Here is a 113,908-nt window from a genome sequence, read left to right on the forward strand (position 1 = left end):
CGCAGATCGCCCTGCTGACTGCGCTGCCGGATGATGGCATGGCGCTGTTACAGGATACGCTGCTGCACTGGCACACCAATGCGCGCCTGCTGCAGATGATGGTGAGCTGGTGGCTCGATACGCCGCCACGCCAGCCGGAAATCACCCTGCCCGCCACCTTCAGCCAGGCGCTGAATGATACGTTGATCGGTCAGCGAAATGCGCAGTGGTGTGACCGGCTTCAGGGATTATCAGCAGGAAACTATGTGGTAGCGGTCGGTGCTCTGCATCTCTACGGCGAAGATAACCTGCCTGAGATGCTGAAGAAGCCCTGAAAAAAAGAGAGCCGATAATATTATCGGCCCGTCAAAGAGGAATTTGTTTATGATTTTGGTTATCGCTCAGCAATCAGATTGCTGGCGCGCGGCTAATTTTCACTCAAAGAACAAAGTTTCGCCACCTTTTTCCACGATTCTGCGTAATAAGATTATTCTTAGTAAGGAACCTGTATGACGCCCGCCGTAAAATTGCTGGAAAAACAAAAAGTCAGCTTCACCCTGCATCCCTATGAGCATGACAGCAGCGAAACCCATTTTGGTGACGAAGCGGTACGTAAACTCAATCTGGATGCGCGCCAGGTCTATAAGACGCTGCTGGTGGCGCTGAATGGCGAGGCGAAACAGCTGGCAGTGGCGATTACGCCGGTATCGACGCAACTGGATCTCAAGAAAGTGGCAAAAGCGCTGGGCGCGAAGAAAGCGGATATGGCCGACCCACAGCTGGCGCAGCGGGTCACTGGCTATCTGGTGGGCGGCATCAGTCCGCTGGGCCAGAAAAAACGGCTGCCTACGGTGATCGACCACTCAGCCAGCGCGTTTGACGCCATGTTTATCTCAGGCGGCAAGCGTGGGCTGGATATCGAACTGGCTCCCCGGGATCTTTCACGACTGCTGGACGCTCCGTTTGCGGATATCGCCCGCCACGACTAAACCCGTGGCTGGGCGCAGAGCTGATCGATCATCCAGCGACCCGCCGGACCGGGTGGCGTACGGCGTGACCAGACCACCTCAATGGCGATATGCTGCGGCCAGCCCGGCATCGACAACTCTTTCAGAACGCCATGACCAAACTGTTTCACCAGCCAGCGCGGCAGAATCGTCCAGCCAAATCCCTGCTCCGCCATCTCCAGCAGTAACAGATAGGTCGGTGCCGACCAGATGCGCCCCATTGGCGCGGGTTCAGATGCCTCAACCCAGGTATTTAATCGCAGGTGACGAACCCCTTCCAGCTCGCTCTCGCTCAGGGTCTTAAGCTGGGCCAGCGGATGATCGCGATGTAAAAAGACCGCCATCTGCGCTTCAACCTGCAGTCGCGCCACGGCAATATCCACCGGCAGATTGGGCTGTGCCCGCACCACGCCCAGATGTACCCGCCCGGCCTGCAGCAGATCCAGCACATCACCATCCTCGGCAATCATGACCTCCAGTTCAATCTCCGGATAACGGGCGTCAAATTGCCTGAGCAGATGCTCGTGATGATCGGTTTGCCAGAAGTCTGACATGGCAAAACTGAGCCGGGGTTCAACGCCCTGCGAAAGCCGTATTGCCAGCGCATCCAGCCGCTCGCTGGCCGCCAGGATCTGCTGAACCTGAGGAATACGCGGCGTCCCTGCTCGGTGAGAACCGGCTGACGCCCTGCCCGTTCAAACAGCGCAAAGCCGAGATCGTCTTCAAGACTGGCTACCGCCGCGCTGATGGTCGACTGACTTTTACCCAGCGCGCGTGCAGCGGCAGAGAAAGAGCCGCTCGCCACAGTCTGCATAAAAGCCTCAAGGGATTCCGGGGAGTAACGCATCTGAACCATCGCTTTTTTCGATAGGTGTTCATTTTATCTTAGCATTCCGACGTGTGAAAATGCGCCGCATTATTGAAGGAGAACTCACAATGCGTACCCGCTCACTTAAAGAACGTATTCTTCATGCTGTCTGCTTTGAAACGCTGGCGATTCTGACCGTTTCGCCGCTGGCGGCATGGGCAATGAATAAACCGCTGTTTCAGATGGGATCGCTGGCGATTATGCTCTCTACGGTCGCGATGCTATGGAACATGATTTACAACAGCGGATTTGATCGCCTCTATGCGCCAGGCCAGAAACGTAGCCCGGGCGTGCGTGTATTACATGCGCTGGGGTTTGAAGGTGGATTTATCCTGATTGGTCTGCCCATTGCCGCCTGGATGCTGGATATCTCTCTGGGTCAGGCTTTCCTGGTCGAAGTGGCCTTTTTCCTCTTCTTCCTGCCCTACACCATGGCCTACAACTGGGTGTGGGACAAACTGCGCGAGCGCTGGATCAGACGTCACGCCTGCCGGGCGTAAGAAAAACGGGAGGCGCAAGCGCCTCCCGGTCAGTTCAATGCGTGGCGGCTGTTTCGTTCCCCCACGGCCAGATCCACGCCAGGATCATTTTTGGATAGTTACGCTTGCGCGCTTTTTCCGCAGCCTCATCCCGCGCCCGGATCTGCTCATCGCTCAGATGCACAATCTGCCCTTTCGGCTGATAGTCGCTGGCTTTGACCGGCGAGTGCGTCTTGATCCAGTCACGCAACACCTGCGCATCGACTGCCCCGCTGTTGAGATAACCCGCATGATTATCCAGACGCGGATAACCGTCGCCGCCAGCCGCATTGAAGCTGTTGGTTGCCATGCGATAATGCTGTGCATCCTGCAGCGGTTTACCGTTAATGCTGACGTCGCTGACATGTTTACCGTCTGCGGTCAGGCTGATACCGGCAAACTGGGCGTAGCCGCCTGAGTCAGGCTGAATATTGGCGACCACATCCAGATATTTTTTGATCTCCGCCCCGGTCAGGCTGACCGAGACCACCTGATTGCCAAACGGCTGGACCTGCAGCAGGTCACGCCAGCTCAGCTTGCCCGATTTCAGCGAGGTGCGAATACCACCGCCGCTCATCACCGCAAAATCGGCTTTGGTGTGCGCCATCTGGGCGCGCAGAATCAGCTGGCCGAGATTCGTCTGCTCAAAGCGAACCTGCTCTTTTTCACCGCTGAAGCTGCCGTCGGCGCTGCCGACATTCACGGTTAACTTCGCCTCAGCCCGTTTCTGGAATGGCATCAGCAGTTTCATCATGGCGGTGTTTTTCGGGATCTCTTCCTGCCAGGTGAGCCAGGTTTCGCTGCCATCCGCGTTCTTTATCTGATGTTTAAGGTTGACCGGCACCAGCTGATAAGCCTCCAGCGTCACCTGCCCATTACGGAAGGTGAAGTCACCACGTCCGACATATTTGCCCCATTTATCCGCCTGCATAATCCAGATCCCGTTCTGCTGATCGGGTTTGCAGGGCTGGCCCGGCTGATAATTTTTGACGCTGACGTTCTCTTTTTCCATGCAGACCGCATCATGCGAATGACCACCCACAATCAGATCGATGGTGCCGGCAGGCAGGCTGCGCGCCAGGGTGACGTCATCAATGCCATTGCTGCCATGCTTACCGTCGTCATAATGACCAAGGTGGGTCAGCGCGACAATCACGTCCGGCTTCTCTGTGGCGCGCAGTTCGGCAACCGCCTTCTCCGCCTCCGCAATCGGATCGCGGAACTCGGTATCTGTCAGACCCGCCGGATTAGCCAGTTTCGCCGTGTCCGGGGTGATCAGCCCGACCACCGCAATTTTCAGCCCGAGACGGTTGAATACCGCCCAGGGCTTAAACAGGCGCTGACCGGTACTTTTCTGATAAACGTTAGCGGCGAGCAGCGGGAATCGTGCCCACTTCTCCTGCTTGCGCATGACCGCGATGGGCTTGTCGAACTCATGGTTGCCCAGCGCCATGGCATCATAGCCAATCAGGTTCATCGCGCGAAAATCGGGTTCAGCGTCCAGCTCATCGGACTCCGGTACGCCCGTGTTCACATCACCGGCAGAGAGAATCAATGCGCCGCCGCCTCTGGACTGCACATCGTAGCGCATCGTATCCATTAAGGTTTTCTGCGCCGCCAGACCATATTCACCCTGCTCAGTAAACCAGAAATGACCATGCTCATCGTTGGTGTGCAGCAGGCTGAAACGATAGGTGCGATCGGCCTGGGCGGCCTGTGAAAACAGCGGCATCAGGGCCACCAGTAGTGCCACGCCCGCCCCTGTCCATTTAGATAACAACACTGTGATTCTCCTTAATTTGCCGTCTGGCCCGATTTTCTGCCGGTTTGCCCCACTGTGTCGCACATTCCCCCGGCGAACTCAAGGCCAACGCACATTCGCCTGTCTCTGTATGCCGCTCTTTTTATCTCCGGACCGCTTTTGCTGAGCATGACAATAGCCGCAAGGCCGCGCCAGCGTCAGACTGGTTTGTTCCGGATAAGCCAGAACGGGTAGCCAGGCCTGATGTTAACCAGTTGTTTACCCCTGCAAAAGTGCCGCTGACGGGCTTTACCCTGTCTGTGCGCGCATTTAACCCTTATTTGTGTCATACCCACGGCATTTAAGGATGCTAATTTTTATTTACCCGGACCGCTTTAAACCGTCAAATCAGCCAATATTATGGATAATGAACAAAAACACCCTTTCGATTGTGCATTTGACTTTTTTTCCTGCTTTTTTAGGGTATTCCCGCAAATTGCTCAGCGAAAGAATAGATTTTGTTTTAAACTCATTTGTTACAAGCGGATACATTTGTATACAAGGAGACAGGCATGCATCACACCACACCGTTGATCACTACCATTGTCGGAGCACTGGTTCTGGCATTTCTCCTTGGGATGCTGGCGAACCGCCTGCGTATTTCGCCCCTGGTTGGCTACCTGATGGCAGGCGTGCTGGCTGGACCCTTTACTCCCGGCTTTGTTGCCGATACCAATCTGGCTCCTGAACTGGCAGAACTCGGCGTGATTCTGCTGATGTTTGGTGTCGGCCTGCACTTCTCAATGAAAGATCTCATGTCGGTAAAGTCGATAGCCATTCCCGGTGCCATCGCACAGATCGCGGTCGCGACGTTACTGGGAATGGGCTTATCGTGGACGCTGGGATGGTCGTGGATGACCGGCCTGGTGTTTGGTCTCTGCCTCTCTACCGCCAGTACCGTGGTGTTACTGCGCGCGCTTGAAGAGCGGCAACTGATTGATAGCCAGCGCGGGCAGATTGCGATTGGCTGGCTGATTGTTGAAGATCTGGTGATGGTGCTGACGCTGGTGCTGCTGCCTGCGATTGCCGGCATGATGGAACAGGGCAACGCCAGCGCCGGACTGCTGGCCTGGGACCTGCTGTGGACCATCGGCAAAGTCGCCGCCTTTATGGTGCTGATGATGGTGGTAGGACGGCGTGCCGTCCCCTGGATCCTCGCCCGCAGCGCCGCCACCGGCTCGCGTGAGCTGTTTACTCTGGCGGTATTAGCGCTGGCGCTGGGCATCGCCTTTGGTGCTGTTGAATTCTTTGATGTTTCGTTTGCGCTGGGCGCTTTCTTTGCCGGTATGGTGCTGAACGAATCGGAACTGAGCCACCGCGCCGCGCGCGATACGCTGCCGCTGCGTGATGCCTTTGCCGTGCTGTTCTTTGTCTCGGTCGGCATGCTGTTTGACCCGTCGATTCTGGTGACGCAGCCGCTGGCAGTGCTGGGCGCGCTGGTGATTATTGTGGTGGGTAAATCGGTCGCCGCCTGGCTGCTGGTGTCGCTGCTCGGCCATTCACGTCGTACGGCGTTGACCATTTCGGTCAGTCTGGCGCAGATTGGTGAATTCGCCTTTATTCTGGCCGGTCTGGGTATCTCGCTGGGCCTGCTGACTGACGAGGGCCGCAACCTGGTGCTGGCCGCCGCCATCCTGTCGATTATGCTTAATCCGATCCTGTTTACCCTGCTGGAGCGTTTCCTGGCGAAAACGGAGACGATGGAAGAGCAGACGCTGGAAGAGGCGATTGAAGAAGAGAAGCAGATCCCGGTGGATTTCTGCAATCACGCGGTGATTGTGGGTTACGGCCGGGTGGGCAGTCTGATTGGTCAGAAGCTGCTTGAAGCCAATGTTCCGCTGGTGGTAGTTGAAAACTCCCGCGCCCGTGTTGAAGCGCTGCGCGAGCGCGGTATTAAGGCGGTGCTGGGTAATGCAGCCCGCGCTGACACCATGGAACTGGCCCGACTCGACTGCGCCCGCTGGCTGTTACTGACTATTCCGAATGGCTATGAAGCGGGTGAAGTGGTCACCGCCGCGCGTGAAAAACATCAGAATATCGAGATTATCGCCCGCGCCCACTATGACGATGAAGTCGAGTACATCATGGAACGGGGTGCCACCCGTGTGGTGATGGGCGAACGTGAGATCGCCAGCAGTATGCTGCAAATCCTGCAGGATGAGATGACCCAGGGCGAAGATTTACAGCCCTGCGATGTCGTGCGCTGATTCGTGTTAAGCAAAGCCTGGCAGGCTTCTGATATATCAAAACCAGGGTAAATTTTACCGCAACGAATAAACTCAATACGCAGGGAACACGGACAGAAGAGCAAAGCGTCCCGCCGACAGGGACAAAAACGCCGGGAGCGTTTTTGAACAACGCAAAGCGTTGGCCAGGGATGGCTTAAGCGACTTTCCGGTCTGACCGTGTTCCCTGAGCAGGCTCGATCTCATCGCTAACCGAGCCAGACGTTGCCAGTCTTCTAAGGCCCTTCTCTTCAGAAGGGCTTTTTTATGCGCGGCAGCTGCCAGCTTTACCGATCCCAGTAAGACTCTTCCAGACTGTCTTCCCGCTCCGGCAGACCGCGGGTCAGACGCGGCGAATGCTGATTCAGCACCTGGTAGCTGACGCGGTTGGCATATTTACATACCTGCGCCAGCGATGAGTAGGTCAGGTAAGGACGCGCATGTTTGCTGGAGTTCGGCACATTCAGGCTGTGATAGTTGTTGGCGGTGATGTCATGCAGTAACGCCGCCAGCGCACCATCTCCGGCGCCGTTGGTGTTCATGATCTTTTCCGGTCCGCCCATATAAGGCGCGATGTGCGAGAAAATGCGCAGCGGCTGCTGGCAATCCTGCTGGCGCATCACCCGGCTGAACTCATACTGGTTGAATTCAGCAATCGCGCCAGGCAGCAGCGGATGGTTGGTTTTGCGTTTGAACTCTTCTTCGGTGTAACCCGCCATATAGAGCCCAATCGGGCCAGCAGTACACAGCACCAGATCGACCCAGTCCAGCGCCATATTGGCGGCGAGCAGCGGATCGCTTTCGCCGGTCAGCGCCAGCGCTTCCTCTTCATTCATCGCCACGATGCTGACATGCTCGCGCAGGAAATCGCGCCAGAACTGAGGATTGTCGCCAATCACATGTTTGGTGCCCAGCGTCAGCACCACCGGCACGTTGTGGCGTTTGGCATACTCAATCGCCCGTAACGTTGCCTGAGGCATCGGTTCACCTTCGGCACAGCGCACCAGATAGGAGGTCAGTACCAGCGCAGAGGCTCCGGCGATCACCTCTTCCGGTACGTTATCCGGATGCAGCTGGTTCATCTGGCCGGGGCTGATAGCAAAGGTTCGCTCGCCATGTTCGCCAATCAGCGTAAAGCAGCGTCCAATGGCGCCATCCACGCCCTGCAGATAGTTAAGATCGACCCGGCTTGAGGTGTTACAGAGATAGCGATAGGCGTAGCCGCCAATCTGGATGTTATTGCACATGACGCCCAGCAGCACGGAGCGGTCATCGGCCAGCACCGAGAAATTATGCAGCGTGTTACCGATGGTGCCACCAGCAAACTGATGGGTGATCAGCGCTTCCTGCATCAGCTCGTTGTACAACGCTTCCGCGACGGCATTATCGATAACCAGCGAGTGCCCGGCACTCAGGCCATAACGTGCGAGAAAAGCGTCATCGACTTTGGCTTCGATATCCACCAGCGTTTGGTCGATACCCACCACCCAGCTGCCTGCATCAACATCGTGCTGGGCGGGCTGTAACAGGGGATCGCGTGCGCTGACAGGAAAGTAGTGTTTGGATTTGCGTTTGCCGGGAAATTTCATCGGGAGGTGCCGTCTGGAAAAACAGGCAGAGAATGATATCACACTCTCCGCCTGCGCTTTAACGGCGTGCGTCGACCAGTTGCACCATCATGTCGATATGCGCCTCATCGGCGTTCAGCGCAGGGATATACTCAAACTTCTCACCCCCGGCATGCATAAAGATTTCGCAGTTTTCACCACTGATCTCTTCCAGCGTCTCCAGGCAGTCTGACGAGAAGCCCGGGCTCATCACCTGAACATGTTTGATCCCTTTAGCGGGCAGGCTTTCCATGGTTTTATCGGTGTAGGGCATCAGCCACGGCTCACGACCAAAACGCGACTGGAAGGTCATCATATACTGATCGTCACGCAGGCCCAGCGCTTTGACCAGGGCCGCCGTGGTATCCGCACAGCGCTGCGGGTAGTCATCGCCTTCGTTAGCAAAACGTTGCGGAATGCCGTGGAAGGATAACACCAGCAGATCGGGCTGACCGTGCCGCTCAAAGGATCGCTCCACCGTCGCTTTCAGCGCGGCGATATAGGCCGGATGTTCGGCGTAGTCGCGGATAAACTGCACATCAGGCAGCGAGCGATAATCTTTGAATACCGCGGTCAGGCCATCCCACACTGCCGCCACGGTGGAGCAGGAGAATTGCGGATAGAGCGGCAGCACAATCAGGCGGGTCACGCCCTGCGCCATTAGCTTATCAACCGCGCTTTTCAGGCTGGGATTACCGTAGCTCATGCCCACCTCGACGGGCATATCGACCCGTGCCGCCAGCGCATCGCGCTGACGCATGCTGTAAACCAGCAGCGGTGAACCGCCTTCCATCCAGACCGATGAGTAGAGCTTAGAGACGCGCGGCGAGCGAAACGGCAGAATAACGGCATTGAGAACCGGCCACCAGAGCCAGCGCGGCGCATCGACCACGCGCGGATCGCTTAAAAACTGTTTCAGATAGCGTTTAACTGCAGGTGTGGTGGGCGCGTCTGGCGTACCTAAATTAACCAATAACACGCCGGCCTTATCTTGCCTCATTTGAGTTCCTTGATAACAACGGGGATGCGTGAAAACGGGGAAATTGTAGCGGAATTAGTGGGAGGTAAAAGCGATTACTGCAAAAGGGGCCAGTAATACCGGCCCCTGTGAACTTAGCCCAGGATCTTAGCCAGCTCGGCACTGACTTCGGTCACCTTACGGGTGCCGTCGATTTTGTGATAGGCAGTGTTGCCCGCTTCCGCTTCTTTGCTGTAGTAAGCAATCAGCGGCGCGGTCATCTGATGATATTCCACCAGGCGCTTACGCACGGTCTCTTCCTGATCGTCTTTACGCATGGTCAGCTCTTCGCCGGTCACATCATCTTTGCCTTCCACTTTCGGTGGATTAAAAGTGACGTGATAAACGCGGCCTGATGGCGTGTGAACGCGACGGCCCACGATACGCTCAACGATCAGTTCATCCGGTACGGCGAACTCCAGCACGTGATCAACGGTGATCCCGGCCTCTTTCATTGCATCTGCCTGAGGAATGGTGCGCGGGAAACCGTCCAGCAGGAAACCGTTTTTGCAGTCTTCCTGGGTGATACGCTCTTTGACCAGCGCAATCACCAGCTCATCGGTCACCAGTTTGCCAGCATCCATGATGGCTTTCGCCTGGTTGCCCAGCTCGCTGCCTGCTTTTACTGCTGCACGCAACATGTCGCCGGTGGAGATTTGCGGAATGCCATACTTCTCCATGATGAATTGGGCCTGAGTCCCCTTACCTGCGCCCGGAGCTCCGAGCAGAATAATACGCATTGCGTAAATCCCCTTGCGAATCGCATTGATCTATCTTAGAAGCGAAAGAACATACCATTATGACCCGCTCATCACAAGGAAGGGCGCGGATCGCGCAGGGCGACCTGAGCTGCTTTTTGGCCCTGCCCCCTACCCGCCTGGCCTGCCGGACGCTTTTTCAGATTTACCGCCTGAGCCGAGCAGGAATTGCAGTCGTCGGCTCAGATGATGGGTCATATTCACGCTTTTTTTGCCGCTGCCGCGCACGTTAGCATTCAGCAGCAGCCGCGCCTGCTGCGGCCATTTCACCACATCTTCCGCATCTGACAGCGATGTGATCACGGAGGCCGGGACATTAAAGCTGGCAAACGGCAAACCGGGCTGATGGCAGGAGTTCAGCGGCAGCGGGTCTGACAGGGAGAGCGCATCGACGGTGGCGGCATTGTAAGGCCGCCAGTGCGGATCGTCGAAGCGGCGCAGTGCCTCATGCGTGGCGGTCAGGGTCAGCCCCTGTTCGAAAAGCCGCAGTTCGCTGCGCACCAGCGTACTGAAGTCATGTGTCCGCAACGCCACCAGCACCAGATCGCTGCAGATCTCGGCGTGGCGATCCAGTCGGGTGACAAACAGATGGGCTTCGTCGATCAGTTTCTGATGCAGTACGCTGGCAAAACTCTCGCTCGCCTCCGTCACGCCCTGGTTCTGGCAATCCCGCAGCGGACGCACGCGGCCATTGGGCAATTCGACATGCGGTACCAGCATGATGCTGCCTGCGATCAGCGGAACTGCTGGCAGGATGTTGAGTTCGGTTACCGGAAAGTGCGAGGCGTAACGGTGCTGATTGCGCGCCTGCTCCTGCCGCAGAAAGAGCTGAGAAAGAAGGACCTGCGCCACATGCAGCGAGGGCGCGAAGAAGAGATCGAACTGCTCCAGCCGGTAAAAGCGTGAGAGCGCCAGGCGTAACCGATGGCGCGCCTCTGCTGAAGTTTCAGAGGATAAAGAGCGGTGTGCCATGGTTGTCTCGCTTCGGGGAGTGTGCGGCGTGAACGCAGGTTAAGCGAGGCGGAATACCCTGAAAAATCACAGATATAAGGCTGAGTCAACCCGCCATAATTTGCCCTACAGAGTAGGTCAATGCGGCTGGACTTTAAAATGATATAAATTGACAATCCCTGTTAGATTTTTGCACAGGGGAAGAGGATGAACGGACTGCCGCCACTGAGAGCGCTGCACTATTTTCACCAGGCAGCCTTACACAGCAGTTTTAGCGTGGCGGCTGAACATCTGCATGTTACGCACAGCGCCATCAGCCATCAGATTCGCCAGCTGGAGAGCTGGATGGGCAAACCACTTTTTGTCCGCAGCCATGGCCGCGTGAAACTGACCTCACACGGTGAACGTCTGCTGCTGAGCTGTCAGCAGGCGTTCAGTGAGTTGCGCAGCAGCTGCGAAAGCATTCGTACCGGGCTGCTTCAGCAGATTCGGGTCTCCTGCGCCCCCAGCTTTTTGTCGCAATGGCTGATTCCCCGTATCGCCAGTTTTTATCAACGCTATCCGGAGATTGAGGTTCACTTCCAGCCGCTGACGCAGATCTCGCAACTGCGCAGCGAACATGTGGATGTACTGATCCTCAGTCACGGCGAGCCCCCTGAATCTGACATAGACGCCACGCTGGTCAGCGAGGATGAGATTGGGCCGCTCTGCGCACCTCACTTTGCTTCGCAACTGCGGGTCGGCGAGGATCTGGCCGCGATGCCCCTGCTGCATGCGGATACCCGGCTGCACGCCTGGTCAGAGTGGGCGGACAAAGCTGGGGTCAGCGGCCGCTTTAACGGCGGAAAGCATTTTGAGAGTCTGACACTGGGGATTCAGGCCGCACGAAGTGGTCTTGGCGTCCTGATGGCACCGCGTTTGCTGGTACGCAAAGAGCTGGAGGATGGCACGCTGCTTGCGCCGCTTGGCTTTGTACGCGTCGAGCGGGCCACATGGATGATGACAAAACAGAGCCGTCGGCACGATACGGAGATCAGCCTGTTTCGCGACTGGCTGCAGGATGCCGCAAAACCATAAAAAAAGCCGGTGAGGGTCACCGGCTTCAGACAGCTGACAAATTTACTGCTTTTTAACCCTGAAATCCCGCTCACAATCAGCGCTGACTGATTCAGACAGACGGCATCAGAGTCAATGCGATGGGAGCATACGCCTGGAGCAAAGCATCGCGGGCCATGGACAAAAACGCCGGGAGCGTTTGTGAACAACGCAAAGCGTTGGCCCGGCAACGGGCGCACCTCAGGATGAGGTGCGTAATCGCCCGCGCTGAGCCCGCCAGGGATGGCGGCTTTTTGCGTCTTTGCGGAGGGCGTATGCTCCCTGAGCCAGCATCGTAGCTGCAACTTCAGGCCGGTGAAAACCACCGGCCTGTTGCCGTTATGCGGTCAGCAACTGGTTCATGCGGCGGATAAACTGGTTAGGATCGTCCAGCGTGCCGCGCTCGGCCAGCAAGGCCTGATCCAGCAGCAGCTCAATCCACTCACCGAAGCGTGCTTCATCCTGCGTATCCGCAACACGTTTCACCAGCGGATGATCCGGGTTGATTTCGAACAGGTACTTCACTTCCGGCACTTCCTGTCCGGCCGCGGCAAACAGCTTCGCCATCTGCGTGGTCATCTCGTTGGCGTCGGTGGTGACAATCGCCGGAGTATCGGTCAGGCGATGCGTCAGACGCACCTCTTTCACACGTTCGCCCAGCAGAGTTTTCACCCGCTCAACAAAAGGCTCCAGCGCTTTTTCCGCCTCTTTCTGCTCTTCAGTCTCTTCATCCGCCAGCTTGCTCAGCGATTCATCCGCTTTGCTGACTGACTGGAAGGTTTTACCATCGAACTCAGTGAGATAGCTCATCATCCATTCGTCGATGCGATCGGAGAGCAGCAGCACCTCAATGCCTTTTTTGCGGAACAGTTCCAGATGCGGGCTGCTCTTCGCGGCGGCATAGCTGTCAGCGGTGATGTAGTAAATCTTCTCCTGACCTTCCACCATGCGGCTGACGTAATCTTCCAGCGAAATGGTCTGTGCTGAACCTTCGCTCTGGGTAGTGGCGAAACGCAGCAGCTTAGCGATCGTCTCCTGGTTAGCGTGATCTTCCGCCGGGCCCTCTTTCAGCACCAGACCAAACTCATTCCAGAAGGTCTGGTATTTCTCGTTGTCATCTTTCGCCAGTTTTTCCAGCATCTGCAGGGTACGCTTCGTCAGCGCGGCGCGCAGACTCTGGGTCACGCGGCTATCCTGCAGGATCTCACGGGAGACGTTCAGCGGCAGATCGTTGGAGTCAATCAGGCCACGCACAAAGCGCAGATAGTTCGGCATAAACTGCTCAGCGTCATCCATGATAAAGACGCGCTGTACGTAGAGTTTCAGGCCATGTTTCTGATCGCGGTTCCACATATCAAATGGCGCACGCGCCGGAATGTAGAGCAGGCTGGTATATTCCTGCTTACCTTCCACCCGATTGTGGCTCCAGGCGACCGGATCGCTGTAATCGTGGGCGATATGCTTGTAGAACTCGTTGTACTCTTCGTCGCTGATCTCAGATTTGTTGCGGGTCCACAGCGCCTGGGCTTTGTTAATCTTCTCCCAGTGTGTCCCTTCGCCTTCTTCATCTTTGCTTTCGATCTCAACCGGCAGCGCGATGTGATCGGAATATTTGCTGATGATGTTGCGCACGCGCCATGCATCCAGGAACTCATCCTCGCCTTCGCGCAGATGCAGGGTGATCTCGGTACCGCGATCGGCTTTCTCAATCTCAGCCAGGGTATATTCGCCCTCGCCTGCGGATTCCCAGAACACGCCTTCTTCGGCTGACGCGCCCGCGGCACGGGTACGCACAGTGACTTTATCCGCCACGATGAATGCAGAATAGAAACCGACACCGAACTGACCAATCAGCTGGCTATCTTTCGCCTGATCGGAGCCCAGCGATTCAAGGAAGGATTTGGTGCCTGACTTGGCGATAGTCCCGAGGTTCTCAATGACCTCATCGCGACGCATACCGATACCGTTGTCGCTGAGCGTAATGGTACGGTTGTCCTTATCAACAGAGAGACGAACGTGCAGCTCGCCATCACCTTCATACAGGCTGGAATCTGACAGGGCACGGAAGCGCAGTTTGTCTGCCGCATCCGAGGCGTTGGAGATCAGCTCACGCAGGAAAATTTCTTTGTTTGAATAGAGAGAATGGATCATCAGGTGCAGAAGTTGTTTTACTTCCGACTGAAAGCCACGGGTCTCTTGTCCTTTCATGGTCATTGCTACCTCAACAAAACAGGTTGAACAAACGTTGAGGTTGATGTGGGGGTGACAGGGAGATTTTCAAGCCGGTGTCTGTCACAACACCGGCAAGTGATTAAAATTTAAACTTCTGGCGGCCCGCCAGTGAATGGGACAGCGTGGTGCCATCAACCATCTCCAGCTCACCGCCCACCGGCACGCCGTGCGCGATACGGCTGGCGTCGACGCCATACTGACCACAGAGTTCCGCGATGTAGTTCGCGGTCGCCTCGCCTTCAACCGTCGGGTTGGTGGCGAGGATCACTTCCTGCAGGGTTTCACTCTCCAGTCGCTGCTCCAGACGATCCAGGCCAATATCAGCCGGACCGATGCCGTCGAGCGGCGAGAGATGTCCCATCAGCACAAAGTAGCGACCGCCAAACTGGCCGGTTTGCTCAATGGCGTGAATATCAGCCGGGCTTTCCACCACGCAGATTTGACCATTCTGCTGACGCCTTGGATTGGCGCAGATGGTGCAAATTTCCTGCTCGGTGAATGTCCGGCAATCGGCGCAGTGTCCGATCTCCGACATCGCCCGGGTCAGCGCCTGCGCCAGCCGCATGCCACCGCTGCGATCGCGCTGCAGCAGCTGAAACGCCATGCGCTGCGCCGACTTCGGCCCAACGCCGGGCAGACAGCGCAGCGACTCCATCAAAGATTCAAGCAGTGGACTGGTTTGCATCAGAACGGCATCTTAAAGCCTGGTGGCAGCTGCATGCCTGAAGAGACAGAAGCCATCTTCTCTTTCTGGGTTTCATCAATGCGACGTGCCGCATCGTTGAACGCGGCTGCAATCAGATCTTCCAGCATATCTTTGTCATCTTCCAGCAGGCTGGGATCGACTTCCACGCGACGGCAGTTGTGCGCGCCGTTAATGGTGACTTTTACCAGGCCAGCACCAGACTCACCGGTCACTTCAATCGCGGCAATCTCTTCCTGAACCTTGGCCATTTTGTCCTGCATCTGCTGGGCCTGTTTCATCAGGTTGCCCAATCCGCCTTTACCACCAAACATAGTTTTCTCTCTCAGCTGAGGCTACAACGCTATCGTTAAGATAGCAGCAGCGTGTTCAAACAGGTCGGATACTCTCCTCATCCAGATCGGCATCAAAAAAGCGCTGCAGCGTCTGAATGTGGGTATCACAGGTGATCGACTGACGCGCCTGCGCCAGTTTCTCTTCGTAAATGGCCTGACGCCATTCAAGTGGCGTCAACACCGATGAATTATCGTCTTCAACTACCGAGAGTTCAACTCTCTGCCCGGCATGCTGACTCAGCGCATCGCTTAATACCTGCTGCGCCGACGGTGAATTAAGGTGACGCTGGCTGCTACGCAAATGCAGGCAGACCCCAGTTTCGGTGGTCTCTTTCCAGGCATTTAACGCCAGCTGCTGCACCAGTTTCGGCAGCGGCAGGATCGCAATCTCTGCGGCCCAGGGATCGCGCTGCTGCGCTTCTTCGGCCAGACGCGCCGCCAGCTCAGGGGTTTTCTCATGCTCCAGCGCAGAACGCAAGGCCTTTGGCGTCGCCACCGGCTCCGCCACTTCCACCGGCTGATTGACCGCTTTCCAGCGGTACGCTTCCTCTTTTACCGGGGCAGCAGGCTCGCGATCGCGGATACGCTGCTGACTGCGCTCGGTGACCGAGGCCAGCCGCTCCAGCGCGGAGTTGGCCGGCCGCGCACCTGGCGCTGCCGGCTCACGCTTTTTTGGCTTGTTCGCTCCCTGACGCAACAACTGAGTGCGCGCCTGCAGGAGCTGACTGGTGGAACTGGAAAGTGCGGTATCAGGTGTGGCATCTGGCGACGGCGAATGCTGCGGTGCAGCATCGGGCGCGGCCATCTGCGGCTGAGCGGCAACCTGCTGCTGCGTCTGCTCCGGCATCTGCTGTTGAGTCTGCTGCGCGACGGGCGACGCGGTGTGCGACGGCGGCGTAGCGGCAGGTGACGGTGAGGCTGGCTGTGCTGCCGGTTGCCGTGCTAACGACGATGGGCCGGATGCTGCCGGTGACGTCTGCGCAGGGGCGACAGGCGCCGTCTGCTGAGTTAATGCGGGACGCGCAATGGGTTCAGCCACGGCAGCTTTAGGATGAAACGCCAGTGCACGCAGCAGCGTCATCTCCACACCCATGCGACGATCGGGCGCAATAGGCAGATCCTTGCGGCCCATCAACAGGGTCTGATAATAGAGTTGCAGATCGGCGGGCGGCACCACCCGCGCCAGTTCACGCAAGCGAAGTGCGTTACTCTCATCATCGTCATTAAGCGAGGTCGGCAGCAATTGCACCATCGCAATCTGGTGCAGCAGGCGCAGCATTTCTACCAGCAGCGCTTCCCATTCCACACCCCGTGACGCGGCCTGGCTCAACAGGCTCATCACCTGCTGACCGTCACCGTCGACCAGCGCTTCCAGCAGCCCCAGCGGCTGTTCATCGTCCAGCGTGCCGAGCATGACGCTGACCGTACTGCTGGTCACCGCGCCCTGCCCCATGGCAATGGCCTGGTCGGTAAGGCTCAGCGCATCACGCATACTGCCATCGGCAGCCCGCGCCAGCAGCTGCAGCGCCCGGGTTTCACTCTCAATCTGTTCCTGCTTCAGAACATGCTCAAGCTGCTGACGGATTTGATCCACATCCAGCGCTTTGAGGTGGAACTGCAGGCAGCGCGAGAGAATGGTCACCGGCAGTTTCTGCGGATCGGTGGTCGCCAGCAGGAATTTAACGTGTGAAGGGGGCTCTTCCAGCGTCTTTAACAGCGCATTGAAGCTGTGACGCGACAGCATATGCACTTCATCGATCAGATAGACTTTGAAGCGGCCACGCGCCGGGGCGTACTGCACGTTGTCGAGCAGATCGCGGGTATCTTCAACTTTGGTACGCGATGCGGCGTCAATCTCAATCAGATCGACAAAGCGGCCCTGCTCAATTTCACGGCAGTTATCACACTGACCACAGGGGGTGGCAGTGATACCGGTTTCGCAGTTAAGGCCTTTGGCCAGCAGACGCGCAATAGTGGTTTTCCCTACTCCGCGGGTGCCGGAGAAGAGATAAGCATGATGGATGCGTCCCAGAGACAATCCATTCGCCAGCGCCGTCAGAACATGTTCCTGACCGACAACATCAGCAAAAGCCTGGGGACGCCATTTTCGCGCAAGTACCTGATAGCTCATGTGGAGTTCGACGAAGTTGGATGGAAAGATGAGCGCAGACGCTCTGCAACCCCTGTATAAGATTGCAGTAGTCTATCAGCTACGCTTTTGGCTGGCACTCGTTATCTTGACGCCGAAGGCGTGACGGCCTCGCCGGGTGGCAAGGCCGAAAGAGTGGCTTAGTGGCCGGGGAATTTAACCAGGCTGTAGCTCTCAACGCCCATGGCATTAAGACGCGTTTCTCCGGTCAGATCGAACAGATTAATAATGAAAGCCGCGTCTTTAACTTCACCGCCTGCACGACGAATCAGTTTAACGGTCGCTTCAATCGTCCCGCCGGTCGCCAGCAGGTCGTCAACCACCAGCACCAGATCGCCTGGCTGGATGGCATCTTTGTGCAATTCCAGCTTATCGGTGCCGTACTCCAGCTCATAGGATTCGCTGTAGACTTCACGGGGCAGTTTGCCGGGCTTACGCACCGGAACAAAACCGACGCCGAGGCCTAAGGCCACCGGTGCACCAAACAGGAAACCGCGCGCTTCCGTCCCCACCACCTTAGTGATGCCTTTATTACGGTAACGCTCAACCAGCAGCGCAATCGACGCGGCATAGGCTTTGGGATCTTCCAGCAGGCTGGTGACATCGCGGAACAGGATGCCTGGCTTAGGATAATCGGGAATGCTTTTAATGCTGTTTTTAATGAATTCAAGCTGCTGCGCAGTGTCGGTCATAATGATACGCCTGGTAAAAAATTCTGTTTCGCGCAGCTTCAAAAGCGCTAATACCTGATAAAAGGCTCAGCGGAAGTCAATTCACAAAGGGAAGCCACGCACGAAGACGCCCAAATCTAAGCAAATGACCGGCTAAATGCAACTTTATCGCGGCGGCGGCGGTGCGTCCGCTGCTTCTGCCACCACCGGAATACGCCACATAAACAGCAGCAGCGCCGCCAGCATGATCAGCAGCATGATGCGTACCCAGAGCTGATGCACCAGGAAGAGTGAGAGACTAAAGGTGGCGACTATCAGGCAGATAGCGCGTACTTTAGCCCCTGGCGGCATCGCGCGATGCTGCTGCCAGTGACGCAGATAGCGGCCAAATGGCGATTTCCACAGCAGCCAGTGATGAAAACGCGGCGATGAACGGGCAAAACACCAGGCCGCCAGCAGCATGAATGGCGTGGTAGGTAATAAAGGTAATACAATGCCCAGCGTCCCCAGCACAATCGCCAGCCAGCCGAGGGTTAATAACAGAATGCGTTGCATGAATGCCGCCCAACTCTTTCCTCATCAGCGTACGTTAGCACAATTGAGCGTCACGCGATGAGTGCGATCGCCATACAACAGCGCCTGCAACAGCTCCTTATCGCCCTGCGGCAGGAACTCGCCTGCCATTCAGATGGGGTTTGCCGTCTGCCACGTTTTGATACTCAGCTGTTCCGCACCAAAGGCACGCGGCTGGCTGATTACCTGCTGGAAGTGGAACAGAATTTTGCCCGGCTCTGCGACAGCAGCCACGATCTGGCCCGCAGTGCGTGGCTGGCTGAACGCCTGGTCGATCAGATTGCCGCCCTGCAACGTGAGGCGAGTACGCAACAGCTGCGTACCCGACGCGAACAGCCCGTCAGGAACCCACGCGCCGCAAAATATCAGGAGTACCGTGAATTTGAGCGGCGTTTGCTGGCAATGATCGATCAGCGTGAGCAGAGACTGGCGCTGGCCGAAACGCTGGCGGTACAGCATCAGCTGAAACAGGATCTGGAAACGTTAGAGCAGCGACTGGCACGCTGTCGGCAGGCGATTCGCTCTGTCGAATGGGCCTCGTCGTTGCGCGGCAGCGAATAAAGCGCAGCGTGACAAAAGCGCTCCTATACTGGGTGTGATTCGGCGCGGAGAAGAACCATGGCTTTACTTGTGTGGCTGTTAAGCGGTTTACTGCTGGGGTTGCTGAAGCGCCTGCTGATGCCGGGACCACCGGGCGGCCTGGTTGCTACCCTGACGCTGTCGATGATCGGGGCTCTGATTGGCGGCTATATCGCCACCTATTTTGACCTGGGTACCCTGGCAACGCTGCATATTGGCGCACTGGGCATGGCGATTCTCGGTGCATTAGTGATGCTGCTGGTCGCGGCCCGACTACGTATTTAGGAGAAGAGATGTCACTGGAAAATGCCCCTGACGACGTCAAACTGGCAGTTGATCTGATTCAGCTACTGGAAGAGCATCAACTGCCGGTAGAAACCGTGCTCTCAGCGCTGGCCATGGTGCAGCGCGATTTCGAAAACAAGCGTGATCGCCCATCGGCTTAGTGGTGGGCAGTCAGCGTCGGACTGAGGCGCAGCATATCGATAAAAGCATTGACCAGCGTCGGCGCGTCTCCGGCTAAATCAAAACTGTCCGGCGCAAACAGCCAGCTTTCCATCATACCGTTGACGTAACCGCGCAGGATAAGAGCGGCCTGACGCGTGCTGAGACTGCCCGGAAGTTGTCCGGCTTCGATACACTGGCGCAGCACATCTTCAATTTTGTCGTAGCACTCCAGCAGTAAGCTCTGCTGCATATTCTTCAGCGCCGACATTTCGCCCACAAATTCACATTTGTGGAAAATGATCTCCATCAAGGCGCGGCGCTGCGGATCCTTTGCTGTCGCGTCAAAGATATAGACCAGCATCGCTCGCAACACAGAGAGTGGATCGCCAGGGTATTTTGTCTGATACTCAAGTTCCACATCGTCCAGACCAGCATCACAACGAAGCCATATTTCATGTAATACATCGGCTTTATTTTTGAAGTGCCAGTAGATGGCCCCTCGCGTGACGCTGGCAGCGGTTGCAATATCCGCCAGAGAAGTGGCTGAAACGCCCTGCTGCGAAAACAGAACAATGGCGGCATCAAGAATTTGATGTCGCGTTTCAAGTGCTTGCGCTTTGGTTTTTCGTGCCATAAGGGGCTTTTTTTACAAACAGGTAAGTTTACATACATTTGCGAATGTATGTACCATAGCATGACCTGCGACTTGACACAGCAATGGGTTTTTCAGTTTGTGATCCATTGACCAATTGATATCGGACACTAGAGGTTTATTTATGAATAAAATCAGAGGATTATCGCCTCTGGCGGCCGTCCTGATGCTATCAGGCAGCTTTTTGTTAACAGGATGTGACAACAATAAATCCGAACAAGCCGCCCAGCAACCGCCAGCAGTGGGGGTTGTAACACTGAAAACTGAACCCCTGAAAATCTCGACTGAATTACCTGGCCGCACCTCGGCATATCGTGTCGCCGAAGTCCGTCCGCAGGTTTCCGGTATCATTCTGAAGCGTAACTTTGTTGAAGGCAGCGATGTCAAAGCGGGTCAGTCTCTTTATCAGATCGATCCTGCTACCTATCAGGCCGCCTATGACAGCGCCAAAGGTGACTTAACTCAGGCGCAGGCCAATGCTCGCATCGCTCAGCTGACCGTCAAACGTTATAAGCCTTTACTCGGCACCAAATATATCAGTCAGCAGGATTACGACACCGCCGTTGCCACGGCCGCGCAAAACGATGCTGCGGTTCAGGTAGCAAAAGCCAATGTAGAAACGGCCCGCATTAACCTGGCTTATACCAAAGTCACCTCGCCTATCAGTGGCCGCATCGGCAAATCGTCAGTAACGGAAGGTGCGCTGGTACAAAACGCACAAACCACCGCTCTGGCCACTGTGCAGCAACTTGACCCGATGTATGTCGACGTCACCCAGTCGAGCGAAGATTTCATGCGCTTACGTTCAGAACTGGAGTCGGGTCAGCTGAAGCAGAACGATGGCAAAGCCAACGTGACCCTGCTGATGCAGAACGGCAACAGCTATCCACAGACAGGTACGCTGGAGTTCTCTGACGTTACCGTTGATGAAACCACGGGTTCTATCACCCTGCGCGCCATTGTCCCGAACCCGAACCATGCGCTGTTACCGGGCATGTTTGTTCGCGCTCGTCTGGATGAAGGTACCAATCCTAATGCGTTGCTGGTTCCGCAACAGGCGGTAGCCCGCACCCCAACGGGTCAGGCAACGGTCATGGTGGTGGGTGCAGATAACAAAGTGGAAGCTCGTCAGGTCACCACCTCTCAGGCGATTGGCGACAAGTGGTTAGTCACCGACGGTGTTAAAGCGGGTGAACGTGTGATCAGCACGGGTCTGCAGCGAGCCAAGCCGGGCGCACAGGTTACCCCACAAGAAGTCTCAGACGATGCGAAAGCGGCACCCGATTCAAAGCCGCAGTCTGACAAGTCATCGTCATAACAGGAGCCGTTGATTCATGGCTAAGTTCTTTATCGATCGGCCCATCTTTGCGTGGGTGCTCGCCATCATCATTATGCTGGTCGGTGCGCTATCGATTCTCAAACTTCCGATTGAGCAATATCCCAATGTTGCACCGCCGGCGATTGAGATTCAGGCCACCTACCCTGGTGCAGATGCTAAAACGCTGCAGGACTCGGTGACCCAGGTCATCGAACAAAATATGAACGGCATTGATGGACTGATGTATATGTCCTCAAGCAGCGATTCATCCGGTACGCTGACCCTGACGATCTCCTTTGAGTCAGGAACAGATGCCGATATCGCGCAGGTTCAGGTGCAGAACAAACTGCAGCTGGCGACGCCGCTGTTACCGCAGGAAGTACAGCAACAGGGGATTCAGGTTAAGAAATCTTCCAGTAGCTTCCTGATGGTAGCGGGCTTCATCAGCGACGATGACAATATGACGCAGAATGATATTTCTGACTTTATTTCATCGTCCATCAAAGATCCGATCAGCCGTACTAAAGGCGTGGGTGATACCCAGGTATTTGGTGCGCAGTACGCGATGCGTATCTGGATGGATCCGCACAAGCTGAACAACTACAACCTGACGCCGGTTGATGTTATCAGCGCCCTGAATACGCAGAACACCCAGGTTGCTGCCGGTCAGTTGGGCGGTACGCCTCCGGTTCCGGGACAGCAGCTTAACGCCTCGATCATTGCGCAAACCCGTCTCACCTCTACCGATGAATTCGGCAAAATCCTGCTGAAAGTGAATGAAGATGGTTCTCAGGTTCGTCTGCGTGATGTGGCAAGGATTGAACTTGGCGCGGAAAACTACGAAATCGTTGCCCGTTATAACGGCAAGCCTGCGTCCGGTATCGGTATCAAGCTGGCCACCGGTGCGAATGCGCTGGATACCGCCAATGCGGTGAAAGAAGAACTGGCCAAATTGCAGCCGACGTTCCCGGCCGGTTTGAAAGTGGTCTATCCGTATGACACCACGCCTTTCGTTAAAATCTCGATTTTCGAAGTGGTGAAAACGCTGATCGAAGCGATCGTGCTGGTGTTCCTGGTCATGTATCTGTTTCTGCAGAACTTCCGCGCCACGCTCATTCCTACCATCGCGGTCCCTGTGGTATTGCTGGGTACGTTTGCCGTTATCAGCGCTTTTGGCTATTCGATAAACACCCTGACGATGTTCGGGATGGTGCTGGCCATCGGCTTGCTGGTGGATGACGCCATCGTGGTGGTCGAGAACGTTGAGCGCGTAATGGCGGAAGAGGGATTACCGCCAAAAGAAGCGACTAAGCGTTCTATGGAGCAAATCCAGGGCGCACTGGTCGGTATCGCGCTGGTGCTGGCTGCCGTATTTATTCCGATGGCGTTCTTTGGTGGTTCGACCGGTGTTATCTACCGTCAGTTCTCCATCACTATCGTTTCGGCAATGGCGCTATCGGTGCTGGTCGCCTTTATTCTGACGCCGGCACTCTGTGCCACCATGCTGAAACCGATTAAAAAAGGCGAGCACGGTAAAACCACCGGTTTCTTCGGCTGGTTCAACCGCATGTTCGACAAAAGCACCAACCACTATGTGGATGGTGTGGGCCACATGGTTCGCAGTACGGGTCGCTATATGGTGATCTATCTGGTGATCGTGGTCGGTATGGCGTTTCTGTTTGTGCGACTGCCCTCTTCATTCTTACCGGAAGAGGATCAGGGTCTGCTGCTGGCTCAGGCGCAGCTGCCTGCTGGTGCAACCCAGGAGCGTACGCAGAAAGTGCTGGATCAGGTGACGGATTACTTCCTGACCCAGGAGAAAGACACGGTTAAATCGGTGTTTACCGTTAACGGCTTCGGCTTTGCCGGTCGTGGACAGAACACCGGTATCGCCTTCGTCAGTCTCAAACCGTGGGATGAGCGTACCGGCAGCGACATGAAAGTACCGGCGATTGCTGGCCGTGCCATGCAGGCGCTGGGCGCGATCAAAGATGCAATGGTCATTCCTTTCAACCTGCCAGCCATTATTGAACTGGGTAACGCGACCAGCTTCGACTTTGAGCTGATCGACCAGAATAACCTTGGCCACGATAAGCTGACGGAAGCGCGTAATCAGCTGTTCGGCATGATTGCGCAGCATCCTGATACGCTGGTTGGCGTCCGTCCTAACGGGATGGAAGATACGCCGCAGTACAAGCTGACGATCGATCAGGAGAAAGCACAGGCGCTGGGCGTATCACTGAGTGATATCAACACCACGCTGGCGGCTTCCTGGGGCGGTTCCTACGTCAATGACTTCATTGACCGCGGTCGCGTGAAGAAAGTTTACGTCATGGGTAAAGCGGACGCCCGCATGCTGCCGGACGACATTGGTAAATGGTACGTGCGCAACAGCAGCGGAACCATGGTGCCCTTCTCTGCCTTCTCGTCAGCGAAATGGCAATATGGTTCACCGCGCCTTGAGCGTTACAACGGTCTGCCTGCGATGGAAATCCTGGGACAGGCTGCGCCAGGCAAAAGCTCGGGTGCGGCAATGGACCTGATGGAAGAGCTGGCGGCGAAACTGCCTGCCGGTATCGGCTATGACTGGACCGGTATGTCCTATCAGGAACGCCTGTCAGGTAACCAGGCCCCTGCGCTCTATGCTATCTCGCTGATTGTGGTCTTCCTGTGTCTCGCCGCACTGTACGAGAGCTGGTCGATTCCATTCTCGGTTATGCTGGTTGTCCCGCTCGGGGTCATTGGTGCACTGATCTTTACCACCCTGCGTGGCCTGAGTAATGACGTCTACTTCGTAGTGGGGTTACTGACAACCATCGGCCTCTCCACCAAGAACGCCATCCTTATCGTCGAATTTGCTAAAGATTTGATGGATAAAGAGGGTAAAGGGCTGATTGAAGCTGCGCTGGAAGCGTGCCGTATGCGTCTGCGTCCTATCCTGATGACGTCACTGGCGTTTATTCTCGGGGTACTGCCGCTGGCGATCAGTACCGGTGCCGGTTCCGGTTCGCAAAACGCCGTAGGTACCGGCGTTATCGGTGGTATGGTCACCGCGACCATACTGGCGATCTTCTTCGTTCCTGTGTTCTTTGTGGTGGTACGCCGCCGCTTTGGCAAGAAAAAAGAAGAATCAGCGAACAGTCATCCGGTTGAGCATAACCAGACTCACTAAGCTGTAAATCATCTGAGGCCGCGCAAGCGGCCTTTTTTTATGCCTGCGATTCTGCCCTTCTCATTTCCTGTTCCCTTGCTTTTCCTGTCTCACGGACAGTTGCAATCCTGGCCTGTGCATCGCATAATATTGTTATAATATAACATTACATAGGTGTGCATTATGAAAGCGAATATTCATCCTCACTATCGTCACGTGGTCTTCCATGACACATCGGCTGATGTCTGGTTCAAAATTGGATCAACCATCAAAACCGATCGCACCGTGGAGTTCGAAGGCGAAACGCTGCCTTACGTCACCCTGGATGTGTCGTCTGCCTCACATGTGTTCTACACCGGCAAACAGAAAGATTTTGCCAAAGAGGGCAGCACCGCACGCTTTAACCAGCGTTTCGGGCGTTTTCTTGGAAAGAAATAGAGGAGAGGATCATGCAGGTATTAAGCTCGCTGCGTTCAGCAAAAAATCGCCATCGGGATTGTAAAGTAGTCCGCCGCAAAGGCCGTATTTACGTTATCTGTAAATCGAACCCGCGGTTTAAAGCAGTACAGGGAAGAAAGAAAAAACGCTAGTTTGTGTCGTGATGACTGGCCGGGCTTGCCCGGCCTTTTTTATGCTTAGTGCATGCTCTTCAGCATCGCATTCACGTTGTGTTTAAAAGCCGCCTGATAGGTGGCTGCCGGGCCAGAGGCCGTGGATAACGCTTCCGGATAGAGCTCACCACCCGGCTCTGCCCCGGTGGCGCTGGCAATCTGTTTTACCAGACGCGGGTCGGTCTGGTTCTCAATGAAATAGCGATTGATGTGCTGCTGCTTCAGTTGTGTGATTAAATTACCCACGTTGCTGGCACTCGCTTCCGCCTCAGTAGAGAACCCTACCGGCGCCAGGAAAGTCACGCCATATCGCTGTCCAAAGTAACCAAACGCATCGTGACTGGTCAGCACTTTACGCTTATCAGCTGGCACAGCGTCAAAGGCGGTTTTTGCCCAGCGATCCAGCGCCTGCAGTTGCTGAATGTAATTCTGTCCACGCTGACGAATGGCCGGAGCATCTTCAGGATCGGCTTTGACCAGCGCATTCATCACGTTGGTCGCGTAGATAACGCCGTTCTGCATGCTGTTCCAGGCGTGAGGATCGGTAACGGTTTTACCCTCCTCCTCCATGCTGCGGGTGGTGACACCGGTTGAAGCGACAACGGGCTGACCGCGATACCCTGAGGCGCTGACCAGCCGATCCATCCACCCTTCCAGTCCCAGTCCGCTGACAAACACCAGATCGGCCTTCGCCAGCGCCTGACTGTCCTGCGGTGTCGGTTCAAAAGTATGAGGATCGCCATTCGGCCCCACCAGGCTTTTAACCTTTACATGCTCGCCGCCGACCTGCTTAACGATGTCAGCCAGCACGGTAAAGCTGGCCACGACATCCACCGTTTTGGCCATCGCCAGAGGCGTGGCAAACAGCGCAGCGAGCGCCAGGCTAACCGGTAATTTTTTCATAGATACCCCTTAAGATTAATGGCGGCGTAAAATTCCGCCGCACGGCCCTGTAAGAATGGAGAAAAAAAACAGCATGGCGGCGCTCAGCACTACAGCGGGACCCGCCGGCAATGAGAAGTGCCAGGAGAGCATCAGCCCGGCCAGCGCCGAAATCATTGCCATGAAAATGGCGATAACCAGCATCGCGGCGAGATGGCGACTCCAGAAGCGGGCGCTGGCGGCGGGCAACATCATTAAACCCACTGACATCAGGGTGCCCAGCACCTGAAAACCCGCCACCAGATTCAGCACCACCAGCATTAAAAACAGACCATGCACCAGCGGCGCGTTCCATTTTCCCTGCGCACGCAGGAAGTCGCCGTCAAATGCATCGATGACCAGCGGACGATAGATCACCGCCAGCAGAATCAGCGTAAAGGCAGCGATGCCGCCCACCAGCAACAGCGCTGCGTTGTCTACCGCCAGCAGCGAGCCAAACAGAACGTGCAGCAGATCCACACTTGAGCCGCGTAATGAAACCAGCGTGACGCCCAGCGCCAGTGAACCCAGATAGAACCCGGCAAAACTGGCATCCTCTTTCAGCGGCGTGTAGCGACTGACCGCGCCAGAGAGCAGCGCCACGGCTAAACCAGCGATCAGGCCGCCAACACCCATCGCGACCAGTGACAATCCGGAGATCAGATAGCCAATGGCGGCACCGGGCAGCACCGCGTGTGATAAGGCATCGCCAATCAGGCTCATACGTCGCAGGGAGAGGAATACCCCGAGCGGCGTGGCGCTGACGGCCAGCGCCAGACAGGCCACCAGCGCGCGTCGCATAAAACCAAACTCAATAAAGGGTTGAATCAGGGTCACGGCGCACGACTCCCCAGAGAGGAAGCAGGCAGGCAGGTGCAGTTAACCTCACGTTCATCCATCGACATCACGTTACTGAAGTAGCGCGCCACCAGCGGACGATCGTGCAGCACCACCAGCAGGGTTGTTCCGGCCTGCTGTTGCTGCTCAAGGATCGACATCAGTAGCGTCACCGTCTGGCTGTCAATGCCGTTAAAAGGCTCATCCAGAAGCCAGAGCTGGCTGCGCTGCAGCATCAGCCGCGCAAACAATACCCGCTGCAGTTGTCCACCGGATAACGTCGCGGGCTGCGCATCCGCATAATCACTCATCTGAACCGCTTCCAGCGCCTGCCAGATCTCCCGACGCAGTATCCGGTTAATGCCGCCGAACCAGCCGCAGCGTGGCCAGCAGCCAATAGAGACCAGTTCAAATACCGTCAGGGGAAAGCGGGTCTCAAGTTCGGTGCGCTGCGGCAACCAGCCGATATCCCGGCGTGCAACCTGCAGCTCACAGCGCCCGGCTATCGGTGGCAGTAAGCCAGCAATGGTTTTTAACAGGGTTGATTTGCCGCTACCGTTCGCGCCGACCAGCGCGGTCATCGAGCCGGCTGCGAGCTGGCCGGTAATAGCCGGGGTCACAACCTGTCCCTGGTAGCCCGCGCGAAGCGCGTTAAACAGGATCATGCGCTGATCCCCCATTTTATTGCCACAGCAAGCAGCGTGATAAATAGCAGTGCTACTCCCAGCCGCCCGCTCAGTGACATAAGTAGTCCACTCTGACGCATTACTTCACCATAATGTTATAACATAACAGTAAAGATACCTGATGTTGCTCTCTGTTGAATGTGGGATTGTGTATCAAAAGATAAATACCACCTGCACGCACTGGCAGACCCGCGCTGGCGGTAAGGCCTGCGGCTGCGTCTGGCAAATCTCAGAAACTGAGAGTTTTGTGCTCAACTGACTTGCAAACCAGTTGCAGAAAACCAATGATAGGTTTATTAACGGTTATAAGTGGAACAGATATGCTGTCACGCATTGAATGTGATATTGCCGCGGGTGAATCGGACTGCGCAAAAATAGCAGAGATTGTTCAGCGGAATATTCTCAAAATAACCGATTTGCTGGTAGGGGATTTACGCTGGTACTCACATAATGCCCGGTTAGTTCCAGGCAGTTTAAAAATCATTTCGGTTGAATACCAGGATCTGAATAGTTTTAAATTACTTTACGATTTTGACTGGAATTTATTTAGTCCCTGCCTGGATCTAAATGAAACCGTGACGCAGTCAGAACAGGTAAACTTTCACATTAAGCCCGGTGCACTTGAGTTTGATGTGATCGACAATGAGCAACCCTCCCCTGGCGATGAATTGTAATATTTAGTAATGGAGGTGAGCAGAACTAATGGTTTTACACTATCTTTAAGGTATCCCGTTTAATAACTGCCCGAATAATCGCTTCCTGGCCGCGTGATCTTCTCTCGCCGCCCTGCGGCAACTGTGCTAGCTATGGAGGGGAAAAAGATGGACGAATACTCACCGAAACGGCATGATATTGCCCAGCTTAAATACCTTTGTGAGAGTCTGTTTGACGACAGCATGGCAACATTAACCGACAGCCATCATGGCTGGGTTAATGATCCCACTTCTGAAAGCAATCTACAGCTTAACGATTTGATTGAGCATATCGCCTCTTTCACCATGAATTACAAAATTAAGCACGTTGAAGATGAAGCGCTGATTTCGCAAATCGATGAATATCTTGATGATACTTTTATGCTATTCAGCAATTATGGTGTCAATAGTCCGGATCTTCAGCGGTGGCAACGTTCAGCAAAACGCTTATTTAATCTGTTCACTGAAGAGTGCGCTTTTCTCCAGCAACCGAGCCATTCATTATAGTAAAGACATGAGAACGGTTTATTTATGAACAAAACCCTGACTAAAACCGATTATTTGATGCGACTGCGGCGCTGCCGCTCTCTTGATACCCTGGAAAGGGTGATTGAAAAAAATAAGTATGAATTACCGGAAGATGAATTAGCGGTATTTTACTCAGCAGCTGACCATCGCCTGGCGGAACTGACGATGAACAAGCTCTACGATAAAGTCCCGGGTTCAGTATGGAAATTTGTCCGTTAATCTGATCGCTTACAGCTCAGTTTTACCCCAATAAAGTACCGGATAATCCTGCCTGCCGGCAAAGGATCGGCCCAGGCGGGTTTTGCCTGTCTGCAGCTTAGGGGGAGAATATCGAAGGGAGAAAGTGGTGGGGGCCCTGCCAGCTACATCCCGGCACACGCGTCACCTGCTACGGCTGCTTCCTTCCGGATCTGACCGAGTTCACAAGCTAGCATTGCGGGAGAACCAACAGGGCCCCCATTGACAAGCCCTCTTTACGAGAGCGGGGGCATTATCTGGGAAGGAGGTGGCAATTGCAAGCGTAGTCGGGACAACCGTTGTTTTCTTGAACAACCACCGCTTTTACGCTTTCTCCGCCTTTTCCCCGTGCTAAAGTTAAAACCCTTTTTCCTGATGAAATAAGTACATGAATCAGCCAGACACTTTCCAGCAACGCATCTGGCAAATTGTTGCCGCTATTCCGGCTGGCCGCGTCACCACCTATGGCGATGTGGCGCTACTGGCCGGTTCTCCGCGCGCGGCGCGTCAGGTCGGTGGCGTGCTGAGCCGCTTACCCGAGGGCACTACCCTTCCCTGGCATCGCGTCGTAAACCGACACGGCACAATTTCTCTTCAGGGTGACCGTCTGTTGCGGCAGCGGGATGCACTGGAGGCGGAAGGCATAGAGGTGAGTGACGACGGACAGCTCGATCTCGAGACTTATCGCTGGCGAGTTTAGACAGGGAAAAAAGGGCGACTATGTCGCCCCGAAAAGAGTTTACAGACGGGTTGGAGCAGGAACCGCAGCAGACGGCGTCACCTGAGTCGGTGAGGTCGAAGGAACGGTGGTCGCTGCGCCCGGCTGGGTTGGCATCGCCATAGACGGTACCGGTACCAGCAGCAGCTCTGCTTTGGTGCCACCCTGGTTAATCACCGGCTTCACGCCTTCAGTGATAAAGGCCAGCTTACCGTCGATTGAGATGGCTGCGCTTAACAGAATGCGTGCATCAGGCTTGATGTCGGCTGGGTTAAACGGCAGCACGAACTGGAACGGTGCCTGTTTGCCTTCGGTTCGCACCACGCGCTGCGACAGCACTTTTGAGGGTGCATCGGCGACGGACGCATCAGAGAGCGTCACGGTTAATACCGCATCCGGCGGCAGCGCAATGCGCTGGCGGATAAAGACTGAACCACTTACGTTAGGCTGCGCAATCGCCGCCGTCTGTCCTGCAACCGCAGAACCCAGAGTTGGCGTTGGCACGGGTTTACTCTTGTCGGCGCATCCTACAACAGCAACCGCCATAACTACTCCACTGAACACATGCCTGAGTTTCATTGATGTCGTCTCCATTTGATCAAAATGATTGTCGGCAGCGAATCATGCTTACAGCGCTTCACTCGCCGTATGTCCTTAATGTTGGCACAAAAATGAAATTTTGCCTGGCACCGACAATGTAGAAAGTCTGATTGACGTCAACTGGTCCGATCTTTCACACTGAGCAGGTCACTATATTGAGGAATGCGCCATGAGTCAGGCACTGCAAAATCTGCTGAATTTATTAAATCTGGAAAAACTGGAAGAGGGTTTATATCGCGGCCAGAGCGAAGATATTGGCCTTCGTCAGGTGTTTGGCGGTCAGGTGGTGGGTCAGGCGCTGTATGCCGCAAAGCAAACCGTGGCGGAAGATCGCATTATTCACTCTTTTCACAGCTATTTTTTGCGGCCCGGCGATAGTCAGAAAGCGATTATTTACGATGTTGAAACGTTGCGTGATGGCAAAAGTTTCAGTGCCCGGCGGGTCAGTGCCATTCAGAATGGGCAGCCGATTTTTTATATGACCGCTTCGTTCCAGTCACCGGAAAGCGGCTTTGAACATCAGAATCCGATGCCACAGGTGGCGGGGCCGGAGAATCTGTTAACTGAACAGGCGATGGCGCAGAAAATGGCGCATCTGCTGCCAGAAAAGCTACGTGAAAAATTCATTGCCGAGCGTCCGCTGGAGATCCGCCCGGTACAGATTCACAATCCTCTCCGGGGCCATGTGGATAAGCCTGAACGCCAGGTCTGGATCCGTGCCACCGGCCCACTGCCCGACGATTTGCGTATCCATCAGTATCTGCTCGGCTATGCTTCCGATCTCAATTTCCTGCCGGTCGCGCTCCAGCCGCACGGCAAAGGCTTTTTAGAGCCGGACATGCAGGTCGCCACTATCGACCACTCAATGTGGTTCCACCGCCCGTTCGACTTCAGTGAATGGCTGCTCTATAGCGTAGTCAGTACTTCGGCGTCAGGCGCACGGGGTTTTGTCCGGGGCGAGTTCTACAATCAGCAGGGTGTGCTGGTGGCCTCAACGGTTCAGGAAGGGGTCATGCGTCAGCGCAGCGAATAAAAAAAGGGGCGATTACTCGCCCCCGATTGATCTTTTCACTGCCCATCCATTACTGGTTGTAAGCATTCTCGCCGTGGCTGTTTACATCCAGACCTTCACGCTCATGCTCTTCCGGAACGCGCAGACCGACAATCAAATCAGCCAGCTTGAAGCCGATGAAGGCGACAACGCCCGACCAGACGATAGTCAGGCCCACGCTGAAGAGCTGTACCCAGACCTGATGGCCCATGGTGACACCCTCTGCATAGCCTACGCCGCCCAGTGAAGAGGAGGCAAACACGCCAGTCAGGATACAGCCGACAATGCCGCACACGCCATGCACGCCGAACACATCGCAGGGATCATCCACGCGCAGCCATTTTTTCAGCGTGGTCACGCCCCACAGTCCCGCCAGTCCGCCGACCAGGCCGATAATTAATGCACCGCCGACGCCGACATAACCACAGGCAGGCGTAATCGCTACCAGCCCGGCAATAAAGCCTGAACAGGCACCCAGCAGCGAAGGCTTACCACGTACCGCCCACTCGCCAAAGGTCCATGACAACACGGCGCCCGCTGTGGCGACAACGGTGTTCAGGAAGGCCAGCGCCGCGATTTCGTTTGCTGCAGAAGCAGAACCGGCGTTGAAACCGAACCAGCCGACATACAGAATGGCGGTGCCGGTGAATACCATTGGCAGGTTGTGTGGTTTGAAGGCCTCTTTACCAAAGCCGGCACGTTTGCCCACCAGATAAGCGCCCACCAGACCGGCGACAGCGGCGTTAATATGCACCACGGTGCCGCCAGCAAAGTCCAGCGCGCCATCCTGTGCCAGGAAACCGCCAGCCCACACCATGTGCGCGATAGGCAGGTAAGCCAGGGTCAGCCAGACGCCGACAAAAATCAGTACGGCAGAGAAACGGATGCGTTCTGCGATAGCACCGACAATCAGGCCCACCGTGATACAGGCAAACGAGGCCTGGAACGCGACATGAATATATTGATAGAAGCTGCCCATGACGGCGGTCAGCTGAATGTTTTTCAGCATCACCCAGTTAAAGCTGCCAAAGAAGGCGTTGCCTTCACTGAACGCCAGTGAATAGCCGTAAACCATCCATAATACGCAGACCAGTGAGAAGGTGACGGCAACCTGAGTCAGCATCGACAGCACGTTTTTACCGCGAATCAAACCACCATAAAACAGCGCGATACCTGGAATTGACATAAACAGCACCAGCGCGGTGCAAATCATCATAAATGCGTTATCAGCCTTGTCCGCAACGGCAGGCGCAGCCATTGCGAGTGAGGGTAACAGTGCCAGGCTGGTGAGGCCCAACTTAGCGAAAATTTTATTCATTTTTATTCCATCCCATCACAGTACTGAGTCTTTATTACAGAGCGGCTTCGTCGGTCTCGCCGGTACGAATACGGATGACACGCTGCAGTTCAGCTACGAAAATTTTACCGTCGCCAATTTTGCCGGTGTAAGCCGCTTTACTGATGACATCCACCACTTCGTCTAACTGATCGTCGGCAATAGCGATATCAATTTTGACCTTAGGCAGGAAGTTCACGCTGTACTCTGCGCCACGATAAAGCTCTGCATGGCCCTTCTGACGGCCAAAACCTTTCACTTCGGAGACGGTCAGTCCCTGAATGCCGATAGAGGATAAAGCTTCACGTACATCCTCCAGCTTGAATGGCTTAATTACGACGGTAACCAGCTTCATTGGATCCCCTCCAGCGAGAAAATAGGTAACGTTTACGGACACGCAGGGATATAAGCAAAGCCTGTGCCAGAGTGTGAAAATGACGGTAATACGTTGTTCAGGCGAGACGCGACAAGGGATGCTTTAAAGAGGATGGGAAACAGAGAGGCCGTACAGGGGAAATTGCAGCGGAGGGCTGCACTCCTTTGGTGCTTCAGGCGTCAAAGGAGTGCATTTATACAGATTAATCTGATAAAGGTGCGCAAAAAAGGTGCAACTCAGCCTTCAGTTGTTACAGCGACGCCCGATACCAGATCTTCACCTGCCTGCTGCAGCTGATACATCTGCCAGTAACGTCCCTGCATCGCCAGCAGTTGCTGATGCGTACCCTGCTCAACCACACGACCACGATGCAGCACCAGAATCTTGTCTGCTTCAATAATCGTTGAGAGGCGGTGAGCAATCACCACCAGCGTGCTGTGCTGGCGCAGCGTCTCAAGCGTCTGCTGAATGGCCTGCTCGGTGCCGGAATCAATATTGGCCGTCGCTTCGTCGAGGATCAGTATCTGCGGCAGATCAACCAGCACCCGGGCCAGTGCCAGCAGCTGCTTCTGCCCGACCGACAGATTATTGCCCTGCTCACCCAGCCGGGTATGAATTCCCTCCGGCAACGCATGCGCCAGCGGAGCCAGCTGCACCTGTTCCAGCACCGTCCAGACGGCCTCTTCGCTGATGTCGCGTCCCAGCCGCACATTCGCCAGCAGCGTATCGGCCAGCACCACCGGATCCTGCTGCACCATCGCGATACCGCGCCGCAGCACGGCATGGCTCAGGTCACTAATGGGTCGATCATCAATGCGGATCTCGCCACGCGTCACCGGATAGTAACCCATTAACAGGTTCGCCAGCGTGCTTTTACCGCTGCCGGTATGTCCCACCAGCGCTACAAACTCGCGTGGGGCAACCTCAAGATTGATATCACTGAGCACATCGCGGTTTTCACGGTAGGCAAAGCTCAGATTGTTCAGGGTGATACGACCTGAAGCCAGCGGTTGCTGATCGGCACCATACTGCTGCTGTGCGGCATCCATCAGTTCGAAAATACGTTCACCTGAAACCACCGCCTGCTGCAGCATCGATTGCTGAGTGGTCAGCTCAATCAGCGGCTCATTCAGACGCCCCAGATAGGTAATAAAGGCATAGAGTACCCCCACTTCAAACACGCCAGGCATCGAGAAACTAAACAGGATCAGCAGCCCACACAACACCATCGCTGAAAACAGGCTCAACAGCGGACGCAGCAGAAAACCATCCAGACGCAGCGTTTCCATTCGCGCCAGATAGTGAGAGCGGCTCGCTTCGCCCATTCGCTCACCAAATCGCGCCTGCTGACGAAACTGCTGGATCACGCTCATACCGCTGATCACTTCGTTGAAGCCATTATTGATGTCTGCCAGATAGCTGCGAACCCGACGGGCAATGGGCGTGCTGTAACGCTGATAGATGAACATCACCACCAGTACCAGCGGGAATATCATCATCGCCACCAGCGCCATGCGCCAGTCAAGGCTGAACATCGCCACCATCATGGCGCCGACCAGTGCGGCACTGCGCAACACGGTTGAAACCACCGTGACGTAGAGATCGCGGATGACTTCGGTGTCGTTAGTCACGCGTGAAATAATCTGCCCGACCGGCTGGGTATCAAAGGCACTCAGCGGCTGACAGAGTGCGGCATTCATCACGTCACTGCGTAACTGCTGTACCACGCCGATAGCGGCTCGGTTAAACAACAGCGCCTGCCAGTAGTGCAGCCCGGCGGCCAGCAGCTGAAGCAGGATAAAACTGACCACCAGTCCGGCGACCACTCCCCAGGGCATCTGATGTTTCGCCACCAGGTTGTCGATAAAATAGCTGACCAGCACCGGTCCGGTCACTTCCGCCGCGGCAGCGATCCACAGCATCCCTACCGCCAGCGACAGGGATTTGCGCCACGGCTTACCGTAGCTCAGCAGACGCTTCAGGGTAGGCCACAAGCGTGCAGACTTAGCCATGCGGCACTCCTTTCTCATTTTCATCATCATCCAGCGCCGCTTCCAGTTGCTGGTAACGGTACATGTCCCGATACCAGCCAGCCCTGCCGGTCAGCGCGTCGTGGTCGCCCCGCTGCGCCACCCTGCCCTGCTGCAGGACCAGGATTTCACTGGCTTCCGTCAGTGCCGATAAGCGGTGCGCGCTGATAATCAGCGTGCGTCCCTGCCCCCAGATGCGCAGGTTATGCAGGATTTCGTGTTCGGTACGGCCATCCACCGCAGAAAGCGCGTCGTCCAGAATCAGGATTTCCGCATTCAGCAGCAGCGCCCGGGCAATCGAAAGACGCTGCTTCTGTCCACCCGACAGCATCACACCGCGCTCCCCGACTTCCGTTTCATAGCCCTGCGGCAAACGCAGGATATCGTCATGAACGCAGGCCAGCGTGGCGGCATGCTCAATCTCCTGCTGGGTTGCGCCCGGTTTTCCCAGCGCAATATTGTTCGCCACGCTGTCTGAGAACAGGAACGGTGTCTGGCTGACCACGGCCAGACGGCTGCGCCAGCTGTCCAGCCGCAACTGCGGCAGCGGGATCTGGTGATAACGGATGTCGCCCTGCTGAATATCAAAGTGGCGCTGAATCAGGCTAAGCAGCGTACTTTTGCCACTGCCGGTTGGCCCGCACAGCCCCAGCATCTCGCCGGGTTTCAGCTGGAAGCTGACATCGCTTAAGACCGGACCCACGCTGGCCGGATAGTTAAAGGCACGAATCGCGACCTGCAGCGTGCCTGGTTCAGATGGCAGTGACTTATCGCCATCTTCCACCGCTGGCGCTTCCGCCAGCAGCGCGCCGATGCGGCTCCAGGCGGCGCTGCCGCGTTCAACAATATTAAACATCCACGCCAGCGCCAGCATCGGCCAGATCATCAGGCCGAGATACATCACAAAGCTGGTGAGCTGCCCCAGCGTCATCTCTCCATGCCAGACCAGCCAGCTGCCGCCACCAATCGCCAGCAGGTTTGAGAAGCCGATAGCGATATAGATAGTGGGATCGAAACGGGCATCGACCCGCGCCACGCGCAGGTTTTTTTCACCGGTATCGCGGGCGATATCGGAAAATTGCTGCGACTGATGCTGTTCAAGGCCAAAGGATTTAATCATCCGGATGCTGGTCAGGCTCTCCTGCGTCTGATCGTTGAGACTGGAGAAGGCGGCCTGTGCCAGCTTAAAGCGATGGTGCAGTTGATTACCGTAGCGATGGATCACGATGGCCATAATGGGCATCGGCACCAGCGCAAGCAGCGTCAGCTGCCAGCTGATCTGCGTGCTCATTACCAGCAGCACCACGCAGCCCATGACCAGCGAGTCGACCAGCGTCAGAACCCCTTCTCCGGCAGCAAACACCACCCGATCCACGTCGTTGGTGGCGCGCGCAATCAGGTCGCCGGTGCGGTGACGCAGATAAAATGCCGGTTGCTGACGACTCAGCTGGCGATAGAAATCTTCGCGCAGCTCAACCGCCAGCTGGTAGGAGGCACCAAACAGCAGCACGCGCCAGACATAGCGCAGCAGATAGACCACCACCGCCGTTGCCAGCATGATCCCAATCCACATCATGATGCGGCTGGTGCTCATGTTGTCACGCGTCACGCCATCGACAATCACCCCGACCACATGCGGTGGCAGCAGCTGCAGAATAGCAATAACAATCAGCAGGAGGACCGCGCCCAGATAGCGCCGCCACTCCCGCAGAAAATACCAACTTAATTGACTGAATAATCGCACAACGCTGCTCTCAATCTCAGGCCCTCAGGGGGCGACAGGTAAAGCCGTGGTGTATTTAATCTCTTCCATGGCGAAGCTGGATGTCACATCAATCAGGCCGGGCACCCCATTCACTACTCGCTTGTAGAAAGCATCATAGCTTTTCATGTCGGCCACCTGAATGCGCAGCAGGTAATCATACTCGCCAGCCATACGGTAAAAGGCCATTACCTCCGGCATGCTGCTCACCACCGAGACAAATGCCTGATACCAGTCGCGGCTGTGCTGCTGCGTTTTAACAAACATAAACGCCGTCAGTGACAGTCCGATTTTATCTCCATCCAGCAACGCCACCCGTGCGCGAATAATGCCATCATCTTCAAGCTTTTTCAGGCGCTTCCAGCAGGGTGTGGTGGTGAGGTTGACGGCATCCGCCAGCGCCTGCAGCGACAGCGTGCAGTCATGCTGCAGCAGTGAGAGCAATTTAAGGTCAGTTTTATCTAACATTTGCGGCTCCGGGAGAATCATTTTCTCCATTACCGCCATTTTAGCGGTAATTGTGCAATCTCTTTTTCCTGCACGTGCCATAAAATAGCCGCATCACTTTTTTACCGGACGCCTGAGATGCACACCTGCTGGATTCGCCACGCTATCAACGAAATTAACGCTGATTTTCAACGATCGGCTGAGACCCATTTGATCCGTTTCGATCTGGCGGACTTTCCCGGTATCTGGTTCTATCTGAAAGATGAAAGTACCCATCCCAGTGGCAGTCTTAAACACCGGCTGGCACGATCCCTGTTCCTCTACGGCCTCTCCAACGGCTGGATTAAACAGGATACGCCGATTATCGAAGCCTCGTCAGGCAGCACTGCCGTTTCTGAGGCGTACTTCGCAAGGCTGCTGGGTCTGCCCTTTATTGCGGTGATGCCGGCGAGCACGGCGAAGCGTAAAATTGAGCAGATCACCTTTTATGGCGGACAGTGCCATTTTGTTGAAGATCCCTGCCAGCTCTATGCTGAATCTGAACGGCTGGCGCGGGAGCTCAATGGCCATTTTATGGATCAGTTTACCTATGCTGAACGTGCCACCGACTGGCGCGGCAATAACAATATTGCAGAGAGCATTTTCCGTCAGATGGAGCATGAACCTTATCCGATTCCCCATACGATAATCATGAGTGCGGGCACCGGCGGCACCTCAGCCACGCTGGGCCGCTATATCCGTTATCAGGGACTGGAAACCAAACTACTGGTGGTTGATCCGCAGCATTCGGTGTTTTTTGATTACTGGCAGCAGCGTGATGCCACCCTGACCAGCGCGCGCGGCAGCATGATCGAAGGAATTGGCCGTCCGCGAGTGGAGCCGTCGTTTATGCCTGACGTGATCGACGAAATGATCAAAGTGCCGGATGGTGCAACGCTGGCCGCCATGCTGAAACTGGAAAAGATTCTGGGACGCAAGCCTGGCGCCTCTACCGGCACCAATTTCTGGGGCATGATGCAGGTGGCAAAACGCCTACGGGCAGCGAATCAGCAGGGAGCGCTGGTGACACTGCTGTGCGACAGCGGCGAACGTTATCCCGATAGCTACTATCAGCCTGAGTGGGTGGCAAAACATATTGGCGATATCACGCCATGGCAGCGCGAGCTGGAATAAAAAACCGGACATCCTGGCCGGTTCACGGCAATCCTCAGCATTCGGGGGAATACGCGAGGTCGGGTGTTGCCAGCCAGTGATTTAAATAGTGAGACACCGCCTGTGTCTCGCAATGCCCTAATACCGGCAGATGCGGTAGCGCGGCTTTCAGCTGCGCCATCGCATTGCCCATGATAAAACCCTGTCCGGCCTGCGCCAGCATCTCGCGATCGTTCATCGCATCACCAAACGCCATACACTCCGCCATGGTCAGCGACAGATGGTCACATAACAGTGCCAGCGCGCTGCCTTTATTGCAGCTGGCGGGTAACACCTCCAGACAGTCCACAGCAGAGAAGCAGATGTTAGCCTGCTCGCCCAGTGCGGCATCCAGCTCTGTTTTTAGCTGACAGAGGCGCTGATGCTGATCGATAAAGCAGATTTTTGTCACCTGATGCGCGGGCAACCTTTTAAGATCGCACAGCTGATAGCCAAATCCGCTGATCTGATGGGCCACCAGCAGTTCAGGCTGTGGGTGATCGGTAAACCACCCCTGATCGTTGAAAACATGCAGGGTGGCGGGCGTATCCCAGCGGCGGTGGATCACCTCTTCGGCGACCGCAGAAGGCAGATCACGCGCAAAGATCAGATTGCCCTGCCTGTCGTGTACACGAGTGCCATTACCGGTAATCAGCCACGCGGGCAGTGTCATTTTTTCCCGTAAGATCTGCATCTCCAGCAGATGGCGGCCCGTCGCCAGCGCCAGATTAACGCCACGCAGATGCAACGCCTGCAGGCTATCCAGCGTCTGCTGACCCAGTTGATGATCCGGCAGCAATAATGTGCCATCCATATCGAACGCGGCTAAACGCACCATGATTTACCTCCTGCTGAAAGATGAACTCCACTATTGCCTGTTAATTGCGGAACTAATAGTGAATACTTTTAAAAAACTGTTCCGGGTTTAACATGCGCCAGCTTAACCGTCTTAATCAGTTCCAGCGTCTGTGGCATCAGAGTCAGGGCGCCCCACAGCAAACCTGCGTGGCGGAGATGGCCCGCCACTGTATCTGCAGCGAGCGTCATCTGCGCACGTTGCTGTCACAGTGGCAGCATGCAGGCTGGCTCAGCTGGCGCGGCGAGCCAGGCCGTGGCAAACAGGGACAGATAGTGTTTCTGCGCTCACCTGAACAATTACGGCAGCAGTTGCTGCAACAACAGCTCGACGCCGGAGACGCCGCTGAGGCCTTGCAGCTGCTGGATCTGCCGCCGGAAAGGCTGATCAATATGCTGCGGCCATTAATGGGTGGACAGTGGCAGAACGATACGCCGGTTCTGCGCATCCCCTACTATCGTCCGATGGAGAGCACAGAGCCGCGCCAGATTACCGGTCGGGCCGAGCAGCACCTGGCTCGCCAGATCTATTCCGGTCTGACCCGCTTTGAGCAGGATGAGCCGGTCGGCGATCTGGCGCATCACTGGCAATATGACGAGGCGTCATCTGGCTGGTTATTCTGGTTACGGCCTCAGCTGATGTGGCACAACGACGAGCCTCTGCAGGCCGCACAACTGGTGGCGCAATTCCGCCAGCTGTTGCGGGATACGCGCGTCAGTGTGTTGCTGGCCGATGTGGTCAGCGTGGATGCGCCCCATCCGCTTGCGGTGCGTTTCGTACTGCGACGCCCTGATTTCTGGCTGCCCCATCGGCTCGCCCACTTGTTGTGCCTGCTGCCCCATCCCATCGATCCCGCCACGGGCAGCGGGCCGTGGAAACTCAGGCACTTCAGCGCCGAGCTGGTGAGGATTGAAAGTCACGCGCGCTGGCATCTGCAGCGTCCTCTGCTGCAGGCGGTGGAGTACTGGATTACCCCTCAGCTGTTTGATCCCGCTCTCGGCAGCAGCTGTCGTCATCCGGTGCAGATTGCGATAGGCGATGCCACAGAGCTCAGGACGCTGCAACCGGTCAGCAGCAGTATCAGCCTCGGCTTCTGTTATCTGGTCTGCCGGCCGCGAGCCGGATTTACCCCTGATCAGGCGTGCACGCTTTTCCAGCTGATCCAGCAAAGCGGCATTGTCAGCCGGTTGCCTCTGGATGAGGGACTCATCACTCCCAGTAAAGAGTTGTTACCTGGCTGGAGTGTGCCGCTGATTGATGCTGTCAGGGTTCCCTTACCGGCAACCCTGACGCTGCATTATCAGTTGCCGGTTGAGCTGCATCAGATGTCACAGGCGCTGGTTGCACTATTAAAACAGCACGGCTGCACCCTGAAGGTAGTTTTTCATCCGGTAAAAAACTGGCACGGCATCGACCCGCTTGATGAGGCAGATATCGTGATGGGCGACAGACTGATTGGTGATGCGCCGGTCTTTACGCTGGCCAGCTGGTTGCAGACTGACCCGCTATGGCGGCCGCTGTGGCCCACGCCGCAGGGCGAAGAGATTCAGGCGCAACTGCTGGCTATCCAGCAAATTGCTGACGACGAAACCCGTGCCCGCACGCTGCATCAGCTTTATCATCAGCTGATGACGGGCGGCATCCTGCTGCCACTGTTCAATTATCGCTATCAAATCTACGCGCCGCCGGGCGTTGAAGGGATTGAACTGAATACGCTGGGCTGGTTCGATTTCAGCCGCGCATGGATCCCGCCGCCCATTGATCTGCCATGCAGCTGTTCAGCGGCGGACTGAGGCATTACCATAAGCGCAAAATCAATTATCAGGAAAACACCATGAAACGCGCTGTTGTAGTTTTCAGCGGTGGACAAGACTCCACTACCTGCCTGATTCAGGCCTTAGAGCAATATGATGATGTTCATTGCGTCACTTTCGACTATGGACAACGCCATCGGGAAGAGATCGATGTGGCCCGCGACCTGGCGATTAAACTGGGCGCGCGCGCGCACAAAGTGCTGGATGTCACCATGCTGAACGAACTCGCCGTCAGCAGCCTGACGCGGGATAACATTCCGGTGCCGGCTTATAATCCCGAGGCCAGTGGATTACCCAGTACGTTTGTGCCGGGACGCAATATTCTCTTTCTGACGCTGGCCTCGGTTTACGCTTATCAGGTCGAAGCGGAAGCGGTGATCACTGGCGTCTGTGAGACCGATTTCTCCGGCTATCCCGATTGTCGCGATGAGTTTGTCAAAGCGCTGAACCATGCGGTGTCGCTGGGCATGGCGCGCGATGTTCGTTTTGAGACGCCGCTGATGTGGCTCAATAAAGCGGAAACCTGGGCGCTGGCGGATTACTGGCAGCAGCTTGCGCTGGTACGCGAGCAGACGCTGACCTGCTATAACGGCGTGAAAGGTGATGGATGTGGTGAGTGTGCAGCCTGTCATTTACGGGCCAATGGCCTGCAGGGTTATCTCAACGATCGTGCTGGCGTAATGGCGGCAATGAAAGCAAAAAGCGGTCTTAACTAAGAGTGTCTGAGGTGGCGGCAGAGAATCCGGGTTGCCGCCTTTTTATCGACTCATGCCATCAGACGCATCAGTCGCTCACGCAACTCCCCTTCCAGCGCAACCGCCTTCTGAGTCCGCAAATCAATACAGACAAAAGTGAGTGCGGCATCCGCCACCACGGTCTCCTGCCCTGCCAGCAAAACCCGCTGCGCAATAATGCCGCTTTTGCCATTCAACTGCGTGATCTCACTTTCGATAGTCAGTACGTCGCCCAGCACGGCCGGGCGACGGTAGTTGATGTTGATGTTTACCACCACAAAAGCCAGTTTCTGTTCCTGCAACCAGTGGAATGCTTCCACCTCTTCCAGCCATTCCCAGCGCGCCTCCTCCAGAAACTCAAGATAGCGCGCATTATTGACGTGCTGATAGACATCCAGATGATAGCCGCGCACTTTTATGGTGGTCTGCATGATCATGCTCTCCTGCTGCTGTGAATTAACTGGTTGGACCTGTTCACTTTAGCAGAGTCGCCTCTCTATCGTGGGTTAAGCATCACAGATGTGTACTGCTTCACAATTTCAGCCGGGCCGCATTTCGCTCTATCAACGCATTGCCGATGCCCGGCACTTCACTAAGTTGCTGAATTGCGCTAAACGGTCCGTACTGTTCGCGATAGCTCACAATTGCCTGCGCCTTTTTCAGCCCCACCCCATTCATAACGGCAGAGAGCTGTTCGGCTGTTGCTTCATTGATGCTGACCTGCTCCTGCTGTGGCTGCGCGGCGGCTTCCGGCTTCGACGCAGGATGTGAGCTCTGCGTGACGGCTGCGCTGACAGGTTCAGGTGCCGCAGAGACGCTGCTGTGACAGAGTGCGCCGCCCAGCGCGAGTGAAAGATAAAAGGCAACGAGTTTAGGTTTAGCCATGCTGTGTTTCTCCTTGTGTGTAAACAGCAGCGACAGAGTGGCACTACTGCACACAAGGCTCAAAAGCGGGATTTCAGAAATGGAAAAGGCCGCGAATGCGGCCTTTGATTGTTACAGTCGTTGCGCAGTTTCTGCGAGACTTACTGCATTTGTGCGGCAGCGCCGTACTTAATTTTGGCCTCTTTACGCAGGTTTTGCAGTAACGCTTCAAACGCCAGCTGCGCATTATTCTGCGTGACGCCTTTGACCATTTCGTCAATCTGCGCCTGCGGCATGCTGCCGGTTTTAACTTTATCAACCGCCACCAGTACCACATTGCCCTGCATATCTTCGCTGACACCCCAGGAAGGTTTATTTTCCGCAGGCTGAGGCAGGTTAAAGGCAGTCTGTGCCACCGGATCCTGCGCATTGCGATCAACGGTCTTGCTGGCGCTCAGCGTCAGACCCGCTGCAGTCAGCGCATCCTGCTTACCGGCTTTGAGATCGGTCAGCAGTTTATCGGCCTGAGCTTTTGCCTGCTGCGTCGCTTTATCATGCTTAAGCGTGTCAGTGATCTGCGCCTTAACCTGCTCAAGCGGTTTTACCGCTTCCGGTTTATGCTCACTGATACGCAGCACAAAGGCACGGTCGCCATCGACAGTGATGATATCGGAGTTGTTGCCCGGCGCGCCGTTTTGCCCGACCAGACCGCCATTAAAGATCGCCTGCTTCACCGCATCAAAGTTAAGCTCATCTGGCAGCGTATCCTGACTGAACCAGCCAGTCTCTTTCGCTTTCAGACCAGAAGCCTGCTCTGCACCCGCCAGTGATTCATTGTCATTGCTGGCCGCTTCGCTGACTTTCTGTTGCACTTTGTAGAAGGCATCAACGCCCTTCTCCTGCTTCACTTTCGCTGCAATGGCGCTGCGCACTTCATCCAGTGGTTTAACCTGCTCTGGCTGAATATCGTCAAGACGAACCACCAGGAAGCCCACTGAAGATTTGATGACGCCTGACATCTGGCCTTTCTCAGTCAGACCGGCATTTTTCAGCTCATCCGGAGTCGTAGAGGGTTCCAGCCAGCCCATATCGCCGCCCTTACGCGCAGAGATCGGGTCAATGGATTTGGCTTTTGCCACGTCAGCGAAGCTGGCACCCGCTTTCAGCTGCGCCAGGACCGCATTGGCATCGGCTTCAGTTTTGGTCTGAATGACGCTGTAGCGCGTACGCTGTGGCTGCGAATAGTCCGCTTTATGCTGGTCGTACCAGGCCTGAATATCGGCCTCGCTGGCATCCTGCTGCATGCTGGCTGCATCCATCAGGAGGTAGCTGACACGGAACTGCTCTGGTGCCATAAAGCTGGTTTTATGCTGCTGATAATACTGACTGATTTCGTCGTCAGTAACGGCCTGCTTCGCCGCCAGTGCATTGACGTCCAGCGTCGCCTGACGAATCTCACGCTGCTGTGAAACCAGGTCCACCAGTTTGCTGGCTTCGCCTTTCAGCGTGAAGTCGGTGTTAGCCACGGCATTGATCAGCTGTTGATTGGAGAGCTGCTTACGCAACGCTTCGGCATACTGGTCGGCGCTGAAGCCCATATTGCTGATCAGACTCAGATATTTGGCATTGTCGAATTTACCGTTGGTCTGAAAAGCCTGCTGATTGAAGATAGCCTGCTTCACCTGATCGTCGCTGATGCTGAGGTGGAGATCTTTGATGTAGCTATCAAGCAGCGCCTGATCGATTAGCTGCGACAGCGCCTGCTGCCGAATCTGCTGCATGTAGCCATCGTTGCTGGCCAGCTGTGAGAACTGATCGCCCAGCATCTGCTGCTGACGACTGCGCTCGCTGTTGAACGCCTGCTCCAGCTGTCCCCGGCTAATCTCCTGGCCGTTAACTTTGGCCGCATAGTCGTTATTGCCGCCAATCAGATAGTTGCCAACGCCCGTCAGCACAAAGGAGAGGATAATCAGCCCCAAAATAATCTTGAGCACGACATGGTTCGACGCCGCGCGTAAATTGTCCATCATGGTATGGCAACACTCCGCTGTAGTGTGAATGTAAAGCTCGGTCGCAATTCGCCATTGGCTGGCGACTCACGCAACTGCTGGCTTAGCTGGCAGTCTCAATCCGGTCCAGGTCCATCTTACGGCCCGATTCTCACCGGTTAAAACAAAAAAGGCACATCTGATTGATGTGCCCGTATGTTACATGAGAACGGGTTAATCGTCCTCTAATCCACTGAAGAAAATGCGTCAATGAATCTATTCGTTGTTATTAATTGACAGCGTCTTTCAATGCTTTACCAGCACGGAAGCCTGGTACTTTACCGGCCGGGATGGTGATCTCTTTACCGGTTTGCGGGTTGCGGCCGGTACGTGCAGCGCGGTCACGCACAGAGAATGTGCCGAAACCTACCAGAGCCACTTCATCACCGTCTTTCAGCGCATCTGAAACTGAGCCCATAAATGCATCTAAAACACGTCCCGCTGCAGCTTTAGAAATATCAGCATCGGCAGCAATTTTGTCGATCAATTGTGACTTATTCACTCTCTTCATCCCCTCTTTTATTATTTCACATCGTACCCTGCATCCGGCAGGGTGCGAACGCGCAGCAAGTTATATCAAGCCTGTGGAGCCGAAACAACGGAATTTCTCTGAGAACGTCGCGTCGGCAGCCACCTAAATTAACGGCACAAAAAAAAGCTGGCAAGCGCCAATTGCCTTGCCAGCTCCGCTTTTTAACGGTTTTTGCCGTTAATCACTATTTTGCTGTTACAACCTGCATACCGTATGGCGCATTTTCCAGTGCCAGATTCAGCACCTCTTCAATGCGTTTCACCGGATGAATTTCCAGATCGGCAATCACGTTCTGTGGAATCTCTTCCAGGTCGCGCTTGTTGTCATCAGGGATCAGCACGGTTTTAATGCCACCACGGTGCGCTGCCAGCAGTTTCTCTTTCAGCCCGCCAATTGGCAGCACCTGACCACGCAGGGTGATCTCACCGGTCATCGCCACATCCGCCCGCACCGGGTTACCGGTCAGACAGGAGACCAGCGCAGTACACATGGCGATACCGGCACTTGGACCATCTTTCGGCGTAGCGCCTTCAGGTACGTGAACGTGAATATCACGTTTTTCGTAGAAGTCACCATTGATGCCCAGCTTCTCGGCACGCGCACGCACCACGGTCAGCGCAGCCTGAATCGACTCCTGCATCACTTCACCCAGAGAACCGGTGTAAGTCAGCTTGCCTTTACCTGGTACGCAGGCGGTTTCGATAGTCAGCAAATCGCCACCCACTTCCGTCCACGCCAGACCCGTTACCTGACCCACACGGTTTTCGCTGTCCGCACGACCGTAGTCGAAGCGCTGAACGCCCAGGAAATCCTTGAGGTTTTCGCCATTGATAGTGATGTGCTTTTTCGTCTTGTCCATCAGCAGCGATTTAACCGCTTTACGGCACAGTTTCGACAGCTCACGCTCAAGGCTACGCACACCGGCTTCACGGGTGTAGTAACGGATAATGCCCACAATCGCGCTGTCTTCAACCGTAATTTCATTGGCTTTCAGGGCATTGCGCTCAATCTGCTTGGTCAGCAGATGCTGCTTAGCGATGTTCAGTTTTTCATCTTCGGTGTAACCCGACAGACGAATTACTTCCATACGGTCCAGCAGCGGTGCCGGGATGTTCATTGAGTTCGATGTAGCAACGAACATCACATCAGAAAGGTCATAGTCGACTTCCAGATAGTGGTCGTTGAACGCAATGTTCTGCTCAGGATCAAGCACTTCCAGCAGCGCTGAAGCCGGATCGCCGCGCATGTCAGAGGACATTTTGTCGATTTCATCCAGCAGGAACAGTGGGTTTTTAACCCCGACTTTCGCCATTTTCTGGATTAATTTACCCGGCATAGAGCCGATGTAAGTACGACGGTGACCGCGGATTTCAGCTTCATCACGCACGCCACCCAGCGCCATACGCACATATTTGCGTCCGGTCGCTTTGGCGATCGACTGACCGAGAGAGGTTTTACCTACCCCTGGCGGTCCGACCAGGCACAAAATCGGCCCTTTGATTTTGCTGACGCGACTCTGAACCGCAAGATACTCAAGAATACGATCCTTCACGCGCTCCAGCCCGTAATGGTCGGTATCCAGCGTCTCCTGCGCTTTACGCAGATCTTTCTTCACTTTGCTGCGCGCGTTCCACGGAACCTGCACCATCCAGTCGATATAGCCGCGAACCACGGTTGCTTCAGCGGACATCGGGGACATCATCTTCAGCTTCTGCAGCTCAGCTTCCGCTTTCTCGCGCGCTTCTTCCGGCATTTTTGCCGCGTCGATTTTGCGTTTTAACGCTTCGTACTCGTCGGGCGCGTCGTCCATCTCGCCCAGCTCTTTCTGAATCGCCTTCATCTGCTCATTCAGATAGTACTCGCGCTGGCTCTTCTCCATCTGCTTCTTAACACGGTTGCGAATGCGCTTCTCAACCTGCAGCAGATCGATTTCAGATTCCATCATCGCCATCAGATATTCCAGACGTTCGTTGACGTCGGACATCTCCAGCACAGACTGTTTGTCTGCCAGCTTCAGTGGCATATGTGCTGCGACGGTGTCGGCAAGGCGGGCCGCATCGTCAATGTTGTTCAGCGAGGTTAAAACCTCGGGTGGGATCTTCTTGTTGAGTTTGATGTAGCCTTCAAACTGATTGATCGCCGTGCGCACCAGCACTTCCTGCTCGCGCTCTTCAATCTCTGGCGAAACCAGATATTCAGCTTGTGCCACAAAATGGTCACCGTTATCGGCCAGCGTCGTAATGTGGGCGCGCTGTAAACCTTCGACCAGGACTTTGACGGTGCCATCCGGCAGTTTCAGCATTTGTAATACTGATGCAACGGTCCCTACTGAGAAGAGATCGTTAATGCCAGGTTCATCCGTTGAAGCCTCTTTCTGTGCGACCAGCATGATTTTTTTATCATGATCCATTGCGGCTTCAAGGCACCGAATTGATTTTTCCCGGCCAACAAACAACGGAATTACCATGTGCGGATAAACCACCACGTCGCGCAGCGGCAACACGGGGATTTCAATGCGTTCAGAACGCTCAGGATTCATAGAGCTCTCTCTTTGTTTAATGTCCGCCAGGTGATGGGAACCGCATCAGGCAGGTATGCAGTTAAACCCACAGGTATCTGAGTATATGGGGATGATTGTCCGACATTCAACGTCACAGAGGCGAGAAAAGCAAAAGGGGAAACATTTTCCCCTTTTTTATTACGACAAGATGGACGATCTGTTTAATTATTCGCCAGATGCCTGGGCTTCATGCTTACCGTAGATCAACATGGGCTCAGACTGACCTTCAATAACTGATTCATCAATCACTACTTTTTCCACGTCGTCCATGGAAGGCAGGTCATACATCGTTTCCAGTAACGCGCCTTCTACAATTGAACGCAGACCACGTGCACCGGTTTTACGTGACATCGCTTTCTTAGCAATGGCGGTTAACGCCTCGTCACGGAACTCCAGCTCAACGCCTTCCAGGTTAAACAGCGCCTGGTACTGTTTGGTCAGGGCGTTCTTCGGCTCACGCAGAATCTGAATCAGCGCTTCTTCGCTCAGCTCGCTCAGGGTCGCAACAACAGGCAGACGACCGATGAACTCAGGGATCAGACCAAATTTGATCAAATCTTCTGGTTCACACTGCGCAAGCAGTTCGCCTTCGCTGGCTTTCTGCGATTTCCCTTTCACGGTCGCGCCGAAGCCGATACCGGATCCGGTTTCAACACGCTGGGCAATCACTTTGTCCAGGCCGGCAAATGCGCCGCCGCAGATAAACAGAATTTTAGAGGTATCGACCTGCAAAAATTCCTGCTGCGGATGCTTACGTCCACCCTGCGGGGGAACGGCAGCCACGGTGCCTTCAATCAGTTTAAGCAGTGCCTGCTGTACGCCTTCGCCTGACACGTCACGGGTAATCGACGGGTTATCAGACTTACGTGAGATTTTGTCGATTTCATCGATGTAAACGATGCCGCGCTGTGCTTTCTGTACGTCGTAGTCGCATTTCTGCAGCAGTTTCTGGATGATGTTTTCAACATCTTCACCCACGTAACCGGCTTCAGTCAGCGTGGTGGCATCAGCCATGGTAAACGGCACATCCAGCAGGCGTGCCAGCGTTTCTGCCAGCAGCGTTTTACCACTACCGGTCGGGCCAATCAGCAGAATGTTGCTTTTGCCCAGCTCGATACCATTGCTGGTATCGCCGTTGCGCAGACGCTTGTAGTGGTTGTAAACCGCAACCGCCAGCACTTTCTTCGCTCTTTCCTGACCGATGACATAATCATCGAGGTGATGGCGAATTTCATGTGGGGTTGGCAACGCACTACGTTCACGATGCGGGGCAACTTCCTTAATCTCTTCGCGAATGATGTCGTTGCACAGGTCAACACACTCATCGCAGATATACACTGACGGCCCGGCAATCAGCTTTCGCACTTCATGCTGGCTTTTGCCGCAAAAAGAGCAGTACAGCAACTTTCCTGAACCGTCTTTGCGCTTATCTGTCATCAGTTAACCTCTTCTTGTTCTCAGGCCATACCCGCGTACGGCTCAGGCCGTGCGGAGACGGCCGAAATTCATTCAACCCATAATAGTACCGTTGTCCTGTTAACTATAGACCAGGGACAACGGTAAGTCGGGTCTTATTGGCGATGCGTCAGAATTGAATCGACTAATCCATACTCTACCGCTTCATTTGCAGAGAGGAAACGGTCACGCTCGGTGTCACGCTCAATTTCTTCCAGCGTTTTACCGGTGTGCTCAGCCATCAGCTCATTCATACGCTGCTTAACTTTAAGGATTTCGCGCGCATGGATCTCGATGTCTGACGCCTGACCCTGATAACCGCCCAGCGGCTGGTGGATCATCACACGTGAGTTTGGCAGACAGAAACGTTTGCCTTTGGTCCCCGCCGTCAGCAGGAAAGCGCCCATAGAACAGGCCTGACCCATACAGATAGTGCTGACATCCGGTTTGATAAATTTCATGGTGTCGTAGATCGACATACCGGCAGTGATGACACCGCCTGGCGAGTTAATGTAGAGATAGATATCTTTTTCCGGGTTTTCAGCTTCCAGAAACAGCATCTGCGCCACAATCAGATTAGCCATGTGGTCTTCGACCTGGCCAGTCAGAAAAATGACGCGCTCTTTAAGCAGACGGGAGTAGATGTCGTAAGAACGCTCACCACGCGAAGTTTGTTCAACCACCATTGGCACCAGCGCATTGTGCGGTGCTGTATATTCACGATCGCCACTGTATGACATTACCGTCTCCTGGATAAATTTCATTGGCAACATTCTGTACCGATTCTACGTAAGACGCGCGGGAAACTCCACGCCGCGCCTTTTTCCGACACCTTCAGGACGGTTAATCAGCCAGCCTCACTCTTATTTCTGCATACTCCCTGTATCTGGGGATGCTGCACGCATGTTTCAAGCATAACAATCTTTTCCCTGTTCGCTAACCCGGAAAAAGCGATGCGTGAATAATTCGCCTGTTTATTAAACAAATAGCGGCGAAGAGTGGCTATCCGGACGCAAAACACAAAAAAGCCCGCGACTTTGCAGTCACGGGCTTAGCACAGACGGTTAAATGCGTGATCAGGCCTGAGCGGTCTGATTCATCAGATCCTGGAAGTTGGTCTCTTTCTCGGTCACTTTAGCTTTCGCCAGGACCGCTTCAACCGCTTGCTCTTCCAGCGCAACGTTGCGCATATTGTTCATCAGCTCGTTATTCTTGCTGTAGAACTCGATCACTTCCTGCGGATCTTCATACGCAGAAGCCATCTCTTCAATCATGGTGCTTACGCGTGCTTCGTCAGCTTTCAGCTCGTGGGTACGAATCACTTCGCCCAGCAGCAGACCGACAACCACACGGCGTTTAGCCTGCTCTTCGAACAGTTCGCGTGGCAGTTCCAGCGCCTGCTGTTCGTTGCCACCGAAACGCTGTGCAGCCTGACGACGCAGAACGTCGATTTCGCTGTCAACCAGCGCAGCTGGCACGTCGATTTCGTTCGCTTCAACCAGACCGTCGATTGCCTGAGTTTTGATGCGATTACGGATAGCGCCTTTCAGCTCGCGATCCATGTTCTTACGTACTTCAGTACGCAGACCGGCAACTGAACCATCTTCAACGCCGAAACGTTTGATGAACTCTTCAGTCAGCTCTGGCAGTTCGCGCGTTTCAACTTTCTTCAGCACGATCTCGAACTTCGCATCTTTCCCTTTCAGGTTTTCTGCGTGGTAGTCGTCCGGGAATTTCACGTCGATAGTGAAAGTTTCGCCCGCTTTGTGACCCACAACGCCTTCTTCAAAGCCTGGGATCATGCGGCCCTGGCCCATGGCCAGAACGAAATCAGAGGCTTTGCCGCCTTCGAACTCTTCACCGTCCACAGAACCGTTGAAATCGATAGTGGCACGATCTTCCGGACCTGCTGCAGCGTCGCTTTCGATCCAGTTGGCCTGCTGCTTGCGCAGAGTGTCCAGCATGGTATCAACGTCAGCATCAGTTACTTCAACGACAGGTTTTTCGACTTCGATGTTTTCCAGGCCTTTCAGCTCAACTTCCGGATAGACTTCGAATTCAACCGCGTAGGTGAAATCCTGACCTTCTTTGTATTCGCCTGGCACGTAGTTCGGTGCGCCAGCCGGATTAATTTTTTCTTTGATGATGGCGTCAACAAAGTTGCGCGTCATCAGCTCGCCCAGCACGTCCTGACGGACAGAAGCGCCGTAACGCTGTGCCACGATGTTCATCGGCACTTTGCCTTTACGGAAACCATCGATGCGAACTTTCCTGGCAACGTCAACCAGTTCTTTTTTTACAGCGCTTTCGATGCTGTCAGCAGCGACAGTAATCGTAATGCGACGGCCCAGGCCCTGAGTGGTTTCTACAGAAACTTGCATCTTGTTACCTCAAAAAATCACGTGCTCGGTCAACTTCAGACACCACACATAGTGAAATGCGCCGTATCCAACAACCGGGACGGCTTCCGTGAAGAGAACCTGATCCCTGTTACCAGAAGCGTCCCGAAGACATTCCGGAAAAATAGACGCAGCATTATAGCGGCATCGCTGGAATGAGTCGAGGATGCTAACTCACCACTTTTCAGCAGGTTTGCTGCTTTTTTGAGCCAGGGATCGCGTTTTTCGCTAAATAACAGAAAAAACGGCCCGCAGGCCGTTTCAGAGAAGGGAGATCAGGCGAGTGTTCCGGCACCACGACAGTTAGGCGAAGCCAGTACGGTATCCTGCAACCCTTCCCACTCTTTCAGGGTGTAAGTATGCAGGGCTAAGGCGTGTACGCTGCCCGCTAACTCAGCGGCCAGTTCGCCATAAATCAGGCGATGACGCGCCAGAAAGCGCTGGCCTGCAAAGCAGTCGCTCACGATGACCACTTTGAAGTGACTTTCCGATCCGGCAGGAACATTGTGCCGGTAACTTTCGTCGTGCACTTCCAGATGAGCTGGCTGAAACGCCACACGCAGCTTTTCTTCTATTTGTTCGCGGATCATGGCTATTACTCCTCAATGGCGAGCGCAGTGCCCCATCTCATTCAATCTTAGTCGCTTTTAGTGCGCTTACCCGTCAGCCGACGCTAAATATTGCATTTTATGTCAGGCCGCTTCCGGCACGCATAATAACGCAGCTGAAACGAACAGCAAACCGGCCTGTCAGAGAAGAGGCTTAAAACGGTTTCAGACACAATTTCCCCGGCAACAGGGCTTTTTTCACTGCCGGGCAATGCTATGATGACCGCAGTTTTTGCAAACCAACCCCCTGACACCAACGAGAAAAAGTATGTTGAAAAAACTGTTATTCCCACTGTTGGCTGCGTTCATTTTAGCCGGCTGTGCAACCAGCAATAATACCCTGACTATCCAGCCTAAAATTCAGTTACCGCAGCAGGACCCAGGCCTGATGGGCGTGACTGTCAGCATCAACGGTGCCGACCAGCGTAAAGATCAGGCGCTGGCAAAAGTAAATCGTGATGGTCAGTTAGTGACCTTAACGTCATCGCGCGACCTGCGTTTCCTGCTGCAGGAAGTGCTGGAGAAGCAGATGACAGCACGCGGCTATATGATTGGTCCTAATGGCGCGGTCGATCTGCAGATTGTGGTGAACAACCTCTATGCCGACGTCACTCAGGGCAATGTGCGCTACAGCATCACCACCAAAGCGGACATCTCTATTATCGCAACAGCGAAAAACGGCAACAAACAGGTTAAAAACTACCGCCAGACTTACAGCGTAGAAGGCGCGTTCAACGCCAATAACCAGAAGATTACCAACGCGGTGAACGCCACTATGAGCGATGTGATCGCGGATATGGCTCAGGACACCAGCGTCAACGACTTTATCAAGCAGAACGCCCGTTAATTCAGTCTCTCCTCTGCCCTGCCTTGCGCAGGGCTTTTTGTTATCTGCAGGATCCGCATGAACCACTATCTTCGCCTCTTCAGCCAGAAAAACGCCGCCGTATTGCTGCTTCTTGGTTTTGCTTCCGGACTGCCGCTGGCCCTGACATCGGGCACGTTGCAGGCGTGGATGACGGTGGAAAATGTCGACCTGAAAACCATCGGCTTCTTTTCGCTGGTCGGCCAGGCCTATGTCTTTAAGTTTCTCTGGTCACCGATGATGGACCGCTATACGCCGCCGTTTCTGGGCCGGCGTCGCGGCTGGTTACTGGTCAGTCAGCTGGCGCTGGTTGGCGGGATAATCGCGATGGGATTTCTGCAACCGGGACGCGATCTTACCCTGATGGCCGCGCTGGCCGTGCTGATTGCCTTCTGCTCCGCCTCACAGGACATCGTTTTTGACGCATGGAAAACGGACATCCTGCCGCCTGAAGAGCGTGGCAGCGGCGCGGCGATTACCGTGCTGGGGTATCGACTGGCAATGCTGATTTCCGGCGGGCTGGCGTTGTGGCTGGCTGACCGCTACCTCGGCTGGCAGGCAACCTACTGGCTGATGGCGCTGATGATGGTGCCGGGCATTATCGCCACGCTGGTGGCGAGCGAGCCAGATACCCGTATCTCCACACCCCATTCACTGCGTCAGGCGGTGGTCGATCCGCTAAAAGATTTCTTTCAGCGCAACAACGCCTGGCTGCTTATTACCCTGATTATTCTTTACAAGCTGGGCGATGCGTTTGCCGCCTCGCTGACCACCACTTTTTTGATTCGCGGCGTGGGCTTCAACGCCGGTGACGTCGGTCTGGTCAACAAGACGCTGGGTCTGCTGGCGACCATTATTGGCGCGCTCTATGGCGGCGTACTGATGCAGCGTCTGAGCCTGTTCCGGGCGCTAATGATTTTCGGTCTGCTGCAGGCTGTCTCGAACTTTGGTTACTGGCTGCTGGCGGTGACCGACAAACAGTTGTGGAGCATGGCCAGCGCGGTCTTTGTTGAAAATCTCTGTGGCGGCATGGGCACCGCGGCCTTTGTGGCGCTGTTAATGACGCTGTGCAATAAGTCGTTCTCCGCTACCCAGTTCGCCCTGTTGTCGGCGCTCTCAGCGGTTGGTCGGGTCTATGTCGGCCCGGCGGCGGGCTGGCTGGTGGAACTCTGGGGCTGGCCGACCTTTTATGCATTCACGGTGATGGCGGGTCTGCCGGGCCTGGTGCTGCTGGCTTTTTGCCGACAAACATTGAATCAGGTCGAGCAAAGTGGCAATTTTCTGACACGTAGCTACTATCCTCATGGCTATCGCTGGACTAATCGTCTGTTTGCAGCCGGATGCGGCGTACTGGCGCTCTGGCTGGTGGCTCTGGCACTGAATGCGTTGGGCGTGACGGCGCTGACACCGCTGCTTACCCGCCTGTTTGAGCTGGGTATGACACTCTCCCTGCTGGCGGTGCTTTCGGGAGTGTTGCTGGACTATCGGGCGCTGAAGAGAACCCCTGCGTTGCCTGCATCAGATGCTTAAGTGAAATCGATAGGTTTACGGGCTGCGGCTTATTTTATGACACCCCGATAAGTCGCCGCCATTTATCATCGCGTGTTATTTTTTAAAAATAACAATATGACCTGAGGAGGCGTAGCGGAAATACTAAAAACCGGTGAGCAATTACTTTAGTTAAATTTCATCGCGCAAATGATGCAGACTTGTTAAATATTTGGGAGTTAAAAGTAAGGGTTATTCCTTTCCCTGATTTTTTTACGGTTACTTCCATTGGTTTTTGTTATATTGATGCCAACTGCTTGTCTGCGTTAATTATTTGTCACCTGGCGCAACATCTGTGACACCCTTAGCAAAAGGTGTCAACACGTATCTGACACATCCTTAAGCTGGTTTACACTGCATAAACCTTCCCGTAAAATGCGCGCACACTTAAACGACAATAGAGCCCTTTGTCATTGAGGTCGTTAAATGAGACTCAGTAAATACAATAAAAGTTTGGGGATTTTGTCATTAATTGCAGGCACTTTATTAATGAGTGGCTGCGATAGTGCATTGTTAAATCCCAAAGGACAGATTGCACTGGAGCAACGTTCGCTGATACTGACTGCCTTTGGCCTGATGTTGATCGTCGTCATCCCCGCAGTCCTGATGGCCGTGGTGTTTGCCTGGAAATATCGGGCGTCCAACACGAATGCGAAGTACAGCCCTAACTGGTCACACTCTAACAAAGTGGAAGCCGTGGTCTGGACCATTCCGATCCTGATCATTCTCTTCCTCAGCGTGCTGACCTGGAAATCAACCCACGCACTGGAGCCCAGCAAACCGCTGCAATCTGATGTGAAACCGGTTGAGATCGATGTGGTTGCACTGGACTGGAAATGGTTGTTCATTTACCCGGAACAGGGTATTGCGACCGTGAACCAGATTGCCTTCCCGGCAAATACTCCGGTGAACTTCAAAATCACGTCTAACTCCGTCATGAACTCTTTCTTCATCCCAACGCTCGGCAGCCAGATTTATGCGATGGCTGGTATGCAGACCAAGCTGCATCTGATTGCAAATGAGCCGGGAATTTTCGACGGTATCTCTGCGAACTTCAGTGGTCGTGGTTTCTCTGGCATGAAGTTTAAAGCCATTGCAACCAAAGACGATGCGGAATTCCAGCAGTGGGTGGCTAAAGTTAAAGCAGCCCCTAACACGCTGAACACTATGGATGATTTCGAGAAAGTGGCTGTGCCAAGCGAAAATCACCCGGTGGAATATTTCTCTTCAGCTGATCCGAAACTGTTCATGCAAGTCATCGACAAGTTCAAGATGAGCCACGGGAAAATGGACATGCCAAAACATGAAGGTATGGACATGAGTCACGCCGCTTCCGCGGGAGCCGAGGAATAATACGATGTTCGGAAAATTAACACTTGATGCAGTGCCGTACCATGAGCCGATTATCATGGTTACGGTTGCCGCTATCCTGATAGGTGGTGCAGCGCTGGTTGCTGCGCTCACCTATTTTGGTAAGTGGAAATATCTGTGGTCTGAATGGCTGACGTCAGTCGACCACAAACGCCTGGGTATCATGTACATCATCATGGCGTTCGTCATGCTGATTCGTGGTTTCGCTGATGCCATTATGATGCGTACCCAGCAGGTTATGGCTTCGGCCGGTGAAGCGGGCATTCTGCCACCGCACCACTACGACCAGATCTTTACCGCGCATGGCGTGATTATGATCTTCTTCGTGGCGATGCCGTTCGTGGTTGGCCTGATGAACATCGCGGTTCCGTTGCAGATTGGTGCACGTGACGTTGCGTTCCCGTTCCTGAACAACCTGAGCTTCTGGTTTACTGCGGTCGGTGTGATCCTGGTTAACCTGTCGCTGGGTGTGGGCGAGTTCGCACAGACCGGCTGGCTGGCTTATCCGCCGCTCTCCGGCGCGGAGTACAGTCCCGGGGTCGGGGTCGATTACTGGATCTGGAGCCTTCAGCTTTCAGGTATTGGTACGACCTTAACCGGTATTAACTTCTTCGTGACCATCCTGAAGATGCGTGCACCGGGCATGAGCCTGTTCAAAATGCCGGTATTTACCTGGACCGCGCTGTGCACCAACGTCCTGATCATCGCTGCGTTCCCGGTTCTGACCGTGACCCTGGCGCTGTTGACCCTTGATCGTTATCTCGGCTTCCATTTCTTCACCAATGAAATGGGCGGGAACATGATGATGTACGTCAACCTGATCTGGGTCTGGGGCCATCCGGAAGTGTATATCCTGGTACTGCCGGTGTTTGGTGTGTTCGCAGAAATTACCGCGACCTTCTCCAAAAAACGTCTGTTTGGTTATACCTCACTGGTGTGGGCGACCATCGCCATTACCGTGCTGTCGTTTATCGTCTGGTTGCACCACTTCTTCACCATGGGTGCAGGTGCCAACGTTAACGCCTTCTTCGGTATCATGACGATGATCATCGCGATTCCGACCGGGGTTAAAATCTTTAACTGGCTGTTCACCATGTATCAGGGCCGCATTCAGATGCACTCTGCCATGCTGTGGACCGTTGGCTTCCTGGTAACCTTCTCTGTAGGGGGTATGACCGGCGTACTGCTGGCCGTTCCGGGTGCTGACTTTATTCTGCACAACAGCCTGTTCCTGATTGCACACTTCCATAACGTTATCATCGGTGGTGTGGTGTTCGGTTGTATGGCGGGCGTGACCTACTGGTTCCCGAAAGCATTTGGCTTCACCCTGAACGAAACCTGGGGCAAGCGCGCATTCTGGTTCTGGATCATTGGCTTCTTCGTTGCCTTTATGCCGCTGTACGCACTGGGCTTCATGGGTATGACACGTCGTCTGAGCCAGGATATCGATCCACAGTTCCACACCTTACTGGTGGTAGCTGCGGGCGGTGCTGGCCTGATTGCGCTGGGTATTCTGTGTCAGCTGACCATGTTCTACGTCTCGGTACGTGACCGCGATCAGAACCGTGATGTGACGGGTGACCCATGGGGCGGTCGTACGCTGGAGTGGGCAACCTCTTCACCACCACCGTTCTATAACTTTGCTGTCATCCCGCATGTGCATGAGCGTGACGCTTTCTGGGAAATGAAAGAGAAAGGCGAAGCGTACAAACAGCCGGAATCTTATGAAGAGATTCATATGCCGAAAAACAGCGGTGCCGCAATTATCATCTGCGCATTTGCAACGGTAATGGGTTTCGCGCTGATCTGGCATATCTGGTGGCTGGCGGGTGTTTCATTCCTCGGCATGATCGTTTCCTGGATCGTGAAGAGCTTCGACGAAGACGTGGATTACTACGTTCCGGTTGCCGAAGTTCAGAAGATTGAGAACCAGCACTTTGACGAAATCAGCAAAGCAGGTCTGAAATAATGTCAACTGAAACTCTGATTAAACATCACCACGACGCCCATGCGGAGCATGGGCATCACGATGCAGGAGCCAATAAAGTCTTTGGCTTCTGGATCTACCTGATGAGTGACTGCATTATCTTCGCAACCCTGTTTGCGACCTATGCTGTCATGGTCAACAACACTGCCGGTGGCCCGGCAGGTAAAGATATCTTTGAGCTGCCGTTTGTTCTGGTAGAAACCGCCCTGCTGCTGTTGAGTTCGATCACTTACGGCATGGCTGTTATCTCCATGAACAAGGAGCAAAAAGGTGCCGTTATCGGCTGGCTGGCGCTGACCTTCCTGTTCGGTCTGGGCTTCATCGGAATGGAAATCTATGAATTCCATCATCTGATTGCTGAAGGCTTTGGTCCGGATCGCAGTGGCTTCCTGTCTGGCTTCTTTACGCTGGTCGGTACCCACGGTCTGCACGTGACCTCAGGTCTGATCTGGATGCTGGTTCTGATGTTCCAGATTTCCAAACGTGGCCTGAACGCGACTAACCGCACTCGTATCATGTGTCTGAGCCTGTTCTGGCACTTCCTGGACGTGGTCTGGATTTGCGTCTTCACCGTTGTTTACCTGATGGGAGCCATGTAATGAGTCATTCCGTTAACGAACATGGCGCTTCACACGGTAGCGTGAAGTCCTACATGATCGGCTTCATCCTCTCTATCATCCTGACGGCGATCCCGTTCTGGATGGTAATGGATGGCAGTGCATCTCACGGTACTATCCTTGGTGTTGTTCTGGTATGTGCGGTGATTCAGGTGCTGGTTCACCTGGTCTACTTCCTGCACTTAGACAGCAAATCTGAGGGTGGCTGGAACATGGTAGCCATTGTCTTCTCGGCCATCATCATCCTGATTGTCGTAGTAGGCTCACTGTGGATCATGTGGAACCTCAACTACAACATGATGCCTCACTAAAGAGTCACGCGTAATGTTTAAGCAATACCTGCAAGTTACAAAACCAGGAATTATTTTCGGGAATTTAATTTCTGTGATCGGCGGATTTCTGTTGGCTTCCAAAGGCAACACGGATTACGCCCTGTTTCTCATCACCCTGGTGGGCGTGTCACTGGTGGTTGCATCGGGTTGTGTGTTTAACAACGTGATCGACCGCGACATTGACATCAAGATGGAGAGAACCAGGAATCGGGTGCTGGTAAAAGGCCTCATCTCCGCGAAAGTAAGCCTGGTTTATGCCACTGTGCTGGGTATTGCTGGCTTTGCGTTGCTCTACTTCGGTGCTAATCCGCTGGCCATGTGGCTGGCGGTGATGGGCTTCGTGGTGTACGTGGGCATCTACAGTCTCTACATGAAGCGTAATTCCGTTTACGGTACGCTGATTGGCAGTCTGTCGGGTGCTGCGCCGCCGGTTATCGGCTACTGCGCGGTCTCTAACCAGTTTGATGCTGGCGCACTCATCCTGCTGGCGATCTTTAGCCTGTGGCAGATGCCGCATTCGTACGCGATTGCCATCTTCCGCTTTAAAGATTACCAGGCAGCGAACATCCCGGTTCTGCCGGTGGTGAAAGGCATTTCCGTGGCTAAAAATCATATTACGCTCTATATCCTGGCGTTTATGATTGCCACGCTGATGCTGACGCTGGGAGGCTACGCGGGCTACAAATATCTGGTGGTGGCTGCTGCGGTCAGCGTCTGGTGGCTGGGCATGGCGTTATCGGGTTATAAAACCGCTGATGACCGTGTCTGGGCGCGTAAACTGTTTGTCTTCTCTATCGTGACCATCACCGCACTGAGCGTGATGATGTCGGTGGATTCGATGGCTCCGGCCTCGAAGGACCTGCTGACTTACGTCTGGTAACCGGCACCGATACAGCATGAAAAGGGCGCGATTTTCGCGCCCTTTCTTTTTGTTACCACTGCTTAAAAACTATTGTTTTACCCGCCCTGCCCCGCCCCCTAGAATAAATGCAGCACATTAACAGAGGTTGGAATGAACGATAATAAAATGACTCCGGTGGAGCTGCGCGCCACATGGGGCCTCGGTACGGTCTTTTCCCTGCGCATGCTGGGAATGTTTATGGTCCTGCCGGTACTGACCACTTATGGCATGGCATTACAGGGCGCGAGTGAAACCTTAATTGGCCTGGCAATCGGCATTTATGGCCTTGCCCAGGCGATATTTCAGATTCCTTTTGGTCTGCTCTCCGATCGCATCGGGCGTAAGCCGCTGATCGTTGGCGGACTGTTGCTGTTTGTCCTGGGCAGTATTATTGCTGCCTGCACCGACTCCATCTGGGGCATTATTCTGGGCCGTGCACTTCAGGGCTCAGGCGCGATTGCCGCTGCCGTGATGGCGCTGTTATCCGATTTAACCCGTGAGCAGAACCGCACCAAAGCGATGGCGTTTATCGGCATCAGTTTTGGCGTTACCTTCGCGATCGCCATGGTGGTCGGCCCGATTGTTACTCACGCACTGGGCCTGCATGCGCTGTTCTGGATGATTGCGATTCTGGCGTCGCTGGGTATCGTGATCACTCTGCTGGTGGTGCCATCGGCCTCCCATCATGTTCTGAACCGTGAATCAGGCATGGTTAAAGGCAGCTTCCGCAAAGTGCTGGCTAACCCACGTCTGGTGAAGCTCAATATCGGTATTTTCTGCCTGCACGTCCTGCTGATGTCGAGTTTTGTCGCGTTACCGGGGCAGTTTGAACAGGCAGGCTTCCCGGCTCCCGAACACTGGAAAGTCTATCTCTCCACCATGCTGATCGCTTTTGCCGGCGTAGTCCCCTTCATCATTTATGCCGAAGTGAAGCGCCGCATGAAGCGTGTCTTTGTCGGCTGCGTCGGGATGATTGTCATTGCCGAGATCGTATTGTGGGGCGCGGAAGGACATTTCTGGACGCTGGTGGTGGGTGTTCAGCTCTTCTTCTTCGCTTTCAACCTGATGGAAGCGATTCTGCCTTCGCTGATCAGTAAAGAGTCGCCTGCGGGCTACAAAGGCACGGCGATGGGGATCTACTCCACCAGCCAGTTCCTGGGCGTGGCCGTTGGCGGCAGCATGGGTGGCTGGGTATTTGGTCATTTCGATGCGCAGACCGTATTCCTGGTTGGCGCGATGGTGGCCGCAGCCTGGCTGTTTGTCAGCATGACAATGCAGGAACCGCCTTATGTCAGCAGCCTGCGCATCGTGCTGAGTGATGCCGCACTGGCCGTGCCGAATCTGGAGCAGCGCCTGAAAGCGCAGCCGGGCGTTAACTCTGTGTTTATCGTGCCCGAAGAGAAAAGCGCCTATATCAAAATTGATAGCAAGGTTACCAGCCGCCCTGAGCTGGAAGCTCTGCTGGGTAGTTGCTAGCTTAAAAAAGTTTAGTGATGACGTCAGCTCGTTTCGCTTCAGGATCGAGCAGGCTCAGGGAACACGGTCAGATCGGAAAGTCGCAAAAGCCGCCATCCATGGCATGCTCGGCCCGCGCCGTCCCTGGCGCGGGACGCTTTCCTCCTCTGACCGTGTTCCCTGCGCCCCTGAGCTTTTGAGTTGCTGCTAAGTTCCCCCAGGATTTGAATCTGTTAACAGACTCAAATCCAACTCAATCCTGGTTTCAGACAGCTTATAAACTCAAAGCAAGGGGGCCAGCATAGGCTCAACCGCGCCAAACCCGGCACAAGCCTTCTTACAGACAACTCATAAATCCAAGGCGATGGGAGCCTGTGCCTGTAGCAAAGCATCGCGGACCAGGGACAAAAACGCCGGGAGCGTTTTTGAACAACGCAACGCGTTGGCCCGGCTACGGGCGCACCTCAGGGATGAGGTGCGTAATCGCCCGCGCTGAGCCGCCATGGATGGCGCTTTTGCGTCTTTGCGAAAGGCACAGGCTCCCTGAGCAAGCGCGCGATCGCACAGACGCCCTACAGCTCCCAACTCTCTCCAGAATTTCGACTTGTTTAAAGCGACAGAAGCCCACCCAAACTCAACAACAAAAAACCCGGCCTTAGCCGGGTTTTTATCACTGCATTCATGCTGAAATTCAGCCGGCCCCCCGCTTAATCGCGGAAGTTTTTAAACTGGAAGGGCTGCCCCAGATTGCTGCCGCGCACGATTGCCATCGCACCCTGCAAATCATCACGCGCTTTGCCGGTTACACGCAATGCTTCACCCTGAATCTGGGTCTGCACTTTCAGCTTGCTGTCTTTGATCAGCTTCACCAGCTTCTTCGCCACGTCGCTTTCAATGCCTTTTTTCAGTTTGGCATCGACCGCCCAGCTTTTGCCGCTGTGCTCAATCTCTTCCGGCACCTCTAAAGCACCGCCTTCAATCCCGCGCTTCAGTAACTTCTCACGCAAAATATCCACCAGCTGCTTAACCTGAAAATCGGACTCGCTGGTGATTTTGATGGTTTCATTCTTTTCGTTGAGCTCAAACTCGGCGCTCACGTTGCGGAAATCGAAGCGGGTAGACACTTCACGGTTGGCATTTTCCACCGCATTGCGAATTTCCTGCAGATCGACTTCTGAAACGATATCGAAAGATGGCATCTCTTCTTCTCCTGACGCTAAAGTGACATGCATAATACGCGTCTTAAGGTGCTAAATAAAATCAGGCTGCACACAACGCTATAATGAAAGTGTGACAGTAAATAATAGATGGATAGCCCGCCAGCGGGAGGCAGCATGAAAATTACCGTGTTAGGTTGCGGTGCTCTGGGTCAGATCTGGATGACAACCCTTGCCCGCCAGGGACATGAGGTGCAGGGATGGTTGCGGGTGCCGCAGCCCTACTGTTCTGCCAATGTGATTGATCCACAGGGTAACATTTCGAACCGCACGTTTATCGCCAACGATCCGCTGTTTCTGGCAGAAAGCCAGCTGCTGCTGGTCACGCTCAAAGCCCCGCAGGTCTCGCCCGCGGTGAAAAACCTGGAAAGCGTGCTGCCAGAAAACTGCCCGGTGCTCCTGCTGCACAACGGCATGGGGACGCTGGAAGAGCTGAAAGGACTGACTCAGCCGCTGCTGCGAGGCGTCACCACCCATGCGGCGATGCGCGATGGCACCGTTATCAAACACATAGCCAGTGGCATCACCCACATCGGCCCCGGTAACCGCAAAAGCGCCGCTTACAGCGATCTCGCCGATATCCTGCATCATGCCCTGCCTGACGTCGCCTGGCATGACAACATCCGGGCGGCCTGCTGGCGCAAGCTGGCAGTGAACTGCATCATCAATCCGCTAAGCGTGGAGTATGAGTGCCAGAACGGTGCCCTGCGCGCTTATCCTGAGCAGATCGCGCAACTGTGCGAAGAGATCAGCTGGGTCATGGAGCGCGAAGGTCAGAACGTTGCCAGCGAAAGCCTGCAGGACATCATCTTCGACGTGATTGAAAGCACCGCGGCCAACACATCTTCGATGCTGCAGGACATACGCGCCCAGCGTCTTACCGAAATCGACTATATCAGCGGTTTTCTGCTGCGCCGCGCCCGGACGCACGGCCTGGTGCTGACGGAGAATACCCGTCTGTATGACATTGTAAAACGCAAGGAGTCCCATTATGACCGCGAACGCATCAGTGCTGGTTTGCCTGGCACATGGCAGTGAAGAAACCGAAGCTGTCACCACTATCGACCTGCTGGTACGGGCCGGGCTGAACGTCGTCACCGCCAGCGTCGAAAGCGACGGCAACCGGGAGATCGTCTGCTCACGCGGTGTTCGTCTGCTGGCTGACGTGACGCTGGTTGAAGTCGCCGACAATGATTTCGCCGCCATCGTCCTGCCCGGCGGCCTGAAAGGCGCCGAAACCTTCCGTGACAGTCCGCTGTTAGTCGAAACGGTACGCCAGTTTCACCTCAATGAAAGGATCGTCGCCGCTATCTGCGCAGCAGCAGGCACGGTACTCATCCCCCACGATCTCTTCCCGGTCGGTAACATGACCGGCTTTCCCGGCTTAAAAGAGACCATTCCGTCAGACAAGTGGATGGAGCGGCGTGTGGTCTGGGATCCCCGCGTCAATCTGCTGACCAGCCAGGGGCCTGGCACGGCAATGGATTTTGCGCTGAAACTGATCGATCTGCTGGTGGGAAAAGAGATGGCGCGCGAGGTGGCCGCACAGCTGGTGCTGGCTCCCGGCATTTATGACTATCAGGCGTAAACACGCTGAGTTAAAACGCTCTGTTTAAGGCAATGCAGCCAGTCAGACCTGAACAGGCGCTGACTGGCTCTGGGGCGTCACTACGGGCGGTAGACTTTCACGTTTTTAAAGCCCTGCTCATGCAGATAGAGTGCCTGCAGACGGCTCATCACACCACGATCGCAGTAGAGCAACCAGGTCCGGTTCTGATCGAGATCGCCAAACTGCGTACTGAGTTTGTAGAACGGCAGCGATTTCACTTCCGTAGCTTTCAGTGCCAGAGGCTTCTCTTCCTGCTCATCAATAGAGCGGATATCCAGCACCACGTCGTTCTCGCTCAGCAGGGCGACGGTCTCAACTTCAACCACCTCCTCTTCTGTCTGCTCAGCGATGGTACGGATATCGACGTTGGTCGCCTCTTCAATGACCCGATCCAGAATCGTGAAGTCGAAATTCTGCTCTTCAGCCTCGATCTTCTCTTTCACCGCTTTCACGGTCGGGCTTTTTGAGATGACACCGCAATATTCCGGCATGGTACTGGCGAAATCTTCGGTGCCAATCTCACGGGCAATCCTGATGATGTGCTCTTTGTCATGAGAGATCAGCGGACGCAGAATCAGCGTATCAGAGGCGTTATCAATCAGGCGCAGGTTGGTCAGCGTCTGGCTCGACACCTGACCCACCGCTTCACCGGTAACCAGTGCCTGCACGCCGTAGCGCTCAGCAATCGTCGAAGCGGCACGCACCATCATGCGCTTCAGCACCACGCCCATCTGACCGTCATCCACTTTTTCGAGGATCTCACCCACTACCGGCTCAAAATTGATCGCCACGAACCGCACGCGGTGTGAACGACCAAAACGATTCCACAGATAGTGCGCAACCTGACGGACGCCAATCTCATGGGCGGCACCGCCAAGATTAAAGAAGCAGTAATGTACGCGACTGCCGCGACGCAGCAGCATATAGCTGGAGACGCCGGAGTCAAAGCCACCGGAAATCAGCGACAGCACATCTTCCTGCGTGCCGATCGGGAAACCGCCCAGACCTTCGTAGCGCGCAGTCACCAGCGTCAGACGATTCTCTTCAACTTCAAGATTCACTGTAACGTCCGGGTTTTTAAGCTGTACGCGGGCGCTTTCAATATGCTGATTCAGACCACCGCCAACATAGCGCTCCACATCCTGTGAACTGAAGCTATGCTTACCACGACGCTTAACACGCACGCAGAAGCTCTTCCCTTCAAGGCTGTCGCGATACTGCACTAAAGTCTGTTCAAAGATGTGATGAATATCGGTGTACTCACGATCTTCAACCGCTAAAACGTGATGAATCCCCGGAATGCGCGTCAGCTCATCGGGAATAATGTCCCGCAGCACCGGATTTTTCGAACGCACTTCAATGTGATCCCAGTGACGCACAACGGCGATTTCGTCGCTAACGGTTTTCAGGACGTTGCGGATATTGCTGGCAAGAATCTTGATAAAGCGCAAACGCACCGACGGACTCTTGATGGTGATTTCAGGAAATAACTTGATGATAAACTTCATGGCGGCGACACAGCTTCGTTGGGCAAATAAGTGCTAAAACAGGCAGCACTTAGCTGGTAAAATCACAAAATTGCGGGCTGCAAGGCGCAACCGCATCCGAGGCGCGGGAGTATATCACCTTTGTCAGGTGACTGCTTCTTCATCAGCCGCCGCATTGATTATTTTGCTAATCATAGGGTCTCAGCTACCATGACCGATTGCGAGATAATGTCCCAACCGTGAGTCGACACGAAATATGCCGAAAAAAGCCGAACAGCCAGCCAGCTTTGAAACGTCATTGCAGCAGCTGGAGCAGATTGTCAGCCGTCTGGAAAGTGGTGAACTGCCGCTGGAAGAAGCCCTGAACGAATTTGAGCGCGGCGTGCAGCTGGCGCGGACTGGCCAGCAGACGCTGCAGCAGGCTGAACAGCGGGTCCGTATTCTGCTGAACGATGATAAAGATGCCGACCTCACTGCTTTCACGCCGGAAAACAGCTAATGGATTTCGCCCGATTACTCGACGCGTATCAGCAGCAGGTTAATGCCGCGCTGACGCGTTTTATAGAGCCACTTCCTTTTCAGAGTTCTCCTCTGGTGAATGCCATGCATTATGGGGCATTATTAGGCGGTAAACGCCTGCGTCCTTTTCTGGTCTACGCTACCGGCGAAATGCTCCACGCCGACCCGGCGAGTCTGGATGCCCCCGCCGCCGCGGTTGAATGCATTCATGCGTACTCTCTGATTCATGACGATCTCCCCGCAATGGACGATGATACACTGCGTCGCGGGCAGCCAACCTGTCACATTAAATATGGCGAAGATACCGCGATTCTGGCGGGCGACGCCCTGCAGACGCTGGCCTTTTCAATTCTGGCCGACCAGGCGATGCCCGGTGTCAGCGCTGAATATCGTCTGATGATGCTCTCTGAACTGGCGAAAGCCAGCGGCGTGGCCGGCATGTGTGGCGGACAGGCGCTTGATTTAGCGGCGGAAGGTAAATCTGTGGATCTGGACCAGCTGGAGCAGATCCATCGTCATAAAACCGGCGCGCTGATCCGTTCAGCGGTACGGTTAGGCGCCTTAACGGCGGGCGATGCTGGCCGGGAAGCCCTGCCGCTGCTCGACCGCTATGCAGAGGCCATTGGTCTCGCGTTTCAGGTGCAGGACGACATTCTGGATGTGATCGGTGACACAGCGGTGATCGGAAAACGCCAGGGTGCCGATCAGCATCTGGGAAAAAGCACCTATCCTTCACTGTTAGGCCTTGAAAATGCCCAAGCTAAAGCGCGGGATTTGTATCAGGAAGCACTTGATACGTTAGAAATGCTCGCTGCGCACTCTTATAACACTACAGCACTGCAGGCGCTGGCGAGCTTCATAATTGAACGCGACAAATAACTTCCATAATGAGTCTCTGATGAGTTTTGATATTGCTAAATACCCGACACTGGCGCTGGCAAACACGGTTCAGGAGCTGCGCGCCCTGCCGAAAGAGAAGTTGCCTGCGCTCTGTGATGAACTGCGTCAGTATCTGTTAGACAGTGTAAGCCGCTCCAGCGGCCATTTTGCGTCGGGTCTGGGCGTGGTCGAACTGACGGTCGCGCTGCATTATGTCTATAACACCCCCTTCGACCATCTGGTATGGGATGTGGGTCATCAGGCTTATCCCCATAAAATTCTGACCGGTCGCCGCGATCGCATCGGTACGATTCGTCAGAAAAATGGCGTACACCCGTTTCCATGGCGCGGCGAAAGTGAATATGACGTATTGAGCGTCGGTCACTCGTCAACCTCCATCAGTGCCGGTCTCGGCATGGCCGCGGCGGCAGAACGTGAAGGTCAGGGTCGTCGCACCGCCTGTATTATTGGCGATGGCGCCATCACCGCTGGCATGGCGTTTGAAGCGATGAACCATGCCGGTGATATCAAGCCGGACATGCTGGTGATCCTCAACGACAACGAGATGTCGATCTCCGAAAACGTCGGCGCGCTGAATAACCGTCTGGCGCAGATCCTGTCGGGTAAAACCTATGCGCGACTGCGCGAAGGCAGCAAGCGTGTGCTGACCAGCCTGCCACCGATCAAAGAGCTGGTAAGACGCACCGAAGAGCATCTCAAAGGCATGGTCGTGCCGGGTACGCTGTTTGAAGAGCTGGGCTTTAATTATATCGGCCCGGTAGATGGTCACGATGTGCTGACGCTGGTCAATACACTGAGCAACATGCGCAGCCTGAAAGGGCCGCAGTTCCTGCATATCATGACGAAGAAAGGCAAAGGCTACGCCCCGGCAGAGGAAGATCCGATTGCCTGGCACGCCGTGCCTAAATTCGATCCTGCGATTGGCGAACTGCCAAAAAGCGCGGAAGGCCTGCCGAGCTACTCTAAAATCTTCGGTAACTGGCTGTGCGAAATGGCCGCCGACGATCCGAAACTGATGGCGATTACGCCAGCAATGCGCGAAGGCTCCGGCATGGTGGCCTTCTCACGCGAATTCCCGAAACAATATTTTGATGTGGCAATCGCCGAGCAGCACGCCGTGACCTTCGCTGCCGGTATGGCGATTGGCGGCTATAAACCGATTGTTGCTATCTACTCCACCTTCCTGCAGCGCGCCTACGATCAGCTGATCCATGACGTCGCCATCCAGAAACTGCCGGTCCTGTTTGCTATCGATCGCGGCGGTATTGTTGGCGCGGATGGTCAGACTCACCAGGGCGCGTTTGATCTCGCCTATCTGCGCTGCGTGCCGGATATGGTGATCATGACCCCCAGCGATGAAAATGAGTGTCGGCAGATGCTCTACACCGGCTATCACTATCAGGATGGTCCAAGTGCAGTGCGCTATCCGCGCGGTACCGGTGTGGGTACGCCACTGGCACCGCTGCAGAGCCTGCCGCTGGGTAAAGCCGTGGTGAAACGTCAGGGTGAAAAGCTGGCGATTCTGAATTTCGGCACCCTGTTGCCGGAAGCAGCCGCCACGGCGGAAGCACTGAATGCGACTCTGGTCGACATGCGCTTTGTGAAGCCGCTGGATGAGGCGCTGATCGCCGAGCTCGCCGCCACGCACGACTCGCTGATTACGCTGGAAGAAGGCGCCATCAAAGGCGGTGCCGGCAGTGGCGTCAATGAATTTGTTATGGCGAAACGTCTGGCTGTTCCGGTGCTGAACATCGGTCTGCCTGATGAGTTCATCCCGCAGGGGACGCAGGACGAAGTGCGTCATGACTATCTGCTGGACGCGGAGGGCATTCAGCAGCAGATCGCCCGCTGGCTGGCGCAGTAACCTCTCCTCGCTGCGCTCCCCCCTCGGGGAGCGCAACATCCTGCTATGCTAAGACCTTTGCACTTTCGCAGGAGCCTCCACCATGAAAACGATTCAACTGGGTACCACCGATCTGCAGGTGTCACGTCTCTGTCTTGGCTGCATGACTTATGGCGAGCCCACGCGCGGCAACCATGCCTGGACGCTGCCGGAAGCGAGCAGCCGTCCGCTGATCCAGCAGGCGCTGAACGCGGGGATCAACTTTTTCGATACCGCCAACAGCTATTCAGATGGCAGCAGCGAAGAGATCCTGGGCCGGGCGCTGAAAGACTTTGCCCGCCGTGAAGAGATCGTGGTCGCCACCAAAGTCTATTTCCCGCTGACCAATCTGTCACAGGGATTGTCGCGCAAGAATATTCTGCAATCCATTGATGACAGCCTGCAGCGTCTCGGCATGGAGTATGTCGACCTGCTGCAGATTCACCGCTGGGATTATGAGACGCCGCTGGAAGAGACGCTGGAAGCGCTGCATGAAGTCGTGCAGTCTGGCAAAGCACGTTATATCGGTGCCTCGTCGATGCACGCCAGTCAGTTTGCCCAGGCGTTGCAGATGCAGTCGGAACAGGGCTGGCATCGCTTTGTCAGCATGCAGGATCAGTACAACCTGATTCAGCGCGAAGAGGAGCGTGAAATGCATCCGCTCTGCCTGCAAGAGCAGATTGCCGTGCTGCCGTGGAGTCCGCTGGCGCGCGGTAAGCTGACCCGCCCGTGGGGGGAAAATACCGCGCGTTCCGCCTCTGACAAAGTGATGGCGTCGCTCTATGACAATACCGAAGAGAATGATGCCGTGATTGCAGAGCGGCTGGCGCAGGTGGCGGAAGGTAAAGGTGTAACGCGGGCGCAGGTGGCTCTGGCCTGGCTGCTGAGCAAGCCTGCCGTTACGGCGCCGATTATTGGTGCGTCGCGTGCTGAGCAGTTTGAGGATCTGGTGAAGGCGGTGGATGTCACGCTGAGTGACGAGGAAGTTGCACTGCTGGAAGAGGTCTATCAGCCGCATCAGCCGGTAGGATTCGAATAAGGCTGGCAACAAAGTGACGCCCTGCCCGGGCGTCACCTTCTGTCGCGGTGTGAAAAGCCCTGGCAGTTAACCCGCCAGCCAGACCCCAAAGCCATACAGCATGGCAGCGGAAATCACGCCAGCAATAATGTCATCCACCATAATGCCCATGCCGCCATGCACATTGCGGTCAAACCAGCGAATCGGCCACGGCTTCCACATATCAAGAATACGGAACAGCACAAAGCCACCCAGAACCCATTGCCAGCTGTTGACCGGAATCGCCATCAGCGTGATCCACATGCCGATAAACTCATCCCAGACAATGCTGCCGTGATCGTGTACGCCCATATCTTTGGCGGTGCGATGGCAGAGATAGACGCCAACGCAGATACCGACCAGCACCACCAGCGAATAGAGATCCTGCGGCAGATAGGTCATCAGCCACCAGAACGGAATGGCCGCCAGCGATCCCATGGTGCCAGGCACGACCGGGCTTAATCCGCTGCCGAAACCGGTCGCCAGCAGATGCCAGGGATTGCTCATCCGCAGGCGACTCTTCGCCACGTCGTTATTTAGCATCAAAGTGATCAAACCCTTTATGACGGAATGTGGCGGGCTTGCCATTATCCAGCAGCGTTAAGCCTTCCGACTCCGGCGCCATCTGTCCGATGCAGGTATAGGGCACGCCCAGGTGACCCAGCGCCACATCGAGCGCGCCGCGATTGACCTCGGGCACCGTAAAGCAGAGTTCGTAATCTTCTCCGCCACTCAGCGCCCAGCGCAATACCTGCTCAGGATCGAAATGATCGCGCAACGCAGCCGAAAGGGGCAACGCATCCAGATTAAGCCGTGCGCCACAGCCGCTGGCTTTCAGCACATGGCCGAGATCGGAAATCAGGCCGTCGGAAAGATCCACCGCTGAGGAGGCCAGCGAACGCAGCGCCTGGCCCTGCAGAATGCGCGGCATAGGACGCAGATGACGTTTAATCAGCGCTTCATGCACCGCCGGATCGCTGATGCGGCAGTGATGCTGCAGCAGCGCCAGGCCCGCCGCGCTGTCACCCAGCGTACCGGTCACGTAAATCCAGTCACCCGGCTTCGCGCCTGAACGTTTCAGGGCACGGCCCTGCGGCACCAGACCGTGAATCGCCAGCGTCAGGCTCAGCGGGCCACGGGTGGTGTCGCCGCCGACCAGCTGCATGTCGTAATATTCCAGCAGTTCAAACAGGCTTTCGCTGAAGGCAGAGAGCCAGCTCTCATCGACCTGCGGCAGCGTTAAGGCCAGTGTCAGCCACGCAGGGTCGGCGCCCATGGCAGCAAGGTCGCTGAGATTCACAGCCAGGGCTTTGTAACCCAGATCGGCAGGATGGATATCCCTTAAGAAGTGCACACCCGCGACCAGGGTATCGGTGCTGATCGCCAGCGTCTGTTTTTCCGGCACGCTAAGTAACGCACAATCGTCACCGATGCCGAGTTCGACATCACGGCGGCTGCGTGTTCTGCGGTTGAAGTAGCGTGCGATGAGTTCAAATTCACCACAAGACATAATTGCGTTCCGCTTAACCCTTCATGAAAAAAGGCCGGCAAGCCGGCCTTTTTGTTTATTTGCGATTGGGTCGAATTTGTGGACCGGCTTTATCAAGCACGCCGTTAACAAATTTATGACTGTCTTCGGCACCGAAGACTTTCGCCAGCTCAATCCCTTCGTTGATGGCCACTTTATAAGGCACATCATTACGTTTGCTCAGCTCATACAGCGAGATGCGCAGGATAGCTTTTTCTACCTGGCCCAGCTCTTCGAGCTGACGCGACAGATAGGGCTTCATCAGTCCATCCAGATACGCACTGTTGGTCGCCACACCGGACAGCAGTTCGCGGAAGTAGGTAATGTCGACGTCTTTGACGTCCTGTTCCGCCAGAAACTGGTATTCCACATCGGCAATGTCGTTATTCGACAACTGCCAGGAGTAAAGCGCCTGAACAGCGCACTCACGGGCGCGACGACGAGCAGCAGGTTTCACAAAATTCCCCTTACAAAAATCAGGCTTTAATGGCTTTCAATACGTTGATCATTTCGAGCGCAGTCAGAGCCGCTTCAGCACCTTTGTTACCCGCTTTGGTGCCGGCACGCTCAATGGCCTGCTCGATGCTTTCAGTGGTCAGCACGCCAAACGCGACAGGAATCTCGCTGTTCATGGCAACGCTGGCGATACCGGAGCTGGCTTCACCCGCCACATATTCGAAGTGCGCAGTGCCACCACGAATAACCGTACCGAGTGCGATAATCGCATCATATTTGCCGGTGTTGGCCAGCGCGCGTGCTGCCAGAGGCAGTTCGTATGCACCAGGCACCCAGACTACGGTGATATTGTCATCTTTGACCTGGCCGATACGTTTCAGGGCATCAACTGCGCCATCCAGCAGGCTGTCATTAATGAAGTTGTTAAAACGCGCGATAACGATGGCAACATTGGCCTCAGGCGTTGCAACAGCAGCTTCGATAACTTTCATACTTATCCTTTCAGGGGTTTGGTTGGCCCCGCGCAGGGGGGCGGATTCTATCATACTCTTGGGCGGCGTGCTCTCGCTTTTCCGACCGTGTTATTGTGGTGTCAGGGTCAGGCGTAAATCGTCACCGACCTGGCGGACATCACTGAAACGGAAGGCAGGTGCGTCAGCCAGCTGGCTTAGTCCCGGCAGCTGACACAGCCCGCGTCCTTCATGACCTAACAGCTTAGGCGCCAGATAAACAATCAGTTCATCGACCAGTCCGGCCTGCAACAGGGCACCGGCCAGCGTTGCGCCCGCTTCAACCCAGACGCTGTTAATCTGCCGCTGTCCCAGCAGCATCATCATCGCCACCAGGTCCAGCTGCTGTTCGCGCAGCGGAACTGCGATTTGCGTCACGTCAGCGGGCCAGCTCTGCTGATCGGGCTGATGACGCATCAGCCAGGTTTCGCCTGGCTGCTCAATGAGCCGATGCTGCGGCGTCACGCGATTCTGGCTGTCGATAATCACCCGCACCGGCTGACGCAGTTGCTGCTCATCAAGCAGTGCCTGGCTCTCTGCATTGAGTTCAGACCAGCGTACCGTCAGGGAAGGATCGTCCGCCAGCACCGTGGCGCTGCTGCTGAGAATGGCGGCGCTCTGCGCACGCAGGCGCTGCACATCACGACGGGCAGCCGGCGAGGTTATCCACTGACTTTCGCCGCTGGCCATTGCCGTTCTGCCATCCAGTGAGGCACCCAGCTTGAGCTGGATCCAGGGGAAGCCAGTGCGCATGCGTTTGAGGAAACCGCGATTCAGCGCCTCCGCTTCCGGCATCATCAGACCGTGGCTGACCTCAATGCCCGCCTGATGCAGACGGTGCAGTCCGCGCCCCGCCACCTGCGGATTCGGATCCTGCATGGCGGCCACGACACGGGTAACGCCAGCGGCGATCAGCGCATCACAGCAGGGTGGCGTACGGCCATGATGGCTGCAGGGTTCCAGCGTGACATAGGCGGTTGCGCCACGCGCTTTCTCACCCGCCATGCGCAGGGCGTGGACTTCAGCATGCGGTTCACCGGCGCGCTGATGCCAGCCCTCACCGACCACCTCGCCATCGCGCACAATCACGCAGCCCACATTGGGGTTCGGCATCGTCGTAAAGCGGCCGCGTCGCGCCAGTTCCAGCGCACGCGCCATATAAAGTTCATCCATGGTTTAATCCTGTAACCGGGCGATCTCTTCGCCAAAATCACGAATGTCTTCAAAGCTGCGGTAAACCGAGGCAAAGCGGATGTAGGCGACTTTATCGAGCTTCTTCAGCTCATCCATCACCAGATTGCCAATCAGCTTACTGGGGATCTCACGTTCACCGGTGGCACGCAGCTGGGTTTTAATATGGTTTACGGCGCTTTCAACCGCATCGGCGCTGACCGGACGCTTCTCAAGCGCTTTCATCATCCCGCTGGCCATTTTGTCTTCATTAAAGGGTTCGCGCACGTCATTGCTTTTCACCACGCGTGGCATCACCAGTTCCGCCACCTCGAAGGTGGTAAAACGCTCATGACACATCAGACACTGGCGGCGGCGGCGCACCGAAGAGCCTTCACTAACCAGACGAGAATCAATCACTTTGGTGTCCACAGCGGAGCAGAATGGGCAATGCATGACGTTTCCTGACGCGAGAGAGATGGGCCAGACAGTGTAACGCGAACTGCGAATCAACAAAATCTCTTCCGTGCCTTTCCTGTGCCACCACGCACAGCATAAATGATGTTAAATATCAGCGACGGCAAAAGGGTCTACGCTTATAGAGCCGAAAGACGGCGTATATCCACTAACACACTGGAGGTTGTATGGGTCTGTTTAATTTTGTGAAAGAAGCCGGTGAAAAATTATGGGATGCCGTGAATGGCGGCGATGACCAGAATAAAAAGCTGCAGGATCACATCAACAAGCTCGGGTTACCCGACAGCGACAAAGTGGATGTGAAGGTCAACGGCGATACCGTGACCGTGACGGGCGATGGCCTTTCCCAGGAGCTGAAAGAGAAGATTCTGATCGCAGCCGGTAACGTTGCAGGCATCACCAAAGTGGAAGATAAGGTGACCGTGACAGACAGCGCGGCCGAGTCAGAACTTTACACCGTGAAAAAAGGCGACACGCTGAGCGCAATTTCCAAACAGGTTTATGGAAATGCCAACGAATACAACAAGATTTTCGAAGCGAATAAGCCAATGCTCTCTCATCCTGATAAGATCTATCCTGGCCAGGTTTTACGTATTCCAAAATAACGGACAAGGATAACTTATGAGCAGGATGGTTTGGGTTCCGGTGGCGCTCTCTCTGGTGATGCTGAGCGGTTGCAGCAGTAGCGCCAGCAATCCGCAGGTCAGAGAGCTGCATCAGGAAGTGAGTCAGCTTAATCAGCAGATGCAGCACCTGACCACGCAGGCCAGTGCGCTGGAGATTCAGGGGCAGCTAAACAGCCATTCGCAGCAAGGCGCGTGGCTGATCCCGCAGGCGAACACGCCGGTGGCGCTGCAAACCCAGCTCGGCACGCTGCGACTGGCGCTCTCGCCTGTCACTGCTGAAGCCAGCGGCTCGCGGGCAACCCTGACGGTACGCTCAATGGACGATCGCCCTTTGCCTGCCCTGCACGCTACGGTGAACTGGGGCGAACTCGATCCGGCAACCGGTAAACCACTGAGTAACGGCAGTCTGAGTCAGACAATAGCGGTCCCTGCCTCGCTGTTGCCCCAGCATTCGGTGAGCATACCGCTGCGACTCAGCGGCCTCACGCCGGATCAATCAGGTTATGTCCGCGTGCATAACGTCACCGGCGACGCACCTGCCCAGACCTCCCCTGCTGCACCCTGATCTGATCACAGGTGCAAAAAAAACGGGCAGCCACATGGCTGCCCGTTTTTATTTCTCTGCGGCGATTAAGGCAGGATAGAAGGCTGATCGGCGCCCTCTTTCTCGACTTTCTGCACCAGCATATGTTCACGCTTCATGCCCAGCTTCAGCGCCAGCGCCGAAGAGACATAAATTGATGAAATCGTACCAATCGTCACACCAATCAGCATGGTCAGTGAGAAGCCTTTCAGCAGCGCACCACCAAACACGAAGAGGATGAGGATCATCGCCAGCGTGGTCAGCGAGGTAATCAGCGTACGGCTTAACGTCTGGGTCAGTGACACGTTAGTAATATCGTAAGAGCTGCCGCGACGGATCTTGCGGAAGTTTTCACGAATACGGTCCGACACCACGATTTTATCGTTAAGCGAGTAGCCAATCACCGACATCAGTGAGGCAACAATCGTCAGGTCGATTTCAATGCGGAACAGCGCCAGCAGGCCGCAGGTGATGATCACGTCATGCGCCAGCGCCAGCACGGTACCCAGCGCCAGACGCCACTCAAAGCGAAAACCGATGTAGATCAGAATCGCAATCAGCGCGGACAACAGCGCCATCGCACCCGCCTGCGCCAGGTCGCTGCCCACACTCGGACCCACGAACTCAATGCGCTTAACGGTAGCATTCTGCTGGGTGGTCTGGTTAATCACCGACACCACTTTATTGCCTAACTCGGTGCCCGCCGGGCCGGTAACCGGTGCCATACGCACCATGACATCACGGCTGCTGCCAAAGTTCTGAACCAGCGGCTCGTCAAAGCCCGCTTTCACCAGATCGCCACGCAGGACTTCAAGATCGGCCGGTTTTTCCAGCGCGATCTCAATCACCGTACCACCGGTGAAATCGAGGCCCCAGTTAAAACCACGCACACCCACGATAGCAATCGCGGCGAGAATCAGCAGTCCCGAAATGATGAAGGCCAGCTTATCCCAGCGCATAAAGTCGACGACTTTACGCCCGTGGTTCAACTGCTCAATGTTATATTCCTGTGCCACAACGCACTCCTCAGATAGACAGCTTGTTGATGCGTTTGCCACCGTAAACCAGGTTAACAATGGCACGGGTACCGACAATCGCGGTGAACATTGAGGTTGCGATACCAATTGCGGTGGTAATAGCAAAGCCTTTGATCGAACCGGTGCCGACTGCATAAAGAATGATAACTTTGATCAGGGTGGTCACGTTCGCATCGACAATACTGGAGAAGGCGCCTTTATAGCCCTCATGAATTGCCTGCTGAACCGAGCGCCCGTTACGCAGCTCTTCTTTAATACGTTCGTTAATCAGCACGTTGGCATCCACCGCCACCGCCAGCGTTAACACGATACCGGCAATACCCGGCATGGTCAGGGTCGCGCCCGGCAATAGCGACATAATGCCGACAATCAGCACCAGGTTAACCAGCAGCGCGCTGGTCGCAATCAGACCAAACTTCTTGTAGAACACCACCATAAACAGGATCGACGCAAGCAGACCCCACAGGCAGGCTTCCAGACCCTGAGTAATGTTCTGCTGACCCATGGTCGGCCCGATAGTACGCTCTTCCACAATCTGGATGGGCGCAATCAACGCACCGGCACGCAGCAGCAGCGAGAGCTGACGCGCTTCGTTCGGGTTGTTGATACCGGTGATGCGGAAGCTGTTCCCCAGACGAGACTGGATGTTGGCGACGTTAATCACCTCTTCCTGTTTCACCAGAATTGAACGGCCATTGGCATCTTTCTTACCGCTGTCTTTGTACTCCACAAACAGGGTCGCCATCGGCTTGCCGATGTTGTCCTTGGTGAAGTTCGACATGATGTTACCGCCTGCGCCATCCAGTGAAATGTTCACCTGTGGCTGGTTGTACTCATCCATGCTGGAAGTCGAGTCGGTGATATGGTCACCGGTCAGGATCACCCGCTTGTAGAGCACCACCGGCTGGCCATCACGCATGTCTTTAACTTCAGAGTCACCCGGTACACGACCACTGGCCGCTACGGTTGGATCCACGCTGGTGTTTACCAGACGGAATTCCAGCGTCGCCGTTGCACCCAGAATCTCTTTAGCGCGTGCCGTATCCTGAATACCCGGCAACTCAACTACGATGCGATCGGAACCCTGACGCTGTACCAGCGGTTCGGCCACGCCCAGCTGGTTCACACGGTTACGCAGAATAGTAATGTTCTGCTGAACCGCATATTCACGCGCTTCGCTGAGACGGGCATCGCTCATGGTGGCACGCAGAGCATCGCTGCCGCTGCTGTTGATCACCAGATCCTGATGACGCGAGGTCAGCCAGGAGATCGCCGCATCGCGGCTGGCTGCGTCACGGAAACGAATTTCCACGCCGTAGTTCGCGATTTTGTTGACGGTGGTGTAAGGGATACTTTTGGTGCGCAGGTCGCTACGCAGCGAGTCAGCATTCTGCTCCTGCAGTTTGCCGAGCGCGGTGTCCATGTCCACTTCCATCAGGAAGTGCACACCACCACGCAGATCGAGACCGAGTTTCATCGGTTCTGCTGACAGCATCGACAGCCAGCGAGGCGTGGCTGGCGCGAGGTTCAGCGCAACAACGTAGTTTTCACCCAACGCTTTCATGATCGCTTCACGGGCGCGTAACTGCACATCCGTATTATTGAAGCGCGCGGTAATCGCACCATTTTCCAGCGCAACAGATTTGCTCTGGATATTGTCTTGTTTTAATGCGGACTGAATTTGATCCAACGTCTGCTCACTGGCGGCGCTTCCGCGCGCACCAGTGATTTGAACGGCCGGATCCTCACCATACAGGTTGGGAAGCGCATAGAGCAGGCCGACGAGAATCACGACGACCAGCATCACGTACTTCCACAAAGGATAACGATTTAACACGGCAGTTCCCTTAGGGAAGAAAGAATTACAGCGCCTTGATAGTGCCTTTAGGCAGCACGGCGGCGACGAAATCACGTTTAATGACGACTTCATTGGTGTCATTCAGCGCGATAGCTACGTAGCCCGTGTCAGAGACTTTTGTTACGCGGCCTACAAGGCCACCGCTGGTCAGCACTTCATCACCCTTAGAGATAGAATCCATCAGCTTCTTGTGCTCTTTCGCACGTTTCTGCTGCGGACGCAGGATCATGAAATAGAAAATCAGACCAAACACCACCAGCATGATCACCAGAGAATACGGACTTCCCTGAGACGGTGCGCCTGCTGCGGCCACGGCGTCAGAAATGAAAAAGCTCATTAAATTTCCCTCATTGATGAATTATCAGACGTTAAAGGCGGAACTTCTTTGCCCGTCCGTTGGTAGAACTCGTTTACAAAGCGCTCTAATTTACCCTCTTCGATGGCCTGGCGTAAACCTGCCATCAGGCGCTGGTAATAGCGCAAATTGTGGATAGTGTTCAGACGCGCGCCCAGTATTTCGTTACAACGGTCGAGATGATACAAGTAGGCGCGGCTATAATTGCGACAGGTGTAACAATCACACTCCGCATCCAGTGGCGCAGTGTCATCTTTGTATCTGGCGTTGCGGATTTTCACCACACCCTCGGTCACAAACAGATGACCATTTCGGGCATTACGGGTCGGCATCACGCAGTCAAACATATCGACGCCGCGACGGACGCCCTCAACCAGATCTTCTGGCTTGCCGACACCCATCAGATAACGCGGTTTATCCTGCGGAAGCTGCGGACAGACGTGCTCAAGAATACGGTGCATGTCCTGCTTAGGCTCACCCACCGCCAGGCCGCCCACAGCGTACCCATCAAAGCCAATCTCTACCAGACCTTTCACCGAGACATCTCGTAAATCTTCGTAAACCGAGCCCTGAATAATGCCAAATAGCGCATTTTTATTGCCCAGGCTGTCAAAACGGTCACGACTGCGTTGCGCCCAGCGCAGCGACATCTCCATCGAGCGTTTGGCGTAGTCCCAGTCCGCCGGATAGGGCGTACATTCATCGAAAATCATCACGATGTCAGAACCGAGGTCATACTGAATCTCCATCGATTTTTCCGGATCGAGGAAGATCGGGTCGCCGTTGATCGGGTTACGGAAATGCACGCCCGCTTCGGTGATTTTACGGATGTCGCCCAGGCTGAAGACCTGGAAGCCGCCGGAGTCGGTCAGGATCGGCCCTTTCCACTGCATAAAGTCATGCAGATCGCCATGCAGTTTCATGATCTCCTGGCCCGGACGCAGCCAGAGGTGGAAGGTATTGCCCAGAATGATCTGCGCGCCGGTCTCCTGCACTTCTTCCGGCGTCATGCCTTTAACGGTGCCATAGGTGCCAACAGGCATAAACGCAGGGGTTTCCACCACACCGCGATCAAAAATCAGACGGCCACGGCGTGCGCGCCCGTCTGTGGTATCAAGTTCAAATTTCACAAAGCCTCCATCGGAGAAACAGTCCGATGCAGATAACCTTCAGTCGCTCTCAGTCGATTCCGGCTATCGGTTAATAAATCAGTCGCCCACTTTTTCCAGCGGCGCCTGCGGATTTTTGCTGATAAACATCGCGTCGCCATAACTGAAGAAACGATATTGCTCAGCCACGGCTGCGCGGTACGCGGCCATGGTGTGCTGATAACCGGCAAACGCCGAGACCAGCATAATCAGAGTCGATTCGGGCAGATGGAAGTTGGTGATCAGCGCATCGATCACCTGATACTCATAGCCCGGATAGATAAAAATCTGGGTATCGTCGAAGAACGGCGCAATCAGGGCATCCTGACTCGCTTTGGCGGCGCTCTCCAGCGAACGGACAGAGGTGGTGCCGACAGCGACTACTTTATTGCCGCGTGCTTTACAGGCCAGCACCGCATCAACAACCTCCTGCGGCACTTCGGCATATTCAGCATGCATGTGATGCTCTTCGATGGTGTCGACGCGCACCGGCTGGAAGGTTCCTGCACCGACATGCAGCGTCACAAACGCCATCTCAATGCCCTTCTCTTTCAGCGCCTGCAGCAGCGGTTCATCAAAATGCAGACCGGCGGTCGGTGCCGCAACGGCACCCGGTCGGGCACTGTAAACCGTCTGATAGAGCTCGCGATCCGCCTCTTCATCCGGACGGTCGATATAAGGCGGCAGAGGCATATGGCCGACGCTGTTGAGGATGTCGAGCACCGCGCGCTCATCATCAAACACAATCTCAAACAGCGCATCGTGACGCGCCACCATCGTCGCTTTGACGCTCTCGTCTTCGCCCAGCAGCAGTTCTGCTCCCGGCTTCGGCGCTTTCGAGGCGCGCACATGGGCCAGCACACGCTTGTCGTCGAGCATCCGCTCCACCAGCATCTCGATTTTGCCGCCACTGGCTTTGCGGCCAAAGACGCGCGCCGGAATCACACGGGTGTTGTTGAACACCAGCAGATCGCCCGGATTCAGCTTATCCAGCACGTCGGTGAACACACCGTGCGACAGCGTCCCGCTGGGACCCTCGAGCGACAGCAGACGACAGCCGCTGCGCTGCGCCTGGGGATAGTGAGCAATCAGGGATTCGGGCAGTTCAAAAGCAAAATCGGCGACACGCATGAAAGAGTTCTTTCTCAGGCAAAAACAGGCGGCACAGTTTAGCGGAAAATAGACCAATTCTGAACAACTGGCTGCGCAAAGGCAGTTCAGCCTATAATGCGGCATGAACTTTCTTGCTCATCTCCATCTGGCTAAGCTGGCCGACAGCTCCTTACTCGGCAATTTAATGGCCGATTTTGTGCGTGGCAACCCGCACCAGCACTGGTCTGCGCCCGTCGCGGACGGCATTCTGATGCACCGTCGTCTCGATGTGATGACCGATGCGCTGCCGGAAGTGCGCAGCGCCCGTCAGCTGTTCCGTGCCGAAACCTATCGCGTGGCACCCATTACGCTGGACGTCATCTGGGACCATTTTCTGGCCCGGCACTGGCAGCACTTCACGCCCGGCCAGACGCTGGTGCACTTTTCTGCCGCCGCCGAACGTGAAATCATGCCGCAACTGGCAGACACCCCCATCGAGTTTCAGGAACTCAACGCGGTGATGTGGCGCGAGCGCTGGTTTGAGCATTATGCCCAGCCCGCGCGGCTGGAGCGGGTGCTGCACGGCATGGCCAGCCGCCGTCCACGCCTGGCAGCCCTGCGCGACTCCTACCACGATTTCACGCAACACTATGATCAGCTGGAAGCGCTGTTTTTTGTTTTTTATCCGCGTTTAATGGCGCTGGCGACCAGCAGAACCCTGTAAAACCCGATCCTCTGCTGCCGGGCTGGCGGACGCCAGCTTTCGCCCGCCGGGAAAGCGCCTCACCCGGCCCTGCACCATCTTGCCATTGCTGCCTATCTGCGGCTTAATGAAGCCTTTCTTAACAATAGTTAAGTAAATATCACAGCCAGACCGCCTGTTCAGGCGTGCCTTCCGTTCGTTTTGACCAAAAGACATAAGAGGAAAAGATGTCATCCGCTTCGCATTCTGAAATTGACGCGCGTTACCGTTACGCCTGCGACATCGCCCGTGCGGCGGCCAGCCGGGCTTATTCGTGGTATCAGCAGCGTCAGACACTGGTGGTGGAACACAAAAGGGATTTGCAGGACGTGGTCAGCGAGGCTGATCGTAACGTTGAGGCATTGATTAAGACATTAATCGCTGAGCGCTTTCCTGACGATGCTGTCTATGGCGAAGAGAGCGGTGGTGAGGTTCAGGGCGCGCCCTTTATCTGGGTGGTCGATCCCATCGACGGCACCGCCTGCTTCGTCAACGGCCTGCCTAACTGGTGCGTCTCGCTGGCGGTGGTCTGTGACGGCGAACCGGTAATCGGCGTGGTCTGCGATCCCAATCATCAGGAGCTGTTTCACGCACGAGCAGGTCAGGGTGCGTGGGTTAATGAGAGCCGTTTGCAGGTTCATAGCGCGACGCATCTCAACGAGGGTTTGCTCGGCATCAGCAACTCCAGTCGCACCCCTGCCGAAAGCGTCTCGCGCCTGATTAGCGGCTTAACTGAACAGGGTGGCATGTTTATTCGCATCGGTTCTGGCGCGCTGACCAGCGCCTGGGCGGCCGCCGGGCGACTGATTGGCTACTATGAAGCGCATATGCATCCCTGGGATAGTCTGCCGGGCATCGTCCTGATGCGCGAAGCGGGCGGCGTCACTAATGATTATCTGCGCAACGAGGGGCTAAAAAACGGCAACCCGGTGTTGCTGGCCAATGCGACTCTTTATCCAAAAATCAAAGCGCTGACCGGTAATCGCGCGCTGGAGGAGTAAATGACGCTGCCAGGCCTGTACCGCTGCGCGCTGATCCTCTGTTCTCTCTGGCTGTTAAGTCCGGCGTCACAGGCGGCGGATTACCAGCTGGAGAAGGTGGTCGAACTGAGCCGTCACGGTGTCCGTCCGCCCACCCCCGGCAATCGCAAAGAGATTGAAGCCGCCAGCCAGCAACCCTGGACGCAGTGGACCAGCGCCGATGGCGAGCTGACCGGTCATGGCTACAGCGCGGTGGTCAATAAAGGACGCTGGGAAGGCGAGCACTATCGCCAGCTCGGCCTGCTGGGCGCGGGCTGTCCTGATGCGGCACAGGTCTACGTGCGCGCCAGTCCGCTGCAGCGCACCCGTGCCACGGCCGCAGCGCTGACTGACGGGGCCTTTCCCGGCTGCGGCGTGCCGGTGCATCACGTAGCGGGCGATGTCGATCCCCTGTTCCAGAGTGAAAAGCTGACGATCACCCAGAGCGATCCTGCTCAGGAGCTGGCGGCTAAGCAGCAGAAAGCGGGCGATCTGGCGCGGCTGCAACAGCAGTTGCAACCCGCCATTCAGCAGCTGAAAGCCGCCGTCTGCCCGCCAGCTACTGACTGCCCCCTCTTTGATGCGCCCTGGTCGTTCCGGCAAACCCGTAACGGCAACACATACGTTTACGGGCTGAGTGTGATGGCAAGCATGGTGGAGACGCTGCGACTGGGCTACAGCGAAAACCTGCCGTTGGACCAGCTCGCCTGGGGACACATCACCTCGGCCGCGCAGATCACCACGCTGCTGCCGCTGCTGACCGCAAACTACGATCTCAGCAACGACGTGCTCTATCAGGCACAGCGCCGTGGCTCAATATTGCTCAACGCCCTGCTGGAGGCGATTGCTTCCGATAGCGCGCCGGGCCGCTGGCTGATTCTGGTGGCACATGACACCAATATTGCGATGGTGCGCACCCTGATGGGCTTTAGCTGGCAGTTGCCAGGCTATTCACGCGGCAACATTCCACCGGGCAGTAGTCTGGTGCTGGAGCGCTGGCGCGACACCCACAGCGGCGAACGTTTTTTGCGGCTCTATTTCCAGGCGCAGAGTCTGGATGGGATTCGTCAGTTACAACCGATTGATGATAAACATCCGTTATTACGTCAGGAGTGGCATCAGCAAGACTGCAGAATCACCGATGTCGGCGTGCTCTGCCCTTATCAATCCACGCTGACTCAGCTTCGGAAAAAGCTGGATAACAGCGCTGTGCTGCCGGTTTCGGTTATATTGCCCTGAGTCCGTGGCTAATCAAATTCAGGCCGCAGCATCAACGCGGCCTGAATAATGTTAACCGCTGTTAATTAACGCCATTCCGACCTTTTCTTATTTAAATCGCCTGACTATCAGCGCCACTCGTTTTGTTTTACGATAGACCCGTCAATCATCCCTTTATTAACTATTTTCCTGTAATTCTTGAGTATTTCGGCGACTGGTTTCGCCGTTTTTTATTTCTTACACGCCCCGCTACTGCTGCCCGCCAGCGCCTGTGTGACTGCACGCTCACTTCTCTGAATCTCCCTTATCGCTTTCTGCCCGGTTATCACTATCCGCCACATTCACTGCCAATTAAAATACGCATTCATGGATATAAACCGGGACATAAACTTATTTCGCAGGCAGGCGTTTTGCTCCTGATAACAGGATTCCATATTGTGGATTGGGTCACATAAATAATCAGATGAGCAGGAATATAAAAGCGCGGGAAATAGCGTGTTCTGCTCCCCCACGAATGAGAGAGCAGAACAGGAGATTAGCGGGGTTTACGAACCAGCTTATAGCCCAGCAGCAGCACCACTATCCACACCATACCGACATAGAGGGAAATGCGGGTATCGGGGAAATAACCAATCAGACCGATAATAAAGCAGAGGAAGGCTACGCCGACGCCAGCAGTCCAGCTGCCGCCTGGCAGCGCAAACTGCAGCTTACTGGCGGCCTCTTTACCAATTTTGCGACGGAACGCGATCTGCGACAGCAGAATCATGATCCAGACCCACACCGTTGCAAAGGTCGCCAGCGAGGCGATCACCAGGAAGACTTTTTCCGGCATCAGGTAGTTGAGATAAACCGCAATCAGCATGGCGAACATCATCACGACTACCGTCACCCACGGAATCCCGCGCGAAGAGACCTTCATAAAGACCTTCGGCGCATGTCCCTGCTGCGCCATCCCGTGCAGCATGCGGCCCACGCCAAACACATCGCTGTTAATCGCCGAGAGTGACGCGGTCAGCACCACGAAATTGAGGATAGAGGCGGCCGCCGCAATGCCCAGATGCTGGAAGGTCAGCACAAACGGGCTGCCCGAGGTGCCCACCTGATTCCACGGGTAGATCGACATAATCACAAACAGCGTGCCGACGTAGAACACCAGAATGCGCCACGGCACCGAGTTGATGGCGCGCGGAATCGACTTCTCCGGATCTTTCGCTTCACCGGCGGTGATACCGATGATTTCGATGCCACCATAGGCAAACATCACCATCTGCAGCGACAGCAGCATACCGACTACGCCGTGCGCAAAGAAGCCGCCATTAGTCCAGAGATTGTGGATGCCGGTCGGCTGGCCGCCGTTGCCGAGCCCCCAGATGATCATGCCGAAACCGGCCAGAATCATCACGATAATGGTGGCGACTTTGAAGAAGGAGAACCAGAACTCCACTTCGCCGAACACCTTCACGCTCATCAGATTGACGGCACCGATGATCAGCACCACGCTCAGCACCCAAATCCAGTGCGGCACCTCAGGGAACCAGACGCCCATATAGATGCCGAACGCGGTGACATCCGCAATCGCCACGATCAGGATTTCAAAACAGTACGTCCAGCCGGTGATGTAGCCTGCCATCGGCCCAAGATAGTCCTGCGCGTAACGTGAGAAGGAGCTGGCCTGAGGATTGTTAACGGACATCTCACCCAGTGCACGCATGATGATGTAAGCCACTGCCCCGCCGATGATATAGGCGAGCAGCACGCTCGGTCCGGCCATTTTTATCGCGTCAGCGGAACCGTAGAATAGCCCGGTGCCAATCGCCGATCCCAGCGCCATAAAGCGGATGTGGCGCGTGCTCAGTCCGCGTTTGAGCTTGTTGGTTTCTTGCATAACAACCTGTACCTGTGAAATGAAAAAACCACGGGCAGGCCCGTGGTTAAAGAAAAATCAGTGCTCTCTGCTACGAGTGAACGGTCACCTGTTCCGGCCCTTTCACCCGATCAACAACAGCGGCAATCAGCAGCATCACCAGCGACGGCGGCAACCAGGCGAGACCCTGATCGGCCAGCGGCAGATGCTGACTGAAAGCGGGCAGCAAATCTTTAAACCCGGTGGTTTTAATCGCATCAACAATACCGAACAGCAAGCTGATTAACATGGCTGGCGCGATAATCCGGCTGCTCTTATTCCACCAGTTGAGGGTGAAACTCAGCACCACCAGCACGATACAGGGCGGATAAATTGCCGTCAGTACCGGGATGGAAATCTGAATCAGGTGGCTCAGGCCGAGATTCGACACCACCATGGAGAACAGACCCAGAATAAACACCAGCGTTTTATACGATAACGGCAGGTATTGCGCAAAAAATTCCGCACAGGCACAGGTCAGGCCTACGGCGGTCACCATACAGGCGACGAAGATCAGCGCGGCAAGGAAGAAGCTGCCCATGTTGCCAAAGGTGTGCTGAACATACGCGTGCAGAATCGCTGCGCCGTTAGCGTTTTGATCCACCAGCGCACCGCTGCCCGCGCCCAGCTTAAACAGGCATAGGTAGACCAGCGTCAGGCCCAGACCGGCGATTAACCCTGCCAGCACGGTATAACGGGTCAGCAGCGCGGCATTATCGACGCCACGCGAACGGGCGGCGTTGACAATTACGATGCCAAATACCAGCGCGCCCAGCGTATCCATGGTCAGATAGCCATTGACGAAACCGCTGGAGAAGGCCGCACGCTGATAATCAGCGGTAGCCGGAACCGTGCCGCCAGCAGGCCACACCAGGGCAGCAACGCCCAGCACGGTCAGCGCAATAATTTTTAATGGCGCAAGGAAGTGCCCTACCGTGTCGAGTAGCTTGCCGGGATAGAGCGATACGCCAATCACCAGCGTGAAGTAAATCAGGCTATAGATAAACAGCGGCAGCGCGCCATCACCGGTCAGCGGGGCAATACCCATCTCAAACGAGACCGTGGCCGTACGCGGTGTGGCAAACAGCGGCCCGACAGCCAGATAGCAAACGGTGGCCAGCACGATGCCAGCGACCTTGCCAATCGGGGTGCTGAGCGCATCCACGCCGCCGCCGACGCGGGCCAGCGCGATCACGGTCATCACGGGCAGACCGACTGCGGTAATCAGAAAACCAATCGCGGCAGTCCAGACGTGTTCGCCAGACTGAATACCGACCATGGGCGGGAAAATGATGTTGCCCGCGCCAACAAACAGGGCGAATGTCATAAAGCCCAGCGCGAGAATGTCCTTCGAAGTTAAACGATGTGTCATACGGCCTGTCACTGATGTTGCGGTGGAAGTTGGGTTAGTGTTGTCCCCTCGCTGCGTGTAAACCGCGACCAGGCTGACAATGTCAGCGCATTATGCTCGTCGCAGGGTAAAGCACAGGTGATTTGAGCTGCTTTTATTCTGTTCACAGAGGGATGGATCGACAACGGCGCTAAGTAAAACGTTTATAGCGGTGAAAGGCAATACGGGATCGGAAAACCAGAAGGTTATGCCGCCATTTTTTCAAAAGGCAGTGGATAGCGTTAATTTTTGCAGCAGGCACACAAGATGATGTGCCTAAATAATAGACAGAGCGCGAGAAATCCCCGCATAAACGGGCCTGAAGATACACAAAAGGCGCGTTTTACGCGCCTGTCTGCACAACGTTACAGCACTACCAGACCTGATTCGCGATATCGACCACTAAGCGAATCTTCTGCCACTGCTGCGCTTCGGTCAGGCTGTTGCCCTCTTCGGTTGAGGCAAAACCACACTGCGGACTGAGGCAGATTTGATCCAGGCTGACATACTGCGCCGCCTCTTCCAGCCGGTTTTTCACCTGCGCCGGATCCTCCAGTTCTCCCACTTTGGTCGTAATCAGACCCAGCACCACCTGCTGATGACCTGGCTTAATGTAACGCAGTGGTTCAAAACCGCCGGAACGGGCGTTGTCATACTCCAGGAAGAAGGCATCCACGTTGACGCTGCCGAACAGGATTTCTGCGACCGGCCCATAGCCGCCTTCAGAGATCCAGGTTGAGCGGAAGTTGCCGCGACAGACATGCAGACCCACGGTCAGATCGGCAGGTTTACCTTCCAGCGCTTTATTCAACACCTGAGCATAAGTCTGTGCCAGCTGGTCAGGATCGTCGCCACGCGCACGGATATCACGCTTCTGATCTTCAGAACAGAGGTAAGCCCAGACGGTATCATCCAGTTGCAGATAGCGGCAGCCCGCGTCATAAAACGCCTGAATAGCCGCTTTGTAGGTCTGCGCCAGATCGTCGAAGTAGTCTGCCAGATCGGGATAGACTTCCGCGTCGATCACCTTACGGCCACCACGGAAGTGCAGCACGCTGGGGCTGGGAATGGTCATCTTCGGCACCGCATCACCGGCAATACTCTGCAGGAAGCGGAAATGCGCCAGCATCGGATGATCCGCCGGGAAACCGAGTTTGCTCACCACTTTCACGCCATGCGCTTTGGTCTGCACGCCATTAAACTGAATGCCCTGCTCCGCTTCATAGCGCTCTACGCCATTCAGGCCATAGAAAAAGTCGAAGTGCCACCAGCCGCGACGAAACTCGCCATCAGTGACCACTTTCAGGCCATTTTCCCGCTGTTTCGCCACCACATCGCGAATCGCCTCATCTTCAACCTGGCGCAGGGCCGCCGCATCAATCTCTCCGGCTGCAAACTGTTCGCGCGCCTGCTTAATGGCGGTGGGACGCAGAAAGCTGCCAACGGTATCGGCACGGAACGGGGCGGTTTCTCTTTGCATGATCACTCCTGTCTCTCCTGCCGGTAATGACGGCAGGAAATAGTTGCATCCCGATATAAATAGCCATCTGGATGGCTACATGTCTGAACACAGAGTGGCATGAGCGGCTTTCTTCTGCAACTGAAGAAAATTCAGTGATGATGAAAAAAATTCACGTCCGGGGGATTAACGCAGCGCGGCGCGCGCCTGCGTCATCTGACTGTCAGAGAGCGGCAGATAGCCCGCTTCGCTGACCCGCCGCTGTCCCTGTGCCGAAAGTACCTGCTGCAGAAACGCGGCCACCAGCGGCGGCAAAGGTTTGCCGGGCGCTTTATTCACATAGAGATAGAGCGGGCGCGCCCAGGGATAGCGGCCACTGCGGATGGCCTCGGCATCCGGGGTAATCGCCTGCCCCTGATCATTCATCACCGCCAGCATTTTTACGCCGCTGAGATGAAAGCCAAAACTGGCGTAGCCGATGCTGCGTGAATTACCGGCCACCGCCTGCACCACTGCGGCCGAGCCGGGAAACTCCGCCACGTCGCTGCGAAAATCACCTTTGCACAGCGCCTGCTGCTTGAAGAAACCCCATGTGCCGGAGGCGGAGTTACGTCCATAGCGCTGAATCGGCCGTTTGCTCCACTGCGCGCCGGTTAAGCCGAGATCGCCCCAGCGCAGCGGCACGCTGTGTGCGCCACACAGACGGGTAATCGAGAAGATGGCATCGAGCTGTCGCGGTTCAATCTGCTGTAGCGGATTGCGCTGATTCACCACTACCACCAGCGCATCCATAGCCACCGGAACCGCCAGCGGCGGATAGCCGTAGCGCGCCTCAAAGGCCTGGCGTTCATCTGCCTGCATCGGGCGGCTCATCGGACCGAGTTGTGCTGCACCCGCCGCCAGCGCGGTCGGCGCAGTAGAAGAGCCGGAGGCCTGAACCTGGACATTGACGCCCGGCGCCTGGCGACTGAAATCTTCGCCCCACAGCGTCATCAGATAGCCCAGCGTATCGGATCCGACGCTGCTGAGATTGCCGGAGAGCGCGCCGGGCTGGGCCAGTGCCAGGCCCGGCAGCAGAGTAACGATCAACAAAAGAAGGATGCGCATCAGGGAGATCCGGCAGCAATTAATGAACGGCATTCTCCTGCATCACGCTGCTGACAATCAACCTCGCTGGCAGCGTAAAGGTAAAACAGGTTTCCTTGTGCGGCACGCTGGTGATATCGAGCCGGGCGTTATGGTGGCTCAGAGCATGTTTCACTATCGCCAGCCCCAGCCCGCTGCCGCCGGTCGCACGCGAACGCGCTTTATCGACCCGGTAGAAACGCTCGGTAAGACGCGGAATATGTTCTGAGGCGATGCCCGGCCCGTTATCGCACACCCGGAAAATGGCCCCCTGTTTGCCGCGCAGCCAGCTGATATCAATTCGCGTGCCATCCGGTGTGTGGTTTACCGCGTTGTAAACCAGATTGGAGATGGCGCTGCGCAGCTGTTCATCGTTGCCGAACACTTTCAGATGGGGATCGGTATGGAAGTGGATGTCGTGACGGCCGCCACTCAGCGTTGCCGCCTCATGCTGCAGCAGTTTCAGCATCACCGGCACATCGACCTTCTCTTTCAGATCGATTGCGGGCGCGGCTTCAATGCGCGACAGCGTCAGCAGCTGTTTGACCAGGCTGTCCATGCGGCGCGTCTGCTCCGACATGGTGTGCAGCGCTTTGCTGCGCGAAGGCTCGCTCATCACCGAGTCGTTCATCATCTCCAGGTAGCCCTGCAGCACCGTGAGCGGTGTGCGCAATTCATGGCTGACGTTGGCAAAGAAGTTGCGGCGCGCCCCTTCCAGCTGATGCATCTGCGTGACATCACGCGCCACCAGCAGCCACTGCCCTTCGCTGTAGGGCATGACGCGGAACTCCATGTGAAGTTTGTTGTTCAGCACCAGCGTCAGCGGCTTGTCGAAATCGCGCTGGCGAAGATAGCGGGAGAACTCCGGATAACGGAGCAGATTGAGGATGTTCTGGCCATTATCTTCCGGCCAGCGCAGACCCAGGTGCTGCTGCGCCAGGCCGTTACACCAGAAAATGGTGCCCTCTTCGGTAGTCAGGATCACCGCATCCGGCAGCGACTCGGCACCGCTGCGGAAACGCTTAATCAGATTGCCCAGTTCACGCCGCCGCCGCCGGTTGCGGAGCTGCATCTGGTAAAGACCATAAAACAGCGGTTCCCAGCTGGCACGCCCGGCTGGTGGCGTCATGGTGCGGTCCAGCCACAGCCAGTGCGACAGCCGCATCAGATTGTGAAAATGCCACAACAGCACCGTCAGCACGCTCAGCAGCAGCCACCAGGGCAGACCGCCGAACAGCAGGCCCAGCAGCACTGCGGGCAGACAGACCAGCAGCAGTTCTGTCAGTAATCTCTTCCAGGAGAGGCGTTCCAGCACGGTAAAGGCTCCGTTTAGTAGCGGGCAGAGAAACGATACCCTGTTCCGCGAACGGTTTGTACCATGCGATCGTGGCCGGACACTTCCAGCGCTTTACGTAAACGGCGGATGTGAACATCGACAGTACGATCTTCCACATACACATTGGTGCCCCAGACGTGGTTCAGCAGCTGTTCGCGGCTGTAAACGCGTTCCGGGTGGGTCATAAAGAAGTGCAGCAGCTTATATTCGGTGGGACCCATCTCCAGCGGCGTGGTTTCGGACATCACGCGATGTGAGGAGGGATCCAGACTCAGCCCCTGCATCTCAATCACCTCTTCCACGGCCATCGGCGAAATACGGCGCATCACCGCTTTGATCCTCGCCATCAGCTCTTTAGGTGAAAAGGGCTTGGTAATGTAATCATCGGCACCCACTTCCAGGCCGCGCACCCGATCCTCCTCTTCGCCGCGCGCGGTGAGCATCATCACCGGGATATCGCGTGTCATCGCCTCGCGTTTCAGATGTTTGATAAACTGAATACCGCTGCCACCGGGTAACATCCAGTCCAGCAAAATCAGATCGGGCCAGGGTTCAATCAGCTTGCCAACGGCGCTGTCATAATCTTCCGCCTCGATTGGCTGATAGTCGTTCTGCTCCAGAACAAAACACAACATTTCACGGATGGGGGCTTCATCCTCCACAACCAAAATGCGCTTAGCCATTATTACTCCTGCTGATTATGACGGATGTCACTGAGATTCGCGGCGCCATTATGCGTCAGATTTGTGACACTTTTATGAAAAACATAACCTGCCTGTAACCTCACTGGTAATCATTTATGACAGCGCAGCGACAATTTTTTGCTTTGGCCGCAGAGCCAGTATAATCGCCGGGCGAATCACAACGGCAGGGACTCATCATGCGCATCATTCATACTGCGGACTGGCATCTGGGGCAGTTCTTCTACAACAAAAGTCGGGCAGCCGAACATCAGGCATTTCTCGACTGGCTGTTGATCCAGATTGAACAGCATCAGGTGGATGCGTTGATCATCGCAGGCGATCTGTTTGATACCGGTACACCGCCCAGCTACGCCCGCGAAATGTTCAACCGCTTTGTGGTGGCGCTGCAGCCCAGCGGCTGTCAGTTGATTGTGCTGGCGGGCAACCACGATTCCGTTGCCACGCTGAATGAGTCGCGTGAGCTGCTCGCCTGTCTCAATACCCGGGTGATCGCCACCCCGCAGGAGAAGGATGATGTGCTGCTGCTCAACACCCGCCAGGGCGAGCCGGGCGCGCTGCTGTGTGCGATTCCCTATCTGCGGCCGCGCGATATCCTGCGCAGCCGGGCGGGTCAGTCGGGACGCGACAAGCAGACCTCGCTGCTGGAAGCGATCGCCCACCACTATCAGCAGCGATTCACCGCCGCCCAGGCGCTGGGCCATGCACTGCCGATTATCGCCACCGGCCATCTCACCACCGTCGGCGTCAGCCAGAGCGATTCGGTGCGCGACATCTATATCGGGACGCTGGATGCCTTCCCGGCCAGCGCGTTTCCCGCGGCTGACTATATCGCACTGGGGCATATTCATCGCGCCCAGCGCGTCGCGGGCAGCGAGCATATCCGCTACAGCGGCTCACCGATTCCGCTGAGCTTTGACGAGCTGGGCACAGAAAAAAGCGTCTTCCTGCTGGAACTCACCACCAGCGGCCTGCAATCAGTCACGCCGCTGGTGGTGCCACAGGCGCAGCCGATGCGGGTGCTGAAAGGATCGCTGGCGCAGATTGCAGAACAGTTAAATGCCTTCAGCACGGCAGAGCAGGAGAAGCCGACCTGGCTCGACATCGAAGTCACCACCCAGGAGTACCTCAGCGATCTGCAGCGTCAGGTAGAAACCCTGACCGCCACGCTGCCGGTCGAAGTCCTGTTGCTCCGCCGCAGCCGTGAACAGCGACAACAGAGCCTGGCGCGGCTCGACAACGAAACCCTGAGTGAGCTGAAGGTGGAGGAGGTCTTTGCCCGCCGGCTGGCGCTGGATGAGGAGCTGCAACCAGAGCAAATCGCCGAGATGACGACCCTGTTCCGCCAGACGCTGGCCGCCATGGAAGAGACCCAATGAAGATCCTCACGCTACGGTTCAAAAACCTCAATGCCCTGCGCGGTGAATGGTTCATCGATTTTCGCGCCGAACCTTTCGCCAGCAACGGCCTGTTCGCCATTACCGGTGCCACCGGCGCCGGTAAAACCACCCTGCTGGACGCCATCTGCCTGGCGCTCTATCACCAGACACCGCGCCTGGGCGCGATTTCCCAGAGCCAGAATGCGCTGATGACCCGCGACTGTGCCGAATGTCTGGCCGAGGTGGAGTTTGAGATCAAAGGAGAAGACTGGCGCGCCTTCTGGAGCCAGAACCGCGCGCGCGGCACTGCTGACGGCAAACTTCAGGCGCCGCGCGTTGAGCTGGCACGCTGCGCTGACAACACTATTGTTGCCGATAAAGTCGGTGACAAGCTGAAGCTGATCGAAACCCTCTCCGGACTCGATTTCGAAAGGTTTACCCGCTCGATGATGCTGTCACAAGGCCAGTTCGCCGCCTTTCTCAACGCCAAAGCCAGTGAGCGCGCGGAACTGCTTGAGGAGCTGACCGGCACCGAAATTTACGGTCTGATTTCCGCCGCCATCTACGAGCGCCACAAAGAGGCAAAAACCCAGCTGGATCTGCTGCGCAGCCAGGCGGGAGCGATGGCGCTGCTGGATAGCGACGCACGCGCCGCGCTGCAACAGCAGCTCACCGATCTGACCGATGCGGAACAGCAGCTCAGCGCGCACTATCAGCAGGCGCAGCAACAGCAGCAGTGGCAACAGCAGGCGCAGCAGTTACAGCAGGAAAATGCGCAGGCTGACGTCGCGCTGCAGCAGGCCCAGGCTGCATCCCAGGCGGCAGAGGCCGATCGTCAGCGGCTGGCACGCAGCGAACCGGCTGAAAAGCTGCGGGTAAAACTGCAGCAGCGCGACGCGTTACGCACCGAACAGCAGCAGGTCGTGAGCCGCTGTCAGCAACTCACGGCGGCGCAGCAGCAGGCGCAGAGCCAACAGCAGCAGCATCAGCAGCACTACGCGGCCACCCAGAGTGCCCGCCAGCAGGCGCTGCAGGAACAGCAGCAGCAGGAAAGTCTGCTGACAGAACAGGTGCTGCCGCTGGATCAGCGGATCAGCGCACTGCAGCAGCAGCTTGCGGAGCAGCAGCAGGAAAACGCCCGACAGCAGCAGCATGCTGATCAGACACAGGCCAGCCTGGCAGAGCAGAAGCGCCAGGTTGAGACATGGCAGCAGGCGATTGCCGAACAGCATCAGTTACGCCAGCAGCTTGCCGATCTCGCCCAATGGGGCGCTTCGCTGCCGGTGTGGCAGGAGAACTTTGCCCTGCTGGCGCAGCGTGAAGCGACCCTGGCCGGACTGGCGCAACAGCGCGAGCAGCAGCAGCGACAGATCGCTGCCCAGCAGGCGGAACAGCAGCAGCAGGCAGAACAGGCGCTCCCGCGCCAGCAGGCGGAGCAACAGGCCCGCCAGGCGCTCTCGCAGGCGGAGCAAGTACTAACTTCGCTACAGGAACAGCATCCGCCTGCCGCACTGCGTCAGGCATTAAGCCAGTTGCAGAACAGCCGTCCGGCGCGTCAGCAACTGCTGCTGCTTTCAACCCAGTGGCAGCCGCTGCACCAGCAGCTGGGCCAGCGCCAGCAGCGGCTTATCGCGCTCGCAAAAGCGCATCAGCAGAGTGAAGCGGAACTCCAGGCCCTGCGCGAGACGTGGAAACGCGAAAAACAGCAGCTGGATGATGTCGAAAAAATCTGCGCGCTGGAGCAGCAGATTGTCGATCTCAGCGATTACCGCGCCCGGCTCGCCGCCGATCAGCCCTGTCCGCTGTGCGGCTCCTGCACGCATCCCGCCGTTGAGGCCTACAGCACGCTGGAAGTAAGTGCTAACCAGCAGCGCCGGGCTGCACTGCAACAACAAACCGAGGCATTGCGCGAAGCGGGCACGGCAAAAAGCGAACAGCTGAAACAGTCAGCCGTGCAGCAGCAGACCCTGCGCGATGAGATCGCGGAGATGCAGCAACAGCTCGATCGGCTTGAGCAGCAATGGCAGACGCTGAGCAGTGAGCTGGCACTTACCTTCCCGCTCGCCGATCGGGATGCCTTAACCGCGTGGGAGCAGCAGCAAAGCGAACGTGAAAGCCAGCTTGAGCAACAGCGACAGGCGCAGGAAGCCGCCGAACAGGCGCGTCAGGCCGCAAAAGATTACTATCTTCAGCAGTCACAGGCCTGGCAGCAGCATTTGCAGGCAGAACAGCTGGCGCAGCAGTCGCTGTCCAGCCTGCAACAGGCGCTGGATGCGCTGCAACAGCGTCAGCAGCAGGAACAGCAGGCCATGGCGCAATTGCAGAGTCGTCTGGAGCAGCAGTTCAGTGCACACAACCTTGCCCTGCCCGACGCCGCCCATCGCGATGCATGGCTGACAGAACAGCAGCGGCGCTGGGAGCGCTGGCAGGAAAGTGAGCGGTTGCTCGCTAACCTGCAACCGCAGCTGTTAAAGGGGGAAACCCAGCTCACTGCCCTGCAACAGCAGGCAGAACTGGAGCAGCAGCAGCTCACCACTCGTCAGCAGCAGCAAAACCAGCGCCAGACGCAGCTCAGCGAGATGCGCCGTGCCCGTCAGGCGCTGTTTGGCGACCGCGAGGTCACCCACGCCCGTCAGCAGATGCAGGCCCGCGTTCAGCAGGCTGATGAACAACTGGCACAGCAGCTCACGGCCCTGCAACAGGCGCAGGCCGAGGTCAGTCGCCTGCAGGGTGAGCTTTCGGGACTGGAAAATCAGCGGCAGACTCTCAATAGCAAACTGGCAGAGGCGGAAAGCGCGCTGCAGCAGGCACTGGAGAGCGCCGGATTCGCGGATGAAGCCAGCCTGCGCGCGGCGCTGCTGGATGAGCAGACCGCAGTGCAACTGCGTCAGCAGTTGCAGCAGCTCGATCAGCAATGCCAGCAGCAGCAGGCGCGACTGGCGGATCTGCGTCAGCGGCTCAGTCTCCATCAGCAGACGAAACCCGCTGCGATGCCGGAATCCGCCGAGGCGCTGGCGCAGCAGCTGGAGCAGTTACGGCTGGCACTGCGCGACAACGCCAGCCAGCAGGGTCAGATTCAGCAGCAGCTACAGAGCGATGCCAGCCTTCGTGTGCGCCAGCAGAACCTGATGACACAGATTGAACAGGATGGTGTGACGCTGGCGCAGTGGAGCCTGCTCAACGATCTGATTGGCTCCGCCAGCGGCGATAAATTCCGGCGCTTCGCCCAGGGCTTAACGCTGGATCACCTGGTGGCCCTGGCTAACCGTCAGCTCGATCGGCTGCATGGCCGCTATCTGCTGCAGCGACGGGCGCAGGATCTGCTGGAGCTGGATGTGGTCGATACCTGGCAGGCCGATGCGGCGCGCGATACCCGCACGCTGTCGGGTGGTGAGAGCTTCCTGGTGAGTCTGGCGCTGGCGCTGGCGTTGTCGGATCTGGTCAGCCACAAAACGCGCATCGAATCGCTGTTTCTGGATGAGGGTTTTGGCACGCTGGATGCGCAGACGCTCGACACCGCGCTGGACGCACTCGATGCACTCAACGCCAGTGGCAAAACCATTGGGGTGATCAGCCACGTGGAAGCGATGAAAGAGCGCATTCCGGTTCAGATTAAAGTACGCAAGATGAATGGGCTGGGTTACAGCCAGCTGGAACTGCCGCAGGGATAACGGGCGCCGCAGCGCCCGTTTACGTGCAATCAGCGGGTGCTGACGAGCTTGTAGCGAGGGCCGGTGAGTAACCCGCCCTGCTCGTTCTGTGCCAGCAGACGATTGCTGGTCAGTCCGGCCACGGTGTGCGCTTTATCAGTCACGTTGCTGGCAATCTGTTTGATCGCCGCACTGACCAGCATGCCGACCAGTCCACCGTTGTTGTTGTTGCCATTTTCACTGTCGCTGGCACTGGCCTTACCCTGCCAGATCTCTTTGCCGCTGCGCAGATCCACCAGCCGTGCTTTGGCGGTCACGATCGTCACGCTGTCAATGACCCGATAGCTGCTGCCATATTCGCTGATCGAGATATAGAGCGCGCTGTCGGCGTGGAAAATCTCATTCAGACGCTTCGCGCTGACGGCCTGGGCGTCACTGGCACTGGTCAGGCCATTCTGCTGAAAGGTCTCTTCAACCACTGCCACCGGGAAGACGTAGTAACCGGCTTCGGCCAGCGGGCGCGTCACCAGCGAGGTCAGACTGTGCGCGGCATTGATATCCGGCGAGGTGTTATCGGCCGGCAGCACCAGAATCGAGGCGGGCTTGCTGGCACGGAACGCACTGTAGTCATACGGTTTTTTCGTCGCACAACCGGTCAGCAGCAGCATCATCAGCACGCCGCCGAGGGCAATCAGTTTTTTCACCGTACCACTCCTTGTTTTTTACTCATCAGAAAATCCATGTAAGGTGCCGATTCGGGAAACAGCTGCTTCTCGGTGGCAAACTGACCAAAGGCTTTATTGGTATCGCCGGTTTTGGCATAGAGCAGACCAAGCTGGGCGTGCAGGCCAGGCGCAACCGGCTGGTTAACGGCACGGGCTTTTTCAATGTCCAGATTCAGCGCATCGATCTGCTTCAGCGGATCGCTGCCCGGCTGATAGTAACTGTAAACCTGCTGCTGATAATCGCCCCAGTAATAGATCGTTTTCGGCGCTTTTGGCGCACAGCCTGCCAGCAACGCCGCTGCAATCAGCAGGCTGCTCAGTGTCATCATCTTCATTTACTGCTTCCTTATTTAGCCGGACGCCATGCGCCGTTGTTGATTCCATCCACTAAATGATCGACCGCTTCGCGAATCGCCAGATCCATCACTTTGCCGTTCAGCGTTGAGTCATAGCTGCTGGTGCCACCAAAGCCGATGACCTCACGTGCGGAGAGCTGATACTCGCCCGCGCCCTGGGTGCTGTAGACCACCTCTGAGGTGGTGACATCCACTACGTTCAGATTCACTTTGGCATAGGCGATCTGCGTTTTGCCGCGGCCCAGAATGCCCCACAGCTGCTGATCGCCCACTTCTTTGCGGCCAAACTCGGTGATATCACCGGTGATGATGAAGTTCGCGCCTTTGATATTCTGCTGGCTGCGTTTGAAGTCCGACTCCTGCTGCAGCTCTTTCAGGTTGCTGCGATCCAGCACGCTGAACCGGTTGGTCTGCTGCAGATGGGTAATCAGAATGGTTTTTGACTGATTGCCCAGCCGATCGACACCATCAGAGAAAATGCCGTTCATATAGGAGGTGCGGTTATCAAACTGACCCACCGCAATCGGGCTGCGCACGCCCTGATAAACCGGCTGGCTGGCCGCGCGAACCTGGGGGGCCTGAATAGCGCGGGAAGATTCAGTGGCGCAGCCGCTGATGAGCGAGGCCGTTAACAGGGAGAGTGCCGCAAAGGCATATTTTTTCTGCATTTCTAATCCATGAAGTGAAAGAGATGTAACCCGCGCCATGGCGGTAAATTCTGGTTCTATCGACAGTCGGAGTAATGCCATAGCATTCATGATGCCGGTCTGTAGACTGTCGGCAGCAGACCGGAAGATCTTTAAGGAAAGTTGGCCAGTTAAATGAATTTAATTAATATAACGATGAAAATGTTGCCGGGGGTGATTATTGCAATATCGCTCAGCGCCTGTCAGCATCCTGTGGCAAAGCAACGGGATAGCGTGGCAAACCTTTGTCAGCCGTCGAAAGATCCAGACAGCCAATCCTGTCACTGGACTAATCAAATGCAGCCAGTACTGAACCGGCAGTTCAGCGATGCGGCGCGTTACGCCGGTCAGCAATGTCTGGTACGGATGGAGTGGCAACCACACAGCAGACATTATGCGGTGACCCAGACGCAGGGTGATGAAGCGCTCTGCCTGCGCGCCTGGCAACTGGTCGCGCAGACCCGCGATCTGCCGCCGCCGCCGGAGCCTGGACAACCGGCGTGGTTCGGCTTTGCGCCGCGCGGTTAGCTGGCCAGACCTTCCTGACGCCACTGGCGCGGACTGATGCCAAACCAGCGACGAAACGCGCGTGAAAACGCGCTGACTTCCGAGTAGCCCAGCAGCAGCGCCATCTCAGAGATGGGCAGCTGCTTCTGCTGCAGATAGTGTGTCGCCATTTCGCAGCGCACCTGATCGACCAGCGCGGTAAAGCTGCTGCCCTCTTCGCGCAGCCGCCGCTGCAGTGACCAACTCGACAGTCCGAGCTTATCCGCCACCTCTTCCAGCACCGGCTCACCCTGCATCAGCGATAAATTAACCTGCGAACGCGCCTGCTCAATCATGCTCTGCTGCGACGTCACACGGTTAAGCCGCCGGATCGCATCCTGCATCACCATTAACAGGATCGGATCGCTCTCCGGCATGGCGCGCAGCAGATCGCGCTTGGGGATCACCAGTGAGTTAAACGGCTGATCGAACCAGACCGGCGCATCAAACACTTTGCAGTGATCGTGCCACTGGCCGGGACGCGGATGTTCAAAGTGGACTTCGCGCGGTGCCCAGTGTCTGCCTGCCACGTGGCGGATCAGATTCATAAACATCCCCAGCGTCAGCTCTGCATCCTGTCGGCGCGACAGGATCGCGCCATGTCGCACCTGATAATCCAGCCGCCAGCACTCTCCCTTATCCACCAGCCGGGTTAAGGTGTCGTGCTGATGCCAGGGAAACGCGTTGACCACATTATGCAGCGCCTGTTCCAGCGTGGCGGAGCACAAACCGATGTAGCCGATCAGGCCTAATGACTGCGGTTTAAACTGCCTGCCGTAGTGCAAACCGAAGTTATCAAAACCGGAGTGACGCGCCGCCTCTTCCAGCACCCGACAGTAGTTAACCAGCCCCAGGCTGAGCGTCGGACTGGCCAGGCGCTCCGGATCGATGCCGCTGATGCCGAAGATACGATCAACATCGCCGCCCTGGGTATGAATAAAGTCGCCTAAGCCGGTCGCCGCCGCTGCCAGCACGCCGTGATTGCCTGCCCCCGCCGCTGCCGAGCAGGCCGCAAACGCATCGGGCTTTATCAGTGTCGGATTCATGGTCGCCTCAGTCAGAATTCAGGTGGATCACCCGTCACTTCTATCCGAGCAATTTCCATACCAGGTCCCTGATGCCCGACGCGCCGCCTGCGGGCATTCCGGGCGGCGTGCGGGCTACGCGCAGGGCACTGCGGCGGCGCAGCGACGCCCGCCGCTGGTGCATCAGACGCCGACCGGCAGCTGCTCACCTTCCAGATAACGGCGGCAGAGGCGGACCGAGTGGCTGGCCCACGCCGATCCCAGGCTGCGCGCCATTTCGGTTTCGGCATGTGATCCCACCCACGCGGTAAGCTGGATACGACGCTGGATCAACAGCGCGGGCAGCATGGCCATCTCCGCATCGCTGATATGCGCCACCTGCTCATAGCCGCGGATCCAGTGATCGATCCACTCTGGCGCGCGCGGATGATGCTCAACAAAACTGATCGCCGCCGCCAGATCGTGCAGATACCAGCCGAGCCCGCAGTCATCGAAATCGATCACCCGCGTTTCGCCCTTGTGCAGCAGCAGATTGGTCAGCCGCAGATCGGCGTGGATCAGGCCATAGCGATCCGATCCTTTACCGAACTGCGTCATCGCCGCGCCGACCTGGCTTATCGCCTGCTCTACCACGCCATGATCGGCAGGATTCAGATTCGGCGCATCCTGCCAGCGTCCCCAGTGACTCTCTGCGCTGGTCATGGTGTGGTGATCCCAGATGATGCGCTGGAAACCCGCAGGCGGCTGCCACTGTTTACTGTGCTGATGCAGCCGCGCGGTGATCTGGCCGAGCTGCTGAAAAGCGCGGGGATCGACGTCGGTGGTCGGCATCTCTCCGTCGATCCAGTGAAACAGCACCACGTAGCGTTCACCGCCCTCCGGCAGCCGCAGCGTCAGCACGGTTTCGCCCTCTTTGTCCGGCACCGCTTCCGGCACCATAATGCCGGTTTCGCGCAGTGCATTGAGCCACAGCAGTTCACTGACGATGTCGGCTTTTTGATGATAATCGCCGCGATGCAGTCGCAGCGCATAACGCCGGCCTGCCGCCTGCAGCAGAAACGTGGCGTTCTCTGAGCGGCACAGCAGGCTGAGCTGGCCCTGCAGCGCGGCGGGATAACAGGCCAGCGCCTGCTGCGCCATCAGGGTGAGTTGGGAATCAGTCAGGTTGTCATATTGTTTAGCGCTCATCAGTCCGGCTCCTTGTCACTTGCGTTATCTCAGCATGCGTTGCCAGAAGGTGAGCTGCTTGACTCCGGAAGAGACAAAGTTGACCGCAGCGTGCAGCTGGCCCGGTTGTTGCCTGTGAGTTGACCGTGGAGGACAGAAGTCACTGCGCCCGCGTCAAGTCGTGGCGAGTAATGCAACGGCATTATCCCCTTAATGTAGCGTAATGGCGGTGTAACGCCGCGTGAGACCAACAACGACGGGGATAACAGTATGACAAACAGACTCAAGCCCACTCTGGGCACCCTGCATCTGTGGGGGATTGCGGTTGGCCTGGTCATTTCAGGCGAATATTTTGGCTGGAGTTACGGCTGGGCCGTGGCGGGCACGCTGGGATTTCTGGTCACCACCGCGTTGATCGCCACGCTCTATACCTGCTTTATTTTTAGCTTCACCGAACTGACCACCGCGATCCCCCATGCAGGCGGGCCATTTGCCTATAGTCGCCGCGCCTTTGGCGAAACCGGCGGACTGATTGCCGGTCTGGCGACGCTGATTGAGTTTGTCTTTGCGCCACCGGCGATTGCCATGGCGATTGGGGCTTATCTCAACGTGCAGTATCCCGAACTGAACCCGAAGACTGCGGCGGTCGGCGCCTATCTGCTGTTTATGACGCTGAATATTCTCGGCGTAAAACTGGCGGCGATGTTTGAACTGGTTGTGACGGTGCTGGCGGTGATTGAACTGCTGGTGTTTATGGGTGTGGTTTCACCCGGCTTCAGCCTGGCGAACTTCGCCGCACACGGCTGGGCAGGCAGTGACAGCTTCGGACTGCCCGCCTTCTCCGGCATTTTCGCCGCCATTCCTTTTGCCATCTGGTTTTTCCTGGCCATTGAAGGCGCGGCGATGGCGGCCGAAGAGGCGAAAGATCCGACCCGGACCATTCCCCGCGCCTACATCAGCGGAATTCTGACGCTGGTGGTGCTGGCGATAGGTGTGATGCTGATGGCGGGCGGCGCGGGCGACTGGCGCAAACTTGCCGATATTAACGATCCGCTGCCGCAGGCGATGAAAATGATTGTCGGCGAACACTCTAACTGGATGCATATGCTGGTGTGGATTGGACTGTTTGGCCTGATTGCCAGCTTCCACGGCATCATCCTCGGCTATTCACGGCAGTTTTTTGCCCTGGCACGCGCGGGCTATCTGCCGCCTTCTCTGGCCAAACTTTCGCGTTTCCAGACCCCGCATCGGGCGATTATTCTCGGCGGCGTGCTGGGTATCGCGGCAATTTACAGCGATGGTGTGATTAATCTGCAGGGGATGACGCTGACGGCGGCGATGATCACCATGGCGGTATTTGGCGCGATTGTGATGTACATCATGAGTATGCTGAGCCTGTTTAAACTGCGCCGCAGCGCGCCGGAGATGGTCCGCAGTTTCCGCGCGCCGGGCTATCCGATTGTTCCGGGCATCGCCCTGCTGCTGTCGGTGGTCTGTCTGCTGGCGATGCTGTGGTTTAATCCGGTGATAGGCGCGCTGTTTTTCGCCATCATGCTGGCAGGCTATCTCTACTTCCTCGCCACCAAAGCGCAGCGCGATCGGGCGCCGCAGGACAGTATGCTGGTCGGCGAATAAAAGCGGCGCGGGTGAGTGCCTTGGGTTAACGATTCAGCGCCGGGTCTCTCTGGCGCTGAATCGTCAGCGGATGCTCGGGTAACTCAGCCGTTAAGCGGCCAGAGCCACGCCGCACCGCGTACGCCGCTGGAGTCGCCATGCTGCGCCTTCAGCACCGGCGTTTCACACTCCCCGCCAAATACCCACTTCTTCATCAGCACCGGCACGGTCTGATAGAGACGATCCACATTGCTCATCCCACCGCCCAGTACAATCACATCGGGATCGATCAGGTTTACCACCTGCGCCAGCGATTTTGCCAGCCGCAACTCATAGCGGCTCATCGCCAGTTCGGCGATCGGATCCTGCTGCGCCAGCAGCGAGGCGATCTCCGCACCTTTGCGATGTACGCCGCTCAGCCGCTGATAGTCGATACCAAAACCGGTGCCTGAAACAAAGGTCTCAATACAGCCCTGCTGCCCGCAATAACAGGGCACTTCCTGACGGTAGCGCAGCTCATCCTCATCCATCCACGGCAGCGGATTGTGGCCCCACTCACCGGCATTGCCGTTGCCCCCGATACGCGACTCACCGTTGATCGCCACACCGGCACCCGATCCGGTGCCGATGATCACGGCAAACACCAGCGACTGTCCGGCACCGGCACCGTCGATCGCTTCCGACACCGCCAGGCAGTTGGCGTCGTTGGCGATACGCACTTCCCGGTTCAGCGCCTGCGCCAGATCTTTATCCAGCGGCTGACCGTTGAGCCAGGTGGAGTTGGCATTTTTTACCCGCTTACTGTAGGGCGAAAGCGTGCCGGGAATACCGAGGCCGACCGTGCCGGTTTCGCCGGTTTTCTGCTCCGCCAGCGTGACCAGATCGACAATCGCCTGTACCGTTGCCTGATAGTCATCACGCGGGGTATTCACCCGGTGGCGGAACAGCTCCTCTCCCTTATCCGACAATGCGATCACTTCTGTCTTGGTGCCACCCAGATCTATGCCTATGCGCAAGATTACGTCCTCGTTATTCGTTCAGGTGAGAGATACAGTAAAAGGCGTCTGCCGGAAAGGCAATGAAACCACTCCGATGTTTCGCTATCATGCGCGCTGACTCTCGCAGACTTGTGCGCCCGATCGCGCCACGGTAAGGAATCCCGATGTTGTGGTTTAAAAATATGATGGTTTATCGTCTGAATCGTGACATTCCGCTGTCCGCAGATGAGATGGAAAAGCAGCTCGACGCCTTCACGTTTTCACCGTGTGGCAGTCAGGATATGAGCAAGACCGGCTGGGTCTCGCCGATGGGCAACCGCAGCGATGCGCTGACCCATGAAAACAAAGGCCAGATTGTGATTTGCGCCCGCAAAGAAGAGAAAATCCTGCCTTCGCCGGTGGTGAAACAGGCGCTGGAAGCGAAAATCGACAAGCTGGAATCTGAGCAGAGCCGCAAGCTCAAAAAGACCGAAAAAGATTCGCTGAAAGATGAAGTGCTGCACAGCCTGCTGCCGCGCGCCTTCAGCCGTTTCAGCCAGACCTACCTGTGGATCGACACGGTCAACAACCTGATTATGGTTGACTGTGCCAGCGCAAAAAAAGCGGAAGATACCCTGGCGCTACTGCGCAAAAGCCTGGGCTCACTGCCGGTGGTGCCGCTGACGCTGGAAAGCCCGATTGAACTGACCCTGACAGAATGGGTACGTTCAGGCGAGCTGCCTGCCGGATTCGCCCTGATGGATGAAGCGGAGCTGAAAGCGCTGCTGGAAGATGGCGGCGTTATCCGCTGCAAGAAACAGGATCTGGTGTGCGATGAGATCGCCAACCACATCGAAGCGGGTAAGCTGGTAACCAAACTGGCGCTCGACTGGCAGGAGCGCATTCAGTTCGTGCTGGCCGATGATGGTTCAGTGAAGCGTCTGAAGTTCAGCGACACGCTGCGCGACCAGAACGACGATATTGACCGCGAAGATTTTGCACAGCGCTTTGATGCGGATTTTATTCTGATGACCAGCGAACTGGCCGCACTGACCAGCAATCTGGTTGAAGCGTTGGGCGGCGAAGCCCAGCGTTAATCAGTCACCGGCAGAATCATCCTGACAGACGATATTCGCCAAAAAAATGGCCGCTAAGCGGTAATGTCAGTCAGTTAAGCGACAGGTGATACCGCAGTCTGGTGCCGGGCAGGGGCTGGCGGTCCTCGCGCCGCTTCGCGGTTCCTTCACTTCATTCGCCTGCCTGACGGACCGCCGGGGATGGCACATCCTGTGCCGCCCCGCCTTTCGCCCGCGTCCTGCGGGCTCTCCTGGCAGACTCATTCTGTTCAGCGCTGCGGATTGCCTGCCCCTGCCCGCCACCGGCCTGCTCTGAAACTTCAGTGTGTATTGTTAAAAAGGGCACGAGCGTGGAGGCCTGAGCGCCTCTGCTGCTGAAAGGGCTATCCGCAGCGCTGAGGCGTGACGGTGGGCCAGAAGTCCACGCCGGGAAGCGTGGACAGTTCGGGGCCGGCCAGGGAGGGCCGATCCCCGAACGGTTCGTCGGCACAACGTCAAAGCCGAAGGAACCGCGTGAGCGGCGCGAGGACGGCCCGGCAGCAGCAGAGGTGCGCTGGCCCGCACTGCGGCACGCTCGCCCTGACAAAAAAGCTGCCACGTTTGACCGTGACAGCCTTTACAAATCTAATCTTAACTGACCAGCATTACCGCTAAGCGGCCATTTTTTTTAATCTTTCAGGTAACGGCAGAGATAGGAACTTGGCTCGCCAACCTGCAGATGAAATTCGCTGTGACCCGGCACGTTAAACACCGAACCCGCTTCAAACCATTTCCACTCGGTTTCACCTGGCAGTAATACCTTAAGCGAGCCGCTGACCACGGTCATCTCCTCCGGCTGGCCGGTACCGAATGTGTATTCGCCTTCAGCCATTACGCCCACGCTGGCACGTCCGGTGCTCGCACTGTCAAAACCGATAGACTTAACTTTTCCGTCAAAATACTCACTTACGTTGAGCATAATAGTTCTCCAGAGCACATGTTGTGTGTCTGGCAGTGTAGAAGGGAACCCGCTGATCTGTCACGCGAAATGATGGCCGTTTGTGATCTCTTCACTCAGGGAAGCAACTCCGCCGCCAGGCGCGCCACCAGCTGATTAGAGAGCAGAACCGGTACGCCCAGCCGCTGCTGTAACCCTATCCGATGCTGCTGGTGATAACCCATACAGTCGAGCACCACCAGCGCTGCGCCCTGCGCTTTCAGACTGTTTGCAGCATCGGCGAAGGTTGCCTGATCGCCCTGATAGGGACTGGCGACCGCAAAGCAGGGCTGCGCGGGCAGTTGCTGCCACTTACCTGCCTGCTCAACAATCTGCTCCTCAACCGGCACGACAATGCCGACCCGCTGCTGCTGCACCATGGCGCAGATGAGCGGTGGAATCAGGCGATCCGGCTCCAGCAGTAGCGCACGCTGGGTGCGGAGCCGGCTGAATTCACCGGTGCAGAGCAGCAGAATGGTCGCATAGCCCGCCTGTTCCAGCGCACTGATTTTGCGCTGCAATCCCTGCTCCACTTTCGAGGCCGCCAGCCGCACCTGTTCGCCACTCTGCAGCCGCGACACCAGAACCCGGTCGCCCGCTGCTGGCGCGAAGCGTGCGGCAATCTCTGCCGCGCTGAGTCCATCCAGTAAACCGGCGTGATCGGTCAGCGCATCCGGCAGATGCTGCCGCAGCAGCGGCAGAATATCGCTGCGCGGAGACTGGCCGATAGTCAGCGTTACCAGTGGTTTCGTCATCTTAGTGATTCCGGTGACGCAGATGCGCCAGGCTGCCATAGAGTGAAATCAGCCGCGCATACTCTTCGGCGTCGTAGAAGTGACAGGTTCCACGACCAAACTCCTTGGCCACCTCAATGGCAAACTTCGCCGCTGCCGCAATGTCCACTTCATGGCTGGCGCCGGTTCCGCAGCCCGGCACCACCGACTCGGCAGTGATCGCCACCCCCACCACCGGCACATCCGTGGCGGTAGAAGGTTGCAGAATGCTGTTGAGGTGATAAACCCCATTGCCGTAAGGCGTAATATCCTGCGTGGTGATGGGAAAGGTCACCGCCGGACGGCCGCTGGTCATCTCCATGATGCGCAGCAGATCCTCCGAAACCCGCAGGATGTAGCCCTCTTTCACCGTCGGCGACAGGGCAAAGCCTTTGTGGTTGATAATGCGGTTACCTTTGGTGGTGTCGATTGACAGAATTGCATCCACACCCGCCACCACTTCATTATCATTCATGGTGATATCGTCAATCGGCGAGTCCATGAAATCGACCGGCAGATGCGGCCGCGTGGGCGCATCCGGGCAGATATGAGTGGTAATGATGACATCGCCATCAAGCCTGTCGCCTTTGCTCTGCATCTGCGCCAGTTTAAGCGCGCTGGCAACGGCCGCGATCGCGCCATCCGCATCTGACACCATGCCGATACGACCAGGACGAGCGCCGATGCCACCAAGGCGACCAATAATCCCCAGCGTCGGTGCACTGCCACCGCCTGATTTGCCCTGCGTCCCCGGGATATCAATGCGCACAAAATCGGTGCGGCCTTTGGGACCGGAGACACGAGTAAAGCGGGCATCAACATCAGGATACGCCGCGAAGAGATCCACCACCTGCTGACCGTCAATGTGGGCGCTATCCAGTAACTCAAAAACCGCCAGGGTCTGCTGCAAACTCATGCTTTATCCTTTTATTTCTTGCTGCTGCTGGCAAACAGCGAATGAAAGAAGCTGTAGAGGGCATCACCGGCAATAAAGCCTGCCGCCATCACCTCCATAGGCGATCGGCCCCGCTCGCCCCAGATCCGGATGATTACAATACGTAAGGCGATCCCTACCACTACTGCCCAGCCCGCCATGGCGCTATTAATTAATAAACCGGTGGCGAGCAGCACGCCCAGCTGGCGTTTTGGTCCGCCGATCAACTGGATAATCGCACCCGGAATTGCCCACATCAGCAGATTACCGGCGATACCTGGCTCAGCACCCGCCTGAATGGTTTTGGCATACACCCGCGCTACAGGCGGCAGCAGGTTGTCAGCAAAGAAGAAGGTATGGGCGTACCAGACCAGCGGAATCGACACAACAAAGGCGATCATAGCTGCGATGAGCTGAATACGACGTCCCCAGAGCTCCTGCTGCAGATCGGCACCGTTGCCGCGCAGGATAAAGCCCGCCTTCAGGTCATAACCCATATCGGCGAACGCCGGACCGGTGGCGGCGGTAAAGCCGCAGAGCAGGCAGAGCGCCAGCGGTGGGAAGCCGATCAGAATGCCGATAATCAGCGTAATCAGCGCCACGGCAAAGGCCGGGAACCAGCCGGAGTGCATAGCGGCAATGCCGACAATCAGTTCATGGGCGAAAGCAGCAAACGCGGCATAAAGAACAAACAGCAGCAGCATCGCGATGCCCATCTCACTCCACAGGCCGCCCGCCAGCGCCAGCAGCGCGGAAATCACGATATAACCCACGCTGCCGAAACCCAGCGCCCGCTGCACCTCATTGCCATTACGGCTCACCACCAGCGCATCATTTTTGCGGCTGCGGATCACCATCACGACCTGAATCAGCGCCACCAGACCGGCACCGACCATCACGCCATGCGGAATATAGAGCGCATTAATATCAATACCGGCCACCGGCTGCGCATAGGCACGCAGCAGAAAACCGATGCCGAGCATCGACAGTGCCCAGATATTGCCGATAAACGCGGTGCCAAAGGCGGACATCGGGATCTTCAGCATGGCACCGACGACGCCACCCACAATGCCCAGCACCAGCAGCCACGCCTGGCGTCCGCCTTTATCACCCGCTTTGATCGCTTCTGCTGCCGCAACGCCCGGTGGCCAGGCATTACTGGCCGGAAAGACGCGGGTATCAAACAGCCGATAGAGCAGCCAGGCATCCAGCAGCATCGCGGCGCTGACGCCACAGAACAGCGGCAGGACCAGTTGCGGTTCACCCAGCGCCCAGGGCACGGCAATCGGCATCAACAGACTGTTCGCCGCCCCAAAGGTGGCTGAAGAGATGGCGGTCTGCGCCAGGTTCTGGATTTCAATTGAACGATAACGGCGAAATGCCTGCAGCGGAATACGCGCCAGCAGCATGGCAAACAGCGCGCCGATAATAGAGGTGTTAGGCGTTACGCCAATGGTGGTAATCAGCTGAATGCCAATAATGGCACCCGCGATGGAGAGAAGAATTAAAACCAGTGCCACGCCAACGTGCTTAATCGGATTTACCCGTTCCATATGTCCCCGCCAGTCCTTGTCCAGAAGAAATGAAATAACGTCTACCCGCCTGCTGGCCGGTTTACGCCGGTTATCAGTTTCACTGCTCTGATGCGCACAGAGATTGCAACAGCCACTGCAGATGGTCGTCCCTCCGCATGCTGAACCGATACAGGAGGCAATGAGAGACGGACACAGGCAACCGGAGTGATGCGTAAAGCGTGGCGATCAGATTGAAAGAAAAAGGCCCGAAGGCCTTTGTTTTCCCTGGTGTGGCGAAAGTACTACGCCGATAAAAACGGTGTGAAGTTACGCGCCATATTTTTCGGTCATCTCTGTGGCCGTTGCGCGTAATGCTTCAAGGAGCTCTGACGGGAAACCCGGTTCAGACTCCATAGACGGAAACGACAGGCAGAGTGCCACCGTTTCGCCATGATGTTTGTTATGAACAATAACTGACAGCGAGCTGATGCCTGGCAGCGATTCATTTCGGGCCAGTGACCAACCCTGCTGGCGGATCTCAGCCAGTCTGGCACAGAGTGCCTCAGGACTTTGCGGCGAGTTCGCTGATGCGACCTGCCATTGATCATGGAAGCGCGCCAGCACCTCTTCATCACTTAACTGCGCTAACAGCGCCCGGCCGGTTGAGGTCGCGGCAGCCGGCATCCGACTGCCCGGCGGCGTGACCATCTGCGTAAAGTGACGCCCATGAAACATACGCATCACTAATACTTCCCGCCCGTCGAGCTTCGACACGTAACCCATGCAGCCGGTCTTCGCAGCCAGCCTGACCATCGCCGCTGAAACGCTGTCAACCAGCGGTGCCGAAAGATAATGTCCGGCGGCAGCCAGCAATACGCGACCAATGTGATAACCGCGCGTATCCGCATTCCGCTCCAGCAGCCCCTGACTTTCCATGGTGGCCAGCAGACGCGAAACGGTGCTTTTTGGCAGGTTTAACGCCTCAACCACCTCACTGAATGAGAGACCAACATGCCCCTGCGTCACACCTTTGTGCTGAAACAATCGAAGTACGGCGGCAGCATTTTCAAGTGTGGTCATGTTACGTGTTCCACTATATGGAACTAAGTTCCTCTGTTGGTTTGATGAAAATAAAGCGTGGCGCTGAATCGGTCAAGCGACAATTTGACTCACACAGAGATCGGCAGCAGAGAAAATAAGGGGATAAAAATGATTAGCGGGGCTTTATCTGGTGAGACAAGGAGAGTGCAGAACAGAAGCATACGCAGAGAGCATTCAACAGTAAATCTGCGTCAATTTCGCTTCTTAAATAACCCGATCGGCTTCAGGTGGGAGTAAAAAGAGGCGTGGTTCAGGCACAGCGTCAGGCGGGTCAGTAATAAGCAGTTATCCGGTGTAACAGGCTGGCGTCCCTGCCAGCAGTGAAGCTTTACTCTTTTTCAACGTCTTCGTAGCGCGCTTTGGCGTCACGCGCTTCTTCTTCCGTTTCGTGCTCACTGATTAATGAATTCGGTTTGGGATGATCAGCTCGCAATTCGTAAGAGGTTACTTTATTACCTTCAGTGCCCTTTTCAACTGGCACAACTTTCGCTTCACGTGGATACGGTGGTCTGGTCGGCATACTGTGTCCCTCTTGTCTGAATAACATTCCACAGGACAGGCCGCTGCCTGTCATAGGATAAGTATAGACAATGCCGTCTGAAGCGGGATCAAAGCGGGAAAAATCTGAGGGTTAGCTGGCGCGCGCCAGGGAGAGTGACAGCAGAATTTCCTCTACCACGCACTCAGGCGATTGCATCGCATTCACCTGATGATGGGCCGCAGCCTGATAGAGATGCGCACGTTCACGCAGCACATCACTCATCTCATCAGCAATCGGACGGCCGGTTAAGGTCGGACGCTGGGCCGCTTCAGGTTCACTTTCCAGCCGCTCTGCCAGCACCTCGGGTGACGCGCTAAGCCAGATCACCTGGCCCTGCTCCTGCATAAAACGGCAGTTCTCTTCAGCCAGAATCATGCCGCCGCCGGTGGCAATGACGGTTCCGGGTGCCGTCACCGCTTTAAGCGATTCCGTTTCACGGGCGCGGAAACCTTCCCAGCCTTCCTCCGCCACAATCTCCGTCACGCTCCGCTGCGTGCTGAGTTGCAGATGGTGATCGGTATCCGTAAAGGCGTAGCCCAGCGCCCGCGACAACGCCTCGCCGACCGTGGTTTTGCCGCAACCGCGAGCGCCAATCAAAAAGATGGGTAGTGACATCAGGGCCGTTCCTCCGCCTGACCGCGCGATGCGGCTGCATGGTGAGCTTATTAATGCGACGCATAATAACTGGAAATTATTATGGCCTCTACCTGTCAGGCACGATTTACGCATTTTCGTCCCCTGAACAGCGACAATCTTTGTGTTTTCAAGGGGAAATGCATGCACGTTTTGTGCATCAGGGCCGTAACAGAGCGATAAAAACTCCGCAAAAGAGCGGCTAAAATGCGTCGGCAATATTTGCTTACTGCCCCGATTTTACTTTTCACGCTGGCGCCCACATATACTGGTAACAATCGCCACAGGAGAGTCATCATGCAACGCGAAGAACAACAACTGATCGAAGGGCTGTTCAGCCGTCTGAAACAGGCTGAAAGCCAGACCGTGGCACGCGATGCCGCTGCCGAACAACTGATTAACCAGCATCTGCAGGCGCAGCCGGGCGCGCCTTACTACATGGCACAGGCGATCCTGATTCAGGAAGCGGCGCTGAAAAAACTCAATGAGAAAGTATCGGCGCTGGAAAGCCAGCTGGCCCAGCAACAGCAGCAGCAACCTGCACAGAGCAGCGGCGGCTTTCTGTCCGGGCTGTTTGGCAGCGGTTCGCGTCAGCAGCCGCCTGTGCAGCAGCAACAGCAATCGTCACCGTGGAACAGTGCGCCACAGCAACCGGCTCAGCCGCAATATGCGCCTGCACAAGCGCCTGCACCACGCGGCACCGGTTTCCTCGGCGGCGCACTGCAGACAGCTGTGGGTGTGGCGGGCGGTGTGGTGATGGCCGATATGCTGACCAGCATGTTCCACCATTCACAGCCGGAAGAGATTGTGAACATCATCAATGAGCCACCCCTGCCCGATGTGAATGACAATCTCAACACCTTCAACGGTGGCGATGACAATGCCGATACCTTTAACGGCGGTAACGACAACGCCTTCCTCGACCAGAATACAGGCTGGGACAGTAATTATGCCGACAACAGCGATCTCAATGATTTTGGCGGCAACGATTACGACGACGACAGCTTCGTTTAACTTCAGCGTTTCTGCTGGGTGAGCCAGCTATCCAGCTCATTTGCAAACTGCTGGCGGTCACGCGGACTCATCGCCGCGGGGCCGCCGGTCTGCACCCCACTTGACCGCAGGGTATCCATAAAATCCCGCATCGTCAGGCGTTCACGTATCGTCGCCGGTGAGTAACGCTCGCCGCGCGGATTCAGCGCCGCCGCACCCTTCTCAATCACCTCTGCTGCCAGCGGGATATCGGCGGTGATCACCAGATCGCCTGGCTGACAACGTCTGACGATCTCATTGTCCGCCACATCAAATCCGGCAGGCACCTGCAGGGTACGCAGATACGGTGAGGGCGGAACACGCAGAAACTGGTTCGCCACAAAAGTGATGGTAGTTGCGGTGCGGTCGGCTGCGCGGTAGAGCACCTCTTTGATTACATTCGGACAGGCATCGGCATCGACCCAGATAAACATCATCATTCCTTACAGTCAGAGAAGAGTAAGATCTTGCCGGGTTCCCCCTAAATGGCAAATTTTATTTGCGGCGCGCTTTCCAGCCTGCGCCTGGCTGACTTGTTATTCAGGCTGGCTGAAGTAAGCTAGCTCACTGAGAAAAACGAATAATGTCCTAAGGAGATGGCGATGCTGGCAAAGAAAATCGGGTTTATCGGCGGGGGAAATATGGCGAAAGCCATTATCGGCGGACTGGTCAACAGCGGCAAAATCGCCCCGTCTGATATCTTCGTTTACGATCGCAAAGCAGAGACCAACCAGGCGATGGCAGAGCAGTATGGCATCAACGCAGCCGAGAGCGCTGAAGCGCTGGCGCGTGAAGTGGACATCCTGTTCGGCGCGGTCAAACCCAATGTCATTCTGAAAGTCTTAAAAGAGCTGACAGGCAGCCTGAAAAAAGAGGCGCTGGTGGTGTCGATTGCGGCTGGGGTGACGCTCGATTCGCTCTCATCGGTGCTGGGTTACGATCGTAAAATTGTCCGTGCGATGCCGAATACTCCCTCGCTGGTCAGCGAAGGCATGACCTCGGTCACGCCCAACGTGCTGGTTGAGCAGGCGGAAATCGACGAGGTGATAGCGATTTTTGAGAGCTTCGGCAAAGCGGCCGTGGTGGATGAATATCTGATTCACTCCGTGGTCGGCGTCAGCGGTTCTGCGCCGGCCTACGTGTTTATGTTTATCGAAGCGATGGCCGATGCGGCCGTACTGGGCGGCATGC

Annotated in this window: 110 protein-coding genes, 1 other RNA gene, 1 pseudogene and 1 other annotated feature (2 of these 113 running past the window's edge); of the genes and pseudogenes, 46 read left to right on the forward strand and 66 right to left on the reverse strand. The window is 56.0% G+C overall.

Annotated features, from left to right (window positions below; all coding sequences use genetic code 11):
- Window positions 1-314 carry the final stretch of a TraB/GumN family protein gene (locus tag PAG01S_RS07540; RefSeq protein WP_010259069.1) on the forward strand. The gene continues 490 nt to the left of window position 1, outside the view, so the window shows 314 of its 804 coding nt (coding positions 491-804); its start codon lies beyond the left edge, outside the window; it ends in the stop codon at window positions 312-314.
- Window positions 315-488: 174 nt separating this feature from the next.
- Window positions 489-968 (forward strand): Cys-tRNA(Pro)/Cys-tRNA(Cys) deacylase YbaK, encoded by a 480-nt coding sequence (gene ybaK / locus PAG01S_RS07545; protein WP_010259070.1) that lies wholly within the window; start codon window positions 489-491, stop codon window positions 966-968.
- Here the strand turns inward: ybaK and PAG01S_RS07550 are convergent.
- Window positions 965-1,833, reverse strand: a pseudogene (locus PAG01S_RS07550) (LysR family transcriptional regulator). The gene ybaK and the pseudogene PAG01S_RS07550 overlap by 4 nt on opposite strands.
- A gap of 89 nt (window positions 1,834-1,922) precedes the next feature.
- On the opposite strand from PAG01S_RS07550, the gene PAG01S_RS07555 reads away from it, so the two are divergent.
- Window positions 1,923-2,354 (forward strand): multidrug/biocide efflux PACE transporter, encoded by a 432-nt coding sequence (locus tag PAG01S_RS07555; protein WP_062758236.1) that lies wholly within the window; start codon window positions 1,923-1,925, stop codon window positions 2,352-2,354.
- A 34-nt stretch (window positions 2,355-2,388) separates the two neighbouring features.
- Here PAG01S_RS07555 and ushA read toward each other — a convergent pair whose 3' ends face one another.
- Window positions 2,389-4,155 (reverse strand): bifunctional UDP-sugar hydrolase/5'-nucleotidase UshA, encoded by a 1,767-nt coding sequence (gene ushA, locus PAG01S_RS07560; RefSeq protein ID WP_062758238.1) that lies wholly within the window; start codon window positions 4,153-4,155, stop codon window positions 2,389-2,391.
- A gap of 530 nt (window positions 4,156-4,685) precedes the next feature.
- On the opposite strand from ushA, the gene ybaL reads away from it, so the two are divergent.
- The gene (gene ybaL, locus PAG01S_RS07565; RefSeq protein WP_010259074.1) at window positions 4,686-6,380 is read left to right on the forward strand and encodes a YbaL family putative K(+) efflux transporter; all 1,695 of its coding nucleotides are present in this window, start codon (window positions 4,686-4,688) and stop codon (window positions 6,378-6,380) included.
- Window positions 6,381-6,685: 305 nt separating this feature from the next.
- Here the strand turns inward: ybaL and PAG01S_RS07570 are convergent, their stop codons facing one another.
- The 4 genes from PAG01S_RS07570 to PAG01S_RS07585 all read right to left on the reverse strand — a co-directional run bounded on the left by PAG01S_RS07570 (window position 6,686) and on the right by PAG01S_RS07585 (window position 10,753).
- On the reverse strand, window positions 6,686-7,987 hold the full coding sequence (locus PAG01S_RS07570; protein ID WP_010255936.1) for an inosine/guanosine kinase: 1,302 nt from the start codon (window positions 7,985-7,987) through the stop codon (window positions 6,686-6,688).
- A gap of 58 nt (window positions 7,988-8,045) precedes the next feature.
- Complete coding sequence (gene hemH, locus PAG01S_RS07575; RefSeq protein ID WP_022626102.1) at window positions 8,046-9,005, reverse strand: ferrochelatase; 960 nt, start codon at window positions 9,003-9,005, stop codon at window positions 8,046-8,048.
- 113 nt (window positions 9,006-9,118) lie between these two features.
- Entirely contained in the window at window positions 9,119-9,763 is a 645-nt protein-coding gene (gene adk, locus PAG01S_RS07580) for an adenylate kinase (protein WP_010671225.1), read from the reverse strand.
- Window positions 9,764-9,892: 129 nt separating this feature from the next.
- Window positions 9,893-10,753 (reverse strand): DUF6024 family protein, encoded by an 861-nt coding sequence (locus PAG01S_RS07585; protein ID WP_010255933.1) that lies wholly within the window; start codon window positions 10,751-10,753, stop codon window positions 9,893-9,895.
- A gap of 186 nt (window positions 10,754-10,939) precedes the next feature.
- Between PAG01S_RS07585 and PAG01S_RS07590 the strand changes: the two genes are divergently transcribed.
- Window positions 10,940-11,809: a LysR substrate-binding domain-containing protein gene (locus PAG01S_RS07590; protein ID WP_022626103.1), complete on the forward strand. Its 870-nt coding sequence runs from the start codon at window positions 10,940-10,942 to the stop codon at window positions 11,807-11,809.
- A 357-nt stretch (window positions 11,810-12,166) separates the two neighbouring features.
- Here PAG01S_RS07590 and htpG read toward each other — a convergent pair whose 3' ends face one another.
- The 6 genes from htpG to PAG01S_RS07620 form a co-directional block, all read right to left on the reverse strand.
- Window positions 12,167-14,041, reverse strand: coding sequence for a molecular chaperone HtpG (gene htpG, locus PAG01S_RS07595; protein WP_029519428.1), 1,875 nt, complete (start codon window positions 14,039-14,041; stop codon window positions 12,167-12,169).
- A gap of 97 nt (window positions 14,042-14,138) precedes the next feature.
- Window positions 14,139-14,744, reverse strand: coding sequence for a recombination mediator RecR (gene recR / locus PAG01S_RS07600; RefSeq protein WP_003850420.1), 606 nt, complete (start codon window positions 14,742-14,744; stop codon window positions 14,139-14,141).
- Window positions 14,744-15,076 (reverse strand): YbaB/EbfC family nucleoid-associated protein, encoded by a 333-nt coding sequence (locus tag PAG01S_RS07605; RefSeq protein WP_003850423.1) that lies wholly within the window; start codon window positions 15,074-15,076, stop codon window positions 14,744-14,746. The genes recR and PAG01S_RS07605 overlap by 1 nt, the downstream gene beginning before the upstream one ends.
- A gap of 55 nt (window positions 15,077-15,131) precedes the next feature.
- Complete coding sequence (gene dnaX, locus PAG01S_RS07610; RefSeq protein WP_033779645.1) at window positions 15,132-17,228, reverse strand: DNA polymerase III subunit gamma/tau; 2,097 nt, start codon at window positions 17,226-17,228, stop codon at window positions 15,132-15,134.
- Window positions 15,729-15,790 (reverse strand) — a sequence feature (DnaX frameshifting element). It overlaps the preceding gene by 62 nt.
- Before the next feature lie 158 nt (window positions 17,229-17,386).
- On the reverse strand, window positions 17,387-17,938 hold the full coding sequence (gene apt, locus PAG01S_RS07615) for an adenine phosphoribosyltransferase (RefSeq protein ID WP_010671221.1): 552 nt from the start codon (window positions 17,936-17,938) through the stop codon (window positions 17,387-17,389).
- Window positions 17,939-18,082: 144 nt separating this feature from the next.
- The gene (locus PAG01S_RS07620; protein ID WP_010255914.1) at window positions 18,083-18,472 is read right to left on the reverse strand and encodes a DUF454 family protein; all 390 of its coding nucleotides are present in this window, start codon (window positions 18,470-18,472) and stop codon (window positions 18,083-18,085) included.
- Between the two features lie 57 nt (window positions 18,473-18,529).
- Between PAG01S_RS07620 and priC the strand changes: the two genes are divergently transcribed.
- Genes priC through rsmS form a run of 3 tightly spaced genes read left to right on the forward strand, consistent with a single transcriptional unit; the run spans window position 18,530 to window position 19,515 of the window.
- Window positions 18,530-19,051: a primosomal replication protein PriC gene (gene priC, locus PAG01S_RS07625; RefSeq protein ID WP_010255912.1), complete on the forward strand. Its 522-nt coding sequence runs from the start codon at window positions 18,530-18,532 to the stop codon at window positions 19,049-19,051.
- Window positions 19,052-19,108: 57 nt separating this feature from the next.
- A complete protein-coding gene (locus PAG01S_RS07630) occupies window positions 19,109-19,354 on the forward strand; it encodes a GlsB/YeaQ/YmgE family stress response membrane protein (RefSeq protein WP_010255909.1) in 246 nt (81 codons plus the stop codon).
- An 8-nt stretch (window positions 19,355-19,362) separates the two neighbouring features.
- The gene (rsmS, locus tag PAG01S_RS21615; protein ID WP_010255907.1) at window positions 19,363-19,515 is read left to right on the forward strand and encodes a pleiotropic regulatory protein RsmS; all 153 of its coding nucleotides are present in this window, start codon (window positions 19,363-19,365) and stop codon (window positions 19,513-19,515) included.
- Here the strand turns inward: rsmS and acrR are convergent.
- Window positions 19,512-20,150, reverse strand: a complete 639-nt coding sequence (gene acrR, locus PAG01S_RS07635) for a multidrug efflux transporter transcriptional repressor AcrR (protein ID WP_010255906.1) — start codon at window positions 20,148-20,150, stop codon at window positions 19,512-19,514. The genes rsmS and acrR overlap by 4 nt on opposite strands.
- Window positions 20,151-20,292: 142 nt before the next feature.
- Between acrR and PAG01S_RS07640 the strand changes: the two genes are divergently transcribed.
- The 4 genes from PAG01S_RS07640 (at window position 20,293) to ykgO (ending at window position 25,227) form a co-directional block, all read left to right on the forward strand.
- A complete protein-coding gene (locus PAG01S_RS07640) occupies window positions 20,293-21,486 on the forward strand; it encodes an efflux RND transporter periplasmic adaptor subunit (RefSeq protein ID WP_010255904.1) in 1,194 nt (397 codons plus the stop codon).
- Window positions 21,487-21,502: 16 nt separating this feature from the next.
- Complete coding sequence (locus tag PAG01S_RS07645) at window positions 21,503-24,658, forward strand: multidrug efflux RND transporter permease subunit AcrB (RefSeq protein WP_062758240.1); 3,156 nt, start codon at window positions 21,503-21,505, stop codon at window positions 24,656-24,658.
- Between the two features lie 162 nt (window positions 24,659-24,820).
- The gene (locus tag PAG01S_RS07650) at window positions 24,821-25,075 is read left to right on the forward strand and encodes a type B 50S ribosomal protein L31 (protein ID WP_010671219.1); all 255 of its coding nucleotides are present in this window, start codon (window positions 24,821-24,823) and stop codon (window positions 25,073-25,075) included.
- 11 nt (window positions 25,076-25,086) lie between these two features.
- On the forward strand, window positions 25,087-25,227 hold the full coding sequence (gene ykgO / locus PAG01S_RS21620; RefSeq protein WP_010255896.1) for a type B 50S ribosomal protein L36: 141 nt from the start codon (window positions 25,087-25,089) through the stop codon (window positions 25,225-25,227).
- 45 nt (window positions 25,228-25,272) lie between these two features.
- Here the strand turns inward: ykgO and PAG01S_RS07655 are convergent, their stop codons facing one another.
- The 3 genes from PAG01S_RS07655 to PAG01S_RS07665 are packed head-to-tail and all read right to left on the reverse strand — an operon-like array spanning window position 25,273 to window position 27,671.
- Window positions 25,273-26,151, reverse strand: a complete 879-nt coding sequence (locus tag PAG01S_RS07655) for a metal ABC transporter substrate-binding protein (protein WP_033785427.1) — start codon at window positions 26,149-26,151, stop codon at window positions 25,273-25,275.
- Between the two features lie 15 nt (window positions 26,152-26,166).
- Window positions 26,167-27,006 carry a metal ABC transporter permease gene (locus PAG01S_RS07660; protein WP_062758242.1) on the reverse strand — a complete coding sequence of 280 codons (840 nt, stop codon included), beginning with the start codon at window positions 27,004-27,006 and terminating at the stop codon, window positions 26,167-26,169.
- Window positions 27,003-27,671 carry a metal ABC transporter ATP-binding protein gene (locus PAG01S_RS07665; RefSeq protein ID WP_033766689.1) on the reverse strand — a complete coding sequence of 223 codons (669 nt, stop codon included), beginning with the start codon at window positions 27,669-27,671 and terminating at the stop codon, window positions 27,003-27,005. Before PAG01S_RS07665 ends, PAG01S_RS07660 begins: the two co-directional genes overlap by 4 nt.
- 341 nt (window positions 27,672-28,012) lie before the next feature.
- Here PAG01S_RS07665 and PAG01S_RS07670 point away from each other — a divergent pair, with 341 nt between their 5' ends.
- The 3 genes from PAG01S_RS07670 to hha all read left to right on the forward strand — a co-directional run bounded on the left by PAG01S_RS07670 (window position 28,013) and on the right by hha (window position 29,131).
- Window positions 28,013-28,366 carry a hypothetical protein gene (locus PAG01S_RS07670; protein ID WP_031592173.1) on the forward strand — a complete coding sequence of 118 codons (354 nt, stop codon included), beginning with the start codon at window positions 28,013-28,015 and terminating at the stop codon, window positions 28,364-28,366.
- Window positions 28,367-28,513: 147 nt separating this feature from the next.
- A complete protein-coding gene (gene tomB, locus PAG01S_RS07675) occupies window positions 28,514-28,891 on the forward strand; it encodes an Hha toxicity modulator TomB (protein ID WP_003850455.1) in 378 nt (125 codons plus the stop codon).
- Between the two features lie 24 nt (window positions 28,892-28,915).
- Window positions 28,916-29,131 (forward strand): hemolysin expression-modulating protein Hha, encoded by a 216-nt coding sequence (gene hha, locus PAG01S_RS07680; protein WP_003850458.1) that lies wholly within the window; start codon window positions 28,916-28,918, stop codon window positions 29,129-29,131.
- A gap of 134 nt (window positions 29,132-29,265) precedes the next feature.
- Here hha and ffs read toward each other — a convergent pair.
- Window positions 29,266-29,362: signal recognition particle sRNA small type (ffs, locus tag PAG01S_RS07685), an RNA gene on the reverse strand.
- A gap of 175 nt (window positions 29,363-29,537) precedes the next feature.
- Between ffs and PAG01S_RS07690 the strand changes: the two genes are divergently transcribed.
- Window positions 29,538-29,849, forward strand: coding sequence for an MGMT family protein (locus PAG01S_RS07690; protein WP_033756781.1), 312 nt, complete (start codon window positions 29,538-29,540; stop codon window positions 29,847-29,849).
- 39 nt (window positions 29,850-29,888) lie between these two features.
- Here the strand turns inward: PAG01S_RS07690 and PAG01S_RS07695 are convergent, their stop codons facing one another.
- Window positions 29,889-30,446 carry a YbaY family lipoprotein gene (locus tag PAG01S_RS07695; protein WP_010255881.1) on the reverse strand — a complete coding sequence of 186 codons (558 nt, stop codon included), beginning with the start codon at window positions 30,444-30,446 and terminating at the stop codon, window positions 29,889-29,891.
- 190 nt (window positions 30,447-30,636) lie between these two features.
- On the opposite strand from PAG01S_RS07695, the gene tesB reads away from it, so the two are divergent.
- Entirely contained in the window at window positions 30,637-31,500 is an 864-nt protein-coding gene (tesB, locus tag PAG01S_RS07700; protein WP_010255880.1) for an acyl-CoA thioesterase II, read from the forward strand.
- Window positions 31,501-31,549: 49 nt separating this feature from the next.
- Here the strand turns inward: tesB and amtB are convergent, their stop codons facing one another.
- The 5 genes from amtB to PAG01S_RS07725 all read right to left on the reverse strand — a co-directional run bounded on the left by amtB (window position 31,550) and on the right by PAG01S_RS07725 (window position 37,490).
- Window positions 31,550-32,836 (reverse strand): ammonium transporter AmtB, encoded by a 1,287-nt coding sequence (gene amtB, locus PAG01S_RS07705; RefSeq protein ID WP_010255877.1) that lies wholly within the window; start codon window positions 32,834-32,836, stop codon window positions 31,550-31,552.
- A gap of 34 nt (window positions 32,837-32,870) precedes the next feature.
- Window positions 32,871-33,209, reverse strand: coding sequence for a P-II family nitrogen regulator (gene glnK, locus PAG01S_RS07710; RefSeq protein ID WP_003850469.1), 339 nt, complete (start codon window positions 33,207-33,209; stop codon window positions 32,871-32,873).
- 257 nt (window positions 33,210-33,466) lie between these two features.
- A complete protein-coding gene (locus tag PAG01S_RS07715; RefSeq protein WP_052272132.1) occupies window positions 33,467-35,242 on the reverse strand; it encodes a SmdB family multidrug efflux ABC transporter permease/ATP-binding protein in 1,776 nt (591 codons plus the stop codon).
- A complete protein-coding gene (locus PAG01S_RS07720; RefSeq protein WP_033756779.1) occupies window positions 35,235-37,004 on the reverse strand; it encodes a SmdA family multidrug ABC transporter permease/ATP-binding protein in 1,770 nt (589 codons plus the stop codon). The genes PAG01S_RS07715 and PAG01S_RS07720 overlap by 8 nt, the downstream gene beginning before the upstream one ends.
- A 24-nt stretch (window positions 37,005-37,028) precedes the next feature.
- Window positions 37,029-37,490, reverse strand: a complete 462-nt coding sequence (locus PAG01S_RS07725) for an Lrp/AsnC family transcriptional regulator (protein ID WP_031592177.1) — start codon at window positions 37,488-37,490, stop codon at window positions 37,029-37,031.
- 117 nt (window positions 37,491-37,607) lie between these two features.
- Between PAG01S_RS07725 and PAG01S_RS07730 the strand changes: the two genes are divergently transcribed.
- On the forward strand, window positions 37,608-38,642 hold the full coding sequence (locus PAG01S_RS07730) for a PLP-dependent cysteine synthase family protein (protein WP_010255863.1): 1,035 nt from the start codon (window positions 37,608-37,610) through the stop codon (window positions 38,640-38,642).
- Between the two features lie 34 nt (window positions 38,643-38,676).
- Here PAG01S_RS07730 and cof read toward each other — a convergent pair whose 3' ends face one another.
- Window positions 38,677-39,498 carry an HMP-PP phosphatase gene (cof, locus tag PAG01S_RS07735; protein WP_062758247.1) on the reverse strand — a complete coding sequence of 274 codons (822 nt, stop codon included), beginning with the start codon at window positions 39,496-39,498 and terminating at the stop codon, window positions 38,677-38,679.
- 92 nt (window positions 39,499-39,590) lie between these two features.
- Here cof and PAG01S_RS07740 point away from each other — a divergent pair, with 92 nt between their 5' ends.
- Together PAG01S_RS07740 and queC are read left to right on the forward strand one after the other, a co-directional pair.
- On the forward strand, window positions 39,591-41,309 hold the full coding sequence (locus PAG01S_RS07740) for an SgrR family transcriptional regulator (protein WP_062758249.1): 1,719 nt from the start codon (window positions 39,591-39,593) through the stop codon (window positions 41,307-41,309).
- A gap of 41 nt (window positions 41,310-41,350) precedes the next feature.
- Entirely contained in the window at window positions 41,351-42,046 is a 696-nt protein-coding gene (queC, locus tag PAG01S_RS07745; RefSeq protein ID WP_031592184.1) for a 7-cyano-7-deazaguanine synthase QueC, read from the forward strand.
- Between the two features lie 50 nt (window positions 42,047-42,096).
- Here the strand turns inward: queC and PAG01S_RS07750 are convergent, their stop codons facing one another.
- The 9 genes from PAG01S_RS07750 to bolA all read right to left on the reverse strand — a co-directional run bounded on the left by PAG01S_RS07750 (window position 42,097) and on the right by bolA (window position 52,512).
- A complete protein-coding gene (locus tag PAG01S_RS07750; protein ID WP_010255851.1) occupies window positions 42,097-42,495 on the reverse strand; it encodes a YbgC/FadM family acyl-CoA thioesterase in 399 nt (132 codons plus the stop codon).
- Between the two features lie 100 nt (window positions 42,496-42,595).
- Window positions 42,596-42,949 carry a ComEA family DNA-binding protein gene (locus tag PAG01S_RS07755; protein ID WP_010255849.1) on the reverse strand — a complete coding sequence of 118 codons (354 nt, stop codon included), beginning with the start codon at window positions 42,947-42,949 and terminating at the stop codon, window positions 42,596-42,598.
- 140 nt (window positions 42,950-43,089) lie between these two features.
- A complete protein-coding gene (gene ppiD / locus PAG01S_RS07760) occupies window positions 43,090-44,958 on the reverse strand; it encodes a peptidylprolyl isomerase (protein WP_033779659.1) in 1,869 nt (622 codons plus the stop codon).
- 247 nt (window positions 44,959-45,205) lie between these two features.
- The gene (hupB, locus tag PAG01S_RS07765; protein ID WP_009091701.1) at window positions 45,206-45,478 is read right to left on the reverse strand and encodes a nucleoid-associated protein HU-beta; all 273 of its coding nucleotides are present in this window, start codon (window positions 45,476-45,478) and stop codon (window positions 45,206-45,208) included.
- Between the two features lie 214 nt (window positions 45,479-45,692).
- Window positions 45,693-48,047, reverse strand: a complete 2,355-nt coding sequence (gene lon, locus PAG01S_RS07770) for an endopeptidase La (RefSeq protein ID WP_010255415.1) — start codon at window positions 48,045-48,047, stop codon at window positions 45,693-45,695.
- A gap of 186 nt (window positions 48,048-48,233) precedes the next feature.
- Entirely contained in the window at window positions 48,234-49,505 is a 1,272-nt protein-coding gene (gene clpX / locus PAG01S_RS07775; RefSeq protein WP_010671205.1) for an ATP-dependent protease ATP-binding subunit ClpX, read from the reverse strand.
- Window positions 49,506-49,639: 134 nt separating this feature from the next.
- Entirely contained in the window at window positions 49,640-50,263 is a 624-nt protein-coding gene (clpP, locus tag PAG01S_RS07780; RefSeq protein WP_010255410.1) for an ATP-dependent Clp endopeptidase proteolytic subunit ClpP, read from the reverse strand.
- A gap of 336 nt (window positions 50,264-50,599) precedes the next feature.
- A complete protein-coding gene (tig, locus tag PAG01S_RS07785; RefSeq protein ID WP_010255408.1) occupies window positions 50,600-51,904 on the reverse strand; it encodes a trigger factor in 1,305 nt (434 codons plus the stop codon).
- Between the two features lie 293 nt (window positions 51,905-52,197).
- Window positions 52,198-52,512 carry a transcriptional regulator BolA gene (gene bolA / locus PAG01S_RS07790; protein ID WP_008924895.1) on the reverse strand — a complete coding sequence of 105 codons (315 nt, stop codon included), beginning with the start codon at window positions 52,510-52,512 and terminating at the stop codon, window positions 52,198-52,200.
- Between the two features lie 286 nt (window positions 52,513-52,798).
- On the opposite strand from bolA, the gene PAG01S_RS07795 reads away from it, so the two are divergent.
- The 8 genes from PAG01S_RS07795 to PAG01S_RS07830 all read left to right on the forward strand — a co-directional run bounded on the left by PAG01S_RS07795 (window position 52,799) and on the right by PAG01S_RS07830 (window position 61,627).
- A complete protein-coding gene (locus PAG01S_RS07795) occupies window positions 52,799-53,377 on the forward strand; it encodes a lipoprotein (protein ID WP_010255406.1) in 579 nt (192 codons plus the stop codon).
- 57 nt (window positions 53,378-53,434) lie between these two features.
- On the forward strand, window positions 53,435-54,925 hold the full coding sequence (gene ampG, locus PAG01S_RS07800) for a muropeptide MFS transporter AmpG (RefSeq protein WP_010255404.1): 1,491 nt from the start codon (window positions 53,435-53,437) through the stop codon (window positions 54,923-54,925).
- 444 nt (window positions 54,926-55,369) lie between these two features.
- Window positions 55,370-56,296 carry a cytochrome o ubiquinol oxidase subunit II gene (gene cyoA, locus PAG01S_RS07805; protein ID WP_010255402.1) on the forward strand — a complete coding sequence of 309 codons (927 nt, stop codon included), beginning with the start codon at window positions 55,370-55,372 and terminating at the stop codon, window positions 56,294-56,296.
- A 4-nt stretch (window positions 56,297-56,300) separates the two neighbouring features.
- The gene (cyoB, locus tag PAG01S_RS07810; protein WP_010255400.1) at window positions 56,301-58,283 is read left to right on the forward strand and encodes a cytochrome o ubiquinol oxidase subunit I; all 1,983 of its coding nucleotides are present in this window, start codon (window positions 56,301-56,303) and stop codon (window positions 58,281-58,283) included.
- Complete coding sequence (locus tag PAG01S_RS07815; RefSeq protein WP_009091720.1) at window positions 58,283-58,900, forward strand: cytochrome o ubiquinol oxidase subunit III; 618 nt, start codon at window positions 58,283-58,285, stop codon at window positions 58,898-58,900. The genes cyoB and PAG01S_RS07815 overlap by 1 nt, the downstream gene beginning before the upstream one ends.
- Entirely contained in the window at window positions 58,900-59,229 is a 330-nt protein-coding gene (locus PAG01S_RS07820) for a cytochrome o ubiquinol oxidase subunit IV (protein ID WP_008924889.1), read from the forward strand. The genes PAG01S_RS07815 and PAG01S_RS07820 overlap by 1 nt, the downstream gene beginning before the upstream one ends.
- A gap of 13 nt (window positions 59,230-59,242) precedes the next feature.
- Entirely contained in the window at window positions 59,243-60,130 is an 888-nt protein-coding gene (cyoE, locus tag PAG01S_RS07825) for a heme o synthase (RefSeq protein WP_010255394.1), read from the forward strand.
- A gap of 132 nt (window positions 60,131-60,262) precedes the next feature.
- Window positions 60,263-61,627: an MFS transporter gene (locus PAG01S_RS07830; RefSeq protein WP_010255391.1), complete on the forward strand. Its 1,365-nt coding sequence runs from the start codon at window positions 60,263-60,265 to the stop codon at window positions 61,625-61,627.
- 686 nt (window positions 61,628-62,313) lie between these two features.
- On the opposite strand, the gene PAG01S_RS07835 is transcribed toward PAG01S_RS07830, so the two are convergent.
- Entirely contained in the window at window positions 62,314-62,805 is a 492-nt protein-coding gene (locus tag PAG01S_RS07835) for a YajQ family cyclic di-GMP-binding protein (protein WP_003852530.1), read from the reverse strand.
- A 135-nt stretch (window positions 62,806-62,940) separates the two neighbouring features.
- Between PAG01S_RS07835 and panE the strand changes: the two genes are divergently transcribed.
- Together panE and yajL are read left to right on the forward strand one after the other, a co-directional pair.
- The gene (panE, locus tag PAG01S_RS07840; RefSeq protein ID WP_033756769.1) at window positions 62,941-63,861 is read left to right on the forward strand and encodes a 2-dehydropantoate 2-reductase; all 921 of its coding nucleotides are present in this window, start codon (window positions 62,941-62,943) and stop codon (window positions 63,859-63,861) included.
- Complete coding sequence (gene yajL, locus PAG01S_RS07845) at window positions 63,815-64,411, forward strand: protein deglycase YajL (RefSeq protein ID WP_010671202.1); 597 nt, start codon at window positions 63,815-63,817, stop codon at window positions 64,409-64,411. Before panE ends, yajL begins: the two co-directional genes overlap by 47 nt.
- Before the next feature lie 80 nt (window positions 64,412-64,491).
- On the opposite strand, the gene thiI is transcribed toward yajL, so the two are convergent.
- Complete coding sequence (gene thiI, locus PAG01S_RS07850) at window positions 64,492-65,940, reverse strand: tRNA uracil 4-sulfurtransferase ThiI (protein ID WP_022626121.1); 1,449 nt, start codon at window positions 65,938-65,940, stop codon at window positions 64,492-64,494.
- A 235-nt stretch (window positions 65,941-66,175) separates the two neighbouring features.
- Here thiI and xseB point away from each other — a divergent pair, with 235 nt between their 5' ends.
- The 4 genes from xseB (at window position 66,176) to PAG01S_RS07870 (ending at window position 70,259) form a co-directional block, all read left to right on the forward strand.
- Entirely contained in the window at window positions 66,176-66,418 is a 243-nt protein-coding gene (gene xseB / locus PAG01S_RS07855; RefSeq protein WP_010255382.1) for an exodeoxyribonuclease VII small subunit, read from the forward strand.
- A complete protein-coding gene (ispA, locus tag PAG01S_RS07860; protein WP_062758251.1) occupies window positions 66,418-67,317 on the forward strand; it encodes a (2E,6E)-farnesyl diphosphate synthase in 900 nt (299 codons plus the stop codon). The genes xseB and ispA overlap by 1 nt, the downstream gene beginning before the upstream one ends.
- A gap of 19 nt (window positions 67,318-67,336) precedes the next feature.
- Window positions 67,337-69,202 carry a 1-deoxy-D-xylulose-5-phosphate synthase gene (gene dxs / locus PAG01S_RS07865; protein WP_010671199.1) on the forward strand — a complete coding sequence of 622 codons (1,866 nt, stop codon included), beginning with the start codon at window positions 67,337-67,339 and terminating at the stop codon, window positions 69,200-69,202.
- A gap of 82 nt (window positions 69,203-69,284) precedes the next feature.
- Entirely contained in the window at window positions 69,285-70,259 is a 975-nt protein-coding gene (locus PAG01S_RS07870) for an aldo/keto reductase (protein WP_033756762.1), read from the forward strand.
- A 66-nt stretch (window positions 70,260-70,325) separates the two neighbouring features.
- Here the strand turns inward: PAG01S_RS07870 and pgpA are convergent, their stop codons facing one another.
- From pgpA to nrdR, 6 genes are all read right to left on the reverse strand, one after another.
- Window positions 70,326-70,820, reverse strand: coding sequence for a phosphatidylglycerophosphatase A (gene pgpA, locus PAG01S_RS07875; protein WP_031293112.1), 495 nt, complete (start codon window positions 70,818-70,820; stop codon window positions 70,326-70,328).
- Entirely contained in the window at window positions 70,810-71,787 is a 978-nt protein-coding gene (thiL, locus tag PAG01S_RS07880) for a thiamine-phosphate kinase (RefSeq protein WP_010255374.1), read from the reverse strand. Before thiL ends, pgpA begins: the two co-directional genes overlap by 11 nt.
- A gap of 55 nt (window positions 71,788-71,842) precedes the next feature.
- Window positions 71,843-72,262 (reverse strand): transcription antitermination factor NusB, encoded by a 420-nt coding sequence (gene nusB, locus PAG01S_RS07885; protein ID WP_010255372.1) that lies wholly within the window; start codon window positions 72,260-72,262, stop codon window positions 71,843-71,845.
- A 19-nt stretch (window positions 72,263-72,281) separates the two neighbouring features.
- On the reverse strand, window positions 72,282-72,752 hold the full coding sequence (gene ribH, locus PAG01S_RS07890; protein ID WP_010255369.1) for a 6,7-dimethyl-8-ribityllumazine synthase: 471 nt from the start codon (window positions 72,750-72,752) through the stop codon (window positions 72,282-72,284).
- Between the two features lie 90 nt (window positions 72,753-72,842).
- Entirely contained in the window at window positions 72,843-73,943 is a 1,101-nt protein-coding gene (gene ribD / locus PAG01S_RS07895) for a bifunctional diaminohydroxyphosphoribosylaminopyrimidine deaminase/5-amino-6-(5-phosphoribosylamino)uracil reductase RibD (protein WP_031592195.1), read from the reverse strand.
- Between the two features lie 3 nt (window positions 73,944-73,946).
- Entirely contained in the window at window positions 73,947-74,396 is a 450-nt protein-coding gene (gene nrdR / locus PAG01S_RS07900; protein WP_009091750.1) for a transcriptional regulator NrdR, read from the reverse strand.
- Between the two features lie 188 nt (window positions 74,397-74,584).
- On the opposite strand from nrdR, the gene lysM reads away from it, so the two are divergent.
- Window positions 74,585-75,022, forward strand: coding sequence for a peptidoglycan-binding protein LysM (lysM, locus tag PAG01S_RS07905; protein WP_010671197.1), 438 nt, complete (start codon window positions 74,585-74,587; stop codon window positions 75,020-75,022).
- Between the two features lie 16 nt (window positions 75,023-75,038).
- On the forward strand, window positions 75,039-75,608 hold the full coding sequence (locus PAG01S_RS07910) for a SadB/YajI family lipoprotein (protein ID WP_010255359.1): 570 nt from the start codon (window positions 75,039-75,041) through the stop codon (window positions 75,606-75,608).
- 65 nt (window positions 75,609-75,673) lie between these two features.
- Here PAG01S_RS07910 and secF read toward each other — a convergent pair whose 3' ends face one another.
- The 5 genes from secF to queA form a co-directional block, all read right to left on the reverse strand.
- Window positions 75,674-76,642, reverse strand: coding sequence for a protein translocase subunit SecF (gene secF, locus PAG01S_RS07915; RefSeq protein ID WP_010255357.1), 969 nt, complete (start codon window positions 76,640-76,642; stop codon window positions 75,674-75,676).
- A gap of 10 nt (window positions 76,643-76,652) precedes the next feature.
- Window positions 76,653-78,500 carry a protein translocase subunit SecD gene (secD, locus tag PAG01S_RS07920; RefSeq protein WP_010255355.1) on the reverse strand — a complete coding sequence of 616 codons (1,848 nt, stop codon included), beginning with the start codon at window positions 78,498-78,500 and terminating at the stop codon, window positions 76,653-76,655.
- Window positions 78,501-78,525: 25 nt separating this feature from the next.
- Window positions 78,526-78,858 (reverse strand): preprotein translocase subunit YajC, encoded by a 333-nt coding sequence (gene yajC, locus PAG01S_RS07925; protein ID WP_010255353.1) that lies wholly within the window; start codon window positions 78,856-78,858, stop codon window positions 78,526-78,528.
- Window positions 78,858-80,006, reverse strand: a complete 1,149-nt coding sequence (tgt, locus tag PAG01S_RS07930; RefSeq protein WP_010255351.1) for a tRNA guanosine(34) transglycosylase Tgt — start codon at window positions 80,004-80,006, stop codon at window positions 78,858-78,860. The genes yajC and tgt overlap by 1 nt, the downstream gene beginning before the upstream one ends.
- 78 nt (window positions 80,007-80,084) lie before the next feature.
- Window positions 80,085-81,155 (reverse strand): tRNA preQ1(34) S-adenosylmethionine ribosyltransferase-isomerase QueA, encoded by a 1,071-nt coding sequence (queA, locus tag PAG01S_RS07935; protein WP_031592197.1) that lies wholly within the window; start codon window positions 81,153-81,155, stop codon window positions 80,085-80,087.
- Window positions 81,156-81,258: 103 nt separating this feature from the next.
- Here queA and PAG01S_RS07940 point away from each other — a divergent pair, with 103 nt between their 5' ends.
- The 3 genes from PAG01S_RS07940 to PAG01S_RS07950 all read left to right on the forward strand — a co-directional run bounded on the left by PAG01S_RS07940 (window position 81,259) and on the right by PAG01S_RS07950 (window position 84,116).
- Window positions 81,259-81,840, forward strand: coding sequence for an ACP phosphodiesterase (locus PAG01S_RS07940; RefSeq protein ID WP_022626127.1), 582 nt, complete (start codon window positions 81,259-81,261; stop codon window positions 81,838-81,840).
- A 206-nt stretch (window positions 81,841-82,046) separates the two neighbouring features.
- The gene (locus PAG01S_RS07945) at window positions 82,047-82,859 is read left to right on the forward strand and encodes an inositol monophosphatase family protein (RefSeq protein ID WP_010255344.1); all 813 of its coding nucleotides are present in this window, start codon (window positions 82,047-82,049) and stop codon (window positions 82,857-82,859) included.
- A complete protein-coding gene (locus PAG01S_RS07950) occupies window positions 82,860-84,116 on the forward strand; it encodes a histidine-type phosphatase (RefSeq protein ID WP_062758255.1) in 1,257 nt (418 codons plus the stop codon).
- Between the two features lie 514 nt (window positions 84,117-84,630).
- On the opposite strand, the gene proY is transcribed toward PAG01S_RS07950, so the two are convergent.
- The 6 genes from proY to phoB form a co-directional block, all read right to left on the reverse strand.
- Window positions 84,631-85,983 carry a proline-specific permease ProY gene (gene proY / locus PAG01S_RS07955; RefSeq protein ID WP_031593969.1) on the reverse strand — a complete coding sequence of 451 codons (1,353 nt, stop codon included), beginning with the start codon at window positions 85,981-85,983 and terminating at the stop codon, window positions 84,631-84,633.
- Between the two features lie 70 nt (window positions 85,984-86,053).
- On the reverse strand, window positions 86,054-87,373 hold the full coding sequence (gene brnQ, locus PAG01S_RS07960; protein ID WP_033771063.1) for a branched-chain amino acid transporter carrier protein BrnQ: 1,320 nt from the start codon (window positions 87,371-87,373) through the stop codon (window positions 86,054-86,056).
- Between the two features lie 391 nt (window positions 87,374-87,764).
- Entirely contained in the window at window positions 87,765-88,871 is a 1,107-nt protein-coding gene (locus PAG01S_RS07965) for a cobalamin-independent methionine synthase II family protein (RefSeq protein WP_033771062.1), read from the reverse strand.
- A 165-nt stretch (window positions 88,872-89,036) separates the two neighbouring features.
- Window positions 89,037-89,957, reverse strand: coding sequence for a PstS family phosphate ABC transporter substrate-binding protein (locus tag PAG01S_RS07970; protein ID WP_010671186.1), 921 nt, complete (start codon window positions 89,955-89,957; stop codon window positions 89,037-89,039).
- A gap of 19 nt (window positions 89,958-89,976) precedes the next feature.
- Window positions 89,977-91,290: a phosphate regulon sensor histidine kinase PhoR gene (gene phoR, locus PAG01S_RS07975; RefSeq protein WP_010255313.1), complete on the reverse strand. Its 1,314-nt coding sequence runs from the start codon at window positions 91,288-91,290 to the stop codon at window positions 89,977-89,979.
- Window positions 91,291-91,304: 14 nt separating this feature from the next.
- Entirely contained in the window at window positions 91,305-91,994 is a 690-nt protein-coding gene (gene phoB / locus PAG01S_RS07980; RefSeq protein WP_003852491.1) for a phosphate response regulator transcription factor PhoB, read from the reverse strand.
- A gap of 197 nt (window positions 91,995-92,191) precedes the next feature.
- Between phoB and sbcD the strand changes: the two genes are divergently transcribed.
- Together sbcD and PAG01S_RS07990 are read left to right on the forward strand one after the other, a co-directional pair.
- Complete coding sequence (sbcD, locus tag PAG01S_RS07985; protein ID WP_062758257.1) at window positions 92,192-93,391, forward strand: exonuclease subunit SbcD; 1,200 nt, start codon at window positions 92,192-92,194, stop codon at window positions 93,389-93,391.
- On the forward strand, window positions 93,388-97,062 hold the full coding sequence (locus PAG01S_RS07990; RefSeq protein ID WP_062758259.1) for an AAA family ATPase: 3,675 nt from the start codon (window positions 93,388-93,390) through the stop codon (window positions 97,060-97,062). Before sbcD ends, PAG01S_RS07990 begins: the two co-directional genes overlap by 4 nt.
- A 29-nt stretch (window positions 97,063-97,091) precedes the next feature.
- Here the strand turns inward: PAG01S_RS07990 and PAG01S_RS07995 are convergent, their stop codons facing one another.
- From PAG01S_RS07995 to PAG01S_RS08005, 3 genes are read right to left on the reverse strand one after another with little or no spacing between them, the layout of a single operon-like run.
- The gene (locus tag PAG01S_RS07995) at window positions 97,092-97,745 is read right to left on the reverse strand and encodes a DUF799 domain-containing protein (protein WP_081114147.1); all 654 of its coding nucleotides are present in this window, start codon (window positions 97,743-97,745) and stop codon (window positions 97,092-97,094) included.
- Window positions 97,742-98,101 (reverse strand): DUF4810 domain-containing protein, encoded by a 360-nt coding sequence (locus PAG01S_RS08000; protein WP_033766621.1) that lies wholly within the window; start codon window positions 98,099-98,101, stop codon window positions 97,742-97,744. The genes PAG01S_RS07995 and PAG01S_RS08000 overlap by 4 nt, the downstream gene beginning before the upstream one ends.
- Before the next feature lie 11 nt (window positions 98,102-98,112).
- Complete coding sequence (locus tag PAG01S_RS08005) at window positions 98,113-98,790, reverse strand: CsgG/HfaB family protein (protein ID WP_062758261.1); 678 nt, start codon at window positions 98,788-98,790, stop codon at window positions 98,113-98,115.
- Window positions 98,791-99,105: 315 nt separating this feature from the next.
- Between PAG01S_RS08005 and PAG01S_RS22585 the strand changes: the two genes are divergently transcribed.
- Window positions 99,106-99,336: a cell envelope integrity TolA C-terminal domain-containing protein gene (locus PAG01S_RS22585; protein WP_010255303.1), complete on the forward strand. Its 231-nt coding sequence runs from the start codon at window positions 99,106-99,108 to the stop codon at window positions 99,334-99,336.
- On the opposite strand, the gene qhpR is transcribed toward PAG01S_RS22585, so the two are convergent.
- Both qhpR and PAG01S_RS08020 read right to left on the reverse strand, forming a co-directional pair.
- A complete protein-coding gene (gene qhpR / locus PAG01S_RS08015; RefSeq protein ID WP_010671183.1) occupies window positions 99,333-100,400 on the reverse strand; it encodes an AraC-like transcriptional regulator QhpR in 1,068 nt (355 codons plus the stop codon). The two genes, PAG01S_RS22585 and qhpR, sit on opposite strands and share 4 nt — an antisense overlap.
- Before the next feature lie 162 nt (window positions 100,401-100,562).
- Window positions 100,563-101,567, reverse strand: a complete 1,005-nt coding sequence (locus PAG01S_RS08020) for a phosphotransferase enzyme family protein (protein ID WP_010671182.1) — start codon at window positions 101,565-101,567, stop codon at window positions 100,563-100,565.
- A gap of 249 nt (window positions 101,568-101,816) precedes the next feature.
- Here PAG01S_RS08020 and eat point away from each other — a divergent pair, with 249 nt between their 5' ends.
- On the forward strand, window positions 101,817-103,181 hold the full coding sequence (gene eat, locus PAG01S_RS08025; protein WP_010671181.1) for an ethanolamine permease: 1,365 nt from the start codon (window positions 101,817-101,819) through the stop codon (window positions 103,179-103,181).
- 83 nt (window positions 103,182-103,264) lie between these two features.
- Here eat and mak read toward each other — a convergent pair whose 3' ends face one another.
- A complete protein-coding gene (mak, locus tag PAG01S_RS08030) occupies window positions 103,265-104,176 on the reverse strand; it encodes a fructokinase (RefSeq protein ID WP_022625152.1) in 912 nt (303 codons plus the stop codon).
- A gap of 146 nt (window positions 104,177-104,322) precedes the next feature.
- Here mak and rdgC point away from each other — a divergent pair, with 146 nt between their 5' ends.
- Entirely contained in the window at window positions 104,323-105,234 is a 912-nt protein-coding gene (gene rdgC / locus PAG01S_RS08035; RefSeq protein ID WP_022625153.1) for a recombination-associated protein RdgC, read from the forward strand.
- A gap of 646 nt (window positions 105,235-105,880) precedes the next feature.
- Here rdgC and ppnP read toward each other — a convergent pair.
- The 7 genes from ppnP to aroL form a co-directional block, all read right to left on the reverse strand.
- Window positions 105,881-106,171 (reverse strand): pyrimidine/purine nucleoside phosphorylase, encoded by a 291-nt coding sequence (gene ppnP / locus PAG01S_RS08040; protein ID WP_009091800.1) that lies wholly within the window; start codon window positions 106,169-106,171, stop codon window positions 105,881-105,883.
- A gap of 95 nt (window positions 106,172-106,266) precedes the next feature.
- Window positions 106,267-106,944, reverse strand: coding sequence for an AroM family protein (locus PAG01S_RS08045; RefSeq protein WP_010671178.1), 678 nt, complete (start codon window positions 106,942-106,944; stop codon window positions 106,267-106,269).
- 1 nt (window position 106,945) lies between these two features.
- The gene (locus PAG01S_RS08050) at window positions 106,946-107,878 is read right to left on the reverse strand and encodes a DUF1177 domain-containing protein (protein WP_033766613.1); all 933 of its coding nucleotides are present in this window, start codon (window positions 107,876-107,878) and stop codon (window positions 106,946-106,948) included.
- Window positions 107,879-107,889: 11 nt separating this feature from the next.
- Window positions 107,890-109,449: an OPT/YSL family transporter gene (locus PAG01S_RS08055; protein WP_062758264.1), complete on the reverse strand. Its 1,560-nt coding sequence runs from the start codon at window positions 109,447-109,449 to the stop codon at window positions 107,890-107,892.
- A gap of 288 nt (window positions 109,450-109,737) precedes the next feature.
- Window positions 109,738-110,490 (reverse strand): IclR family transcriptional regulator, encoded by a 753-nt coding sequence (locus PAG01S_RS08060; RefSeq protein ID WP_010255274.1) that lies wholly within the window; start codon window positions 110,488-110,490, stop codon window positions 109,738-109,740.
- 349 nt (window positions 110,491-110,839) lie between these two features.
- The gene (locus tag PAG01S_RS08065) at window positions 110,840-111,031 is read right to left on the reverse strand and encodes a YaiA family protein (protein ID WP_010255272.1); all 192 of its coding nucleotides are present in this window, start codon (window positions 111,029-111,031) and stop codon (window positions 110,840-110,842) included.
- A gap of 111 nt (window positions 111,032-111,142) precedes the next feature.
- A complete protein-coding gene (gene aroL / locus PAG01S_RS08070) occupies window positions 111,143-111,667 on the reverse strand; it encodes a shikimate kinase AroL (RefSeq protein WP_010255270.1) in 525 nt (174 codons plus the stop codon).
- Window positions 111,668-111,982: 315 nt separating this feature from the next.
- Here aroL and PAG01S_RS08075 point away from each other — a divergent pair, with 315 nt between their 5' ends.
- On the forward strand, window positions 111,983-112,699 hold the full coding sequence (locus PAG01S_RS08075) for a DUF2076 domain-containing protein (RefSeq protein ID WP_010671175.1): 717 nt from the start codon (window positions 111,983-111,985) through the stop codon (window positions 112,697-112,699).
- 2 nt (window positions 112,700-112,701) lie between these two features.
- On the opposite strand, the gene PAG01S_RS08080 is transcribed toward PAG01S_RS08075, so the two are convergent.
- On the reverse strand, window positions 112,702-113,151 hold the full coding sequence (locus PAG01S_RS08080; RefSeq protein WP_010255266.1) for a YaiI/YqxD family protein: 450 nt from the start codon (window positions 113,149-113,151) through the stop codon (window positions 112,702-112,704).
- A gap of 168 nt (window positions 113,152-113,319) precedes the next feature.
- Here PAG01S_RS08080 and proC point away from each other — a divergent pair, with 168 nt between their 5' ends.
- Window positions 113,320-113,908, forward strand: the 5' portion of a protein-coding gene (proC, locus tag PAG01S_RS08085) for a pyrroline-5-carboxylate reductase (protein WP_010255263.1). Its footprint extends 224 nt past the window's final position; 589 of the gene's 813 nt are visible here — the first part of the coding sequence; its start codon is at window positions 113,320-113,322; its stop codon lies beyond the right edge, outside the window.

Origin of the sequence: Pantoea agglomerans NBRC 102470 (assembly GCF_001598475.1) — a bacterium.
GTDB classification, from domain to species: Bacteria; Pseudomonadota; Gammaproteobacteria; order Enterobacterales; family Enterobacteriaceae; genus Pantoea; species Pantoea agglomerans.

Excerpts from the sequence above, each read along its gene's own strand:
- ybaK (WP_010259070.1), top strand. The coding sequence starts at position 489 with ATGACGCCCGCCGTAAAATTGCTGGAAAAACAAAAAGTCAGCTTCACC.
- PAG01S_RS07555 (WP_062758236.1), top strand. The coding sequence starts at position 1,923 with ATGCGTACCCGCTCACTTAAAGAACGTATTCTTCATGCTGTCTGCTTT.
- ybaL (WP_010259074.1), top strand. The coding sequence starts at position 4,686 with ATGCATCACACCACACCGTTGATCACTACCATTGTCGGAGCACTGGTT.
- PAG01S_RS07570 (WP_010255936.1), bottom strand. The coding sequence starts at position 7,987 with ATGAAATTTCCCGGCAAACGCAAATCCAAACACTACTTTCCTGTCAGC.
- hemH (WP_022626102.1), bottom strand. The coding sequence starts at position 9,005 with ATGAGGCAAGATAAGGCCGGCGTGTTATTGGTTAATTTAGGTACGCCA.
- adk (WP_010671225.1), bottom strand. The coding sequence starts at position 9,763 with ATGCGTATTATTCTGCTCGGAGCTCCGGGCGCAGGTAAGGGGACTCAG.
- PAG01S_RS07585 (WP_010255933.1), bottom strand. The coding sequence starts at position 10,753 with ATGGCACACCGCTCTTTATCCTCTGAAACTTCAGCAGAGGCGCGCCAT.
- PAG01S_RS07590 (WP_022626103.1), top strand. The coding sequence starts at position 10,940 with ATGAACGGACTGCCGCCACTGAGAGCGCTGCACTATTTTCACCAGGCA.
- htpG (WP_029519428.1), bottom strand. The coding sequence starts at position 14,041 with ATGACCATGAAAGGACAAGAGACCCGTGGCTTTCAGTCGGAAGTAAAA.
- recR (WP_003850420.1), bottom strand. The coding sequence starts at position 14,744 with ATGCAAACCAGTCCACTGCTTGAATCTTTGATGGAGTCGCTGCGCTGT.
- PAG01S_RS07605 (WP_003850423.1), bottom strand. The coding sequence starts at position 15,076 with ATGTTTGGTGGTAAAGGCGGATTGGGCAACCTGATGAAACAGGCCCAG.
- dnaX (WP_033779645.1), bottom strand. The coding sequence starts at position 17,228 with ATGAGCTATCAGGTACTTGCGCGAAAATGGCGTCCCCAGGCTTTTGCT.
- apt (WP_010671221.1), bottom strand. The coding sequence starts at position 17,938 with ATGACCGACACTGCGCAGCAGCTTGAATTCATTAAAAACAGCATTAAA.
- PAG01S_RS07620 (WP_010255914.1), bottom strand. The coding sequence starts at position 18,472 with ATGCAACGCATTCTGTTATTAACCCTCGGCTGGCTGGCGATTGTGCTG.
- priC (WP_010255912.1), top strand. The coding sequence starts at position 18,530 with ATGAGTGCGATCGCCATACAACAGCGCCTGCAACAGCTCCTTATCGCC.
- PAG01S_RS07630 (WP_010255909.1), top strand. The coding sequence starts at position 19,109 with ATGGCTTTACTTGTGTGGCTGTTAAGCGGTTTACTGCTGGGGTTGCTG.
- rsmS (WP_010255907.1), top strand. The coding sequence starts at position 19,363 with ATGTCACTGGAAAATGCCCCTGACGACGTCAAACTGGCAGTTGATCTG.
- acrR (WP_010255906.1), bottom strand. The coding sequence starts at position 20,150 with ATGGCACGAAAAACCAAAGCGCAAGCACTTGAAACGCGACATCAAATT.
- PAG01S_RS07640 (WP_010255904.1), top strand. The coding sequence starts at position 20,293 with ATGAATAAAATCAGAGGATTATCGCCTCTGGCGGCCGTCCTGATGCTA.
- PAG01S_RS07645 (WP_062758240.1), top strand. The coding sequence starts at position 21,503 with ATGGCTAAGTTCTTTATCGATCGGCCCATCTTTGCGTGGGTGCTCGCC.
- PAG01S_RS07650 (WP_010671219.1), top strand. The coding sequence starts at position 24,821 with ATGAAAGCGAATATTCATCCTCACTATCGTCACGTGGTCTTCCATGAC.
- ykgO (WP_010255896.1), top strand. The coding sequence starts at position 25,087 with ATGCAGGTATTAAGCTCGCTGCGTTCAGCAAAAAATCGCCATCGGGAT.
- PAG01S_RS07655 (WP_033785427.1), bottom strand. The coding sequence starts at position 26,151 with ATGAAAAAATTACCGGTTAGCCTGGCGCTCGCTGCGCTGTTTGCCACG.
- PAG01S_RS07665 (WP_033766689.1), bottom strand. The coding sequence starts at position 27,671 with ATGATCCTGTTTAACGCGCTTCGCGCGGGCTACCAGGGACAGGTTGTG.
- PAG01S_RS07670 (WP_031592173.1), top strand. The coding sequence starts at position 28,013 with ATGCTGTCACGCATTGAATGTGATATTGCCGCGGGTGAATCGGACTGC.
- tomB (WP_003850455.1), top strand. The coding sequence starts at position 28,514 with ATGGACGAATACTCACCGAAACGGCATGATATTGCCCAGCTTAAATAC.
- hha (WP_003850458.1), top strand. The coding sequence starts at position 28,916 with ATGAACAAAACCCTGACTAAAACCGATTATTTGATGCGACTGCGGCGC.
- PAG01S_RS07690 (WP_033756781.1), top strand. The coding sequence starts at position 29,538 with ATGAATCAGCCAGACACTTTCCAGCAACGCATCTGGCAAATTGTTGCC.
- PAG01S_RS07695 (WP_010255881.1), bottom strand. The coding sequence starts at position 30,446 with ATGAAACTCAGGCATGTGTTCAGTGGAGTAGTTATGGCGGTTGCTGTT.
- tesB (WP_010255880.1), top strand. The coding sequence starts at position 30,637 with ATGAGTCAGGCACTGCAAAATCTGCTGAATTTATTAAATCTGGAAAAA.
- amtB (WP_010255877.1), bottom strand. The coding sequence starts at position 32,836 with ATGAATAAAATTTTCGCTAAGTTGGGCCTCACCAGCCTGGCACTGTTA.
- glnK (WP_003850469.1), bottom strand. The coding sequence starts at position 33,209 with ATGAAGCTGGTTACCGTCGTAATTAAGCCATTCAAGCTGGAGGATGTA.
- PAG01S_RS07715 (WP_052272132.1), bottom strand. The coding sequence starts at position 35,242 with ATGGCTAAGTCTGCACGCTTGTGGCCTACCCTGAAGCGTCTGCTGAGC.
- PAG01S_RS07725 (WP_031592177.1), bottom strand. The coding sequence starts at position 37,490 with ATGTTAGATAAAACTGACCTTAAATTGCTCTCACTGCTGCAGCATGAC.
- PAG01S_RS07730 (WP_010255863.1), top strand. The coding sequence starts at position 37,608 with ATGCACACCTGCTGGATTCGCCACGCTATCAACGAAATTAACGCTGAT.
- cof (WP_062758247.1), bottom strand. The coding sequence starts at position 39,498 with ATGGTGCGTTTAGCCGCGTTCGATATGGATGGCACATTATTGCTGCCG.
- PAG01S_RS07740 (WP_062758249.1), top strand. The coding sequence starts at position 39,591 with ATGCGCCAGCTTAACCGTCTTAATCAGTTCCAGCGTCTGTGGCATCAG.
- queC (WP_031592184.1), top strand. The coding sequence starts at position 41,351 with ATGAAACGCGCTGTTGTAGTTTTCAGCGGTGGACAAGACTCCACTACC.
- PAG01S_RS07750 (WP_010255851.1), bottom strand. The coding sequence starts at position 42,495 with ATGCAGACCACCATAAAAGTGCGCGGCTATCATCTGGATGTCTATCAG.
- PAG01S_RS07755 (WP_010255849.1), bottom strand. The coding sequence starts at position 42,949 with ATGGCTAAACCTAAACTCGTTGCCTTTTATCTTTCACTCGCGCTGGGC.
- ppiD (WP_033779659.1), bottom strand. The coding sequence starts at position 44,958 with ATGATGGACAATTTACGCGCGGCGTCGAACCATGTCGTGCTCAAGATT.
- lon (WP_010255415.1), bottom strand. The coding sequence starts at position 48,047 with ATGAATCCTGAGCGTTCTGAACGCATTGAAATCCCCGTGTTGCCGCTG.
- clpX (WP_010671205.1), bottom strand. The coding sequence starts at position 49,505 with ATGACAGATAAGCGCAAAGACGGTTCAGGAAAGTTGCTGTACTGCTCT.
- clpP (WP_010255410.1), bottom strand. The coding sequence starts at position 50,263 with ATGTCATACAGTGGCGATCGTGAATATACAGCACCGCACAATGCGCTG.
- tig (WP_010255408.1), bottom strand. The coding sequence starts at position 51,904 with ATGCAAGTTTCTGTAGAAACCACTCAGGGCCTGGGCCGTCGCATTACG.
- bolA (WP_008924895.1), bottom strand. The coding sequence starts at position 52,512 with ATGATCCGCGAACAAATAGAAGAAAAGCTGCGTGTGGCGTTTCAGCCA.
- PAG01S_RS07795 (WP_010255406.1), top strand. The coding sequence starts at position 52,799 with ATGTTGAAAAAACTGTTATTCCCACTGTTGGCTGCGTTCATTTTAGCC.
- ampG (WP_010255404.1), top strand. The coding sequence starts at position 53,435 with ATGAACCACTATCTTCGCCTCTTCAGCCAGAAAAACGCCGCCGTATTG.
- cyoA (WP_010255402.1), top strand. The coding sequence starts at position 55,370 with ATGAGACTCAGTAAATACAATAAAAGTTTGGGGATTTTGTCATTAATT.
- cyoB (WP_010255400.1), top strand. The coding sequence starts at position 56,301 with ATGTTCGGAAAATTAACACTTGATGCAGTGCCGTACCATGAGCCGATT.
- PAG01S_RS07815 (WP_009091720.1), top strand. The coding sequence starts at position 58,283 with ATGTCAACTGAAACTCTGATTAAACATCACCACGACGCCCATGCGGAG.
- PAG01S_RS07820 (WP_008924889.1), top strand. The coding sequence starts at position 58,900 with ATGAGTCATTCCGTTAACGAACATGGCGCTTCACACGGTAGCGTGAAG.
- cyoE (WP_010255394.1), top strand. The coding sequence starts at position 59,243 with ATGTTTAAGCAATACCTGCAAGTTACAAAACCAGGAATTATTTTCGGG.
- PAG01S_RS07830 (WP_010255391.1), top strand. The coding sequence starts at position 60,263 with ATGAACGATAATAAAATGACTCCGGTGGAGCTGCGCGCCACATGGGGC.
- PAG01S_RS07835 (WP_003852530.1), bottom strand. The coding sequence starts at position 62,805 with ATGCCATCTTTCGATATCGTTTCAGAAGTCGATCTGCAGGAAATTCGC.
- panE (WP_033756769.1), top strand. The coding sequence starts at position 62,941 with ATGAAAATTACCGTGTTAGGTTGCGGTGCTCTGGGTCAGATCTGGATG.
- yajL (WP_010671202.1), top strand. The coding sequence starts at position 63,815 with ATGACCGCGAACGCATCAGTGCTGGTTTGCCTGGCACATGGCAGTGAA.
- thiI (WP_022626121.1), bottom strand. The coding sequence starts at position 65,940 with ATGAAGTTTATCATCAAGTTATTTCCTGAAATCACCATCAAGAGTCCG.
- xseB (WP_010255382.1), top strand. The coding sequence starts at position 66,176 with ATGCCGAAAAAAGCCGAACAGCCAGCCAGCTTTGAAACGTCATTGCAG.
- ispA (WP_062758251.1), top strand. The coding sequence starts at position 66,418 with ATGGATTTCGCCCGATTACTCGACGCGTATCAGCAGCAGGTTAATGCC.
- dxs (WP_010671199.1), top strand. The coding sequence starts at position 67,337 with ATGAGTTTTGATATTGCTAAATACCCGACACTGGCGCTGGCAAACACG.
- PAG01S_RS07870 (WP_033756762.1), top strand. The coding sequence starts at position 69,285 with ATGAAAACGATTCAACTGGGTACCACCGATCTGCAGGTGTCACGTCTC.
- pgpA (WP_031293112.1), bottom strand. The coding sequence starts at position 70,820 with ATGCTAAATAACGACGTGGCGAAGAGTCGCCTGCGGATGAGCAATCCC.
- thiL (WP_010255374.1), bottom strand. The coding sequence starts at position 71,787 with ATGTCTTGTGGTGAATTTGAACTCATCGCACGCTACTTCAACCGCAGA.
- ribH (WP_010255369.1), bottom strand. The coding sequence starts at position 72,752 with ATGAAAGTTATCGAAGCTGCTGTTGCAACGCCTGAGGCCAATGTTGCC.
- ribD (WP_031592195.1), bottom strand. The coding sequence starts at position 73,943 with ATGGATGAACTTTATATGGCGCGTGCGCTGGAACTGGCGCGACGCGGC.
- nrdR (WP_009091750.1), bottom strand. The coding sequence starts at position 74,396 with ATGCATTGCCCATTCTGCTCCGCTGTGGACACCAAAGTGATTGATTCT.
- lysM (WP_010671197.1), top strand. The coding sequence starts at position 74,585 with ATGGGTCTGTTTAATTTTGTGAAAGAAGCCGGTGAAAAATTATGGGAT.
- PAG01S_RS07910 (WP_010255359.1), top strand. The coding sequence starts at position 75,039 with ATGAGCAGGATGGTTTGGGTTCCGGTGGCGCTCTCTCTGGTGATGCTG.
- yajC (WP_010255353.1), bottom strand. The coding sequence starts at position 78,858 with ATGAGCTTTTTCATTTCTGACGCCGTGGCCGCAGCAGGCGCACCGTCT.
- queA (WP_031592197.1), bottom strand. The coding sequence starts at position 81,155 with ATGCGTGTCGCCGATTTTGCTTTTGAACTGCCCGAATCCCTGATTGCT.
- PAG01S_RS07940 (WP_022626127.1), top strand. The coding sequence starts at position 81,259 with ATGAACTTTCTTGCTCATCTCCATCTGGCTAAGCTGGCCGACAGCTCC.
- PAG01S_RS07945 (WP_010255344.1), top strand. The coding sequence starts at position 82,047 with ATGTCATCCGCTTCGCATTCTGAAATTGACGCGCGTTACCGTTACGCC.
- PAG01S_RS07950 (WP_062758255.1), top strand. The coding sequence starts at position 82,860 with ATGACGCTGCCAGGCCTGTACCGCTGCGCGCTGATCCTCTGTTCTCTC.
- proY (WP_031593969.1), bottom strand. The coding sequence starts at position 85,983 with ATGCAAGAAACCAACAAGCTCAAACGCGGACTGAGCACGCGCCACATC.
- brnQ (WP_033771063.1), bottom strand. The coding sequence starts at position 87,373 with ATGACACATCGTTTAACTTCGAAGGACATTCTCGCGCTGGGCTTTATG.
- PAG01S_RS07965 (WP_033771062.1), bottom strand. The coding sequence starts at position 88,871 with ATGCAAAGAGAAACCGCCCCGTTCCGTGCCGATACCGTTGGCAGCTTT.
- PAG01S_RS07970 (WP_010671186.1), bottom strand. The coding sequence starts at position 89,957 with ATGCGCATCCTTCTTTTGTTGATCGTTACTCTGCTGCCGGGCCTGGCA.
- phoB (WP_003852491.1), bottom strand. The coding sequence starts at position 91,994 with ATGGCTAAGCGCATTTTGGTTGTGGAGGATGAAGCCCCCATCCGTGAA.
- sbcD (WP_062758257.1), top strand. The coding sequence starts at position 92,192 with ATGCGCATCATTCATACTGCGGACTGGCATCTGGGGCAGTTCTTCTAC.
- PAG01S_RS07990 (WP_062758259.1), top strand. The coding sequence starts at position 93,388 with ATGAAGATCCTCACGCTACGGTTCAAAAACCTCAATGCCCTGCGCGGT.
- PAG01S_RS08000 (WP_033766621.1), bottom strand. The coding sequence starts at position 98,101 with ATGAAGATGATGACACTGAGCAGCCTGCTGATTGCAGCGGCGTTGCTG.
- PAG01S_RS08005 (WP_062758261.1), bottom strand. The coding sequence starts at position 98,790 with ATGCAGAAAAAATATGCCTTTGCGGCACTCTCCCTGTTAACGGCCTCG.
- PAG01S_RS22585 (WP_010255303.1), top strand. The coding sequence starts at position 99,106 with ATGCAGCCAGTACTGAACCGGCAGTTCAGCGATGCGGCGCGTTACGCC.
- qhpR (WP_010671183.1), bottom strand. The coding sequence starts at position 100,400 with ATGAATCCGACACTGATAAAGCCCGATGCGTTTGCGGCCTGCTCGGCA.
- PAG01S_RS08020 (WP_010671182.1), bottom strand. The coding sequence starts at position 101,567 with ATGAGCGCTAAACAATATGACAACCTGACTGATTCCCAACTCACCCTG.
- eat (WP_010671181.1), top strand. The coding sequence starts at position 101,817 with ATGACAAACAGACTCAAGCCCACTCTGGGCACCCTGCATCTGTGGGGG.
- rdgC (WP_022625153.1), top strand. The coding sequence starts at position 104,323 with ATGTTGTGGTTTAAAAATATGATGGTTTATCGTCTGAATCGTGACATT.
- ppnP (WP_009091800.1), bottom strand. The coding sequence starts at position 106,171 with ATGCTCAACGTAAGTGAGTATTTTGACGGAAAAGTTAAGTCTATCGGT.
- PAG01S_RS08045 (WP_010671178.1), bottom strand. The coding sequence starts at position 106,944 with ATGACGAAACCACTGGTAACGCTGACTATCGGCCAGTCTCCGCGCAGC.
- PAG01S_RS08050 (WP_033766613.1), bottom strand. The coding sequence starts at position 107,878 with ATGAGTTTGCAGCAGACCCTGGCGGTTTTTGAGTTACTGGATAGCGCC.
- PAG01S_RS08055 (WP_062758264.1), bottom strand. The coding sequence starts at position 109,449 with ATGGAACGGGTAAATCCGATTAAGCACGTTGGCGTGGCACTGGTTTTA.
- PAG01S_RS08060 (WP_010255274.1), bottom strand. The coding sequence starts at position 110,490 with ATGACCACACTTGAAAATGCTGCCGCCGTACTTCGATTGTTTCAGCAC.
- PAG01S_RS08065 (WP_010255272.1), bottom strand. The coding sequence starts at position 111,031 with ATGCCGACCAGACCACCGTATCCACGTGAAGCGAAAGTTGTGCCAGTT.
- aroL (WP_010255270.1), bottom strand. The coding sequence starts at position 111,667 with ATGTCACTACCCATCTTTTTGATTGGCGCTCGCGGTTGCGGCAAAACC.
- PAG01S_RS08075 (WP_010671175.1), top strand. The coding sequence starts at position 111,983 with ATGCAACGCGAAGAACAACAACTGATCGAAGGGCTGTTCAGCCGTCTG.
- PAG01S_RS08080 (WP_010255266.1), bottom strand. The coding sequence starts at position 113,151 with ATGTTTATCTGGGTCGATGCCGATGCCTGTCCGAATGTAATCAAAGAG.